Here is a 111,381-nt window from a genome sequence, read left to right as displayed (position 1 = left end):
AGGGGTCCTGAGGGTTGAGGATGACGTCGTCGGCATCGCCGTACTCGACGACCCGACCCTGGTTGAGCACCATGATCTTGTCGCTGAAGTGGCGGGCGGTCGCGAGGTCGTGGGTGATGTACAGAACGCCGAGACCCTCTTCGCGCTGCAGGTCGGCGAGCAGGTTCAGCACCCCGAGGCGGATCGACACGTCGAGCATCGACACCGGCTCGTCGGCGACGAGCAGCGAGGGGCGGGATGCGAGCGCGCGGGCGATGGCCACGCGCTGGCGCTGACCGCCGGAGAGCTCGTGCGGGCGGCGGTCGATCACGGCATCCGCGTCGAGCCGCACGCGCTCGAGCAGGCGGCGCACCTCGGCCTCGGTCTCTTTCTTCGGCACGACGTCGTCGAGGCGGATCGGGCGTTCGATGTGGTATCTGATCGAGTGGTACGGGTTGAGCGAGGCGAACGGATCCTGGAACACCATCCGCAGCTGCTGACGGTACTTGCGCAGCCCCTTGCCGCGTCGAGGGATGGGCTTGCCGTCGAGGCGCACCTCTCCGGTCGTGGGCGTCTCGAGCTGGGTGAGGATCTTGGCGATGGTCGACTTGCCGCTGCCGGACTGTCCGACCAGACCGATGGTCTGCCCTGAGGTCAGGGTGAAGCTGACGTCGTCGAGCGCCTTGAGCTGACCGGCTCCGCGGACGTTGTAGGTCTTGGTGACGTGGGAGAACTCGAGAGTGGTCATCGGGTCAGCACTCCTCGCGCACCGGTGAGGCGGGGGAACGACGACAGCAGCGTCTTCGTGTAATCGTTCTGCGGATTCGTCCAGATCTGCTCGGCGGACGCGAGTTCGACGATCTCGCCCTCGCGCATGATCGCGATGCGGTCGCTGATCTCGAGCAGCAGGGGAAGGTCGTGCGTGATGAAGATCACCGAGAAGCCGAACTCGTGTCGCAGCTGCGAGATCTGCTTGAGGATCTCGCGCTGCACCAGCACGTCGAGCGCGGTGGTCGGCTCGTCCATGACCATCAGCTGCGGACGCAGCGCCAGTGCCATGGCGATCATGACGCGCTGACGCATGCCGCCCGAGAGCTCGTGCGGGAAGGAGCGCGTGCGCTGACGGCCGACCTTGACGATCTCGAGCAGCTCCTCGGCCTCGGCCCGGCGCTGGCGGCGGGTCATCTCAGGCCGGTGGATCTCGAAGACGTCCTCGAGCTGCGAGCCGATCGTGGCGACGGGATTGAGCGCATTCATCGCTCCCTGGAACACCATCGAGACCTTGTCCCACCGGAACTTCTGCATCGCGTCGACGTCGAGGGCGTTGATGTCGACATCGACGCCGGATGCATCGTGGAACGTCACGCTGCCGCCGGCGATCACCGCGGGGGCACGCAGCAGGCGCTGCACCCCGTAGGCGAGCGTGGTCTTGCCGCATCCGCTCTCTCCCGCGAGGCCGAGGATCTCGCCTCGCTGCAGTTCGAGCGTCACGTTCTTCACCGCCTCGACGGGCGGATCGACGTCGTACACGACCGAGAAGTCACGCACGCTGAGGAGGGGTTCTGACATGAGGGGTCCTGGTCCTTCGTCGGTCGGGAGGTCGGTGGGAGGGGCGGATGCGCGCAGCATCCGCCCCTCCATGCACTGCTTACTCGGCCGGCTTCAGCTTCGTGAGGATCATCACAATGTTCTGCTGCGTCGGGTCACCCGAGGCGTAGGGGTCGTCCTCGGACGGCCATCCCACGTAGTTGCGGGTGTTGTACTCGCCGAGCAGCGGGTGCGCTCCGAGCGGGATCGCCGGGACCTGGTCGACGAAGATCTGCTCGAGAGTGGTGATCGCCGCGGTGCGCTCCTCGTCGGACGACGCGTTCGCGTAGGTGTTCAGCGCTTCGGTGGCCGCCGGGTCCTCGAAGCGTCCGAAGTTGAATCCTGCGATGCCCTCGGGCGAGATCCAGCGCGGGTCCATCGTCGAGGTGTAGAGGCCGTATGCCGTGCCGCTGTCCTCGAGCCAGTGGATGATCGCCGAGAAGGTGCCCTCGTCGCGGGGGCCGGCCCAGCCGCCCCAGTCGGGCATGTCGATCTTGACCTCGGCGCCGATCGCCTCGGTGATGTCCTCGGCGATGAGCTCCTGCGCCGTGTTCCAGTCGCTCCATCCGGAGGGGACGGAGAGGGTGAACGAGACGGGCGTGCCTTCGGGGTCGACGAGCGCGTCGCCGTCCCAGGTGTAGCCGGCCTCTTCGAGGATCCCGCGCGCCTTCTCGGCGTCGACCGAGTAGTCCTGGCCCTCGAACTCGGGCTGGATCTCGTCTTCGAGGATCGAGGAGAGACCGGTGACCGACCAGACCGGCTCGCTGGCGCCCTCACGGGCGATGTCGACGTAGGCGTCGCGGTCGATCACCCAGGCGAGCGCCTTGCGGAACGCGACGTCGTCGAACGGCTTCTGCTGCAGGTTCATGAACAGCGTCGCAGAGCCCGTTGTCGGGGCCACGAAGAACTTGTTGTGCTCGGGGTCGGCGTCGAGGAACTGCTCCTGGATCTGCGGGATGAACGCCTGCGCCCAGTCGGCCTCACCCTGCGCGAGCGCGGTGGTGAGTGCCGTGTTGTCGCCGTACGAGACGTAGTGAAGCTCGGGAACGGCGAGCTCGCCGCCCCAGTAGTCGTCGCGGGCTTCGAGCGTGACCGACTCGGTCGACCAGTTCGACAGCGCGTACGGACCGGTTCCGACCAGGTCGTCGCCCTTGACCGGGTCGGTCGCGGGCTCGTCGAACTTCTCCCAGATGTGCTTCGGCACGATCGGCACGTGCAGCACGCGGGCCTGGTTCACGTACTTCGACTCGCCGAACGTGAGCGTGACGGCGTCGCCCTCGACGGTCGCCCCCTCGAACTTGAGGCCGGCGGTGTCGAGCTCCGGCGTCGAGACGAGCTCGTAGGTGAAGACGATGTCGTCGGCGGTGAACGGCTCGCCATCGCTCCAGGTGATGTCCTTGCGGGGAACGACCGTGACCGCGGTGTAGTCGTCGTTCCACTCGATGCTCTCCGCGAGCCAGGGCGTGACCTCGCGGTCGCCGGTCTGGTTCACGAGGCCCAGCGTCTCGAAGATGACCTTGCCGTAGCCGTATTTCGAGGCCGACGAGTCGCCGACGTACGGGTTGTTCGACTCGGTGGTGATCGCACCGTCGGGCTTCGCGATCGTCAGGGCGGCACCGTCTCCGGAGCCGCTGCCGTCGTTCGATCCGCCGGCGGCGCAGCCGGCGAGGGCCGAGATGCTGAGGGCGGAGATCGCCGCGACAGCGATCAGGGACTTTCTGAGCTTCATTGCTTCTCCTTGGGCACGGGTCGTTGTGCTGTGTTGCTGTCGGTGCTCGGGCATCCGACCGGTCTTTGCTTACTGGCGAGAAAGTAAGCTGGTGCGAGGTTACTCGTTGGTAAGTAGAGTTGGCAAGTACGATCCAGTGCAGGATTCTGTGCAGAAGAGGATGGACCATGTCGAAGGATGCTGTCGCCCACACGTCCGTCCGGCCTGCCACCCGCGAGAAGCGGGAGCAGATCCTCAAGGCAGCCGTCGAGATCTTCGGCAACAAGGGATCGACCAACGGCACCCTCGCCGATGTCGCCGAGCAGGTCGGCATCACCCATGCGGGCGTGCTGCACCACTTCGGCTCGAAGCAGAAACTGCTGCTCGAGGTGCTCGCCTACCGCGACCAGGCCGACGTGGCCGAGCTCGCCGAGAAGCACATCCCCGGTGGCCCCGAGCTCTTCCTGCACCTGGTGCGCACGGCGATCGCCAACGAGCGACGCCCCGGCATCGTGCAGGCGTACACGGTCCTGTCCTCCGAATCCGTGACAGACAACCACCCCGGTCGCGAGTACTTCGAAGAGCGCTACACGACGCTGCGCCGCGAGGTGACCGACGCGTTCCATCTGCTGTGCGCCCAGGAGGGCGTGACCGAGCCCGAGACGGTCGCGACCGCAGCCGCCGGAATCCTCGCCGTGATGGACGGCCTGCAGCTGCAATGGCTGCTGCACCGCGACGTCATCGACCTGGGCGAGGCGAGCGAGTTCGCGATCCGCGCGATCGTGAACGGCGTGCTGCACCCCGGACCCACCTTGGAGTCCTACCGCCACGACTAGGCTCGGGGCCATGACGATCGACCTCGAAGCGCTCTACATCGACCTGCACCAGCATCCTGAGCTCTCGTTCCAGGAGACGCGCACCGCCGGCATCGCCGCCGGCCACCTGCGCGATCTCGGCCTCGAGGTGCACGAGGGCATCGGCGTCACCGGCGTGGTCGGCATTCTGCGCAACGGCGAAGGCCCGGTCGTCTGGGCACGCGCTGACATGGACGCACTGCCCGTCGGTGAAGAGACCGGCCTCGCCTACGCGAGCACCGCGACCGGCATCGACCCCGCAGGCAACACCGTGCCCGTGATGCATGCGTGCGGCCACGACATGCACGTCACTGCGATGATCGGCGCGGTCGAGAAGCTCGTCGCCGAGAAGGCGGATTGGTCGGGAACCGTGGTCGTGCTGATTCAGCCCGCCGAGGAGTACGGCGCCGGATCCCGCGCGATGCTCGACGCCGGCCTGCGCGATCTCGTTCCGCACCCCGATGTCGTGCTCGGCCAGCACGTCACCCCTCTTCCCGCCGGCACGATCGGCGTGCGCCCCGGCACGCAGATGGCGGCATCCGACGGCCTCACCGTCACCCTGCACGGCCGCGGCGGACACGGCTCTCGTCCGCACTCGACGATCGACCCCGTGGTCATGGCCGCGGCGACCGTCATGCGTCTGCAGACCATCACCTCCCGCGAGGTCGACCCGCGCGACGTCGCCGTCGTGACCGTGGGATCGATCCACGCGGGCCTCAAGAACAACATCATCCCAGCCGAAGCCAAGCTCGAGCTCAGCCTGCGCTACCCGAACGACGAGATGCGCGACAAGGTGCTCGCGAGCGTCGAGCGCATCGTGCGCGCCGAGGCTGCGGCATCCGGCGCCGAGCGCGAACCCGAAGTCCGCACTGACCACACCCTGCCGCCCACGATCAACGACGCCGATGCCACGGCACGCGTCACGTCGGCGCTGCAGCGCGCGCTGGGCGAGGCGTCAGTGATCGACCCCGGCATGTTCACCGGCAGTGAAGACGTCTCGTGGTTCGCCCGTGACACCGGAGCGCCGCTCGTGTTCTGGTTCTGGGGTGGAGTGGACGCGGCGACCTTCGCGGCATCAGCCGCCGCGGGGACGCTCGACAAGGACATCCCCACGAACCACTCGCCGTTCTTCGCACCCGTGCTCCACCCGACCATCGAGGTCGGCGTCACCGCGCTGTCGTCGGCCGCGCGCGAGTTCCTCGGCTGAGACGGCGTCCTCCCGAAGCGGTCGGTCAGCGTCGGTACGCCGGGAGCGTATCCGCGAGACGCGCAGACAGATCGATCATCAGGCGGGCAGCAGCGACAGCCGCGTCGACGTCATCGGCTGTGATCTCCGGGGTATCAAAATCTGGATACTCACTGTCGTTCCTCATTCGCCGCATCCAGTCGAACGGCTTGATCTTCACCCCCAGCGGCGGGTCGAACTGTGCCATGGCAGCCTCGTAAACCGCCACGTGCCCACCGCGGGACGTGGGCCTGAGCCCCTGCACGGCGAGGCACGCAGTGAGCGACTTGCGTGCAGCGTCGTATGCCGAGGTGAAAGCCTGGTCGGGATCATCGTCTCGAAGCGTCACCGCTGACGCGACATGCCTCCGGGCACGCTCGATGAGCAGTTCGGCGTGCTCGACATTCGCCGCGACCTGCTCGAGGTGCTTCTTCTCCAGAAGAGCATCGATGGCGAGTCGACCCGTCTCCCACCTCAGTAGTCGATTCACGGAGCCTCCGACTCGCTCTCGACCCGCAGCCTCACGAGCGGTCGATCCCTGACCGTGCGGAGGAAGGGCTCGTCTGCGTCCTGCCAACGCTCGGCGCTGACCACCCGCATGTTGACCTCTCGACCGAGCTGCGCCTCTGCTGCCGATGCTGCTTCTTGGATCTCGACCCGATCGGGACTGCCCACGACCAGAACGTCGATGTCTTGGGGGTCGGCGCCGGCCTCACCACTCATGCGCGCAGCCCAAGAACCATAGACGTAAGCATCCTCGACCCCACCGACATCGGCGAGGACCTCGGGAAGCACCACGCGGGGGCCATAGGCATACTCGATGATCTCTCGAACGGGGCGGTAGAGCGGATGCTCGCGGTTCGCTCGGATGTAGCGATTCCGACCCGACCTGCGCTGGGTCAGGAACTCCGCCGTAACGAGCCGCTCGATCTCGCGATGCACAGTGGGCATCGATCCCTCGACGTCGGCCGCGATCTCCGTCACGGTGCGCTCTCGATCGGGCGCGAGCAGAAGGAGCGCGAGAAGGTGTCCCTGAAGATCAGATCGCAGCAGAGGCGAGATCACCGGCACAGTTGCTTTCACATTTTGTATTAAAACAAACATTTTGTGAAAACATAAGTGCGGGTTCACCGCATCCGAACTCTGCCTCAGCCGCCGATGGCGTTCATGCCACGGGCGGGCTGCAGGAACGACGGGTCGTTGATCGCGTGCCCCGGCAGCTTGCCGTGCACGCACGAGCGCAGCATGTCTCCGATCCCCTCGGCACGGTGACCCGCATCGGAGGCCGCATCGCCGCGTAGAACGCCGATCAGGTCGTACTCGGCGTTCGAGAAGAGGCAGTTGCGCAGCTGCCCGTCGGCGGTCAGTCGCAGTCGGTCGCACGCGCCGCAGAAGGGGGCGGTGACCGAGGCGATGACGCCGACCTCGTGCGGTCCGCCGTCGATGCGCCACTTCTCGGCCGGTGCTCCGCCGCGACCGGGGATCGGCTCGAGGCTCCACCGCGCGCTGAGCTTCTCGAGGATCTCCTCGCGCGTGACCATCGAGGCGCGGTCCCACGTGTGCCCGGCGTCGAGCGGCATCTGCTCGATGAAGCGCAGCTGCGCGCCGACCTCCATCGCGAACGCGACCAGGTCGGGCAGCTCGTCGTCGTTCACGCCGCGCATGGCGACCGTGTTGAGCTTGAGCGGGCGGAGTTCGGATGCCGCCGCCGCCGCGATGCCCTCGAACACGTCGTCGATGCGATCCCGGCGGGTGAGGTCGGCGAAGCGCTGACGATCGACCGTGTCGATGCTGATGTTCAGCCGCGTGAGACCGGCATCGATCAGGTCGGGCAGGTGCTTCGCGAGCGTGATGCCGTTGGTGGTCATCGCGACCTCGACAGGGCCCTCGTCCCCCTCGATCGCGGACACCCGACGCACGACCTCGACGATGTCGGCACGCAGCAGCGGCTCGCCGCCCGTGAGGCGGAAGGTGCGGATGCCGAGCGAGGAGGCAACCTGCGCCACCTCGACGATCTCGTCGGTCGACAGGATGCTGGTGCGCGCGAGCCATTCGTTGCCCTGCTCGGGCATGCAGTACGTGCAGCGCAGCGAGCAGCGGTCCGTCAGCGAGATGCGCAGATCGCGGTGGACTCGGCCGTGGGTGTCGACGAGGCCCCGCGATGCGGGCGCGGCGGCATCGAGGACCGCGGCGCTCGGCGCCCGCATCCCGATCACGACCGGCACAGCCGTCATCGCTCGATCCCTCTCCCCGACATGTTCCGAGACTACCCGCGCCTTCGACACCCAGGCCCGTGCGGGCACGACGACCGGCATATTGCCAGGTCGCAGAGTCGGTCGGCTCGGACGGGACCCCTTGGCTGACGATCCCCCGCCTGGCTGCATCCGCGGCCGCATCCGATCTGCCATCCGAGATGCCGTCAGCCATCCGGCGCAATAAGGGATGGACTCAGCGGACGGCGACGAACCGCACCAGCGCCGGGTCCACCCGCAGCCGAATCCGATCGCCGACCGCCAACCCTCCGGCAGCATCCAGCGACAGGTCGACCGCCCCGGCATCGGTGTGCACGCGCACGCCTCCCAGCGTGGGCTCGATGCGCGTCACCACAGCCGGCCACGAATCCAGACCTGGCTCCGCGACCCGCACGTCGCCCGGGCGGAAGACCGCGGCGAGCGCAGCACCGTCCGTCGCAGCGAGCGCACGCGACGCAGGATCGGCGCTGGTCAGCAGCACCTCGCCGCTGCTCCACCCTCCCCCGCTCGCGGCCCCGACGAGGCGGTTGACCCCGCCGATCGAGGCGACGAAACCGGATGCGGGTGAGGCGAGCACTTCTCGCACCGGCCCCTCCTGCGTCACGCGACCAGCTTCGACGACGATCAGCCGGTCGGCGAGCGCGACGGCATCCGCCGCATCATGCGTGACGGCGACGGTGGTGGTCGAGACGAGCTGGTCGCGCAGCATCCGCCTGATGTCACCGGCCGTCTCGGGATCGAGGGCGACGAGCGGCTCGTCGAGCAGCACGACTCGAGGGGATGCGGCGAGCGCACGCGCGACCGCGACGCGCTGCTGCTCGCCGCCGGACAGCTCGTGCGGCATCCGCTCACCGGAGCCGGGGAGCCCGACCCGCGCGAGCCAGTCGTCGGCACCTGCTCGCGCAGCACGAGCCTCGACGCCCGCCGCACGCTGCCCGAACGCCACGTTCTCGCGCGCCGACAGATGCGGGAACAGCCGGGGCTTCTGCCCGAGCAGCACGACACCGCGGCGCATCGGCTCGGTCCGCACCCTGGGCTTCGCGACCCGGTCGACGACCCGACCCTCGACGACGATCTCGCCCCCACCCAGCGGCTCGAGTCCCGCGAGCGCCTGCAGCAGCGTCGACTTTCCCGCGCCGCTCGGCCCCATCACGGCGACCGTCTCTCCCGCTTCCACCTGCAGTGAGACGTCGACCGTGAAGTGCTCCCGAGGCACCACCACATGAGCGTGCAGGCCGCCGACGGCGTTCATCGCGCAGCCCCCGGACGCCAACCGCGCACGAGCAGCAGCACGAGGGTCGCGGTGGCGAGCAGCAACAGCGCGAGGGCGACCGCGGCACCCTGCGTCACCCCGGCACCGTTGAACGCGGTGTAGATCGCCAGGGGCATGGTCTGAGTGACGCCGGGGCGGTTGCCCGCGAAGAGCGCCGTGGCCCCGAACTCACCGATCGCCCGCGCGAAGCACAGCACAACGCCGGCCACGATTCCGGGAGCCGCCAGAGGCAGGGTGATGCGACGCAAGATCGTCCAGCGGCCGGCGCCGAGCGCCGCGGCGGTGCGCTCGTACTCGACCCCCGAGGTGCGCACGGCGCCCTCGACCGCCAGCACCAGGAACGGCAGCGCCACGAACGTCTGCGCGAGGATGACCGCCGGAGTGCTGAACGAGAGCCCCAGCCCGCCGAACCATCCCGCGCGCCCGAACAGGTAGAGCAGGGCGACGCCGCCGACCATGGGCGGCAGCACGAGCGGAACCGTGACAGCCGCGCGCAGCACCGCAGCCAGGCGCGGTCCCGAACGAGCGATCGTCAGCGCCAGCGGAACGCCGATCACGATGCAGAGCACCGTGGCGATGAGACCGGTGCCCAACGACAGCAGCAGCGCCGAGCGCGCGGCCTCCGACGTGACGTCGGCGATGAAGGTCGACCACTCGACACGGGCGACCAGCGCCGCGAGCGGGAGGATGAGAAACGCGAGACCGATCAGCGCGGGGATGACCAGCGCACGCGGCGCGTATCCGCGCGCTCCGGCGGCACTCACGGCGCTCCGAACCCGAAGTCGGCCAGGATGCGCTGCCCCTCATCCGAGAGCACGAAGGCGACGAACGCCTCGGCGGCCGCCGAGTTCGGAGCCTCCGACAGCGCCGCGATCGGATAGTGGTTGACGACCTCGTCGGCGCCGTCGGGCACGATCACCTCGACGTCGTCGCCGCCGACCACGTCGGTCGCGTACACGAGCCCGGCGTCGGCCTCGCCGGCTGCGACCTTGGTGAGCACAGCGGTCACGTTCTGCTCGAGGCTGGCCGCCTCGACCGTGACGCCCGCGTTCGAGATCAGGGTGGCGGATGCGGCACCGCACGGCACCTCGGGGGCGCACAGCACCGTGGTGACGTCGGCCAGGTCGTCGAGGGTCTCGACGCCGCCGGGGTTGCCGGTCGGCACGGCGATCACGAGCGTGTTCGACGCGAACAGGGTCGGGGCGACCGCGGCACCCTCGAGCTTGTCCATGTTGGCCTCGTCGGCGGAGGCGAACACATCGGCCGGGGCGCCTTCGAGGAGCTGCGTGACCAACGTCGACGATCCGTCGTAGACGCCGCTGACCTCCACGCCGGGGTTCACCGCGGTGAACGCCGCGCCGATCTCGTCGAACGCTCCGGACAGCGAGGCGGCCGCGTAGACCGTGAGCTCACCGCTCACGGCGCTCTCGGATGCCTCGCCCGCGGCGGTCGGCGTCGGCGACTCGGCACCCGCGGCGCACCCCGCGAGGGCGAGCGCTGCGGCGGTCAGAGCGACCGTGACGGTGCGGCGGAGAGTGCGGTTCATGTGTCAGCCCTTCGGCACTTCGACGACGACCTGCGTCGCCTTGACGGATGCGGCCGCGAGCGAGCCCACCTCGAGGTTCAGTTCGCGGGCGGCCTCGGCTGACATGAGCGAGACGACCCGGTGGGGCCCCGACTGCAGGTCGACCTGCGCCATGACTCCGTCGATCTGCACGCGGGTCACGATGCCGACGAAGCGGTTGCGGGCGCTCGAGAGCGCGTGATTCGACTCCTGCGCCTCCTCGGCGAGCTGCACAGCGCGGGCGGCGAGAGCGTCTCCGGGGATCTCGGCCGGGACGGCGTCGGTCGTCGGCAGCAAGCCCTGATCGATCCAGCGCCGCACCGTGTCGTCGCTCACCCCGAGCAGCTGTGCGGCGCGGGATATCCGAAAGGTCTGCATAGGTGAACGTTACCGCAGGAGCGGATGCTGAGGCGGGAAAATTCCGCATCTGCGGAGACATCTGCTGCCCGATCTGCGGAGAACTCGATGGCCCTGTGCGCTATTCAGCACGGACACCCGGGAACGTCCCCCGTCTCGCCGCTGTGGCGCCGGAACCCGCTCCCCTGTTCTGAATCGTGAACGCGAGCGCTGAATCGCGAACGCGAGCGCGGGATCGTGAACGCAGCCCCGCCCCCGCACGTCCGGGCATAGCCTGGGGACATGCAGCCGCTCGTCGCCCCCGCGCCCGCTCTCGACCCGGCAGAACTCGTCCGCACCGCCAGGCACGCGGTGCTCGCGGGCATCGGAGAAGAGGGGCAGCGCCGCCTCGCCGCAGCCCACGTCGCGGTCGTCGGCGCCGGCGGCATCGGCTCCCCCGTGCTTCTCGCCCTCGCTGCGGCAGGAGTCGGCAGCATCTCAGTGATCGACGACGACATCGTGGAGTTGACCAATCTGCAACGTCAGCTCGCCCACCGCGTCGAAGACATCGGCAGGCCGAAGACCACCTCGGCGGCGCGCGCGATCACCGCACTGTCGCCAGGGGCAGAGGTCGTGACGGCGGCCGAGCGACTCGACTCCGCGAACGCCGAGCGCCTGTTCGCCGGGGCCGACATCGTGGTCGACACGAGCGACTCGTTCGCGACCCGGCGCGATGTCGCCGCCGCGACCGAGGCCCTCGGCATCCCGCTCGTGTGGGGCGCCGTGCAGGAGTGGCACGCTCAGGCGACCGTGTTCTGGTCGGATCCGCCCGAGGGACACGCGCCGGTGGTGCTCGCAGACCTGTTCCCCCTCGGTACCGAGGGGGAACCGCCCAGCTGCGCGCAGGTCGGCGTGCTCGGCGCGCTGTGCGTGCAGGTGGGCGGGATGCTGGCGGGCGAGGTCGTGAAGCTCATCACCGGCGCGGGCGAGCCGCTGCTCGGACGCCTCGCCATCATCGACGCCCTCACCTCGAGGCAGCACGAGATCGCCATCCGTTCGGCGGTGTCGGCATGAGCACCGCGAACGGCAGCCGCCGCACGGTCGAGGAGCAGCTCGCTCTCGTTCTCGACGCCGTGCGCGTTCTCCCGGCCGAGAGCCGTGCGATCCGCGACGCCGCGCACCGCACCCTGGCGCAGCCTGCGACGGCGGCCCACGACATCCCCCTCTTCGACAACTCTGCGATGGACGGCTTCGCGGTGCGTGCGGCCGACGTCGCCGCGGCATCCGCCGACGACCCGGTGGTGCTGCGCGTGGTCGCCGATCTGCCCGCCGGGGTGTCCGACGACCCGCCTCTGGATGCCGGCGAGGCCGCGCGGATCATGACCGGCTCCCCGACGCCGAGCGCCGCCGATGCGATCGTGCCCTTCGAGGACACCGCCGGAGGACTCGCCGACTCGCTCGGCGAGGTGCGGGTGCTGCGGGCACCGGCGGCACCGGGAGCATTCGTCCGCCGCCGGGGCGCCGACCTGCGAGCGGGGGATGCCGTCGTGCTCGCCGGCGAGCGCCTCGGAGCGTTCCAGCTCGCGGCGGCCGTCGCCGCCGGGGTCGAGACCGTCGCGGTGACCCGCGCGCCGCGGGTGGCCGTGGTCTCGACGGGCAGCGAACTGCTGGAGCCGGGTGAGCCCGCCGCCCGTGGCCGCATCCCCGACTCGAACGGCCCCCTGCTCGAACTCCTCGTCGCGGATGCCGATGCCGAGGTCGTGCTCGTGGCGCGTGTCGCCGACGACGCCGACGCCGTGCGCACCGTCACCGCGACCGCCGTCGAACGCGGCGCCGATGTGATCGTGTTCACGGGCGGCGTCAGCGCCGGAGCGTACGAGCCGGTGCGCGGCGCCTTCGACGGACAGGGTGCCGTCGAGTTCGCGAGCGTCGCGATGCAACCGGGCAAACCGCAGGCGTTCGGCGCGCTCGACTCCGGGACGCTCGTGTTCGGGCTGCCCGGAAACCCGGTCAGCGTCGCGGTCTCGTTCGAGGTCTTCGTGCGGCCGGCGCTGCTCGCGCTGCAGGGTCGCTCCGAGATCCATCGTGCTCGCGCATCCTTCACGGCCGATGCCGCCTGGACCACCCCGCCCGGGCGGCGCCAGTACCTGCCCGCCGTCGTCGACCTCGCGAACCGCACGGTGCGCCCCGCGACCGCCGGAGGATCCGGATCGCATCTGGCCGGCGGTCTCGCCCGGGCACGTGCTTTCGCGATCGTGCCCGCCGAGGTCGAGGCCGTCGCCGTGGGCGACGTGATCGATGTCATGCTGGTCGAATGAGTTTCACGCACCTCGACTCGGCCGGCCACGCGCACATGGTCGATGTGACCGCCAAGCAGCCGACCGTCCGCACCGCGACCGCTCGGGGCTTCGTGCGCTGCAGCGCCGAGGTCATCGCGGCGCTGCGCGACGGCATCGCTCCCAAGGGTGACGTGCTCGCCGTCGCCCGCATCGCCGGCATCCAGGCCGCCAAGTCGACTCCTGCCCTGCTGCCCCTCGCCCACGTGATCGGCGTGCACCGCGCGAACGTCGAGCTCGACATCGTCGACGACGGCGTGCACGTCGAGGCGACCGTCGGCACCGCCGACCGCACCGGCGTCGAGATGGAAGCGCTGACGGCCGTCTCGGTGAGCGCTCTCGCGATCGTCGACATGATCAAGGGGCTCGACCGCTCGGTCGTCATCGAAGACGTGCGCATCGTCGCGAAGTCGGGCGGACGCTCGGGTGACTGGGTGCGCGAGGGCGAGACCCGATGACCGCGCCGCTGACCACGACCGTCCGCGTGCGCTACTTCGCGGCCGCCGCGGAGGCTGCGGGCACCGACTCCGAGGAACGCGGCGAGCGCTCGCTCGCCCAGCTCCGCGCCGGCCTGATCGCCGACCACCCGGCCCTCGCCGACATCCTGCCACGCTGCGCGGTCATGGTCGACGGCGTGCGCAGCGACGACGATCGATCACTCGAGGGTGCGCAGCTGATCGACGTGCTCCCGCCGTTCGCCGGGGGCTAGGCCGCAGGTCGGCTCAGCCGCCGATGCCCTTCCACGACGTGGATCCGTCTGACTCGACCTGACGCTTCCACACGGGCAGCGAGGTCTTGATGTCCTCGATGATCGCGCGGCACACCTCGAACGCCTCGGCGCGATGCTCGGCGGCGACCGCGATCACGACGGCCGCATCGCCCACGTCGAGCCGTCCGATGCGATGGCTCACAGCGACCGCGACGCGGGCGTCGCCTACGGCATCCGCTGCCGCCTCCTCCGCGATGCGCCGCAGCGTGGTCTCGGCGTCGGGGTGCGAGCTGTACTCGAGCCCGACGACAGGCGTCTCAGCATCCGGGTCGTTGTCGCGCACCCGGCCGATGAAGGTCGTCACACCGCCCAGCGCAGGGTCCTCGACGGCGGCGAGATGAGCGTCGAGGTCGAGGCGCTGGTCGGAGATCGCGGCGATCCGCACCTCGTTCATGCGTGGTCACCGCCCTCGACCTGGTCGACCACGTGTCTCGCGACGGTCAGCACCACGGGAACTCCGGATGCCACGGCACGCGTGGATCCCGGCAGGTTCACGACGAGCGATCCGGCCGGGTCGACGACACCGGCGAGCCCGCGGGAGAGCACCGACAGCGGCGTGTCGGAGAGGCCGCTGCGACGCAGTTCCTCGGCGATGCCCGGCACCTCGCGGGTGATGACCTGACGGGTGCCCTCGGGGGTCTCATCTCGCGGGCTGACGCCCGTGCCGCCCGTCGTCACGATCAGCCGCACGCCCCGCGCGACCGCTCGGCGCAGTGCATCGGCGACGGAGGCCGCCCCATCGGGGATGACCTCGGCGTCGGGGCAGTGCCACCCGGCATCCCGCAGCAGACCGACCGCGATCGGACCGCCCCTGTCTTCGCGTTCTCCGGCGAACGAGCGGTCCGAGACGGTGATCACGCAGGCGGGGAGCGACGTCATGGCTCCACCCTAGGTGCTGCCCCGCAGCGACGCACGGGCATCACGAGACGCGGATGAGCGAACGCTGCCAGCCCGACGATCCGTTCGGCGCGATCGGTGCGCGTTCCTCGATCTGCATGTCGCCGTTCTTGTTGATCGCTCGCACGGCCACGTAGTGCGTGCCCGGTGTGGCATCCCACTCCATGAACCACTGCACCCAGGTGTTCTCGTTGATCGGGGCCGAGAGCGTCGCCGGCATCCAGTCCCCCTCGTCGATGCGCACCTCGACGCGCTCGATTCCCACCGTCTGCGCCCACGCGACACCGGCGATCGGGATGCGACCGGCATCGACGGCCTGGCCGACCTTGGGGGTGTCGACGCGGGAGGCGAACTTGATCGGCGCCTCGGCGCTGTATCCGCGCGGGGTCCAGTAGGCCTCGTCCTTGTCGAACGTGGTGACCTTGAGCTCGGTGAGCCACTTGGTCGCCGAGACGTAGCCGTAGAGCCCCGGCACCACCATGCGCACCGGGAAGCCGTGCTCGAGCGGCAGCGGCTCGCCGTTCATGCCCACGGCGAGAATCGCGTCGAGGTTGTCATCGGTCAGTGCCGACAGCGGCGTGCTGGCGGTGTAGCCGTCGACGCTCTTCGACAGCACCATGTCGGCACCGGACTTCACTCCGGCCTTCTTCAGCACATCGCGCAGCGGGACACCCAGCCACACGGCGTTGCCGACAAGACCGCCGCCGACCTCGTTCGAGACACACGTGAGCGTGACCGCGTACTCGTCGAGGCCCATGTCGAGGATGTCCTGGAAGCTCATCTCGACGCGCTGATCGACCATGCCGTCGATCACGAGACGCCAGGTCTCGGGGTCGATCGTCGGCACGGTCAGTGCGGTGTCGACGCGGTAGAAGTCCTTGTTCGGCGTGATGAGGGTGGTGAGGCCCGGGATGTCGAGCTCGGCACCCTTCGGGACGGTCACCGTCGACTTCGGCGACGGCAGCTTGAGGGCGTCACGGATAGAGGCGACCGATGCGACCGTCATGCTCACGGTGCGCGAGGCGATGCCCACGACGACCGCAGAGACGCTGGCGATGCCGGCGAGGATGAAGAACTGTCGGCGCCCCAGCGCCTTCGCGGGCTTGCCGTCGGCGTTGTCGGCCTCTGCATCCGCGATCTCGGTGCTCTCGCCCTTGCGGTCGACCATCGCGGCGGGAACGGCGGAGGCCCTCCACGCGATGAGGCGGCGGATGAGCAGCACGAGGATGACGGAGCCGACGATGGTTCCGAGCACGGGAGGCAGGAAGGCGAGGGGCGTGACACCGGCTCTGGTCACGATCGCCGCGGTGGAGAGCGCACCCGCGACCACCAGGGCGATGACGCCGAGCGGGGGGCGCAGCAGCTGCAGGATGCCGGCGATCGCCGACGCGATGACCACCGCGAGACCGAGACCGACCAGCAGCGCGATCTTGTCGTACTCGCCGAAGGTCGCGATCGCGAACTCCTTGAACGGCTGGGGCACGATGTCGATCACGAATCCGCCGACGGCGAGGATGGGACTGGCCGAGCGCGCGAAGATCAGCGCGAACAGCTCGGCGGTCGCGAGGAAGACGAGTCCGCTGATGACGCCCGAGAGGGCCGCCCAGAAGAAGAACCTCTTACCCCTGCTCTGCCGTGTGCTCTTGCCGCGCTCTTCTGCGGTTCTGCGCTGTGCCATGGTCTGCTCCTTCGCACCGAGGACGGTGTGGTCTCGGGTTGTTCGGAGCGGACGCGCGAACGGATGTTCGCGGCATCGGATGCTGCGTGATCACCGCGCGGCGATCAGAGTCGCAGCGATCAGAGGCGGCGCGCGGTGATGGTGTCGCGGTCCTGCAGTTCGCGCAACGTGCGCAGGCACCTCGAGCAGAGGATCTCGACGCGCCGCGGGTGGTTCTCGCCGCACACGCAGTCGACCGACACACGCCACTTGGCCTTGCGGCCACAGGCGGCATACGCCTCGTCGTCGCCGTGGTCGCACTCGCACAGCTGGCGGCCTCGGTCGATCCCGGGGAGTTCGACGAGGGTGCGCTCGATGTCCGAGACCGGGGGCTGATGCGTCTTCACCACCTGCCTATGCTCCAGGGTCACGCGTTCCCGCGCAACACCGCGCCGGGTGGCGCGTCAGACCTGCACGACGTGCGGGGGCGGCGGCGGGGCGAGCTGGCGCTGGGGCACACCGTGGGCCTCGCGGTGCAGGCGCTCCATACGGCTGTCGAGCTCGGCTGCGGCCTCGGCGGCATCGGTCAGGCTCTCGACGAGGTGCGAGGGCACCTGGTTCGAGAACTTGTAGTAGATCTTGTGCTCGAGGCTGGCCCAGAAGTCCATCGCGATGGTGCGGAACTGCACCTCGACCGGCACCGACAGGGCACCGGTCGACAGGAACACCGGCACCTCGATGATGGCGTGCAGGCTCTTGTAGCCGTTGTCCTTCGGGGTCGCGATGTAGTCCTTGACGGTGACGACGGTCACGTCGTCCTGCGCGGTGAGCAGATCGAACAGACGGTAGACGTCGGCGACGAAGCTGCAGGTCACGCGCACGCCGGCGATGTCGGTGATCTCGGCGCGGATGCGCTCGAAGTCCGGCTCGGCGATGCCCTTGCGGGCGATCTTCTCGACGATGCTGTCTGGAGTCTTCAGCCGGCTCTTGACGTGCTCGATCGGGTTGTACGCGTGGTGGTGGGTGAACTCGTCACGAAGGATCGAGATCTTCGTCTCGACCTCCCGCATCCCGAACTCGTATTCGCGCAGGAAGCGCTGGAACTCATCGCGGAGTTCCCGAGTCTGCTGGATGGCGTCGTCGGTGACCTGGAGGGACGTCATGCATCCGACGTTACGCGTCCGTGATCGGAAGCGGCTGTGGATCGCCGATGAGAAATCGAGTCGAACCCCCGTTGACGATGTCGGAGCCCGGGTCTAGAACGGAGGACATGACCAGCGCAGGAGAGAAGTGGACCGAGGCATACGTCGAGGCCTGGAAGTCGAACGATCCTCAGCAGATCGCAGCACTCTTCAGTGACGATGCGAAGTACCTGACGAGCCCCGATTCCGAGCCTCGCGTCGGTCGAGCCGACATCGTGGCCGGCTGGCTGGAGGATCTCGACGACCCGGACACCTGGTCGTTCGAGTGGTGGATCGTCCGGGAGGATGCCGGTTTCGTGGCGATCGAGGGGCGGACGAAGTATCCCTCCGAACGCGACTACCTCAACCTCTGGATCGTGCGCCTGGATGACGAGGGCCGGGCGACCGAGTTCACCGAGTGGTACATGCCGCGTCCGCACGAGGGCTGACGGAGACCGGCCGAGGCCGTAAGGATTGCGTGAGGACAGCGCATACGCCCGTAGGGATTCCGTGAGGAACGCGTGAGGAAGGCGTTCGCGGGCGTAGTGTCGCCCGACGTGTCAGATGAAACCCGCGACAACACGGACGCCCCTCCTCGCGCCAAGCGCATCCTCATCGGCGACCCGCTGACGAGTGCGCAGGTCGACGACCAGCTGCTCCCGAAGAAGATGGCACTGCCGATCTTCGCGTCGGACGCACTGAGCTCTGTCGCCTACGCGCCGCAGGAGCTCGTGATGATCCTGCTGATCGGCGGTCTGACGTTCCTGTCGTTCACCCCGCTCGTGGCCGTCGCAGTCGTCGTGCTGCTGATCGTCGTGGTGCTCAGCTACCGCCAGCTCATCAAGGCCTATCCGTCGGGCGGCGGCGACTACGAGGTCGCGTCGAAGAACCTCGGCGAGATCCCCGGCGTCATCGTGGCGGCGGCCCTGCTCGTCGACTACGTACTGACGGTCGCCGTGTCGGTGGCATCCGGTGTCGACAACATCATCTCGGCGGTCCCGGGCCTCGATCCGCTGCGCGTCGAGCTGGCTGTCGGCTTCGTGATCCTCATCATCATCGTGAACCTGCGCGGCGTGCGCGAGGCCTCGCTCGTCTTCGCGATCCCCACCTACGTCTTCATCGCCTCGGTCGGCTTCATGATCGCGACCGGACTGTTCCGCACGTTCCTCGGCGATGCCCCGGTGGCGTCGAGCGCCGAATTCGCGGTGCACTCCGAAGACCTCGGCCAGGCCGCCGTGATCCTTCTGATCCTCCGCGCCTTCTCGAGCGGATGCTCCGCCCTCACCGGCGTCGAGGCCGTGTCGAACGGCGTGCCCGCCTTCCGCACGTCCAAGGTCCGCAACGCCCAGACCACCCTCGTACTGATGGGCTCGATCGCGGCCTGCCTGTTCGCCGGCCTCACCGCACTCGCCCTGATCACCGGCGTGCACTACGCCGAGAATCCGTGCGACCTGATCGGCTTCGACTGCTCCAACCCGCAGCCGAGCCTGATGGCGCAGATCGCCTCGGCGACGTTCGGCGGCGGCAGCATCCTGTTCTTCATCATCCAGGCGGCGACCGCGTGCGTGCTGCTGCTCGCGGCGAACACCGCCTTCAACGGGTTCCCCCTGCTCGGGTCGGTGCTCGCCCGCGACGGCTACGCACCGAAGTCGCTGAACACCCGCGGCGACCGTCTCGTGTTCTCTAACGGCATGATCGTGCTCGGCATCGCCGCGATCGCCGTGCTCGTGATCTTCCAGGCGAAGCTCACGACGCTGATCCAGCTGTACATCATCGGCGTGTTCGTGTCGTTCTCACTGGGACAGATCGGCATGGTGCGGCACTGGCGGCGCCTGCTCCGCGGCCCGGTCGGCACGACGCCGGGGTCGGGGGTCGACGGCGCCTCGGCATCCGATCGCCGCTCGGCCAAGACAGGCCTGATCATCAACTCGGTCGGGGCGGCGATGACAGTCACGGTGCTGCTGATCGTCACGATCACCAAGTTCACCCATGGCGCGTACCTGGTGTTCTTCGCGATCCCCGTGCTCGCCTTCCTGATGATGGGCGTCAAACGGTACTACCGCGACGTGGAGCACGAGATCGCGATCGACGACACCACGAAATTTGGCGCCACCGGCGACCTCGCGATCGTGCTCGTCAACCGCCTGCAGAAGCCGGTCATCAAGGCCATCGACTATGCGATCGCCGCGAAGCACGGCAAGACGCTCGCGGTGCACGTCGCCGTGGCATCCGACGATGCCACCCAGCTGCAGAAGGATTGGGCCGACCACCTCGTGCCGATCCCGCTCGTGATCGTCGAGTCTCCGTACCGGTCTTTCGCCCAGCCGGTGTCGCAGTTCATCAAGCAGTACCGCGAGAAGCACGGCTCATCGGTCGTCACCGTCTACCTGCCGCAGTACATCGTGGGGCACTGGTGGGAGACCTTCCTGCACAACCGTCGCTCGCGTCGCCTCGCCAACCAGCTGATGCTCGTGCACGGGGTGTCGATCACGCTCGTGCCGTGGCTGCTCGACTCGTCGGAGCTCATCTACGGTCGGCGTTCGCGCCCGCTGCCCGGACAGGAGCGCGCAGGTCGCCCGGTCGTCGTGAACGGACGCCGTGCGCACCGGCCCGAGGGGCCGCCCGAGAGCTGACCCAGCTACCGTTCACGCACGCACCTTCCGGTCGCAGTTCGTGCCACCCGGAGCCCCGTCTCCGCCTCCGGTCGCAGTTCGTGCCGCCCCCGAGCGATCTCGGCGGCATGAAGTGCGACCGGAGCGAGAAGAAGACGAATACTGGCCGAGCAGCCGCCTCCCTAGGCTGAGGGGATGACCGCTACGCCGCACACCGATGTCTGGCCGGTTCGCACCGAGCGCCTGCAGATCCGTCCGATGACCGCACCCGACATCGATGCGATGTGGGCGTGGCGGCAGCTGCCCGACGTGAACCGCTGGCTGGGGCTCGCGCCCGACACGATCGAGGCGTTCCGCGAGCGGTACCTCGACCCCGAGCGGCTCGCCTCGATGTACATCGTCGAGCTTCTGCAGGCAGATGGCACTGCAGCCGCGACCCCGATCGGCGACGTCATGATCAAGGTCGGCGACGCGTGGGCGCAGCTCGAGGTCGCCGATCAGGCGAAGGGCGTCGAGGCGGAGCTCGGCTGGGTGCTCGATCCCGGCTACACCGGACGCGGCTATGCGACCGAGGCGATCCGCGCGGTGATCGGCGTCTGCTTCGGCCCGCTGGGGCTGCGCCGGGTGCACGCCGGGTGCTTCGCCGACAATGAGCCGTCGTGGCGCCTGATGGAGCGGCTCGGGATGCGGCGCGAGGAGTTCAGCCGCAAGACCGCGCTGCACCGCTCGGGCGAGTGGCTCGACGGCATGAACTACGGCATCCTCGCGGAGGAGTGGGCTCTCACGGACTCCTGAACACGTCGTGGTCTCCGACGCGACGCCACCGGATCCGGGGTTCGTCGCCGACAGTGACGATCTCGAACGTGGCTCGTCCGTCCGGCGAGGAGAAAGACCATGTCATCTCGAAGATGCCTGGCGCAGCGCGCATGGACTTGACCCTGAGCGACGCCGGCCAGGGCGTGGAGGGATCATCCGCGAAGGCATCGCAGGCCGGAATGAACTTCTCGCGCAAGACCTTCCGGAACTCAGCGAGATGAGAAGACTTCAGTCTGCGGACATCAGTATCGAAGCTCCGGGTCGTCTCGAACTTCACTGCTCGGACTCGAGGGCTTCGAGGCTTTCGAGGAAGGCCTCTCCGCTGTCGAACGTAGACACACGCCCGGCCGCCACATGCGCATCGACCTCGCGCTCTCGCTGCTGCCACCTCTCGGTCCAGAACCACGCTTGTTCCGCGGGCACGGGCACGGCGGCTCGCAGCTCCACGACCCCATCAGCGCGCTCGGTCACCTCGAGCTGGGTTCCGGGCTCGTTCAGACGCAGGCGTTCACGCACGCTCGCAGGCAGGGCGATGAGGCCGCGACTCTGCACGCCGACGTATCCATGGAACTCTGCGGTGGACATATGTCGATTGTACTGCGATGCAGATACACGGGGAAGCTGTTTTACAGCATTACAGTATGCAAGTGGTCGACGCCACTGAAGGGATCACGCTGTCTCGACTGCACGAAGGCACGTTGCTGACGCGCCAGACGACGGGGAACCGCAACAGGTCGTCGATGCGATCGCTCGAATCCGAGACTTCAACGGCCTCGATCTCGTGGCGCACTGAGTCCGCGCCGTCCGGCCCCGCCCTCAGTCCTCATCCCAGGGCAGCTTCACCACCGGAAGGATGTAGACCCGGCCCATCACGGCGCTCGGATGCTTCGCCATGAACGTCGCCGCTTCTTCTATCGACTCTGCGGTGAGGAGGTCGTAGCCCGCGAACCACTCCTTGAACTCAGGGAAGGGGCCGTCGGTGACGAGCACCTTGCCGTCTCGTACGGCGACCGACTTCGCCTCCTCGGGGCCGGCGACGGGGGCACCGTCACCCAGTCGCCCCGCGGCGTCGCCCTCTTGCGCCCATTCCCCCAGCATGCGCTGATCCTCTCCCTGCGGCATCGTGCCGCCGGTCGGATCTGTCATGTGGATCACGAGGTACTTGTTGCTCATCTGCTCTCTCCGTTCGATGCGGCCCCGGGCGTTCCGGGTGCGGGAGGCGTCGCGAGTTCGTCGCGGCGCCGGGTCAGGTGGATGATCTCGGCGGCGTTGTCGGCCAGCGCGATCGCCCGTGCGTACGCGTCGCGGGCCTCTGCCTCGCGGCCCGTGGCTCGCAGCAGTTCCGCGCGCGTCACGTGGAACCCGTGGAAGTGGTCGAGCGCGTCGTGCAGTTGCTCGACGAGCGGCAGCGCCTGCTCGGGCGAGTCCCGCTCTGCGAGCGCGACCGCCTTGCTGAGGACGACGACCGGGCTGGGGTCGATCCGCTCGAGCTGTTCGTAGAGTTCGACGCTGCGCGCCCAATCGGTGTCGGCGGCATCGTTCGCTCGCACGTGCACCGCGTTGATCTCGGCCAGCAGCCGATGTCGACCGGGCGTCGCAGGCAGCGGTCCGTCGAGAAGCGCGAGCCCCTTCTCGATGAGCTCAGGGTTCCAGGTCGCCCGGTCCTGTTCGTCGAGCCGCACCAGCTCGCCCTCGGCGGTGACTCTGGCTGCGGCGCGCGCCTCGCTGAGCAGCATCAGTGACAGCAGACCCGCGACCTCCGCGTCGTCGGGCAGCAGCTCGCGGAGCAGCCCGGTGAGCCTGATCGCCTCGCCGGTCAGCTCCCGACGCAGCGCGGGCACACCGGCCCCGGACGCGAAATACCCCTCGTTGAAGACGAGGTAGAGCACGGCGAGCACCCCATCGATCCGGGCCGGAAGGTCGTCGGCCGCGGGCATCCGATACGGGATCCGCTCGGTCTTGATCTTCGCCTTGGCCCGGGTGATGCGCTGCCGCACTGTGGACTCCGGGATGAGGAACGCCCGCGCGATCTCTTCGACGGTGAGGCCACCGACGATTCGCAGAGTCAGGGCGACGCGCGCCTCGAGCGACAGCGCCGGGTGGCAGCAGGTGAAGAGCAGTCGCAGGCGGTCGTCGTCGATGACTCCTGTGGGCTCCGGTGGTTCGGGATCCTGCAGCATCAGGGCCTCCCGCTGCTTGGCGTCGCGGAACGACTCCCGGCGGAGCCGATCGATGGCCTTGCGATAGGCCGTGGTGGTGATCCAGCCGGCGGGGTTGGGGGGAACGCCCTCTTCCGGCCAGAGCTCAGAGGCTGCGGCGAAGGCCTCAGCGGCCATCTCCTCGGCCAGGTCGAGATCCCCGCATCTCCGGGTGAGACCACCGACGATGCGCGCCCACTCGTCGCGGTACACCTGCGTGACGCGCGACGCGACGTCGGCGTTCACCGAGGCTCCTCGATTCGATTCCGGCGCTGCATCACTCAGACTCTCTCCGTCCGCACGATCGAGCAGACTCTGCACCGAGCCTGCTCTCCCGTCGATCATCCCGGTTCCCCACTCCTGCGGGAAGAGCGCGCCCACAGGCGGCGAGCGCGGGTCCGGAGAGAGGGTCGCCGGATCAGGCTCGGATGCTCGAGCGCCGCCCGACGTCGCATGATCTGCTCCTCGGCTTCCTCCGCCTCGAGCCGGTAGACCAGGTTCGCCACCATCGGGTCGTTGTACACAGCCACCACCGCGTCTCTCGTGTCATGGGCCGACCGCATATCGGTCGCCTCCACCTTCACCACGAACGCCGATACCCGGATGCGACAACGAGGCGCGAGAAAGTTCGCACGATGCAGAGATGTGAGCATCCCGCATGCATCACGCACGCCCCCGTAGGCAAAGCGTGAGGATCGCCATATTCCGGTCTGCACGAGAGTTGTATCGAGTCTCGTGCTCGACATCATCTACATCGCGCTGACTCTCGCGCTGTTCGCCCTCGTCTCCCTGGTTGCGAAGGGGGTGGAACGACTGTGATCGTCTTCGAGATCATCGCCGCCGCCCTCGCCGTCGCTGCCGTCGTCTACCTCGTGGTGGCTCTCGTCGCCCCGGAGAAGTTCTGATGGGCGCCGGCACCGAACTCTGGTTCGGCATCCTTCAGGCCGCGGTCCTGATCGTCGCCCTCGTGTTGCTCTACCGCCCTGTCGGCGATTACATGGCCCACGTCTTCAGCACACCCCGTGACCTGAAGGCCGAGCGGGGCATCTACCGCCTGATCGGCGTCGACCCGGCATCCGAGCAGACCTGGCGGGCCTACGCCCGCAGCGTGCTCGCGTTCTCGGTCGTGGGCCTGCTGCTCGTCTACGGCCTGCAGCGTCTGCAGGGCTTCCTGCCCGAATCTCTCGGGCTCCCCGCCGTGCCCGAGGGCCTGGCCTTCAACACCGCCGCGTCGTTCGTCGCGAACACGAACTGGCAGTCGTACTCCCCCGAGCAGACCATGGGCTACACCGTGCAGCTCGCCGGTCTCACTGTGCAGAACTTCGTCTCGGCAGCCGTCGGCCTGGCCGTCGCGGTCGCTCTGATCCGCGGCCTCGCCCGTCGGGGCTCGACCACGATCGGCAACTTCTGGGTCGACCTGATCCGCGGGCTCGGACGCATCCTGCTGCCGATCGCGCTGATCGCCTCCATCGCCCTGATCGCGGGCGGCGTGGTGCAGAACTTCGCCGGCTTCACCGATGTGACGACCGTCTCGGGAGGCACGCAGACGATTCCGGGCGGCCCCGTCGCCTCGCAGGAGGCCATCAAGCTGCTCGGCACCAATGGCGGCGGATTCTTCAACGCCAACTCCGCGCACCCGTTCGAGAACCCGACCGGCTGGACCAACCTGCTGCAGATCCTGCTGATCCTCGTGATCCCGTTCGCGCTTCCCCGCACGTTCGGCCGCATGATCGGCGACAACCGCCAGGGCTACGCGATCGCGGCCGTGATGGGCACGATCTTCCTGGTCTCGACGTTCGCGCTCTCGGCCCTCGAACTCGCCGGCCGCGGTTCGGCACCCGAACTCGCGGGCGTCGCGATGGAGGGCAAGGAGGTGCGCTTCGGCATCCTCGGATCCACTCTCTTCGGCAGCGCGAGCACCCTGACGTCGACCGGTGCTGTCAACTCGATGCACGACTCGTACACGGCTCTCGGCGGCATGATGCCGATGCTCAACATGATGCTCGGCGAGGTCGCTCCCGGCGGCGTCGGCTCAGGCTTGTACGGCATGCTCGTGCTCGCGATCATCGCGGTGTTCGTGGGTGGACTGCTCGTGGGCCGCACCCCCGAGTACCTCGGCAAGCGCATCGGCCCTAAGGAGATCAAGCTCGCGAGCCTCTACATCCTCATGACGCCCACCCTCGTGCTGGTCGGCACCGCCCTGAGCTTCGCGATCCCCGGCATCCGCGCGAACGTCGAGGCGACCAGCATCCTGAACCCCGGTGTGCACGGCATGAGCGAGGTGCTCTACGCCTTCACCTCGGCGTCGAACAACAACGGCTCGGCCTTCGCCGGCCTTACGGCGAACACTCCGTGGTTCAACACCGCGCTGGGCATCGCGATGCTGCTCGGCCGGTTCCTGCCGATCGTCCTCGTGCTGGCGCTGGCAGGGTCGTTCGCCGCACAGCAGCGCGTGCCGGAGAACACCGGAACCCTGCCCACGCATCGACCGCAGTTCGTCGGCCTCCTCGCCGCTGTCACGGTCATCATCACGGCACTCACCTACTTCCCCGTGCTCGCACTGGGACCCCTCGCTGAAGGACTCGTCTGACATGACCATCATCACCACACCCTCCGAGACACCGTCGGAACAGCAGGATGCTCCGACATCCGCCACGACCGCACCGCCCCGCGCGTTCGGCTGGGCGCAGCTGACCCAGGCTCTGCCCGGCGCCCTGCGCAAGCTGAACCCGGCATCGCTCGTGCGCAACCCCGTGATGCTGCTCGTCTGGGTCGGCGCCGCGTTCACGACCGTGCTCGCGATCGCCGAGCCGTTCCTCGGCGGTCCTGCCGACTCGGGCGGAACCCCGGTGCCCGCACCGTTCACCTGGGGCATCGTGATCTGGCTGTGGCTGACCGTGCTGTTCGCCAACGTCGCCGAGTCCGTGGCCGAGGGCCGCGGCAAGGCCCAGGCCGCGAGCCTGCGCAAGACCCGCACGAGCACCATGGCGCGCAAGGTCGTCCGCTACGACGCAGGCGCGGATGCCACGGCCGAGCGCACCGAGACGGTCGACGTCTCGTCGGCCGAGCTGCAGCGCGACGACATCGTGATCGTCACGGCCGGCGAGCTGATCCCCGGCGACGGAGACATCGTCGCGGGCATCGCGACCGTCGACGAATCGGCGATCACGGGCGAGAGCGCCCCGGTCATCCGCGAATCCGGCGGCGACCGCAGTGCCGTCACGGGCGGCACGCGAGTGCTGTCGGATCGCATCGTCGTGCGCATCACCTCGAAGCCCGGCGAGACGTTCGTCGACCGCATGATCGCTCTCGTCGAGGGCGCCAGCCGCCAGCGCACGCCCAACGAGATCGCGCTGAACATCCTGCTCGCGAGCCTGTCGATCGTGTTCGTCGTCGTGGTGCTCGCACTCAATCCGATCGCCTCGTACGCGGCGTCGCCCGTCAGCATCCCGGTGCTGATCGCCCTGCTCGTGTGCCTCATCCCGACCACGATCGGCGCCCTGCTCTCGGCCATCGGCATCGCCGGCATGGACCGTCTCGTGCAGCGCAACGTGCTCGCCATGTCCGGCCGCGCCGTCGAGGCCGCGGGAGACGTCACGACCCTGCTGCTCGACAAGACCGGCACCATCACCTACGGCAACCGCCGGGCCCACGAGGTGCTGCGCCTCGGCGGCGTCGACCCCGACGAGCTGCTGCGCGTCGCCGCCCTCTCATCCCTCGCCGACCCGACCCCCGAGGGCGCCTCGATCGTCGAGCTGGCACTGAGCCGCGGCATCCGGGTGGACGAGCCGGCTGATGCCGTGGTCGTGCCGTTCACCGCACAGACCCGAATGTCGGGCCTCGATCTCGCCGACGGCACGCAGATCCGCAAGGGTGCAGGCTCGGCGATCAACGCCTGGCTCGGACTCGACACGGATGCCGAACTCACCGGCCTCGTCGACGGCGTCGCCTCCAGCGGCGGCACCCCGCTGGTGGTCGCCGTGAAGCGTCCGGCGGGCATTTCTTCTGACCAGATGGCTGGACAGATCGCGGATGGCTGGGCGGATGCCGTCGATCAGACAGCCGACCGGGGAATCCTCCGCCAAACGGCCGGTGCCGGAACCGGAACGCCGGGATCCGGGCAAGTGCTCGGCGTCGTGCACCTCAAGGACATCGTGAAGGATGGCCTGCGCGAGCGGTTCGAGGAGCTCCGCAGCATGGGCATCCGCACCGTCATGATCACGGGCGACAACCCGCTGACCGCCGCCGCGATCGCGAAGGAGGCGGGGGTCGACGACTTCCTCGCCGAGGCGACTCCCGAGCAGAAGCTCGAGCTGATCAAGCGTGAGCAGGAGGGCGGGCGACTCGTCGCCATGACGGGCGACGGCACGAACGACGCCCCCGCTCTGGCCCAGGCCGACGTCGGCGTCGCGATGAACACGGGCACGTCGGCCGCGAAGGAGGCCGGCAACATGGTCGACCTCGACTCGGATCCGACCAAGCTCATCGACATCGTGCGCATCGGCAAGCAGCTGCTCATCACGCGCGGAGCCCTCACGACGTTCTCGCTGGCGAACGACATCGCCAAGTACTTCGCCATCATCCCGGCGATGTTCATGGGCGTCTTCCCCGGGCTCGCTGCGCTGAACATCATGCAGCTGCACTCACCGGCATCCGCCGTCACCAGCGCGATCATCTTCAACGCGATCGTGATCGTGTTCCTCATCCCGCTCGCACTCCGAGGGGTGAAGTACCGGCCGGCGAGCGCCTCGCAGATCCTGCAGCGCAACCTGCTCGTCTACGGCCTCGGCGGGGTGATCGCGCCGTTCATCGGCATCAAGCTGATCGACCTCGTCATCACCCTCATCCCCGGCTTCTGACCGCGTTTCGACTCGCTCCGCTCGCTCGACGACCATCCTGAAAGTAAGGCATCTCATGTCCTCCTCCCGCACCGCTGCCCGCACCACCGGCGTCGCGATCCGCGCGATGCTCGTGCTCACCCTCGTGCTCGGCGTCGGCTACACGCTCGTCGTCACCGGCATCGGCCAGCTGCTGCTGCCGTTCCAGGCGAACGGCTCTCCGCTGGCCGACGGCAAGGGCAGCTCGCTGATCGGCCAGTCCTTCACGGACGCCGACGGCGAGGCGCTTCCCGAGTACTTCCAGTCGCGCCCCTCTGCGGCCGGCGACGGCTACGACGGCGCGGGTTCCAGCGGCAGCAACCTCGGACCCGAGAACCCCGAGCTCGTCGCCGCGATCGGCGAGCGCCAGGCGGCCATCGCCGAGCGCGAGGGTGTGAGCCTCGAGGCCGTGCCTGCCGATGCTGTGACCGCTTCGGGCTCGGGCCTCGACCCGCACATCAGCGTCGCCTACGCCCTGCTGCAGGTGCCGCGGGTGGCGTCCGAGCGGGGCCTGCCCGAGCAGCAGGTGCGCGACCTCGTGGAGTCTAGGATTCAAGGGCGGGATCTGGGATTCCTCGGCGAAGAGCGCATCAACGTCGCCGAGCTCAATCTCGCGCTCGATGAGCAGGAGGGCTGATGACGCCAGAGCGGATGCAGCGGCGCGGCCGACTCCGCGTGCTGCTCGGTGCAGCCCCCGGGGTCGGCAAGACCTTCGAGATGCTCGTCGAAGGTCGCCGGCTGCTCGATGAGGGCCGCGACGTGGTGATCGCGATCGTCGAGACCCACGAGCGTGCGGCGACCGCGGCGCAGACCATCGGCATCCCCGAGGTGCCCCGACGCATCGATCTGCACCGGGGCGTGCCGCTGAGCGAGATGGACCTGGATGCCGTGCTCGCGCGCCGTCCCGAGATCGCCCTGGTCGACGAGCTCGCCCACACGAACACTCCCGGCTCGCAGAACGCGAAGCGGTGGCAGGACGTCGATGTGCTGCTGGACGCGGGCATCGACGTGGTCACGACCGTCAACGTGCAGCACATCGAATCGTTGAACGCGGTGGTCGAGAAGATCACCGGCATCGCGCAGCAGGAGACGATCCCGGATGCCGTGGTGCGGGCGGCCGACGAGATCGAGGTCGTCGACCTCGCCCCGCAGACGCTGCGCGACCGTCTCTCGGCCGGACTCGTGTACCCGGCCGAGCGGATCGACGCGGCCCTGTCGAACTACTTCCGCCTCGGCAACCTCACAGCACTCCGCGAGCTCGCGCTGCTGTGGCTCGCCGACGAGGTCGACAGCGCGCTGCGCAGCTACCGCGCCGACCACGGCATCGAGGGCACGTGGCAGGCGCGCGAGCGCGTGGTCGTCGCCCTCACCGGAGGCCCCGAGGGCGAGACGCTGCTGCGCCGAGGCGCCCGGATCGCGGCGCGGTCGGCGGGTGGCGAGATGCTCGCGGTGCATGTCGCAGCCCAAGACGGACTGCGCGACGAGACCCCGGGTGCTCTTGCGGCGCAGCGCTCTCTGGTCGAGTCACTCGGCGGCAGCTTCCACCAGATCATCGGCGACGACATCCCCGAGACCCTCGTCGAGTTCGCACAGGGCGCGGATGCCACGCAGCTCGTGATCGGCGTCAGCCGGCGCGGGCGTCTCGCGGCGGCGCTGACCGGACCGGGCATCGGATCCGAGGTCATCCGCCGCTCCGGCGACATCGACGTGCACATCGTCACGCACGCTGCCGCGGGCGGACGCGTCGCGCTCCCCCGCATCACCGGCGGTGCCCTCGGATGGCGACGTCAGGTGCTCGGGTTCGCGGTGGCCCTCGTCTTCGGTCCGCTGCTGTCGTGGGCCATGTTCGCGTTCCGCAGCCCCGAGTCGATCACGGTCGAGGTGCTGGCCTTCCAGCTGCTCGTCGTGATCGTGGCCCTGGTCGGCGGGGTGCGCCCCGCCGTGTTCGCCGCGGTGCTGTCGGGCATCACCCTCGACTTCCTGTTCGTCGCTCCGCTGTTCACCATCACCATCGCGCATCCGCTGCATGTGCTCGCCCTCGCGCTGTACGTGACGATCGCGATCCTCGTCAGCATCATCGTCGACCAGGCGGCCCGGCGAGCCCGCACTGCTCAACGTGCCGCCGCCGAAGCAGAACTGCTCGCCGCCGTCGCCGGCAACGTGCTCCGCGGAGACAACGCCGTGCTCGCCCTCGTCAGCCGCACCCGCGAGGCGTTCGGCCTCACCGGCGTGCGACTGCTCAGCGCCGACGGCGAAGTGCTGGCGAGCGACGGGGAGCCGGTGCCCGACGGCCGCGCCACGACGATCGCCGTCGGCTCGGGCCCTGCGCCTGCGGTTCTCGAACTGCACGGTGAACCGCTCGACACTCCCGCCCGCCGTCTGCTCGATGCGATCGTCGCCCAGCTCGCCGCAGCGATCGAGCACACCGATCTGCGGGCGACGGCGCGTGAGGTGGCGGCCCTCGCCGAGACCGATCAGGTGCGCAGCGCCCTGCTCTCGGCCGTCAGCCACGATCTGCGTCGGCCGCTCGCCTCGGCCGTCGCCGCGATCGGCGGGCTCCGCGGGGCGCACTCGCTGTCGGCATCCGACCGCGAAGAGCTGCTCGCCACCGCCGATGAGAGCCTCGCGACCCTGTCGTCGCTCGTGACCGATCTGCTCGACGTCAGTCGAGTGCAGGCCGGGGTGCTGGCCGTCTCGACCATGCGTCTCGATGTCGCAGGCCCCGTGCTCGCTGCCCTCGACGAGCTGGGTCTCGGTCCGTCGGATGTCGAGCTGGCGCTGGACGCCGATCTGCCCGCCGTCTCGGCCGATCCGGTGCTGCTGCAGCGGGTGCTCGTGAACGTGATCGCCAACGCCTACCGCCACTCTCCCGCCGAGAGTCGGGTGATCGTGTCGACGAGCACGATCGGTGCGCGCGCCGAGATCCGCATCATCGACCGCGGTGCCGGGGTGCCGGTCGAGAAGCGCGATGAGATCTTCCAGCCGTTCCAGCGGCTGGGCGACACCGACAACACCACCGGCCTCGGCCTCGGCCTCGCCCTGTCGCGCGGATTCGCGGAGGGCATGGGCGGTACCCTGACACCAGAGGACACCCCCGGCGGTGGACTCACCATGGTCATCTCGCTGCCCCTGGCGGCAGAGCCCGATCTGATGCAGGAGGAGACGGAGTGAAGCTCCTCATCGCCGACGATGACCCCCAGATGGTGCGCGCACTGCGCATCACGCTCGCCGCCCACGGATACGAGGTGGTCGTCGCCCCGGATGGTGCCGCCGCGGTGGCAGCCGCCGCGCAGACGCATCCCGACCTGATCATGCTCGACCTCGGGATGCCGCGGCTCGACGGTATCGAGGTGATCCAGGCGTTGCGCGGATGGACGAACGTGCCCATCATCGTCGTGTCGGGGCGCACCGGATCCGCCGACAAGGTCGAGGCTCTGGATGCCGGCGCCGACGACTTCGTCACCAAGCCGTTCCAGGTCGACGAGCTGCTCGCGCGGCTCCGCGCACTGTCTCGTCGATCGGTGCCGGTGGGAGGAGAATCGACCGTCGGATTCGGCGACGTCGTGGTCGACCTCGCCACCAAGACCGTCACCCGGGCAGGATCGCGGGTGCATCTCACCCCGACCGAGTGGCGCATGCTCGAGCACCTCGCCCGGCACCCTGGAGCCCTGGTCACCCGGCAGGATCTGCTGAAGGAGATCTGGGGCAGTGAGCAGGTGTCGGACTCTGGCTACCTGCGGCTGTACATGTCGCAGCTGCGCAAGAAGCTCGAGGCCGAACCCAGCACGCCGGTGCATCTGCTCACGGAGTCGGGCATGGGCTACCGGCTCGTGCTCTGAGCTCTGCGCTCAGGCTGCGACGTCTGCCCGCGACCGACGCAGAACGCCGAACGCACCGGCTGCGACGAGGGCGACAGCGACGATGATCCCGGCGATGCCGACGACGGTGCTCTCAGGCTCTCCGGTGAAGCGGCCGACCGCGAGCCAGCCGAGACCCCACGCCGTCGCGAGGGCGGGGGCGATGCGCTTGGTGACGAGCGCGCAGGCGACACCGATCACGAGCACGACGGCGAGCACGGCGACCGCCCAGATCTCGGCCTGGTCGGCCCAGCTCTCGGGGGCGATCTGCGTGAGCCACGCCGTGGCGTTGGCGACGGTCGCGATCGTCACCCAGCCGAAATGCAGACCGTTGGCTCCGTCGACGACGATGCGCTCGGGCCAGGTGCGGGCGCGGCTGCGTCCGAGGATCACGATGACACGGGCGAGGGTCGCGAGCAGGACGGCGATCACGAGCACCGTGAGGGGCAGCGACAAGAACTGCGCCGTCACGAGCCACAGTCCGTTGAGGATCATGGATGCGGCGATCCATCCGCCGACTGCGCGCTGGCGCTCATCTGCCCGCTGCGCCGGCAGCGCCTGCCACACCGTATACGCGATCAGGCCGATGTAGATCAGCGACCAGATCGAGAAGGCGGGGCCGGCCGGGGCGAGGTACGACCCCTCCGCCGACAGCGCTCCGTCTTGCAGCTCACTGACCGAGGTGCCGCCGAAGGCACCGGATCCGACCGCCGCGGCTATCAGCATGAAGGTGGCCGAGGCGATGATGAACGACTGTCGGGCGATGTCCTGCGTCCGGGATTCCATGCTCGCAACCTACGCGCGAGCGGGTGGGTGCGCAGGAGCCTTGACACCGGCATCCAGAAACGCTAGCCAGGCTAGCTAAATGACACTGTCGCGGCGCGCTCAGGCGGCGACGGCCGCGTCGATCAGCACTTCGGCGGCATTGCGCGCCTGCACGGCGACCTGCGGATCCGCGGCGATGGCGGCGGTGCTCTGCGCACCCTCCGCGAGGATCGACAGCTGCGCGGCAAGAGACGCCGGCGCCCCCGCATCCACCACGAGTCCCGACATGTAGGCCTGGAACGAGGCCTTGTGGTCACGGACGATCTGCGCGACCTCGGGGTTCGTGCCACCGAGTTCACCGAACGCGTTGATGAAGGCGCAGCCACGGAAGTCGTCGGCGCAGAACCAGTCCTCGAGGTACCCGTACACGGCGAGCAGGCGGTCGCGGGGGTCGGCCCCGGCATCCGCCACAGCCCCCGTCAGCCCCGACTCCCACTCCGCGTGTTTGCGCGCGAGCACAGCGGTGACGATGCCGGTCTTCGAGGGGAAGAGCGCATAGAGCTTGCGCAGCGAGACTCCGGCCGCGGCCCGCAGCTCATCCATGCCGACAGCCGCGTAGCCCTTGCGGTAATACAGCTCGTCGGCCGCCGCAAGGATCTGTTCACGCACTGTTCCGTCCGTCATGCTCCCAGTGTACTTGACATGAGAACGACCGCTCTCTAGTGTGGAGCACATCAGGTGAGAACGATCGTTCTCGCCGAACCGAAAGGATCAGGATCATGGGTTACATCACCGTCGGAAACGAGAACAGCGCCCCGATCGAGCTCTACTACGAAGACCAGGGATCGGGCCAGCCCGTCGTCCTGATCCACGGTTACCCGCTCGACGGCCACAGCTGGGAGCGCCAGACCCGCGAACTCCTCGCTCAGGGCTACCGCGTCATCACCTACGACCGCCGCGGCTTCGGTCAGTCGTCGAAGGTCAACGCCGGCTACGACTACGACACCTTCGCCGCCGACCTCAACACCGTGCTCGAGACCCTCGATCTGCGTGACGTCGTGCTCGTCGGATTCTCGATGGGCACCGGAGAGCTCGCCCGCTACGTCGGCACCTATGGCCACGAGCGCGTCGCGAAGCTCGCCTTCCTCGCCTCTCTCGAGCCTTTCCTCGTGCAGCGCGACGACAACCCCGAGGGTGTGCCGCAGGAGGTCTTCGATGGCATCGAGGCCGCTGCCAAGGGCGACCGCTTCGCGTGGTTCACCGACTTCTACAAGAACTTCTACAACCTCGACGAGAACCTCGGATCGCGCATCAGCGAGCAGGCCGTCACCGGCAGCTGGAACGTCGCGATCGGCAGCGCACCCGTCGCCGCCTACGCGGTCGTCTCGTCGTGGATCGAGGACTTCCGTGGAGACGTCGACGCCGTGCGCGACGCCGGCAAGCCCACGCTGATCCTGCACGGCACGAAGGACAACATCCTGCCGATCGACGCGACCGCCCGCCGGTTCCACCAGGCAGTGCCCGCCGCGACCTACGTCGAGGTCGAGGGCGCCCCGCACGGCCTGCTCTGGACCCACGCCGACGAGGTCAACGCCGCGCTGAAGGACTTCCTCAGCAAGTAGTCGATCACTGCACGAGAGCCCGGCATCCGCCTCAGGATGCCGGGCTCTCGCTGTGCCTGCTCCCGTCTCAGTTCGCGTCGGCCAGCCGAGACGGACAACGCCGAGGGATAACCCAGAGGGATAACCCAGACGGGCGTGAGCTCGGGCGGCGTTTCGCACCCGAACGCGCCGCCCGCCGACCGGTTGCTCTGCGTTTTCCCTCCGGCGATCGATGCCGTCAGCGCTTGATTGTCACGGTCAGGGTCTTGCTCTCGGAAGTCCCGGCGGCGTTCACGAACTCGACGCGGTAGGTGTGCTTCCCCACCGCACGGCCTGTGACCGGCACCGACACCCGCTGCGCCGCCGGGCTGCTCGCCGAGAGCTCGCCCTCCTTCAGTAGGACGCCGTCTTCGTACAGGCGGTACGACGTCGCGTTGGTGCCCCACCACATGTCAGCGGTGAGCGTGTACGAGCCGTCGCCATCCCCGTTGTCCGCCGACAGCACCGGCGTTCCGGGGGCCGCATCCTTCACCTTCACCGTCACGGGCTTCACCGCCGTCACGCCTTGCGAGTTGACCAGCTCGCCGGTGTAGACGTAGCTGCCGTTCGCCTTGCCGGTCACGGCGAACTGCGCCGTCTGCGCGGCGGTGCCTCCGAACGTGAGCGGCATGGTCGTGATCAGCACACCGTTCTCGAACACCCGCAGCTTCGTCGCGTTCTGCCCCCACCACAGGTTCATGGTGACCGTGAAGTCGCCGTCGAGCAGACCGGTGTCGTGGCCGTTGTCGTGCGCCAGCGCTCCCCGCGCCGGCGCGGCCGTCGCCGAGTCTTTCACCACGAGGGCGTCGACCGCGGCATCCATCGCCTCCAGCGCACCCGCGACAGCAGATGCGCTCGGGCTCGTCGCCGCCAGCACGATGTCAGCCCGCGCGATCGCTCCGGGCACCGCAGCCGTCGACGACTCGACGTACGCCGCGAGGTCGAGTGCTGCAGCAGCATCCCGTCGCTCCCGCAGCGCAGTCGTGTCGGCACCGGGAACTGGTTCGCGCACGAGCTCCAGGTCGTCGAGCGTGCCCCATGCCCCCGCAGGAAGTGCCGCAGACACTCGCACGGTCGCCACTCCATCGGCTCCGACCTGCAGCGCCTCGCTCGTCGGCGTCGACCACACCCGCCAGCCGTCGAGTCCGAAGACCGCGGCGGCGCCAGCGGTCGACGGGGACGACAACGACAGCGTGACACGCCCGTCGACCCCCTCTCCGTCACCCTGCAGCGACGCCCGCGCGACGTATGACCCAGCGGGCAGCCCGGTCACCGTCTGAGACAGCTCGAACGAGTAGCCGGATGCCGCATAGAAGTGCGCCGAGTGGGTGCCGCTCCGAGGGTCGTCCCAGGCGCGCAGGGTGAGTCCGGATCCGCCCACGCTCCACATGCTCGTGTCTGCATCCTCGAACCCGGGGTTGCGCAGATAGTTGCGCGCCGACACCGTGACGGTGGCGGTGGCCGCGAGGTCCGCATCCGTCACACCCGAGATCGCATACTCGCCGACGCCCTCGATGTATTGCGCCGCGTCAGACCACGTGACCGCCTGCTGCTCCGACGAGCCGTCGTTGTAGAGCACGGTGACCTCGGCGGGCAGCTCGACCGCATCACCCTCGGTCACCGCGAGCACGACCGGCTGCACCGACTCGACGGCGCGAGGCGCCTGAGCGCCGCTGCGTACGTACGAGAAGATGTTCAGCGCGTCGGATGCCGTGCCGTCGAAGCCGAAGAGCGCCTGGTTGTCCCAGGCGGATCCGCCGAACCAGTGCCCGGCATCTTCGGGCTCGTACTCGCCGGCGAAGCTCGACGCCCACCCGGATCCGTCGCGCTCCCACAGCACCTTGTTCTGCTCGAGCTGCGCCGGAGGCCCGACCGGCAGCCAGGCCGGCTCCCAGTAGTAGACCCCGATGCCGGCCTCGCCCACGTCGGCGACGGCCTGCACGACCGCGCGCACCGCATCGGCCTGCCCCTGCACGCTCACCGGGTACTGCGTCGCCTCGGACGGCAGGTCCACGACGTTGCCGTGGCCGTCTCCGTCGTCGAGGGTGAACGCCCACGAGGTCTCGGCGACCATGACCTTCTTGCCGTAGGTCTCGGCGACGTGCGAGAGCACGGCCGTGAGGTTCTCGGGGGTCCCGTGCCAGAACGGGTAGTACGACGACGCGAACACGTCGTAGTCGACGTCTCGGCGATCGAGCTGCGCGGCGACGTCGGCGTAGAACCCGGCACGCTCGGGGTTGGTGAAGTGCAGGGCGACGAGCGTGTCCGGCGCCTCGGCGCGCACGGCGGCGGAACCGGCCGAGAACACCTTCGCCATGTCATCCCAGCCGCGCACTCCGGCGACTCCGCCGTTGGTCTCGTTGCCGACCTGCACCATGCGCAGGTCGACCCCCGCGTCGACGAGGCGTCGCACCGCATCGCGGGTGAAGACGCCCACCTCGGCGGCGACCTGATCGGCCGTCATCCCCTCCCAGGCCTTGGGCACCTGCTGCTTCGCGGGGTCGGCCCAGAAGTCGGAGTAGTGGAAGTCGACGAGCACGCCGAGTCCGGCATCCGTCGCGCGCTGCGAGATCTCGATCGCCCGCTCGACGTCGACATCGCCGCCGCCGTAGCCGTTGCCGTTCGCGTCGAACGGGTCGTTCCACACGCGCACCCGCACGTCGGTGACACCGGCGTCGGCGAGGATCTCGAACAGATCGCCCGGTGTGCCGTCAGAGTCGCGGAACACGACGCCCGACTCCTCGAGCGACAGCACCGACGACACGTCGACGCCGCCGATGAAGTCGTCGGGCAGGTTCTCGACCCGGGGGACGGTGATGGTGGCATCCACGGGGTCGTCCGCAGTGGCCGAGACTGCAGCGGCCGAGACCGGAGCAGACGAGACAAGAGCGGATGACGCGGCGGACGCCGGCAGCGCGACGCCGATCAGGGCGACGGCGGTGACCGTTGCCAGGGCGGTGGAGAGAAGGGAACGCGTGCGACGGTGCATGACGGCCTTTCGAGCAGTGCGGAAGAGGGGATCAGCCCTTGACGGATCCCTGGGTGAGCCCGCCGACGATGTACTTCTGCAGCGAGAAGAACAGCGCGAGCACGGGCACGGCGGCGACCACGACACCGGCGGCGAACAGGCCCCAGCGCGAGGTCAGCTGGTTCGAGACCCACTGGTACATGCCGACGGCGAGGGTCCAGTTGTCTTCGGACGTGAGGATGATCTTCGACAGGATGAAGTCACCGAACGCAGCGAGGAACGCGAGCAGCGCGACGACCGCGAGGATCGGCACGACCAGCGGCATGATGAGCCGCCAGAAGATCTGCGCGTGGCTGGCGCCGTCGATCTTCGCGGACTCGTCGATCTCGACGGGGATCGTGTTGAAGAACCCGTACATCAGGAAGGTGTTCGCACCGAGCGCGCCACCGAGGTACACGCAGATCAGGGCGATCTTCGAGTTGATGCCGAGCGCCGGCACGACATCGCCGATCGTCTGCAGCATCAGGAAGATCGCGATGAACGCGAGCGCCTGCGGGAACATCTGCAGCACGAGCAGCGTCGTGAGGCTCGCGCGTCGTCCGCTGAAGCGGAAGCGCGAGAACGCGTATGCACCGCAGGCCCCCATGAGAACCGAGCCGACCGCGGTCACGCCGCCGATCAGCAGCGTGTTGCCGAACCACACCCAGTAGCGCGATTCGCCGAGGGCGATGTAGTTCGCGGGATCGAACGCGCTGAACAGGGCACTGGATGCCGCGAGGCTGCCGTTCGGGTTGAGCGAGGCCGACAGCACGTAGACGAGCGGGAACGCGGCGAAGAACAGCACGCCGGCGGCGAGGATGTACTTCCAGCCGACCTCGCCCCACCAGCGACGCCGACGTGCACCCGCGCGCGCGGCCTCGGCATCCTTCGATGAACCGGTCACGATGACTCTGGTCTCACTCATCACTGGTACTCCTCGAGCTTGCGGGTCTGTCGGAAGCTCAACGCTGAGATGAGACCGACCACGATGAAGGCGATGATCGACAGCGCACTCGCGAGGCCGTAGTCGGCCGCACCACCCGAGACGCCCGAGACGTCGTAGATGGCCGAGACGAGGATGTCGGTCGAGCCCAGTGCATATGGAGCGCCGGCGATGGCCGGCCCGCCGTTGTTGAAGGTGTAGATCACGGTGAAGTTGTTGAACGCGACGGCGAACGAAGCGATCAGCAGGGGTGCGGTCGACACGAGAAGCAGCGGCAGCACGATCGCACGGAAGCGCTGCAGCTTGTTCGCGCCGTCGATCTCGGCGGCCTCGAGGGTCTCGCCGGGAAGCGACTGCAGCGCGCCCGTGCACACGAGGAACCAGTAGGGGTAGCTGAGCCACACGTTCACGAAGATCACCGCGGCCCGGGTCAGCCACGGATCGCCGAGCCAGTTGATCTGCGAACCGAAGAAGAACAGGTCGTTGATCACGCCGAACTCGGCGTTGAACATGCCGCGGAACAGCAGTGCCGCCATGAACGCCGGGAACGCGTACGGGAGGATGAACAGCGCCCGGAGGAACCGGCGGCCCTTGACGCGCGGGTCGTTGTAGACGATCGCGAGCCCGAGTCCGACGGCGAAGCTCAGCACGACCGACAGGATCGCGAAGGCGAAGGTCCACACGGTGACGCTCAGCAGGGTGCCGGCGAGGTTCGCATCCGTGAAGAGCTTGAGGAAGTTCGCGAAGCCGACGTTGACCGACCAGCCCGTCGGCAGCGCCGTGCCGTCCTCGGCCACGAACGCGCCGAGTTCTGTGGCGGTGTAGACCGTGCCCGACTGCGTGTCCGTGATGGTCTGCGCCTCGGCATCCCACACCAGCGTCGGTTCGTACACCGAGCCGGTCGAGCCCTCCCGTGTGCGGATGGAGCCGTCGTTCGGGTCGTCCGACACCGGAACCCTGAGGTCCTTGATGGTCACGCCGAGTGCCGGATCGGTCAGGACGGTCGCCCTCGGGACGACCTCCCAGCCGGGCACCTCGCTGGGGGCGCCGGTCGCGCCGATCTCGGCATCGGATGCGGTGGTCAGCGGCTCGGTCGCGGATCCGACCTGCACGTCGCCGTCGTCGTCGACGATCGCGAAGCCGAGCTCGTCGCCGCGCTGCACGATCGAGAGCGGGTAGTCAGAGGAGCCCTCGATGCGACGCTCGCCCTGGATCAGGGCGGCCTCGACCGCCTGCTCCTGAGTGCCGACGTGCCCGGTGCCGTAGTTCGTGAAGGCGATGTACGCCGTGTATCCGAAGATGAAGACCTGGAAGACGAGCAGGAAGATCAGCCCGGGCAGCAGGTACTTCAGCGGCAGCGCCCTGCGGGTGAAGTACACCCAGTCGGCGATGATCACCAGCAGCACGACGACGCCGAGCACGATCCACGACTCGGCGCTCCAGGCCGAGATGGCCGTCATGATGCCGAAGGCGTTGACCAGCGCCATGAGCGCGAGCTTGATGAGGAAGCCCCAGCCGAGGCCGCGGAAGCGGCGGGCGTGGGACTCGCGCGAGGGCTTCACCACGGGGGTGGGGGCCTCGGCCGGAGGTGCCTGGGTCGTCATGTCATCAGTCCTGTCGATGCATCGGTCGTTGAGCGAGCGAAGCGAGACGAAACGCGCCCGCGTGCGATGACGCGTTCCGTCTCGGTCGCTTCGCGTCCTCGCTCAACGACCGGGCATTCGGTCGGGTCAGCCGGCGAGAGTCGTCTCGAGGTCGGCGACCATGGTGTTCCACGTCGACACGGGGTCGGCGCCGTTGATGATCTGCGCCTGCGCGGCGTTCCAGAGGTCCCAGACCGAACCCATCTCGGGGATCGACGGCATCGGGACACCGGACTGCGCGGAGGCCACGAAGCCGGCGGTGATCGGGTCGGACGAGACCTCTTCGGCGAGAGTCGACCAGGCGGGGATGCGCGGGTCTGCCTCATAGAGCGCGCGCTGCGCGTCTTCGGTGCCGAGGTAGTTCACGAGGAACTCCTGAGCGAGCAGAGCGTTCTTGCTCTTGCTCGAGAGATAGAAGCCCTGCACGCCGACGAACGGCGCGGCGGGCTCGCCACCCGCAGACGGGATCGGGTTGACGGCGACGTTGACTCCCTCGAACGCGCTGATCGCCCACGGGCCCTGGATCGTGTACGGGGCCTTGCCCGATGCGAACAGCTCGTTGTTGATGTCGTAGTCGACGGTGGTCGAGATGTAGCCGGTGCCGTTCGAGCCGTTGGCGCCGAGCCAGCTGGCGAAGGCCTCGCCGGGCGCTCCGCCCATGCCGACCTCGCTCGTGTACGAACCGGTGTCGTCCTGCACGAAGACGGGGGCGCCGAAAGACGTCTGCAGGCCGTACATCGTGTAGCCGTCGCCGGTCTCGCCGCCGGTGTTGATGACGAACGGACGTTCGGTGCCGGCAGCGACGCCCTTCGCGATCATGTCGTCCCAGGTGGCCGGGGCCTCGGCGCCGACGAGGTCGACGTTCTGCACGAGCGCGATGGTCTCGAGCGAATACGGCATCGCGTACAGCTGGCCGTCGTAGGTCATGGCGTCGAGGGCGACCTGCTCGAACTCCGATGCCTTGTCGCCGAGGTCGATCGTGTCGACGACGCCTGCGGCGACCAGCGCGCCGAGCCAGTCGTGGGCGCCGACGGTGATGTCGGGCCCCTCGCCGGTCGGGACCTGCGCGATGAAGTCGTTGCGGAGGTCTTCGAAGTTCTTCTGCACGAGGGTGACCTTGGCTCCGGTCTCCTCCTCGAACGCCTCCGCGGCTGCGGTGATCGCGGCTTCGCGCTCTGCATCCGTCCAGATGACGAGTTCCGCGCCGTCGCCGGATGCGGCGTCGTCGCCGCCTTCGGGTGCGCCGGCGGAGCAGCCCGCGAGGACCACGGCCGCGGCCAGAGCGAGTGCGCCGACTCCGATGTGCTTGCGCATGCGTTTTCCTATCTGTCGTGGCCGACGATGCGCTGCGCGTCATCGCGACCGGGGTGGGTGTTGCTGTGTGGTTCGAGGTGGTGCAGGGTGATGCGGGTCGTGCTGTCAGTGGGAGGTGCGGATGACGGCGACGCCGCCCGCCGCGATCGTCAGGGCGCCCGAGATCTCGGCGCCGCTGAGGAGCTCGACGCCTGAGGCCTCGAGCTCGACGTCGTCATCACGGTGGTTCACGGCGATGCGGTAGACCGCGTCGGCGCCATGACGGGTGATGACCTCGAGGCCTTCGGCGACGCCCGACGGTGCGATGTCGGCATCCGCGTAGACCTCGTGCAGGAGTGCGCGCATCCCCGCCGCATCCAGCCGGGTTCCGACGTACCAGCCGGTGCCCGCCCCGTGGCGGTGACGCGTGATGGCCGGCTCGCCCTCGCCGGGGCCGCCCGAGAAGTTCGCGACGACCTCGGCTCCTTCGAGCGCGATGTCCTCCTGCCAGACGTCGGCGACGATACCCTCGTGATCGACCCAGTCGAGTCCGTGGCTCTCGCCCTCGCGCAGCGGCAGGAACTCCTCGACCGTCAGGCCGAGCGCGTCACGCAGCGGGGCGACGAAACCGCCGGCGTGCACGGCGTCGTTCTCGTCGACGATGGCCGAGAAGAACGACACCAGCAGCGTGCCGCCGCCGTTGACGTAGGCGGTGAGGTTCGCGGCATCCGCGGCGCTCAGCATGTACTGCGCCGGGGCGACGACCAGGCTGTAGCCCGAGAGGTCGTGGCCTGGCAGAGCGAAGTCGACCGTGATGCCGTCGCGCCAGAGCTGCTCGTAGAAGCGGCGCACCTGAGCGGCGTGCGTGACGTCTTCTGACGGACGCCATTCGAGGTCCTGTGCCCAGAACGACTCGAAGTCCCAGAGGATCGCGACGTCGGCCTTGACCGTGGAGCCCTGCACCTCGTCGAGGCGGGCGAGTGCTGCGCCGAGGTCGACGACCTCACGGAACACGCGCGACTCGGTTCCTGCGTGAGGCAGCATCGCCGAGTGGAACTTCTCGGCGCCGGATCGTCCCGCGCGCCACTGGAAGAACAGGATGCCGTCGGCCCCGCGACCGAGGTGCGTGAAGGAGTTGCGCTTCATCTCTCCTCGGCGCTTCGCGATGTTGCGCGGCTGCCAGTTGACGGCCGAGGTGGAGTGCTCCATGAGGATCCACGGCTTGCCCCCGCCGACCGAGCGGCTGAGGTCTGCGGCGATCGCGAGCCCGATGTGCGCGTCCTCGTCGGCGGCCCACAGGTAGTGGTCGTCAGAGACGATGTCGACCTCGCGGCCCCATGCCCACAGGTCCGTGGTCCAGCTCTGGTTCGCCATGAAGTTGGTGGTGACGGGCTGGTCGGCGTGTGCGCGGATCGCGTCGCGCTCGGCGATGAAGCACGCCCGCAGCTGGTGATCCGTGAAGCGCGCGAAGTCGAGGCGCTGGGCCGGGTTCACGACGCTGGGAGCGATGGCCGGGGCCCCGACGTGCTCCCATGCCGAGTAGTTCTGACCCCAGAAGGCGGTGCCCCACGCGCCGTTCAGCGCGTCGAGAGAGCCGTACTTCTCCTGGAGCCAGAGCCTGAAGGCGGCGACCGCGTTCGGCGAGTAGTCCTCGCCGACGGGCACGCCGTACTCGTTGTGCACGTGCCACAGCACAACGGCCGGATGCTGCGCATAGCGCGCCGCGAGAGCATCCGCGATCCGCACGATCGCCTCGCGGTAGGCGGGCGACGAGTGCGAGGCCATGCCACGCGAGCCGAAGCCCATGGTGCGGCCCTCGCGGTCGATCACGTGGGCGTCGGGGTGGTTCGCGAAGAACCAGGCCGGCGGGGATGCCGTGGGCGTGCCGAGGTCGACCTTGATGTCGTTCGCGTGCAGCAGGTCGAGCAGCTCGTCGAGCCAGGCGAAGTCGAACTCGCCCTCGGCGACCTCGATGAGCGCCCACGAGAAGATCCCGACGCTGACCAGGTTCACGCCTGCCTCGCGCATCAGGATGACGTCTTCGCGCCACGTCTCGGGCGACCACTGTTCGGGGTTGTAGTCGCCGCCATAGGCGATTCCGCTCAGAGCGGGCCAGGCGTGGGGGGAGGTCATCGGCACTCCATCGGGTCGGTGCGGTCGTTGTGCGTGTCCCGGCGTGCTGTCGCTCATTCGACTGGGACCGGTCTCAGGTTGTTCCGGAGAACATGGCTGGGACCGGTCTCAGTTCTACCTCAGGTTCGCCGTTGATCACAACCTCCGTTACCGAACTGAGACCGGTCCCAGGTTGGACTACCGCTGGACGGGATGCTGTGGGTAGAGTCACAGGCGATGAGTGATGTCAGCGCGAAGCGCAAGCCGACGATCCGCCAGATCGCGGCGCAGGCGGGGGTATCCCGCAGCACGGTCTCGCGTGTGATCAACGGCGGGCACTGGGTGTCCCCCGATGCCAGGCAGGCCGTCGAAGAGGCGATCCTCGCCACCGGCTACACCGCCAACCATCACGCGCGCAGCCTCGCGACGGGCCGCGCCGGATCTCTGGCCTTTCTGCTGACCGAGCCGCAGCAGCTGCTGTTCGACGACCCGACCTTCGCACTGCTGCTGCGCGGGGCCGCCGAAGCGCTCGCCCAGCGGGCCATGACCCTCGTGCTGCTCGTCGCCGGAACCCCCGCCGAGCGCGAGAGCGTCGCCCAGTTCCTCAGCGCGGGACACGTCGACGGCGTCATGCTGATCTCGTCGCACGAGTCCGACCCGCTGCTCGATCAGCTGATCGAGGTCGGCATCCCCACCGTCTGCTGCGGCCTGCCCCTCGGGCACGAACGCGAGCTCTCGACGATCTCCGTCGACGAGGTCGCCTCGGCCCGCACGATGGCCGCGCACCTCGTGGCACAGGGACACCGCCGCATCGGCATGATCACCGGCCCCGACGACACCCCCGGCGGACGTTACCGCCTGGTGGGCTTCCGCGAAGAGCTCGGCGAGCTGTTCGACGAGACCCTGGTCGAGGTGGGCGACTACTCGTTCGAGTCAGGGCAGGCGGCCATGACCCGGATGCTCGAGCACGACGTCGACGCCGTGTTCGCGGCATCCGACCGGATGGCTGCGGGCGCCATCGCCGCCGCCCGGCGAGCCGGACGCCGCGTGCCCGAGGACATCGCGATCGCCGGGTTCGACGACTCCGGCCTCGCCGCGACGCACGAGCCGCCGATCACGACCATGCGCCAGCCCTGGGATCAGATCAGCGCGAAGATGGTCGCCGTGCTGCTCGAGGTCATCGCGGGAGCATCCCCACGTTCGGTCATCCTCGACACCGAGCTCGTGGTGCGCGACAGCGCGTAGGAGCGAGGCGATTCCAGACTCGCCACTCGCGTCCGAACTACGGTCGCTCGGCGACGATCGATGTCACGTCCTCCATCGCACGTACCCAGCTCGCAGTGCTCCGGCTTCGCAGCTCGATCAGATCGACGGTGCGTGTCAGATCATCCAGCAGGTTTCGGGTGAAGACGGGCTCATGGTGCGCGAGGCGGTTGCGCAGGTGACGGAGGACGTCGAGGTCTTGGTAGACCCGGTTGCGCAAGCTGGCCGCTGGCATGGCCGGCGCATAGGGGAAGACCGATGCGATGCGAGGCGCCCAGAGTCGAGTGTCGTTGCGTCCAGTGAAGAGCTTCTGCCAGAACACGAACTTCAGTTCTGCGATCACCTTCCCCGTGGTGGGGTTACTGAGGCGTGTGGTTACCAGATCCCGGCGTTGGTTGTACCGCCCATTGGCGGGCAGGCTGGCCTCGAACGTGGGATTCCATGGCCAACTCGGTCCATACAAGCGCTCAAGGACCTCTGCCGCCGCATTGCGGGTGGCGACCTCGGCGAAGTGCGCCGGAAGCATAAATGCAGCGGACACGCGCGCGTTCCAGCCGTACAGCTCGACGGCTCGCAGCGAGTCGCCACCGGCGGCAGCGACATAGGTGGCGGATCGCGGAGCGCTCAGGGTGGCACGGATCTCAACGTCGTCAGGCGGGCTGGCAGCGGGCATCCCTTGAATGTACAATGGGTTACACGAGTCGCGGGACTTGCGGGCTTACGCCTCCCCCCGCGGACATACGAAATCGAAGGCCCCGCCCACGGCGGGGCCTTCTTCGTGCAACGCTGTCCAGCTAGTCGGTGTCGCCGCTGCCGTCGGAGCTACGAAGAGCTATCTCGAGGAACGTCGCTTCAGCTCATCAGAGGGAACCAATGCCGTTCGCGCAGAGGAGACTCGCCACGGATGCTGATCCAGACCCCTTGGACGACGGGGGCGGACTCCGACGCCCAGATGCCGAAGTGGGCGTGCGGCGTCGGCCAGGGGTAGTCGTCGTGGGGCGTGTCGACGACGTTTCGCACAGCGCCCGTGAACGTCAGCGGCAAACGGCATCCGATCACCTGGTCCGCGAGGTCGGCGATCGCGATCTCGCCGCACGGGTCGTCGGCGCCGACGATCCGGTGCGGCAGATCGAGGCGGCCGTCCTCATGTCTCGGCACGCACAAGACGCGATCGTCCTGCCGCAGAAGCAGCCGGACCACGCTCATCGGCCCCGGCGGGGTGCTACGGCGGATCACCTCGGCCCTACCGTGCCGGGGAAGCCACGCGGCATCCGGCGTCACGTGGATGACGGTCTCGTGGTCGATGGTCACCTCGCGAGCGTAGCCGCAGGAGACTGCGGGTTCCGTGTCCGCCCTAGGACCGGTCGAGCACCTCGCGGAGCTTGGCGGCGAAGGCCTCGGGCTGGCCGGCGTACCCGAACTCGCCACCCATGAAGCCGCCGTGGTGACTGGGGAAGACCGTCGCCTGCTGGGCGAGCTGCTCGGCCAGGGCGATCGCGGTGCGGCCGGTGTAGACCTTCAGCGACTCCTCCCCGACAGCGACCACGATCCGGGTCGGCGCCGCCTTCAGAGCCTCGATATCCGGAACGTAGAGAGGAACCGCCCAGGAGAGTTCGGACAGCAACGGGTCGTCTCGCTTGCCATCGTCATCGGTCGGCATCCCGAATGCCGCGGGGTCAGGTGCGGGCTGAGCAAGGTATTCGTCGGTGACTTCGCCCTCCCACGAGGTCATCGCGATGAACGCCGCCATTCCGGCTCCCCATCCCTTGTCCTGATACGCCCGCGTATAGGCCACCCGCGCACGATGCACAGCGTCGGCATCCGGCAGCACGCTGTCGATCGGCGGCTCGTGGGCGACCAGAGTCGCGACATCGTGCGGGTGCGCGGCGACCAGAGCGAGTGCACTCACTGCTCCGCCGCTGCTCGCGAGCATGTCGACCGGGCCGGCGCCGAGCGCCTCGATGATCGCGTGGACATCCTCGGCCTGGGTCTCCGGCTCGTTCGTGACGCCACCGTCCTTGCGCGTGCTCCGTCCCAACCCTCGCGGGTCGTAGGTCACCACGGTGCGATCGTCGAACAGCTTCACCTGCGCCTGGAAGCCGCTCGCATCCATCGGCTGGCCGATCATCATCAGCGGAGGGCGACCGTCTGCGGTCGGCAGCGGTCCGTGCACGTCATAGACGAGGTCGACCTCCGGTAGCTCGAGCGTGTGCTGCGTCATGGACGGCCTCCTCATCGTCGAACGATTCCACTGGGATGCTACGACGCGGCCCCCGGGCGCCACCGCTTCGCGAGCGAGCGAGCGAGCGCTCGCGACGAATGAGGAGCAGCGCGTCAGGCGGTCGGGAACCTCGGATCGAGAGCGTAGTCCTGACGCCTCAGCTCGAGCGCCGCTGCGACCTGAGCGGGGGCGTCGTCGCCGACGAGCACCCGAAGGCGGGGGTCACGGGCGTCCGCGACTCGGGCGAGGATCGCCGCCGCGGCATCCTCGGGTGTCGTGCCACCGCCTGACTCCCCCGCAGGCCACGGCACCTCCGCGGTGCCGAACATCTCGACTCGCTGCTCGTCGTAGTCACTCAGGGGCGAACTGAACCGCATGCTCGCGCCTGCCCACTCCGTGTCGAGCGAGCCGGGCTCGATCAGCGAGACACGGATGCCGAATCGTTCGACCTCCGCGGCCATCGCCTCACTGAAGGCTTCGAGGCCCCATTTGGTGGAGTTGTAGAGCCCGAGCATCGGCATCGTCCCGACGGCTCCCACCGTCGAGATCTGCACGATGTGTCCACCACCCTGGCGGCGCATGATCGGGATGACGGCTTGGCTCAGCCATAGGGGGCCGAGCAGATTCGTGTCGACGATCGCCCGGGCGTCCTCTTCCGACGCCTCTTCGACCGCCCCGATCACGCCGTAGCCGGCATTGTTCACGAGCACGTCGATTCTGCCGAGAAGGTCGGCGGCACGCTGCACGGTGTCGTGCACCGCCGCGCGGTCGCGCACGTCGAGGTTCATCACGGTCAGCCGCTCGTGGTCAGGCAGCGTGTGGTCGCCACCACGGCGTGCCCTGCGTCGAGTGCGGCACTGGTGAGCGCTCGCCCGAGGCCCCGACTGCTGCCGGTGATGAACCATGTCTGCGGTGAAGTCATGTCGAGATCGTATCGCGAACTGGACGCACCGTCTCGTTTGCTCCTGTATCGTTCTGAGAATGGCCCGTGAACGAACTCGCAGCAAAGTGCACGCGGCAGCGCTTTCTCTCGCGAGCGAGCGCACGCTGGGGGCGATCACGATGGAAGGGATCGCCGCGCGGGCGCAGGTCAGCAAGCAGACGCTCTACCGATCATGGTCGTCGACCGGCGAGATCCTCTTCGACGCGCTCCTTGCCCGCAGCCTCGACGAGAACGGCAGGGTCACCGTGCCGAACTCAGGCGATCTCGCTGTCGACCTCGCGGAGCTCGCGACCGGCATGATCGAGGAACTGGCCGACCCGACTCAGGAGCGACTGCTGCGAGCAGTCACCGCTGAGCTGCAGTCCGACGATGCGCTGGCGGCCCAGTTTCGCGAGCTGTTGCTCGGGCCGCAGATGAGCGGGATCTCTGACCGGCTGCGTGAGGCGAACGTGCGTGATCCCGAGGATGTCGCGGAGCTGTTCGTCGGACCGATCTTCCACCGCTGGCTGCTTCGCAGCCGACCGTTCGATGCGGACTGGGTGACCACTCACGTGGAACGCATCCTGAGAAGCGTCCGCGCGGGGTGACGTCAGTCGAGGATCGGTTGGCTCACTCGTATGTCGTGAGGGCGAGGTCGATCAGGGGCAGGCTGTCTCGGGGAACCACCGTCGTGCAGACCACGTTCTCATCGACGCGGAATCCGACCGCGTAGACGAACGGGTCGGTGTCGATCTGCACGCCCGATCGATTCTGGCCGTCGACCGTGACAACGGCATCCCTCGCCGCCGATGTCTTCGCCTCCCACCCGCCGTCGTCACCCTCGCTCGGCAGGTCGGGTAGTCCGAGCTCCTCACGGAATCTGTTGCGCAGTATGTGATTGGTGTGGTCGACGAGCTGCTGAGCGAGCGAATGCCGTTCGCGGTCGGGTGACGCCTGCCAGCTGGACCGCACGGCCTCCCAGAGCATCGGGTACTTGAGCAGCTGAGCCCGCTCGATCAGCCACGCCGGGCGTCCCCACGGCGGTTCCTCGTCGATCGAGCGGCGGAGGCCCGGGTCCAGCTCGACCTCATTGCGAGGGTCGGAATGGTCGTCGGGATGCCGCCACAGCGTGTAGTTGAACGACACCGACGACTCCGCCACTCCCGCCGACGAGCCCATTCCCGTCGGCGTGCCCATCTCCATGAAAGATGCGCCCGGTATGCGTGTGAGCGACGGCTGCGGTCGCAGCTGGAACACCGGGTAGGAGAGCCCGCGCACACGAGCTTCGAACCCGGCGCTCGGATCAGGGGCGTCCATCGGCACTACTCCGGCGTACTCCATCCGCCCAGTCTGACCTCTGTCGCGACGGACCTCCAGGACTCGGAGCGCGACGTCTGCGCGGACCGGGCGACACCTGTCATCCCACGCACGTCGCCGAGCAGCGAGCGGCTCTCCGTTGAAGCGCCGAAGAACCCCACCTCGCGCGCGTAGTGCGACAGTATGGGGCGATGCGCCATCGCTCACGACTCGCCGTTCTCGCGCTCGGGCTGACCGCCGTCACCCTGCTGTCGGGGTGCAACTTCTCGGCGACGACCCTGTCAGTCTTCGAGACCGAGCGCGAGGCTGCAGACGAGCTGCCCACGCTCGAGGATGATTCCTATGGGTCGGTCGATGTCGAGTCGAGCCACTACGTCGGAGAGTACGAGGGTGTGTCGCTCTGGGTCGCGAAGGGCACGGATTCTCCGGCCTGCATCGTGGCCATCACCGACCCGAAAGACGACTGGATGGTCGGATGCGGCGGCCTGCCGACGAGGATCAGCGGCTCCGGTCACACGTTCGAGTTCCGCGCCGACGATTGGCCCGCCCCCGAGGGCATGACCCGCGTCTCGGACAACGTCTACGCCGAGTAGCTCACCGACGCTCAGCCCGCAGACTCAGCCGCGCATGGCGACGCCGCGGCGCCAGTAGCCCATGAAGGCGACCTGCGAGCGGTCGATGCCGAGGTCCTTGACCAGATGGCGGCGCAGGGTCGTGACGACTCCGCTCTCGCCGGCGATCCAGAAGTAGCGCTCGGCCGGAGCATCCGCCGCCGCGATCTCCTCGCCGAGCCCCGAGTAGTCGGGCGTCTCCCAGAGCAGATCCTCGGACTCGATGTCCTTCACGTCGATCTGGTCGCCGGCATCCGCATCGCCCAGGTAGCCGAGCACGGCGGGAATGAGCCGCACGCCGTGGGTCTCGCCCGCATCGCGGGGCAGCCAGTGCACCTCGACCCCGGCGGGAGCGTCGATGCGCAGGATGTCGGCTGGCGACGGCACCTCGATGAACGCACAGCCCCGAAGGTCGCTCGGGGCGTCTTCGAGGATGCGGGCGATGGCGGGGGCCGCAGTCTCGTCACCGGCGAGAAGCACTGCCGTCGCGGTGCCGGGCTCGTACTCGGCCCCATGATTGTCCGCGGCCGACAGGCCCCGACGCGGTCCGACGATGAAGAGCTCCTGTCCGACGGCGGCCGCATCTGCCCAGCGCGATGCGGGTCCCGTGAGCCCGGGTGCCAGGTGCAGCACGAAGTCGACGTCGAGCTCGGTGCCGGCATCCGACACCCGCAGCTCTCGCACCGAGTAGGTGCGCATGGATCCGCGCTCGTCCTCTGGCACGGCAAGGAATGACCCCCACCAGTCATCGGTGTCGCGATCGAGATCGGGGAGGATGCCGGATGCCGGCGGGAACACGATCTTGATGCGCGAGTCGAACACGTCGCCCGGCGTGCCGAACTCGTCGAGATCGCCGCCACCGAACGTCACCCGCACGAAGTTCGGCGATACCCGGGCGACACCGCGCACCTCAGCGCGGGCGAGCACGTAGGTGGGGCGTTCGGTCGTCGTCTCAGCGGACATGATGCCTTCCGATCGGGGTGACCATCGGCTTCCCGGATACCGGGTCGATGGTGATCTGGTTCGCGAGGTCGAAGACCTCCTCGACGAGTTGGGCGGTCACGACATCCTGAGGAGCACCGGTGGCGTGCACCCTGCCCTCCTTCATCGCGACGAGCTCGTCGGAATAACGTGCGGCGAGGTTGAGGTCGTGCAGCACCATGACGATCGTGGTGCCGCGTGAGACGCTCAGGTCGGTCAGGAGGTCGAGCACCTCGACCTGGTGCGCGACGTCGAGGAACGTGGTCGGCTCGTCGAGCAGCAGGATGTCGGTCTCCTGCGCGAGCGCCATGGCGATCCACACCCGTTGGCGCTGGCCACCCGACAGCTCGTCGACGCTGCGGTCGGCGAGATCGGTCGTGCCGGTCGCGGCGAGAGCATCCGCCACCACCTCGTAGTCGTGCGTGCTCCAGCGGGCCAGCATCTTCTGATGCGGATGCCGACCGCGACCGACCAGGTCGGCGACGGCGATGCCCTCGGGTGCGACGGGCGACTGCGGCAGCAGGCCGAGGATGCGCGCGACCTCCTTGGTCGGGCGCGAGTGCACCGATTTGCCGTCGAGCACGATCTCACCGTCGGTGGGCGACAGCAGACGGGCGAGCGAGCGCAGCAGCGTCGACTTGCCGCATCCGTTCGCCCCCACGATCGTCGTGATCTTGCCGGGCGCGATCTGAAGGTCGAGTCCGTCGATGATCGTGCGGTCGCCATAGGCGAGGGTGACGGACTCGGCCGCCAGAGTGTGCGCCTCGGTCACAGGGAGCCTCCCGAGCGGTTGGTGCGGATGAGCAGATAGATCAGATACGGAGCGCCGAGCACACCGGTGATGACGCCGACCGGGTAGCGCTCGCCGAACGCGAACTGTCCGATGAGGTCGCCGCCGAGCACAAGCACCGCCCCGACGAACGCGCTGGGAAGCAACAGGTTCGCGCCGGGGCCGGTGATGCGGGCGGCGATCGGACCGGCCATGAACGCGACGAAGGCGATGGGTCCGCAGGCGGCCGTCGCGAAAGCGAGCAGTGCGACAGCGCCGAGGATGAACAGCAGGCGGGTGGTGTTGACGCGCACTCCGAGACCCGATGCCGAGTCGTCGCCGAGCTGCATCGCCCCCAGCGCCCGGCCCTGCGAGAGCAACAGCGGCAGGATGACGGCCGCGGCGATCGCGAGGGGCATGACGCGCTCCCACGAGGCGTTGTTGAGGCTGCCGGTGAGCCACTGCATCGCGGTCTGGATGTCCCAGTTGGCGGCGCGGGACAGCATGTACGAGATGATGCTCTGCAGCATCGCCGCGACGCCGATGCCGATCAGGATCAGGCGAGTGCCCGCGAAGCCGTTCTTGATCGACAGCAGGTAGATGACCCCGGCCGTGAGGATCGCACCGCCCAGTGCGAGCAGCGAGACGAGCGGGCCGTTGACCGAGAGCACGATGATGCCGAAGACCGCCGCCGCACCCGCGCCGTTCGAGATGCCGATGATGTCGGGAGACGCGAGCGGGTTGCGCAGCAACGTCTGGAACGAGACGCCGGCGATGCCGAAGGCGAAGCCGGCGAGGATCGCGAGTACCGCCCGAGGAAGCCGCAGCTCGCCCACCGTGAACGATGCGCCGGGAACCGTCTGGCCGAGCATGACGCGGATCACCTCGTCGAGCGGATAGAACGTGTTGCCGATCATCAGCGCGACGGCGAACAGCACGACGAGCATCGCGCCGAGCACGATCGTGGCGACGGCATGGCGACGGTGGCGCGAACGGCGCCCCGCGATGATCGCGGCGACGGCGTCGTGAGTACGCTCGGATGCCGCAGGAGTCTGGGCCGCGGCCCGGTCGATGGTGCTCACAGCTCACGCACCTTCTGTCGACGGACGATCCAGATGAAGAACGGGGCTCCGATGATCGCAGTGATGATGCCGACCTGGATCTCCTCCGACGAGGGAGCGATCACGCGGCCGACGATGTCGCTCGCGAGCAGCAGGGCGGCACCTGCCATGGCCGAGAACGGCAGCAGCCAGCGGTGGTCGGTGCCGATCAGCATCCGGCAGACGTGCGGGATGACGAGACCGACGAAGCCGATGGGGCCGGCGATCGCGGTCGCGGCTCCGGCGAGGATCACAGCCCCGAGCGCCGACATGAGACGCGTGCGGAAGACGTGCTCCCCCAGCCCCTTGGCCATGTCGTCGCCGAGCGCGAGGGAGTTCATGCCGCGGGCGCTCGCGAAGCAGATCAGTGCGCCGAGGGCGAGCACGGGTGCGGTGATCGCGATGCGCGGCCATTCGGCGCCGCCCACTCCACCGATCTGCCACGACTGGAACGCCTGCAGCAGGTCGACCCGGGGCAGCATGATGGCGCTGATCAGCGAGGCGAATGCGGCCGACGTGGCCGCACCTGCGAGGGCGAGTTTGAGGGGGGTCGCGCCGCCACGGCCGAGCGAGCCCACCGTGTAGACGAAGGCCGCGGCGAGGGCTGCCCCGATGATCGCAAGCGCCATCTGGCTGTAGGCGTCGGTGAGGCCGAGGAAGGCGAGGCCGAAGACGACGGCGAGCGAGGCGCCGTTCGAGACGCCGAGGATGCCGGGATCGGCGATGGGGTTGCGGGTGACCGCCTGCATCGTGGCGCCCGAGAGCGCGAGAGCGGCGCCGACGAGGAGAGCGAGCACCGTGCGCGGGAGGCGCTTGATGATCGCGGCCTGGGCCAGCGTGTCATCCTGCCCCGCGAGGGCGGCGAAGATGTCGTCGATGCTGACGGCGCGCACACCGAAGCAGATCGACAGGATGCAGAGCACGAGCAGCACTCCGAGGCCGACGAGCAGCCAGAGCGAGCGCGCCCATGCCGGGCGCCGCAGGTCTGCGGTGCCCGGCATGGGAAGGGTGACAGCGGTCACGGGAATTCAGTGCGCGAGGGTGACGCCGAAGGTCACTTCGCGGCGAGCGGTGCTGCCAGCAGAGCGAGGTAGTCGGAGAGACCCCACGGGATCGACAGCGGCGAGGGGTTCGCGGAGGCGGCGATCGGAGTGGCATCCGGGAGGATCGCGATGCGGCCCTCGGCGATGGCCGGGATCTTCGACAGCAGCGGGTCGGCCTGCAGCGTCGCGATGAGCGACTCGTCGCCGTAGGTCACGAAGACGTCGACGTCGTTGAACTTGTCGGCCTCTTCCGAGCTCACCGAGAGGTAGAACTCCTCGCTGTCGGCGTTCTCCTCGACGATCGACGGGAGCGGAAGGCCCAGGTCGTCGTGCAGGTAGCCGGGGCGCGTGTCGATCGCGGTGTAGTAACCGACCTGGCTCAGGTCGCTCGGGTCGACGTAGGCGAACAGGACCTTCTTGTCCTTGAGCGCGCTGTTCGCTTCGAGAGCGGCCTCGGCGTCGGCGTGCAGGTCCTCGATCAGCGCCTCGCCCTCGGCCTCGAGACCGAGAGCCTTCGAGTTGAGTTCGATCATCTCGTCGACCGGGGTGCCCCACGCGACCTCGGGGTACGCGACGACCGGGGCGATCTTCGAGAGGGTGTCGTACTCCTCCTGCGTGAGACCCGAGTAGGACGCGAGGATCACGTCGGGCTCGGTGTCGGCGACGGCCTCGTAGTCGATGCCGTCGGACTCGTCGAACAGCACGGGCTCTTCGCCGCCGAGCTCGTCGAGCTTCTCCTCGACCCAGGGCAGGATGCCGTTGTCGTCGTCGTCGCCCCACGTGGCCTTGCTCATGCCGACCGGAACGATGCCGAGAGCGAGCGGAACCTCGTGGTTCGCCCAGGCGATCGTCGCGACGCGCTCGGGCTTGGTCTCGATGGTGGTCTCGCCGTACGCGTGTTCGATCGTGACGGGGAAGGCACTGTCATCGGCGGGGTTTCCGCCGGCGGACTCGGAATCCGAGCCGGTCGACGGAGTCGCGCAGGCGGTGAGGCCGACGGCGAGGGCCGCGGCGACACCGGCGGCGATGAGACGAGAGGTGCGCACAGGCATTCCCTTCGGGTTGGGATGAGGGGGTGCGGCGCAGAGGGGCGCCAGGCTTTGGTAAGCCTGGCCTAATCTAACAGAAAGTTAGGCAACCCTCATCTCGAGGGCCGCGGGGGACGGCATATCGCGCCGCCGTCGCGCCGCCGACGAGCGTGGCGCTACCCTCGATCTGAGCCTGAGGGGGAACTCATGGAATACGTGGCCTCGCGAGAGATACCACCGGTGGTCTACGTGCCGATCAGCGGCGTGGAGTCCGAAGGTCGAGCACAGATCGAACTGCGGCGGCTTCAGACCGGGCAACTGGCGATCGCCGCGTTCTCCGCACTCGATCGACTGCATGGCGAGCTCGGCTCCGCTCAACCCTGGTTGCTCGTGCGCATCGCCGACCTCGAACGCCAAGCGGCGAACCGAGACGTCTCGAGAGTTCTGCTCGATCCGAGGCTTCCGCGATCGGCCACCTCGGGCGGCGCATCATGAGCCGGATCGATGTCGACCCCGAACGTCTGGACGACAACGCCGCGCAACTCGAGGAGGTCGTGGAGCTCACGAGAACCGCTCTCAGCACGTTCCCGGACTCCGTCGACGGCGGCGAGGGCTCGGAGCCGATCGCCGACGTCATCAGCCGCATCATGTCGATGCTCGAGCCCTTCGGATCGAGCTACATGATGATCGCCCGGATCCTTCGAGATGTTGCTGCGGAGACGATCACCAACGAGGAGACCACTGCAGCAGAACTGCAGAAGATCGCGGACGCGGTGGGGCCGGTATGACCGCCAGCTTCACGATCCGTGTCGGCGGTGACCCCTCTGCGATCCGTGATGCCGCGGAGTGGATGCGGCATTCCGCGGAGAAGGCGGCGTCCGAGGGCGACCTCGCCAGCGGTGATGACGCGATCAACGCCTCGACCTACTGGCAGGGCGAGTCGGCGGCGGCTTTCACGGACATCTCTTTCGACCTGGTCAAGGCCGCCAGGGAGATCACCGAGATCGCGGGACCCTTTGCCGAGGCGATGCACATGTTCGCCGGCAAGATCGAACGGGTACGAGAGCATTTCGCCGGCTACCTGCAGCACGCGCAGGACATCGGTCTTCGAGTGGTGGGCGAAGAGGTGTTCCGCTCCGTCTGGGTGGGGCCGGTGCCGCAGTCGACCGACGATCCATCGTGGGAAGACTGGCGAGAGCACCAGCGACTCGAGCGGGACTACGGGCGCATGCAGCGCGACGTGGTCGAGTGGCACGCCGACCTCGGAGTCTGGATCTCCGAGAACCTCATCTCTCTCGCCTCCGGTCCGTCCGACGCGGTCAGCGCCGAGGAGATCCACGCGAGGCTGCGTGAGGGCGCCCACACCCTCCTCGACGGAGGCGCCACGTATCTCGGCATCGACTGGACGAGCAGGGTCAACCAGCTGAACATCGACGCGAGGACGTATCGGGATCTGGCTTCGGAGATGGTGCGAAAGTCGGGGGTCACGGGCGATCCTGCGCTGCGAGAGCTGCTCAGGGAGAAGCTCGCGGCAGGACTCCCTGACACGTTCGACGCCAAGGCATCCGACTTCGAGAGCTTCTCGGATTTCCTCAACAGTGGCCGCAGAGTGCTGGAGGTCGCCGGCCCCGCCGGCGATGTCTTCTTCGGCGTCTGGAACATCGCCGAAGGAGAGGCCCCGCTCGATGTCGCGGTCGAATGGGCGGGAGGCGCGCTCGGAGGCGCGGTGGGAGGCGAGGTCGCCGCAATGCTCGCCTTCCCCGCTGTCGCCTCCGTCGGGCTCGGCGTCGGCGGCGCGGCCCTCGTGGGATGGGTCGCCTCGGAGGTCTGGGGAACCGTCGCACCTTCGTGGAAAGAGGGCATCTACGAGTTCGTCGCCGACGGGTTCATCGTGGCCGGAGACATGGGTGAATCCGTGGGCGACTGGTTCTACGACGTCTCCGAGACCCTGAGCCACAGTGGCTGACCGTCGACGGCGTCAGACCACGCTGAGCCAGTACGCAGGCGTCGGCCGCCGCCGGACGATAGACGTGGTGAAGCTGTCTTTCCTTGTCCTCCTTCTTGCCGGCGCCGCTCTGATCATCGCGACCGGCGACAACCCCTTCGGCGCACCACTCGTGATCGGGTTGATCGCGATAGCGGCGCTGGTCGTCGGCATCACGCGCCCCTCGCACCGCCCCGGCGACGTGGATGTACTCACATCGACCGGCACGATCATCGCTCGCTCCCGGCGACGCGTCATAGTCTGGTGCCTCGCCCTTATGCTCGTCGCCGCGGCGACCTGCATCGCGTACTTTCTCGCCCTCGACTTCCCTGGAGGGATTCCGGGCAATCGCTCCGCCGGATTCCTCCTCATCGCCATCGGCTGTTTCTGCTACGCCGCATGGCGTCTGATCGGCGCCGTGACCTCGACTGACCTTCGACTCGACGCCGAGGGCGTTCACATCTCCTCGCCGGTGCGCAGGACACGCCTGATCGAGTGGGACGACATCATGCTGACGACCGGCACCGAATCGCACCTCGTACTTGTGCTCTCCGACGGCACCGAGCCGTCGTTCCCGTTCCGACACCAGGCGACCGATCCTCAAGTGCTGCGCGCCCTGATCGATCGGTGCAGCGCTTTTCCCGCGGCTCGCGAGCGCATCGGCGACATGATCCTCGGGGATCTCCTCGTCGATGCGGCACCCGACGGCTCGCTTCCCAGCGGACCACCGACGGCTCGAAAGTGAGATGACCATGAGCATCCTCCGCCAGACCACGATCGAGCGACTGGCCTATCCCCTCCCTCCTTTCGCCTCGACGAGGGCTTTCCGGTTTCCGCTCTACGGTTTCGGCGCCGTCGCCCTCCTCGCCGTCAGCTTCGAGAACGTGGGTCTCATCAAGGCCTTGCTCGGAGGGTGCTTCGTGATCATGGCTCTGCTGTGGGCACAGGCGATCAACGAACCGTCGATTCCCGGCGGGGTCGAAGTGCACACGTCGCCTGGAGCGATCTCGGCACGGTCGAAAAGGACCGCCGGCATCTATGCCGCCGCGCTTCTGGCTGTCAGCGCCGTCCTTCTCGCGCTCTACGTGTGGGTCGCGGCCGCCGAGGGTCTCAGTCGACGCCTTTCGTACAACCTGTGCGCTGCGCTCGCACTCGTCGGCGTCGGATACGCGATCTGGCGCCTGATCGCTGCGCTGCGCTCGGTCGACTTACTGTTCGATACTCGCGGGCTGACCACCGCGGCACCGCTCTTCCGCAGCCGCACACTGGACTGGGACACGATCGACCATGCGGTCGGCGATCGCAAGCACCTCTCCCTCACGCTCTCATCGGGGGAGGTGCTCGTACTCGACACCCGGCTCCAGCGCACGGATCACACCGTTCTGGCCGAGCTGATCAACCGGTGCGCGCAGCATCCCGTCGCCCGAGGGCGCATCGGCGACGTGATCCTGGGCGACCTCCTGCTCGATGCGGCACCCGACGGCACTGAGCCCGTGGAACCGAGTGGAACCGCGCCCGCTGAGCGGTGAGCCCTCTCCGTCACCTCGAAGATGGCAGGTCGAGCGGGCCAGTTGCGCATCGCGCGATTGAGCGGGGCCAGTAGCGCATCGCGGACGGGCGAATCGGATGCGGAACTGAACCCGGACGTCCAGCATCCGCCCGAAGACCCCCGGGGCATGCAGAAAGCCGGCCGGATCCGTGAGGATCCGGCCGGCTTCAGGAAGTCAGCGCGCGCTCAGAGAGCGCGGATGTTCGCCGCCTGCATGCCCTTGGGGCCACGCTCAGCGTCGAATTCGACCTTCTGGTTCTCGCGGAGCTCCTTGAAACCGGAGCCGGCGATTGCCGAGTAGTGGGCGAAAAGGTCGTCCGTGCCGTCATCGGGAGCGATGAAGCCGAAGCCCTTTTCCGCGTTGAACCATTTCACAGTGCCAGTGGCCATGTGTTTTCTACTTTCTGTTTTCAAACGGCCGCTTGCGCGGCCCGCGCCGTGACGGAACGTCCGACATACGCGCGTCCTCAACGTACCACGGCAGGCTGACCGCTGGCTCCGAACTCCGACTTCTGCTGCAGGACGGCCGCCTCAGTGCGCGTGCCCACGCCGAGCTTTCGCAGGACGGCCGATACGTGGACGCTCACGGTCTTCGCACTGATGAAGAGACGCTCACCGATCTGTCGGTTGCTGAGACCCTCGACGATCAGCTCGAGAACCTGCCTCTCCCGCGCGGTGAGGTGGTCGGCTTCCGCGACGGCAGCGGCGGACCCGGATGCTGCGGCGAGGCCCGCCGCGGCGGAGAAAGCCCCGACGGTCTGCATGAGCGGAACATGCCCGAGCCGTCCGGCCTCACCGAGCGCGTGGGCGAGCACGGCGGCGGCTTCGGTGCGATCGCCCGCGTCGACGAGCAGCCGCGCGAGCTCGAGCCTCGCCGTCACCCGGAATGTCACGGGCACGTCATCGTCATCCGCGAGGTCGACAGCAGCGCGCATCGCAGGGATCGACGGCGAGAGCATCGCGTCGAGGATCATCCCCCACCGGTCGCCCTGCAGCGGGACGGGCTGTGCGAGCCATGCTCCCCGAACCTCGCCGATGGCCTCTGCAACGTCGACGCCCGTCGCCCGGAGCTCGGCGATCAGCCACGAGGCCTCGAGGAGAAGGCGGCGCTGGTGGAGGAAGACAGGGCCGGCGTCCGCCAGCATCGCTCTCACTTCGGCGAGCGCTCGCGCGTGATCGCCCCGCCCTTCGGCGACGGCGACGCGCATCATGACCTCGTCGTACCAGATCTGCCGTTCGACGCGTCCGGTCTCTTCGAACGACGGATGCCACTCGCGCAGTATCTCGGCCGCCTGCTCGTGCCGGCCCCGCCACGACAGCACGCGCACGCGCGTCATCGTGGAGTACATGTGCGAGATGCGCAGAGTCCGCTGCGAGAGCTCGCGCGCCAGCATCCCCTCGACGCGGTCGATCTCACCCATCTCGAGAAGGGGCACCGCCATGTTCTGCGTCATCAGGGCACCGGTCGTGCGCTCGACGCCGAACGCCCGCGCCGGGGCGAGGCCGTCTTCGGCGACCTGCACCGCGTCTCGGTAACGCCCGAGCAGCCCCAGAAGGTCGGAGTAGTTCACCCGATATCGCATCTCGGCGTTCGTGCCCTTCGCCAGCCGCAGGGCGAGGGCGTACTCACGATGCCCGGCCTCGAGATCGCCCAGGTGTGCACGGGCGCCGCCCCGGACGTTCGCGGCGATCGATGCTTCATCATCGGACCCCGCGCGAACCGCACGCTCTCCGGCTTCGATCGCCAGCGTGATCGCCTCATCGAGACGCCCGGCGATCATGTATCTGCTCGCCAACTGGTTGAGGATCGATGCGCGGAGCCGATCGTCGTCGACCCTGCCGTCGAGCACCTCGAGCGACTCCTGAAGCAGCGCGATCGAGCCTTCGCGCCCGAGATTCATCAGGTAGTACGCCTTGTCGCGCAGGAGCCTCGCATGCGTGCGCGGTTCGACGGCCGCCGGTTCGACCTCGTCGAGCGCGACGTTGACCACGGCCAGCGCCCTCTCACCGTCTCCGGCGTTGCGCAGCACCGACCCGAGGGTGCGCAGCAGCTCGAAGCGCTCGATGTCGACGACGCTCTCGGCGTCGGGCACCTGGATCCACAGATCGAGGGCGAGCTCGCCGAATCGGGCAGCGCTCGCGAAGGCGAATCGCGACTTGGCGTCGAGCATGGCGGTGACGGCCGCGGCGAGCGCACGACGGTCGTCTTGCGCGAGCTGCCAGTGATAGGCGAGTGCTGCGGGGTCTCCGCTGTCGGTGCCGGTGCAGTTCTCTTCGAGGGTCTCGGCGTACGCCCTGTGCAGTCGCGCGCGCTCACCCGGGAGCAGGTCGTCGTGCACGGCTTCGCGCAGCAGCGCATGCCGGAATCGGTAGTCGTCGTCGACCACGACGAGGATGCCGCTGAGCGTCGCCTCGCGGATCCCCTCGTCGAGGCGCGCCTCGGGCAGACCGGCGAGCCGGGTGACCAGCGGATGCGTGAGCGGGCGCTCAGCACCCGACACGACCTGCACGACGCGCCTCGCATCATCGCCGAGCCGGTCGAATCGGGCGAGCAGCAGGTCACGCAGGCTGCCGGGGAGGGGACCTGCCGAGCATCCGGCGATCTCCTCGACGAAGAACGGCACACCCTCTGCACGCTCCTGGATGCGCTCGAGCGCGGAGTCGCTGAGCGGGGCTCCGGTGATCTCCTCGGCGAGCCGTCGCACGGATGCCGTCTCGAGCCTCTCGACCGTGACCCGCTCGAGAAGACGCGCACGGGTGGACTCGCCGATGAACCGGCTCACGGCATCGCCGCGGCGCACGTCGTCGGTGCGGCAGGTGAGGACGAGCAGGATGCGCCCTCGCGCCAGTGTGCGCAGCAGGAACGAGAGGAGCGCGAGGGTCGACTCGTCGGCCCAGTGCAGGTCTTCGACGACGAGCACCTGCGGAGCGAGCTCTGCGGCAGCCTCGATGAGAGACGCGATCGCATCGCGCAACCGGTCGGGACTGGTCTGCGAGCGGTCGGTCGGATTGAGCTCGGGCAGCAGCATGCCCAGCGCCTCGACTCCGACGCCGAGCTGGTCACGCACGCGATCGGCGCCCATGAGCGCGACGATGGAGCGGAGGATGCCGGTCAGCGGCCCGAACGGCGTGCGCGATGCCCCGAGGTCGAGGCACCAGCCGACGTGGACGTCGGCGCGGTTCGCCACCTCGGCTCCGAACTCACGCAGCAGGCGCGACTTGCCGATGCCCGCCTCACCCTCCACCAGGGCCGCGACGGGGACTCCCTCGACCACCTGGTCGAAGAACCCGCGCACGATCGCGAGCTCGGCCTCACGGCCGACCATCGTGGCGCTGGGAGCGGACGGGGGCATGGATTCATCGTCCCACCCCCGTCCGACATTCAGGGCGCTCCACGCGTCTGCTGTCGGCAGAGCAGAGTTCACCGGGCTGCGACCGGTTCGCACCCTGCGGCGGCCCGGCGGTCGGCGGGTGCGGAGGCATCCGCCGTGGCGGCGCGTGCACCGGTGATGGCGCGCAGCATCCGCTGTCCTGCTCGTCGGATCGGGCCGGCCGCCCGCGGGACGATCTGGTCGGCATGCTCGGCGATGAAGCGACGGCGCTCGGCCGCCCGCTGGATCCGGTCCTGCTCGTATTCGGTCACCTGGTGGGCGAGGTAGGGGTGCTCGTACATGACATCTCCTCGGTTGGGATGTCCCTACACTCCGCTCTGAGGTGCCCCGCCGACATCGGGAGGATGCCCTATCTTTGCGCCTCCGACCGCCCCGGCGCACGGAACGAGGCCCGAACGACAGCGGGGACTACCGCCGTTCGGGCCTCTCACCTGGGTGTGTCAGGCGTCTACGTCGCCGCGCCACGAGCCGGTCTCGGCGCCGCGCTTCTCCATGAACTCCTTGAAGTTCTTCAGGTCCTTCTTGACCGCATGCGAGCCTGCGCCCACGAGCGAGCCGACCTTCTCGAGGAAGCCTTCGGGCTCCCAGTCGATCTGCACGGTCACGCGGGTCGTGAGGTCCTCGATCTTGTGGAACGTCACGACACCGGCGTGCTCCGTGTCACCGCCGACGCTCTTCCACGCCACACGCTCGTCGGGATGCTGCTCGGTGATCTCCGCGTCGAACTCGCGCGTCGCGCCACCGACGTTCACGGTCCAGCGGTTGTGTGTGTCGTCGACCTGGACGATCGACTCGACCTCGTCGAGGAACTGCGGAAAGCTCTCGAACTGGGTCCACTGGTTGTAGGCGACGTCGATGGGGACGTGGACGTCGATGGTCTCGATGATCTGCACCATGTGATGCTCCTCACTGTTCGTCGTTCGTGTCGTCCCATTCAGCGCGAGTCCCGGAGTGTTGGCGACGGGGTTGACATCAGCGTCTGGGCAGGGAAGCTTGCCGAGTAGCGTTGTGCACATGCGCATCCATGCCGCGATCCGCGCCTCGAAGCGCTCGCCTCTGCTGCAGGTGGTGAAGTCCGCCGCGGCGACGATCGCCGCGTGGCTGCTCGCGGGCTGGGTCGTTCCGGGACAGCTGCCCGTGTTCGCCGCGATCGCCGCACTGCTCGTCGTGCAGCCCAGCGTCAACCAGTCGCTGTCGAAGGCGCTGGAGCGCAGCATCGGCGTCATCGCTGGCGTGATCATCGCCGTCTCGCTGGGCCTGCTGCTCGGATCGCCCAGCTGGATCGTGCTGCTCGCGATCGTCGTGGCCATGCTCGTCGCGTGGGCGTTCCGCGCCACGCCGGGCACCGGCAACCAGGTCGCGATCTCGGCGATGCTCGTGCTCGCCCTCGGCTCGACGCCCGACTACGCCCTCGCCCGCATCGTCGAGACCCTGATCGGGGTCGCGATCGGCATCGTCGTCAACGCGCTGATCGTGCCGCCCGTGCTCGTCGCGCCCGCCCGGCGCGACCTCGGACTGCTCGGCGCGGAGCTCGCCGCGAGCCTCGACCGCCTCGCCGACGCCCTGCCCGAGCCGCAGACGCCGGCGAAGCTGCAGGAGATCATGCTCGAGGCGCGGTTGCTGCGTCCGATGAAGGATGCCGCAGAGGCATCGATCGAAGCCGGTGAGGAGTCGCTCACCCTCAACCCGCGCCGCTCGACACATCGTGAGGAGCTCGTCGAGATGCGCGCGCTACTCGAGCGACTGTCGCCGATCGTGACACAGACGATCGGCATGACCCGCGCCTATTTCGATCACTACGACGACTCGATCGGTCAGGAGCCCGCGGTCACGGCGATCGCCGAGCAGCTGCGCCGAGCGGGCCATGACGTGCGCCTCGCCGTGCAGATCGCCGACGTGTCGCCCGAACCCGACACGCTGACCTCGGCCATCCCGGCGCTCACAGCACCTCTCGTGATCCGGCCGCCGTCGTCGACGCATTGGATCTTGATCGGATCGCTGATGGAAGACCTGCGGCGCATCCGCGGGGAGCTCGTCGAAGAGGAGTGAGCGCGAGCGCGCGTTCACAACTCAGCACAGACTGACGCGCCGGGCCGTTCCGGCCCTGTTCCGAGCCCGTCGCGGAATTCATGCTGAGTTGTGAGCGCCAGCGCGTGGCGTCAGTCCTCGTCGGGGTCGTCGGCGAGCACGTCTCCCTGGTCGTCCGAGGCGGGATCGGACGGAACGACCGTGGGCGGCTCGCCCTTGTTGGCCTCGGCGCCGAGGTTGTCCTGCTCCTCGGGGCCGGGCGACGGCTCGGTGCTGATGTCGTTGCTGCTGATGTCATTGCTGTCGCTGCTCATAGGCTTTTCCTCTCGTCGGCGTTGAGGCTGATCGGGTGAGGCTACGGTGAGCCGTGTGACGAGACCCGGGCCTTGACAATCGCCCCGGAGGCCTACCCTGGTGACATGTCCGATATGACCGTCGCCGAAGCGCTGGCCGAGCTGGCCGCGATCGAGGATCCGAAGATGCGCGCCGCGAACGCGAAGCGCGGCGACGACCACGGCATGAACCTCAGCCGGCTCCGGGGAGTCGCCAAGCGCGTCAAGACCGATCAGCCCCTCGCGAAGGAGCTGTGGGCGACGGGCGACACCGGCGCACGTCTGCTCGCCCTTCTCATCTGCAAGCCCCGCGAGTTCACCGCCGACGAACTCGATGCGATGCTGCGACAGACGCAGGCCCCCAAGGTCAACGACTGGTTCGTGAACTACGTCGCCAAGAAGACACCGCTCGCCGAAGAGCTGAGGCTGCGCTGGTTCGACGACTCCGACCCGACGGTCGCCGCGGCGGCGTGGTCGCTCACGACCGTGCGGGTCGCGAAGGACGCCGACGGCCTAGACCTCGCGCACCTGCTCGACCTGATCGAGCGCGATCTGCAGGATGCTCCGAAGCGCCTGCAGTGGTCGATGAACGAGACGCTCGCGAACATCGGCATCTTCCACCCCGAGCTGCGGGCCAGGGCGCTGGAGATCGGCGACCGCCTGCAGGTGCTCGCCGACTACCCGACCGCGCCGGGCTGCACCTCACCCTTCGCGCCCGCGTGGATCGGCGAGATCGTGCGGCGGCGCGAGGGCTGAGCCGCGACGGGCTGAGCCCCGCATCCGGCGACTCAGCCCTGCGTCCGTCAGCGAGTACTGCCGACCGCATCCGCTCGCGGTGTCGTCAGCATCGCCGCGGCGTCGCTGAACTCCTGCTCGATCTCGTCGTTGCGCGTGTAGGTGACGAGGCTCACCACCACGGCCGCGATGAATGCGAGCACGAAGGCGGGGAGCAGCTCGTAGAGCTCGGTGTCGAGGGCCTTCCAGACGAACACCGTGACCGCGCCGACGAACATGCCCGCGAGTGCACCCCAGTTCGTGAGCTTGCGCCAGAACAGGCTGAGCAGGATGATCGGGCCGAATGCGGCGCCGAACCCCGCCCACGCGAACGACACCAGTCCGAGGATCGAATCGTTCGGCGTGATCGCGAGGAGGATCGCGATGATCGCGACGACGAGCACCGCCATCCGCCCCAGAAGCACCAGCCTTTTGTCGGACGGCGGGGTCTTGCGCACCACCTTGTAGAGGTCCTCGACCAGCGCAGACGAGCACACCACCAGCTGGCTGGACACCGTGCTCATGATGGCCGCCAGCACTGCGGCCAGCACGAGACCGGCGACGAACGGATGCAGCAGCGTCTGCGACATCAGCAGCACCACCGTCTCGGGGTTGTCGAGGGTGATCCCCTGCTGCGCCATGTACGCGATGCCGACGAGGCCCGAGATGATCGCACCGAACATCGACACCACCATCCACGAGATGCCGATGCGGCGTGCGCTCTTGGCCTCCTGCGGTGAGCGCAGCGCCATGAACCGCACGATGATGTGGGGCTGCCCGAAGTATCCGAGGCCCCAGGCCAGCGCCGAGACGATCGCGAGGAATGTGCCACCGGTGACGGCTCCGCCTCCGAGCAGCGACAGGAAGCCCTCTCCCGCGTTCTCCGTGATGAGCGTCGACGTCTCCTCGAGACCACCGATCGCGATGACGGCGGCGACCGGGACCACGATCAACGCGATCACCATCATCAGCCCCTGCACGACGTCGGTGAGGGACGCTCCGAGGAACCCGCCGAAGAGCGTGTACAGCAGGGTGATGCCGCCGACCAGCAGCATCCCGAACAGGTAGTCGCCGTTGAACGAGCTCTCGAAGAAGACGCCTGCGGCGACCATGCCCGACGAGATGTACAGCGTGAAGAACACCAGGATGATGAGACCCGAGACGATGCGCAGCGAGCGGCTGGAGTCTCGGAGCCGGTTCTCGAAGTAGCTCGGGATCGTGATCGAGTTGCGCGACACCTCGGTGTAGGCGCGCAGCCGCGGGGCCACCAGCAGCCAGTTGAGGTAGGCGCCGATCGTCAGACCGATCGCGATCCAGGCCTCGATGAGCCCGGCGGCGTAGATCGCGCCCGGAAGCCCCATCACGAGCCACCCCGACATGTCTGCTGCGCCGGCACTGATCGCTGCGACCCACGGCGGCAGGTTGCGACCGCCGAGCATATAGTCCTCGTGGTCGGAGGTGCGCTTATAGGCGAAGTATCCGATGAGCAGCATGCCGGCGAAGTACAGCCCTAGCGCTCCGTACAAGAAGATCTGGTCGGACATCGTCGTCCCTCCCGAGCGGTGCCGATCACCGCTTCGGTACCGATGATGTCAAGACGGATGCTGTGCCGGGGGCACGCCACGCAGAGGCGCCTGGTTACGCTGAATCCATGAGCACGCACATCGCCGCACAGCCCGGTCACATCGCCCCCATCGTCCTGTTCCCGGGCGACCCGCTGCGCGCGAAATGGATCGCCGAGACGTTCCTCGACGATGCCGAGCTGTATTCCGAGACCCGCGGGATGCTGGGCTACACCGGCACCTGGGAGGGCCACCGCGTCTCGGTGCAGGGCTCGGGCATGGGCCAGCCGTCTATGGCGATCTACGCGAACGAACTGTTCGAGGAGTACGACGTGCAGACGATCGTGCGCGTCGGCTCGTGCGGCGCTCTGACCGAGAAGCTGCAGGTGCGCGACATCATCATCGCCAATGGCGCCTGCACCGACTCGGGCATCAACCGGGTGCGTTTCCACGGTCTCGACTACGCGCCCGTCGCGGACTTCGGCCTGCTGCGCGCGGCGGTCGAGGCGAGCGAAGAGGAACCGCTGGACTCGGCCGTGCACGTGGGTCTGCTCTTCTCGAGCGACCAGTTCTACAGCACCCGCCCCGAGCTCACCGAGCCGTTCGTGCAGCACGGCGCACTCGGCGTCGAGATGGAGGCAGCAGGCCTCTACACCCTCGCCGCCTACTACGGCCGTCGGGCCCTCGCCATCTGCACCGTCTCGGACCACATCGTCACGGGCGAGCAGACCACGGCCCAGGAGCGCGAGCAGACCTTCGGCGACATGATCCGCATCGCCCTGCGCGCCGCGACGTCGGTCTGAGTCTCGCGCTCGTTCGAATCGCGCAACTGACCGCATCTTCACCGCATATCGGGTCATTCACGCGATTCGAAAGCAGAACGAGGTGGGATGATCGACAGACCATGCCTGCGATCCTCGACCCGACCACACTGACCGACGGATCCGATGCGGATGCCGTCTACACGGCGTTCGTCGAATGGGCGGAGTCGACCGGCATCAGCCTCTACCCCGCGCAGGACGAAGCGGTCATCGAGATCGTCTCGGGAAACAACCTGATCCTGTCGACGCCCACCGGCACCGGCAAGTCGCTCGTCGCGGTCGGCGCGCACTTCGCCGCGCTCGTCGAGGGCCGCCGCTCGTACTACACGGCCCCGATCAAGGCCCTGGTGAGCGAGAAGTTCTTCGCGCTCGTCGACGTCTTCGGAGCCTCGAACGTCGGCATGATCACGGGCGACTCGTCGGTCAACCCCGATGCGCCGATCATCTGCTGCACGGCAGAGATCCTCGCGAACCTCGCACTGCGTCAGGGCACGGATGCCGCGGTGCACCAGGTCGTGATGGACGAGTTCCACTTCTACGCCGACCCCGACCGCGGGTGGGCGTGGCAGGTTCCGCTGCTCGAGCTTCCGCAGGCGCAGTTCATCCTCATGTCGGCGACCCTCGGCGATGTGTCGCAGCTGTCGAGCGACCTGACCCGCAGGACCGGCCGTGACACGGCATCCGTCACCGGCGTCGAACGCCCGGTGCCGCTGCACTACTTCTATGAGACGACGCCGATCCACGAGACGATCGACGACCTGCTCGGCACCGGCCAATCGCCGATCTACGTCGTGCACTTCTCGCAGGCGGCGGCGATGGAACGGGCGCAGGCACTGTCGAGCACCAAGGTCGCCACGCGGGAGCAGCGCGACGAGATCGCGGCGCTGATCGGCGGATTCCGCTTCACGACCGCGTTCGGCAAGACTCTCTCACGGTTCCTGCGGGCGGGCATCGGCGTTCACCATGCCGGGATGCTGCCGAAGTACCGACGCCTCGTCGAACAGCTCGCCCAGCGCGGCCTGCTGCGCGTGATATGCGGCACCGACACCCTCGGCGTCGGCATCAACGTGCCGATCCGCACAGTGCTGCTGACGGCCCTGACGAAGTTCGACGGCACGAGGATGCGGCAGCTGAGCGCCCGTGAGTTCCATCAGATCGCGGGACGCGCAGGACGAGCAGGGTTCGACACTGCGGGCACGGTCGTCGCGCAGGCGCCGGAGCACGAGAGCGAGAACGTCGCCGCGATCAAGAAGGCCGGCGACGATCCGAAGAAGAAACGCAAGATCGTCCGCAAGAAAGCGCCCGATGGCTTCGTGTCGTGGGGCGAGCCGTCGTTCCGCAAGCTGATCGATGCCGAGCCCGAGACGCTCACCTCGCACATGCAGATCACGAGCGCCATGATGCTCAACGTGATCGGCCGCGGCGGCGATGTCTTCGGCAATATGCGGGCCCTCGTCTACGACAACCACGAGCCCCGCAAGAGGCAGCGCGAGCTCGCGCTGCGCGCCATCGGCATCTACCGGACGCTGCTCGAGTCGGGCGTCGTGGAGCAGGTCCCGGTCGCGGAGCGAGGAAGCGGAGCGACCGAGACGACACGCCAGGAGATCCGCCTCACGGTCGATCTGCAGCCGAACTTCGCCCTGAACCAGCCGCTGTCGCCGTTCGCCCTCGCGGCGTTCGACCTGCTCGACCGCGATCCTGCCGCCGGCACGGGCACCGGTTCGTACGCCCTCGACATGATCTCGATCGTCGAATCGACGCTCGACGACCCCCGCGCCATCCTCGGCCAGCAGGAGTTCCAAGCGCGCGGCGAGGCGGTCGCCGTCATGAAGCGCGAGGGCATCGAGTACGACGAGCGCATGGAGCTGCTCGAGGAGATCACCTATCCGAAGCCGCTCGACGAGCTGCTGAGCGCCGCGTTCGAGACGTTCAGTGCGGCCCAGCCGTGGATCCGCGACTTCGAGCTGCATCCGAAGTCGGTCGTCCGCGACATGTACGAGCGGGCCATGTCGTTCGGAGAATATGTCGCGTTCTACAAGATCGCGCGCTCCGAGGGTGTGGTGCTGCGCTACCTCTCGGACGCGTATCGGGCGGCCTCGCAGACGATTCCCGAAGAGGCGAAGGACGAGGATCTGCGCGACCTCATCGAATGGCTCGGCGAACTCGTGCGCCAGGTCGACTCGAGCCTGCTCGACGAGTGGGAGGAGCTCATGAACGGGGTCCTGCAGGATCCCGACGAGGAGCCGATCGTCCCGCCGGCCCCCAAGCGCCTGACGTCGAACACCCGCGCCTTCCGCACCCTGGTGCGCAACGAGCTGTTCCGCCGGGTGCAGCTCGCGGCTCGCGAGGACGTCACGGCCCTCGCCGAGCTCGATCCGTGGTTCGGCGCGGATGCGTGGTCCGACGCGCTCGACGGGTACTTCGCCGATCACGACGAGATCCTCACCGGCGCGAACGCCCGCAGCTCGCAGCTGCTGCTGCTCACCGAGGGTGCCACCGAATGGACCGTGCGTCAGATCCTCGACGACCCGGCGGGCGACCACGACTGGGGCATCTCGGCCACGGTCGACCTCGCCGCGTCCGATGAGGAGGGCGCCGCTGTCGTCACGGTGACGGGCGTCGACCGGCTCTAGGGCGGCCGGACGGCTGATCCTTCCCCGGCGGGCTGATCGTGCGGGCCTCCTCGGTCAGCCAACCGGGCGTCGGTCAGCCGCCCGGGCCTGAGCCCCGCGAGCCTCAGTCAGCCATCCGGGCCTCACTGAGCCCCGCGAGCCTCAGTCAGCCGTCCGGGCACGAGACAGCCGGTCGATCGGGCGCAGCGGATCGAACAGCACCCCGAGGCCCACCCGCACGAGCCCCGCATGCACCGCGAGGCAGATCGCGATCACGACGGCCGTGAGCACGATCGGCCAGACGACCTCGACCGCCGGGGTCGCGACCCAGCCCACGCCTCGGAGGGCACCGTCGATCAGTGCCAGCGGGATCATATGGACGACGTAGATCGGCAGCGTCCGCTGGCCGATCCAGCGCAGCGGGCGGGCGATCACCCCTGCATGACGGTCGAGCAGCGCGCACGCCGCGACGCCGAACGCGACCGCGACGATCGACAGCAGCGACCAGACGCCCGGCCACTGCCGCATGCCCAGCACCCCGACCGCGCCGACAGCCGCGACATATGCCCCGCCGAGCATGAGAGCGCGGAGGTTCCCGGATGCCGCGGCGAAGCGCTCGATGATCAATCTCAGCCGAAGGCCGGCGAGGAAGAAGAGAAGGTTCTGCACGAGCTGCCACAGGTTGCCCAGATCCGGGATGACTCCCGCAGCGGCGATCGCCGCGATCACCAACGCGGCGGGCAGCACCACGGCGGTCGGCGCGTGACGAACCGCGCGCGCGATCAGTAGATATACCGCGAGCGCCAACAGATACCAGAGGTTCGTCGGGCTGATCGTGAGCTGCGCGAGCAGCTGCCATCCGTTCTCCGCCCTGGCCGTGTCGAAGTCGGGCGTCCACGCGAGCACGAAAGTCTGGATCACGACCCAGATGACGTAGACCGCCGCGAGGCGGCCGGCCCGGCGGCGCCACGAGATTCCGGTCGGCGCATTCACGGCACTCCCGGCGAACATCCCCGAGATCAGGAAGAACAGCGGCATCCGCAGCGGCAGCAGCTGCGCGTTGAGCGTCGCCCAGGCGTCGGTGATCGGCCCCGCCCCCTCGACCTCGATCGCGTGTTTGGTGACCACATGCCACAGCACCACCAGGATGATGCAGACACCCTTCGCGACATCGGGCCAGCCGACGCGTGCGGTCACCGCCCCGGTACCTCGGCGGCGCGCACGAGGCGAGACACCAGGTCGACGTACGACACGTCGGCCGCCGCGAACATCCGCGGCACCTGAGATGCCGCGGTCAGCCCCGGCATCGTGTTGACCTCGTTCAGCACCGGCCCCTCCACCGTGAGGAAGAAGTCCATCCGGGCGACGCCGGCGCAGCCGAGCGCGTCGAACATCGTCAGGGCGGCCCGGCTGAGCGCGGTCGCGTCGGCATCCGAGAGCTGCGCCGGCACCGTGAAGCGTGCGCTGCCGTCGTACTTCATGGCGGTGTCGAAGAGACCTGACGCGTGGATCTCCAGCGGCGGAGCCGCCCACCGCACCCCGCCGGCCTCCCGGATCACCGCGACGTCGATCTCGCGTCCGTGCACGACCTCCTCGACGAGGATGCGGCGGTCGAACCGCGCCGCCTCCTGCAGCGCTGCCCCGAGCTCATCCTCGTGGCGCACCAGCGAGACGCCGTAGCTCGAGCCCGAGGACACCGGCTTGACGACGACGGGGCCGTCGAACTCGGCGTCCCCGCAGTCCGCGGCATCGATCAGGCGCCCGCGGGCTGTGCGCAGCCCCGCTGCCTGGGCGACGAGCTTCGTCGCCCACTTGTCCATGCCGATTGCCCCGGTCCGAGGCCCCGATCCGACCACTCGCACGCCCGCCAGAGCGCACAGAGCCGCGAGCACACCGTCTTCCCCGAGCGCTCCATGCACCGCGGGGAATACGACGTCTGCTTTCGCGATCAGTGGCATCGCGAGGGCGAGGGACTCGGCGGCGGTGGCACCCTCCGAGACGCCCGCCACCTCCCAGTTCCCCGCGCGCGAGATCGTCACCGTGGTCACCTTGCAGCCCCCGACGCCCAGTGCCTCGGCGACCGCCGCGGCAGAGGCGAGTGAGACCTCGTGCTCCGAGTTCTGCCCTCCTCCGATGACCAGCACCCTCACGCGATCGCCCTCTCGACGCGAGAGCCGATACCCGTGACGATCGTGTGAGGGATGCTCCCCGCCCACCGCGCCCACTCCTGCACGCTCGGCACGGCCCCGCCCTCCGGTCCGAAGACGACGGCGGTCGCGCCCCGCGGCACGCTCAGATCCCCCGTATCGACGACGATCTGATCCATCGACACCCGCCCGACGATCGGGCAGCGGATGCCGTCGATCGCCACGCTCGCCCCCGCCTGAAGCTCGCGAGGAATGCCGTCGGCATACCCGATCCCGATCACGCTCAGACGGCTGGTGCGCTCTGTCACGAACGCGCCGCCGTAGCCCACCGGAGTGCCCGAGGCCACGACACTGCTGTGCACGACGGATGCCGTCAAGCGCGCCGCCCCGCGCAACGGCACGGTCTCGGACGGGTCGATGCCCACGAGACCGGCGCCGACCCGCACGAGGTCGAAGTGCGTCGCAGGGTCGGTCAGCGTGCCCGAGGTCGCGGCGAGGTGCACGAGCAGCGGACCGTACCCGGCGCGCAGCACGGCATCCCGAGCCTGACGCATCCGCAGCACCGCAGGGGCGTTGAGAGCGGGTTCGGCGGCGTCGGCGCACGGCAGGTGCCCCATGACCCCGACGACCTCGATGCGCCCCCGGCCCGAGCGCGCCACCCGCAGGAGCTCGGCCCAGTCCTCCAGGGGCACTCCGCCCCGCGACATCCCGGTGTCCATATGCAGGTGCACTCGCACGCGGCCCGCAGCCAGCGGTGCGGCATCGGCGATGAGCTGTCGCAGCTCCTCGACCGATCCGACGGCGATGTCGACGCGATCGGCGATCGCCCGTGCGGCATCGACGCCCGAGGGGTTGAGCCACGCGAGGATCGGCACCTCGATACCCGCACGGCGCAGCTCGGCGGCATCCTCCGCATCCGTCACGCCCAGCCATTCGGCGCCCGCCGCGATCGCCGCGCGAGCGACTGTGAGGGCTCCGAGACCGTAGCCGTCGGCCTTCACGACCGCCATGATGCGGGCGTCGGTGGCGGATCGCATGTGCTCGACGTTCGCCGCGACGGCTGCGGGGATCGTGTGCAGAGTGGGCGCGTGCATGCGCGAGAGAGTGAGACGCGGGGTCGTCAGTGTCGTGCTCATCGCTGGGTCCTCGGGTCGGCGGTCGGGTCGTCATACATGAGGGGGCAGCCGTTGGCGACCGCAGCCGGGCGCAGCTCGAAGTGCCAGCGCTCGTTCGCGTAGATCTGGCAGAGGCCGAACTCGGCGCCGTTGCGCGAGAGCCAGTCCTGCGCGGCGACCGGACCGAGGTCGACCGCATCTCCCGACACGTGCTCGGAGTTCTCCGGGGTCGCGACCCAGCGAGCCGCCTCCTCCTCGGAGCCGTATTCGGCGACGGCATCCTGCCGCAGCACCTGCTGGTACTCGGCCGACCTCCATCCGCTGTTCACATGCATGCGCACGCCGTCCTGCTCAGCGGCGGTAGCAGCGGCGCGCACGGCGGCCAGCAGGTCGGCGTCGAGGTTCGTCACGGCCGGCACCTCGTCGAACACCGACACCGTGCCCTCCTCGCGGATGACGCCGTCGGACTCGGTGAGAGAGGCGGCCGACAGCTGGGGAGCGACGGATGCCGACGCCAGCGACTGCTGGCCGATCAGCACGACCGATCCGGTGATGGCAGCGGCGAGCAGTGCGACACCGATGATCGCAGTGAGGCGTCGCCGTCTGAGGGCAGTGCGTGTGTTCATGTCCTCAGTCAATTCAGGCGCCTGTTGCCACGGCGTATGCGCTTTTGCATACGCTCCCGATATGTCCGGGTGCGTAAGCTCTGAGCACATGAGAGCTGTGCCGTGCGTGTGCTGATCGTCGAGGACGAGCCGTACCTCGCCGAGGCCCTGCGCGACGGATTGCGGCTCGAGGCGATCGCCGCCGACATCGCCGGAGACGGCGACACGGCTCTCGAGCTCCTGAGCGTGAACTCCTACGATCTGGCCGTCCTCGACCGCGACATCCCCGGACCCTCCGGTGACGACGTCGCCCGCTCGATCGTGGCCTCGGGCAGCGGCATCCCGATCCTCATGCTCACTGCGGCCGACCGCCTCGACGACAAGGAGACGGGTTTCGAGATCGGCGCCGACGACTATCTGACGAAGCCCTTCGAGCTGCGAGAGCTCGTGCTGCGCCTGCGCGCCCTCGACCGCCGCCGTCAGCGCGTGCGCCCGCCCGTGCTCGAGATCGACGGGCTGCGGCTCGATCCGTTCCGCCGCGAGGTCTACCGCGACGGCAGATACGTCGCCCTCACCCGCAAGCAGTTCGCGGTGCTCGAAGTGCTCGTCGATGCGGGCGGTGGTGTCGTCAGCGCCGAGCAGCTGCTCGAGCGCGCGTGGGATGAGAACGCCGACCCGTTCACGAACGCCGTGCGCATCACCGTCTCGTCGCTGCGCAAGCGGCTCGGGGAGCCCTGGCTGATCCTCACCGTGCCGGGCGTCGGATACCGCATCGGAACGGATGCCGATGGCTGACCGGATCCGCCCGACCAGGCGCCGCGGCATGAGCGCCCGCTGGAAGCTCACGTTGAGCTATGCGGGCGTCGTCGTCGTGTCGGGCATCGGTCTGCTCGCCGCCGTAGCCTTCTATCTGCTGCGGTACGTGCCCGATGTGAACATCATCAGCGACTTCTTCGTGCCGAACCGCTCAGACCTCATCCGCGCATTCGTCCCGGTCGCGATCGTGATGATGCTGGTGCTGCTCGCGATCGGACTCGGCGGTGGATGGCTCATCGCAGGGCGGATGCTGGCGCCCCTCGACCGCATCGGGCGCGCGGCCCAGCTCGCAGCCCAGGGATCGCTCTCGCACCGTGTCGCGCTCGAGGGCCCTCGCGACGAGTTCCGCGACCTGGCCGACGTGTTCGACTCGATGCTGGAGCAGCTCGAGGCGCACATCTCCGAGCAGCAGCGGTTCGCGGCCAACGCCTCGCACGAGCTGCGCACCCCGCTCGCGATCTCGCAGACCATGCTCGAGGTCGCCCGCAACGACCCCGACCGCGACGTCGACGCGCTGATCGCCCGACTGCACGAGGTCAATGCGCGGGCCATCGAGCTGACCGAGGCGCTGCTGATGCTCAGCCGCGCCGAGCGGCGCACCTTCACCCGCGAGCCGATCGACCTCTCTCTGCTGGCCGAGGAGTCCGCCGAGACGCTCCTCCCCCTCGCCGAGCGCCGCGGCGTGACCCTCGATGTGGGCGGCGACACGGCGAACGTGCTCGGGTCCCCGGCGTTGCTGCAGCAGCTGATCACCAACCTCGTGCACAACGCGATCGTGCACAATCTGCCCGCGGATGGCACCGTGACCGTCCGCACGCATGTGCTCCCCGAAGCCGTCGCGCTCGTGGTCGAGAACACCGGCGAGGTGCTGCCCGCCCATGTCGTCGCGACGCTCGCCGAACCATTCCAGCGCGGCGCCGATCGCACGCGCAGCGAGGATCACGGCGGTGTGGGCCTCGGGCTCGCCATCGTGCAGCGCATCGCCCAGACGCACGACGGATCGCTCGTGCTCACCGCCCGCAGAGGCGGCGGGTTGAACGTGACGGTGTGGCTGCCGCATCCGTTCCCCCGCCCCCTCGCCTGAGGGCGGCGTCCGAGGCCGGTCGAGGTCGGCTCGTCCGCACACCTGCATGCTCAGATCACGGATGCAGGCCCGGGAAACCCGTTCTCGGCCTGCGTCCGTGATCCGACCCTGCGTATGGCCGGAGGCCGGTCAGGCGACCTGGTCGCCCCGGAGTGCGGCGAGCTCGCGGCCGTAGGTGCGGGCATCCGTCTCGGCGTTCTCCTTGAGCTCGCGGGCGGTGTCGGCAAAGGCATCCAGTGCCGGGTTCACTCCCACGAGGGTGAACGGACGCTCGACGATGCGCAGGTCGAGGCCCCAGACGTCTTCGAGCACGCGGCGCAGCCATCCGGTGGAGTGGTCCCAGCCCTCCTTGGGGGTGCCGGGGGCGTAGTTGCCGCCGAGCACGGTGACGAGGGTCGCCGGCTTGCCGCGGAGGGCCGTGCCCTGCGGGTCGATGCGCGGGTCGGTGTAGGCCAGATCGAACCAGGTCTTGAAGTGCTGCGAGACCCCGTAGTTGTAGAGCGGCACGGCGAAGAGCAGCGCGTCTGCGCCGATCAGCTCGTCGGCGAACGTGGTGCCGAGGGCGCGCGCGGCACGCTGGGCGTCGGTGCGCTGCGCCTCATCGACGAAGCCGCCGGTCACGGCATCCGCCCAGGCCGTCGCGGGCACGGGGTCGGCTGCGAGATCACGGCGGGTGACCGCGGAGTCGGGGTGGGATGCGGTCCACTCGGCCTCGACCAGGTCGGCGAGCGAGCGGCTGGCGGACGACGCGGGAAGGATGCTGGCATCCAGGCGGAACAGGGACATGTGGCTGCCTTTCGTTTGCGTAGTCGCTCTGTTTTTCTTAGCGACTCGCGTTAACGTAGCACAGGTATGATGGGCGCATGGCCGAGATCGACGAAGAGCGTCATGTGTGCGACGCCGCCGTCACACTGGCCTTCAGCGTGCTCGGCAAACGCTGGAACGGCATGATCGTCTCCTCGCTCGGCGGCGGCCCGTCGACGTTCGTCTCGCTGCGCCGCGCGGTCGCCGGCATCAGCGACACCGTGCTCTCCGACCGCCTCGCCGAACTCGCCGACGCCGGACTCGTCTCCCGCGCAGTCGACCCCGGGCCTCCCGTCGCGGTCTCCTACGCCCTGACCGACAGCGGCCGCGGGCTGCTGCCGATCCTCGACCAGCTCGGCACCTGGGCATCCGAGAATCTCGAGATCCGCGCCCGCTGATCACGGTTCTGTCGTCGGCTCGCACCCGCATGGCTGACCGGTTCCCGCCTGGCTGACCGGAACGACCTTTTCAGCCCGCCATCCGGGGAATCGTCAGCCGGATGCTCATCCGAGAGAACTCACCAGGGGCTGGGCTCGTAGTCCTTCAGGAAGACGCCGTGGATGTCGTCGCCCGCCTCGCCGCGCACGATCGGGTCGTACACGCGGGCTGCGCCGTCGACGAGGTCGAGCGGGGCGTGGAAGCCCTCCTCGGCGAGGCGCACCTTCGTGTAGTGCGGACGCTCGTCGGTGATCCATCCGGTGTCGACGGCGGTCATGAGGATGCCGTCGGTCTCGAGCATCTCGCCCGCACTCGTGCGCGTGAGCATGTTCAGCGCGGCCTTCGCCATGTTGGTGTGCGGGTGGCCGGGGCCCTTATACCGACGCGAGAACTGACCCTCCATGGCCGAGACGTTCACGACGTACTTGCGGTGAGCCGACGACGCGGCCATCGACGCACGGAGGCGACTGATGAGCAGGAACGGCGCGGTCGTGTTCGCGAGCTGAACCTCGAGCATCTCGAGCGGATCGACCTGATCGATCGACTGCACCCAGCTGTTCGAGGTGTTCACGTCGGGCACGAGGCCGCCGGCGTCGATCGCTGTGCCGTCGACGTGCTTCTCGAGCGACGACGACCCCGGGGCCATCGCGAGCCGGGCGAGGTCTTCGGCGGTCAGCGCCTGGCCGCCCTGCTCGGCGACGGTGCCGCCGAGGGCCGCGACAGAGAGCAGCGGGTGCGCATCGACCGACGCCTGCAGCGCCTGCGGATGCGGATCGGCGGTATGCCCGAACGTCTCCATCTCGGGTAGCGGCCCGTCGGGAAGCGGCTGGAGCTCGGCATCCGCGAGCAGTGAATACGAACCGGGCGAGCGACGCACCGTCTGCGCGGCATTGTTGATCAGGATGTCGAGCGGGCCCTGCGCTGCGACCGAGTCGGCGAGGCCGATGACCTGTGCCGGATCACGCAGGTCGATGCCGACCACGCGCAGGCGGTGCAGCCAGTCGGCCGAGTCGGGGAGAGCCGAGAACCGACGCACCGCGTCGCGCGGGAAGCGGGTCGTGATCGTCGTGTGGGCGCCGTCGCGCAGCAGCCGCAGCGCGATGTGCATGCCGATCTTGGCGCGACCGCCGGTGAGCAGCGCACGCTTGCCGGTGAGGTCGGTGCGGGCGTTGCGCTTGCCGTGGCTGAAGCGTGCGCAGTCGGGGCAGAGCTGGTGGTAGAACGCGTCGACGACCGTGTACGGCTGCTTGCAGATGTAGCAGTTGCGGGGCTTGAGCAGCTCGCCCGCGATCGGGGCGTCGACGACGCTGGTCGCCAGGTCGTGGCCGCGGGTCTCGTCATCGATGCGGTCGGGGGCGCCCGTGGCGGTGCGGGCGACGACGGCCTTGTCGGCCTCGGCGATCGCGTCGCGGATCTCCTTGCGGCGCACGCGCTTGACGGCCTTGAACATCGCCGCGGTCGCATGGCGCACAGCCACGAAGTCGGGGTGCTCGTTGTCGATCTGGTGCAGTTCCGAGAGCACCCGCAGCGTGGTCGCCAGGTCTTCGGGGTCGATGCCGGCACCCAGGTCGGAGGTGGCGTCGGGTGCGTCGGTCATTGTGCCGATTTTACGCGAGATCTCGGGGTGCGTTGCTGGGAGCCCTGGGCCGGGTGGCGAGACCCCGGGCTTCTCCCGGGTCATCGTGCGCTTCCGAGGTTCGGATGCCGCGAATCCGGCCTCCCGAGCGCAGTCCGTGCACTTGCGAAGTCCGATTGCGCGTGCGCAGTCCGGATGCCGGGGGTTCGGACTTCTATGGCGCATTTCGCCTTCTGTGACGTACATGCTCCGACGCCTCCGATCCGCGCCGCGCCTTGCTGTAACGTCGCACCCCCGGCGTAGGGTCTGAACATGAGCAGCCACACCGAAACCCCTGGAGTCGTCCCGTCCTACCTGCTCGCGCGCCTGGCCGAGTCGGGCCGCTACCCTCGCGCCGCTGCCGCCGCGAGGCAGACTCTGACGGCGGGCAGACCGCCGTTCCGGGCCCGCCTCGACCTCTCGATCGACGAGAACGGCGACCTGGTCGCCCAGCTCTCCGATGCGCCGAACCGCACGATCAGCGATGCCGGCAACACGCAGACGCTCCCCGGTGCCATCGTTCGCGGCGAAGACGATGAGCCCGTCGCCGACGCCTCCGTCAACGAGGCCTTCGACGGTCTGGGGGCCACGTTCGAGATGCTGCTCTCGGCCTTCGGCCGCAATTCGCTGAACGACGCCGGGGCTCCGCTCGACGCCACGGTGCACTACGGGGTCGACTACGACAACGCCTTCTGGGACGGCGAGCGCATGGTCTTCGGCGACGGAGACGGCGAGGTGTTCGTGGGCTTCACCTCGTCGACCACGGTGATCGGGCACGAGCTCGCCCACGGTGTCGTGCAGTACACCGCGAACCTCGAGTACCAGGGCCAGCCCGGCGCGCTGAACGAATCGATCGCCGACGTCTTCGGCGCACTCACCGAGCAGTACCTCCTCGGCCAGAGCGCGGCCGAGGCAACATGGCTCATCGGTGCCGAGATCTTCACCGATGCGGTGCAGGGCAAGGCGCTGCGGTCGATGATCGAGCCGGGCACCGCCTATGACGACGACGAGCTCGGCAAAGACCCGCAGCCGGCCCACATGAGCGGATTCGTGCGCACGACCGAAGACAACGGCGGGGTGCACATCAACTCCGGCATCCCGAACCGCGCGTTCGCTCTGTTCGCGATCGACCTCGGCGGCAACGCCTGGGAGGCCGCGGGCACGGTCTGGTACCGGGCGCTCACCGGCGGGCTGTCGAGCACCGCGAACTTCACCGAGTTCGCCGACGCGACGGTCGCCGCGGCATCCGCGATCGACGATGCCACGGGCGCCGCCGCTCGACGTGCGTGGACGACCGTGGGAGTCTATGGAGATGAGCGAGTCCCCTCCACCGACTGACGCACAGGTCGTCATCGCGGTGGTGCGCACGGGCGGCATCGCCGGCATCCGTCGTCAATGGCAGGTCGAACCGGATCCGGCCGAGTCCCACGACTGGATCGCCATGATCGAGAGCTGCCCGTGGGATGCCGACGCGGATGACGCCACGGGAGCCGACCGGTTCGTGTGGCTGATCCGCGTGCGCACCCCATCAGAGAAGCGCGAGCGGGAGCTACCGGACTCGGCGCTCGACGGCCCGTGGCGGCAGCTCGTCGACGCTGTGCGCGCGGCATCCGACTGAGAGCGCACGACGCAGGCGAGGCGCCCACGACGAACGGCCGCCATCGCGGATGATGGGACGACGACACGAGGGAGAACACCATGCCGACGAGCGAAGAGGCCACGCGCCTGCTGCAGCTGTCACGTGATGCATACGACCGAGGCGATTCGGTGCTGCACCTGCAGGCCGAGGTCAGCCGCCTCACCGGGCAGCCATCGTCATGGGGCTCGTCAGAGAACGACTTCGTGAGCGATGACCACGTCGGGTACTTCCTGAGCGAGGTCGAACGCATCGGCTGGCGCCTCGAGCAGACCGGCTACACCTTCGTCGAATCCGGCGCGACGACCTCGGCGCGCATGCTGAGCAGCGGAACCGGCGTCGTCAACCACGGCCACGTCGCGGGGTACTTCACTTTCCGTCGCATCACCCCGTCGGCCTGAACCCGAGCAATCCGGTGTGAATCCGGCGATCCCTCCGTCAGGCGGGATCAGAATGGGACTCATGGGACTTTTCCAGCAACGCTCCGACGAAGAAGAGAACCAGTGGACTCTGCCCTCGGAGCCCCTCGAACGCTCGGAGTCCGAGGTGCTCGACGAGGGTCCCTCTGTAGACCCGCTGTCGATCGGGCTGGGTCTCGGCGCCGGTGCCTCCGTGAGCTCGGTCGCCTTCCCCGTGGCACCGCCCGCACCGGAGGCGTTCTCGATCGAGAACCGCGAGCCCGAGAACGACGACTGACCCCGATCCGACCGACTGCGGCACGGGCGATGTCGCTCGTCGCGGCTACGGTTGAGGGATGACGATCACCGCCGCCGCAGACGGCTCTGCCCTGGGCAATCCCGGCCCCAACGGCTGGGCCTGGTACATCGACGACGACAACTGGGCCGCGGGCGGATCCCCGCACGGCACCAACAACCAGGGTGAGCTGCGGGCCGTGCTCGAGCTGCTGCTGGCGACGGCGGGCATCTCCGAGAAGCTCATGATCGAGTGCGACAGTCGATATGTGATCGATTCGGTGACCAAGTGGATGCCGGGGTGGAAGCGCAAGGGCTGGCGCAAGTCCGACGGCGGGCCCGTGCTCAACCGCGACCTGCTCGAGGGCATCGACGAGGCGATCCGCGGGCGCGACGTGGAGTTCTCGTGGGTCAAAGGCCACGCCGGCCACCCGCTGAACGAAGCTGCCGACGAGCGCGCGAACGCGGCAGCCAAGGCCTATCAGGCGAAGCAGGAGCCGCGACGAGGGCCCGGGTTCACGCTGGCGACGGATGCCGGCGCAGCCGCGGCAGCATCCGCTCCGATCGCCGCTGCAGCCACGCGCGCGGAGGATGCTCCCGCTGCATCGCAGACCGTCGCGACGGCGATCGCCGAGCCGTTGTGGGCCGAGCCGTCCGATCTGCTCGACAGCCTCTACGCCCCGATCGACGACCCGATCGAGGTGCGGCTGGCACTTTCGAGCGACGAGCATGCCCGCCTGCGCGACCGCGCCGAGGCGCAGGGCATCACGCTCGAAGAGGCGCTCCGCCGCCTGATCTGACGCGTCTCGACCCCGGCAACCCCGCGTACACTCGCACCATGTCGAAGAAGAATGTCGCACGCACCGTCGGTCGGATCTTCCTCGGTTCCTTCCTCGTCTTCGCGGGTGTCTCGCATCTGACGTTCGCGCGCGAGGAGTTCCAGGCGCAGGTGCCGGACTGGGTGCCGCTGGATCCTGACGTGACCGTGCTCGCATCCGGTGTCGTCGAGGTCGGCCTCGGTGCTGCCCTCCTCGTCGCACGCAAGCGTCGAGGACTGGTCGGTGTGCTCGCGGCGCTGTTCTTCGTCGCCGTCTTCCCCGGCAACATCGCGCAGTGGCTGGAGCACCGCGACGCGTTCGGCCTCGACACCGACACCAAGCGCTTCGTCCGGCTGTTCTTCCAGCCGGTGCTCATCGCCCTCGCGCTCTGGTCGACACGCGCTCCGCGTCGCACGCCCGCCGGCTCTTCGGACTCGTAGCCACGGGCGCGGTGCAGAGCCGACCCCTCACGCCTGAGCTGCCCGTGTGGCCACTTTCGCACCGGAAACCGGCGGATGCCATGCACTATTGACCCCGCAACGTTGCCGGGATGCGTTGTTGACCCCGCATCCCGGCACCGCAACGGTCGTGAACGTCAGACCGTGAGCAGCTCCCGCTCGAGACGGTCGTACGACGTCTCCATGCCGTCGGCCATGCCGGTGGCGAGGATCATGTCGCGCGTCTCCTTGTCGGGGTACTCGATGTAGAGCGTGATCAGCGTCGCGCCGTCCTCTTCATAGAGGTTCAGGTCGTTCAGCGTCTCGACCGGCATCCCGACCATCCGCTCGGTCTGCACCGACCGGCGAGGAGCATCGATCAGCAGCGCCTCCCCCTCGAAGCCGAACGCCTGCCCCTCGGTGTCGCCGACCGGCGCCCACGAGTTGCGATAGGTCTGCCCGACCTCAGCCGCGACAACGCACTCGGTCATCTCCCACCCGTCGGGTCCGAGCAGCCACTGCTTCATGAGCTCGGGCTCGTTGTGGGCACGCCAGACCAACTCGCGCGGACCCTCGACGAGGCGGGTGATGCGCACGTGGGTGTCGTCGAGCAGCTCGACCTGCGTGCCCTTGCCCTGTGCGTAGTCGCGGAGATCCTGCAGGACGGCGTCGAGCTGGCTCATCGCGAGCTTCGTGCCCTCGATCATCCCCATCGATACGACCTGCTCGAGCACGTCGGCAGACGCGAAGTAGCTCGTGGTGACCATGCGCGTGCCCTCGGCGGTCGGCTCGAACGAGAAGACCATGCGCATCGAGGGCAGGTCGGGGTCGGGCGTGCCCTCTTCGTCGGCGAACGCATCGAGCACCTCGAAGCCGTGCGGGGCCTCGATGCGCAGGAACTCCCACGTGCCCGACGCCTTCTCGCCGCGAGGGCCGTTCATCGTGTAGTTCGCCTTGCCGCCGACAGTGTGGTCCCAGGCGGTGAAGGTGGCCGGCCATCCGGGAGGGCCCCAGAAGCGCTCGAGCTGCCGCGGGTCGCTGTAGGCGGCCCAGACCCGCTCGATCGGCGCCGCGAAATCGGCGACGACGGTCATGGTGAGGTTGTCGGCATCGGTGGTGACATCCGTGACGGGCATGTCAGTCTCCTTCTTCGGTTCGTGAATCATCGGTGGTGTCGGTCGTGGTGTCGGATGCGGGTGCGGGCGTCTCGGCCAGCAGCTCGTCGAGTTGGGCGATGCGCGACCGCCACAGCTCTTCGTATCGGGCGAGGAGCGCCCTGGCGCGGGCGATCATCTCGGGGTTCGCGCGGACGAGCCGCTCGCGTCCCTCGGCGCGCTTGACGATGAGATCCGCCGCTTCGAGCACGGCCACGTGCTTCTGCACCGCGGCGAACGACATCTCGTATTCGGAGGCGAGGGTCGAGACGGACTGCTCCCGCTCGATCGTCCGGCGCAGGATGTCGCGCCGGGTCGACGTCGCCAATGCGTGGAACACACGGTCGACCTCCGCTTCGCTCAGTTCTCGTTGTGCAACCATTTGGTTGTACGTTATGCCTGGGCGGGGCGGATGTCAAGAGGTCGTCTGTGAGTTTCGTCTTTAGATCGGACTACACGCGTTACATCGGACTACCCGAGGATGAACCGGACTAAGTCCGATCTAAAGCGGAGCGATGGGAGCACCTCAGATCGGAGTGGCGATGAAGCCAGCTGGGATCATGAGGAAGGTTCGCTCGTCAGGCCGACTCATGCACGACGGCCGGAAGCGCAAACTCTAGACCCGAGTACGGGCTGTCGGGGGTTGGCAGAACATGCGCCGAACCTATACACCGCTCGTCTAGGTGCCCTACGGTTTCGGCAGGGGTTGCGGCGGGGCGACTCTCAGTGTGTCGGGCTTCCCAAGCCCCCTAGAGACATCCGCCCGCGAACGATACTTTCGGCGGCCGACCCTTCAACCGGATAGATGTCGGTGCTGCCTGCTACAAATGAAGGCACGACCAAAGGAGCAACGATGCCCAACCCACGCGCTTTCCTCAGCTTCGACTTTGATCACAATGCAGAGTCCAAGATTTTATTCGCCGGTCAAGCCGATTCGAAGTCCCCCACCCCGTTCACGGTTCAGGACTGGTCGAGCAAGACAGCGCTCCCTCAGGCCGAGTGGGAACGCCTAATCAGGGAAAAAATCGCGCGAACTAACATGCTGATCGTGCTCGTCGGCCGATCGATGGCAACCGCCTCGGGGGTGGCAAAGGAGGTTGCAATGGCTCGGTCGCTGAACGTTCCCGTATTTGGTGTCTACGTGGATAAAGCCTCCTCGGTCTCGACGCTGCCCGCCGGCCTCCCTCGAGGTCGTGTCATCGCGTGGACCTGGCCAGGCGTCGGCGCCGCTATCACCCAGATGATGGGCGAGGGTAAGAACGCGTGACGCTTGTTCGGCGCCGAGCCGTTGTCGATTCCGCAGACATGCTTGAGCTCTACAAGCTAACTGTCGAGATGGCAGACCGCATCTCTGCGCGCCGCGGGCAAGCAGACCAGTTCTACCTTGCTTGTCCTTCTGCCAAGTCAGCGCTGCACCCTGGAGAATGTTCAGGACGCTTCGTCGACGTGGATAGCAGCCGAGTAGTCCGATCGCACTGGGCTGATTTCGGCAGCTGCAGCCCGGTGACCCCCTAATCTGATGTCTATGACGGACGAGCTCACTCCGAACGACCAACTCTTCTACACGATCAAGGAGTTGAAGGGATGGTACGAGCTTCTAGAGCTGGCCACGGATTCCTTCCACGGAAACAATCCAAGCCGACACCACGTTGGTCGACTCATCTCGACTATTCTGCTCGCCGCTGGTGAAGATCTCGAACCGATCGCGATCAGCGGCGCACTCGACGAGAACGGCACCGGTGATCTCACGCTTGTGTACCCAAAGTTGATCCTCCGAGTGACTGGGAATCAGCTAAAGAAGGCCGAGGGCACATTCGGGTTGAGTCTGTGGCAGCTTGCCGACGCGACTGATCTCGCAATCGAGGCTCGCCACAACTACTTCGACGGCACACACACGCACCCCCGCTCACGGGGTATTCAAGTGCGATTCACGGTCGGGTCTGAGCAGGTTACTCTCTGCGGCACCAACTCGTACTACCGAACATCTCCCGCTCTGCAAGACGAGGCATTTTATGCAGCGTTCCTCGCGCTTCGTGAGGCACACTGAGTAAACAAGGCGCCTACTCCAACAGAATATTGAGCGGAACCAGCCTCTCCCGTTCGGCCAGACCGATGAGCGGCCGACGCCCCGCGCCAAAGTTTCATCAAGCGATCCCCTCGCACACCCCTACCCACCACCAAGATCAAGTGTCCGGGTGTCTCCCGGCGTCGCCTGCATGGCAGTGGTCACCCAAGTAACGTGGCTTCATGACTTATCTCGGGTGTGACCGAACGTGAGCCTTCCGACCGACGGGCTGGGCGTTCTGTTCTACCTCGCTCTGATCGTGCCGGGCGTGATCTTCATCTCCGTGCGGGCGCAGTTCCGCGGATTCAGAGACGTTGACCGGAGCGTTGGCGCGCGGATCCTGCTCGCCTTCGTCGTCAGCGCGGTGTTCGATGCTGTCTACGTTTCCCTGATCGGCCCCCTCGTCGCTGCACGCATGATGACTGGGAACGGTCTAACCGCGGGCGATGTTGGTGCTGCGGGGTGGCTGTTCGTGCTACTTGCCATCGTCCTTCCAGCAATAACGTCATGGGTGGTGTACGGGGGCGGTCGTCTTCTTCGTCCGCTACATGAGGCTGCCTCGAGGTTTCGGGCGAAGATTACCGATTCACGATACGAAAGCACGCCAACGGCATGGGACCTCGTCACTACGACGACAGATGCAGGGTGGGTGCGTGTTCGGCTCGCGGAGGGAGTGTGGGTAGGTGGGCGGTTCGGCGATAGCTCCTACTTCAGCACCTATCCCGAGCCACGCGATCTGTATATCCAAGAGCAGTACGTAATGTCCGAGGACGGCGAGTTCGGCGAGCCTCTCCACTTGTCCGGTGGCGTGTGGGTCGCTGTGCGAGACGACTATCTTGTTGAATGGGTCCACGACCCCGCAGACGAAACGGAAACTGATGTCTCAGAATAATAAAAGCCACGAGCCGAGTGACTCCAAGGGCGCACGGCCCAAGCGTTCCTCGGAAGGGGAACACCCGCGTTCGGTGACAGGCAGTGGATCGGGGCCCGTACGACCTGCAAGCGGAAAACCACCTGCTGGCGGGTCCGGAGTGTCGCGCCCGACTAAGAAGTAGCGGCTCACCGGTAACGCGATGCCGTGATCAGGAGAGCAACTGACGCAGTACATCGAGGTACTCGCCAGCCTGTTCTCGGTCGCTTTCCTTCTCCGCATCCGTCAGCTCGAGGTACTTGGTGTGCATCTGCCTCTCCCACCTCGAGACCTCATGTGCCGGGATAGTGAGACTCCCATCCGAATTCCGCGTGCACCGGGAGTGCAGATACCTCTGCCAGTGCGACCAACGCTCATGCTCCACGGCGGCAAGCGCCTCGAGCATTTCTGGGGAGTTGAGCCGGTCGTCCATTAGATAAGTCGCTGGTTGATCAGGTTCCAGTAGTGCTCACCGAGGACAGTGAGCTCGCAGGATCGGCTCTCCATCGCTGCGTAGTACATGTGCACCGCTCCGATCGGCTGGACCAGATTGACCTTGACGTAATTCTGCAGGGTCCTGAAAGTTGCCATGTTGATCGGATCGGGTGGGGGGATGCTCGGGTCAGCTGTCTGCTCAGCGCTTCGTGATGGCTCGAAGGACGGATCGAGGGGAAGCTGGACACCAGGGGCGGAGAAAATGGCAGTGATCTGCTGGAGCTCTGCAAGCGCGATCGGCGGGTTAGCTTTTCTGAGAGAGACGAAAGTCTTGACGTTAGTTTTGAACACGGGCCGCTGCTGCCAGGGGCCGAGGGATTGATCGATGTGCGCGTAGACGCTTCCAGGGGTGATGTCTCCAACGAGGTTGGAAGCGGCACCGTTCAGAGCATCGACAAGCAACGAAGTAAAGACGCCTGAGCCGCCGGTTTCCATGGCGTACTGCTCAGCGGTCGACGCGGACAAGATGGTGACGCCTTCTCGGATATCAGCTTGCGCGGCACCGACCGCGACTTGCGCCGCTGCGCCGCTGTGACAACTGTCCAAGATGATAATTCTGTTCGTCGCTGGCGACTGGTTTGCGAGAGTCATAACCTCGCTCAGCGAAAGGCCATCATCACCACTATCTGCATCAGTGGCGCAGAGGAAGCCGCCGGTCTCATCGATGTGGCCGTGCCCGGAGAAGTAGAAGAGGGCGATCTCTGCGTCGTCGCGAAAAAGTTCCCTGACCGCTTCCCTCAACTCTGAGCGATCTACCCCTGAGGTGGAGCTTGTGCCGGTGAGCATCAGCGGGTTGGTGAAGTTAACCGTCCCGTCAGCGTCTCGCTCGAGCGCTGCATAGACGCTATGGGCATCGTTCACGCAGCCCCGCAGCGGCTTGAGGTGTTCGTAGTGATCGATGCCGACGATCAATGCCTTTCGCACGACGTCCTACAGCGAGTCGATGAAGTCGGTGATGTTCTTGTCACTCCAGGGCACTGTGTTGACACCACTGATCTCAGAACGGTCGGAGGAGTATGCCCAGATGCCGAGAATCGGCTTCCCTTCGTCTTTCGCACACTGGATCTCCCACTTCTGCCCCGCAGAGTCAGCAGAGTTTTCACTCACGAGCACAACAACGCCATGGGAGCGCCTGATGCGGGTTCGGACCTTCTCCTCCCAGTCGTTCTCATACGCCTCTTTCACCGACATATCGATGAAAGAGTAGGGCGCACGCGGCGAGAGTGTCTGGCCCTTGAGGAAGTCTCGCTGACGCTCGTCCTCGATCGCGAACGCTACGAAGATTACCTTCTCATCTGACATGAGCCCTCCTTGGACATCGACTGCACTGACCTATGACCTTAGAGGCACACACTGACACGCCCAAGTGCTTCAGTTTGATTTGGCCCGGTTTGTTACTCCGGTTCGGGTCAACCCCGCGACGGCGGCGTGGATGGGAAGGGCCGCGTCGAGGATGGTCGGCAGGTTCGGCCGCACGTGCCTCGCCCCAAGTCCTGCGCGTTGACGCGCTGACGCGCTGACGAAGCCCCCCTACTCGGATCCCGGAAGTCAACCGGAAACATCCGCCGGAAGGTGGGACTGCTGACGGTTTGGTTGACTCCAACGCTGTGAGGATTTCGGTTCTCACGGAAGGATGGTCATCGTGCCGAAAGCATTCCCCAAGGAGTTCCGGAACGACGTCATCGCGGTCGCGCGTCGGGGTGACGCCCCGATCAGCCGGATCGCGAAGGACTTCGGTGTCTCGGAGTCGTGTCTGCAATGGTGGCTCAAGACCGCGGATGTCGAAGACGGCATCAAGCCAGGCGTGCCCCAGGCCGACGCAACCGAGCTTCGCGAAGCCCGCAAACGCATCCGATTGCTCGAGCAAGAGAACGAGATCCTCCGCCGGGCGGCTGCGTGTCCGTCGCAAGCGTCACTCCCCAAATGATGTTCCCGCTGGTCCGTGACCTTGCCGCTGACCGAATTCCGGTCGCGGTGACCTGCCGGGTGTTGGGCTTCAGCAAGCAAGCTTTCTTCCAGTGGCGCGCGAACCCCGTCTCGCAACGCGACTGGGACAACGCTCACCTCACCAACGCGGCCGTCGATCTTCACCGCGACGACCCGGCGTTCGGGTATCGGTTCATCGCCGACGAGATCGAAGCGGAGGCCGGCCTGGCAGCATCCGAGCGGCGCGTGTGGCGACTGTGCTCGGAGCAGAAGCTGTGGTCAGTGTTCTCGAAGAAGCGCGGCCTGAACCGAAAAGCGGGACCACCGGTGCATGACGATCTCGTGCTCCGCGACTTCACCGCGACAAGGCCGGACCAGCTGTGGCTGACCGACATCACCGAACATTGGACCGATGAAGGGAAGCTGTATCTCTGCGCGATCAAAGACGTCCACTCGAACCGAATCGTGGGCTACTCGCTCGATTCACGAATGACGGCTGAGCTGGCAGTCGCCGCGCTTCGCAACGCCGTCGCGCTGCGAGAGCCCACAGGAACGACCCTGCACTCGGACCGCGGACCGCGGACCGCGGATCGCAGTTCCGGTCGCGGAAGTTCGTCGAGCTGCTCCGCCAGAGCGGGATCACCGGATCGATGGGCCGCGTCGGCGCATGCGCGGACAACGCCGCAATGGAGTCGTTCTTCGCGCTGCTGCAGAAGAACGTCCTCAACAAGAAGAGGTGGCACTCGAGACAAGAACTCCGCCTCGAGATCGTGACCTGGATCGAGCGAACCTACCACCGCCGTAGGCGACAACGACGCCTCGGCAGACTCACCCCCATAGAGTTCGAGATAATCAACACACAAGCCGCTTACGCGGCCTGAAAACCCAAACAAGACGAGTCAACCAGATCGTCAGCCGTCCCACCCCTGCTTCCAGAAAGATGGAGATCTGGTCCGCACACGCGCGGTCCACCGGATCGGTGAGTCGCTCGACTTGGTTCCGCTCATAGGCGATGAGGCCACGGTCAAGGACCTCGGTCCAAGGAATCTCGACGAACTCATCCCCGTTCTTCCCGACCGCAACGCTCAGAAAACCGCGTTGCTCATCGCCGTCAAGCGAGTCCATCAGCGCCAGCAAGATTTCGCGCCTGCACGCCTCCACACTGAACCCCATGGGCGCCAAACGGGTGCGGTTGGAGCCTGCCCCCGCCTGGTATCCGAATGTCCTCGCCGGTTCGGTCGACTCAAGGCGTAGCTCGTCAGCCTCCTGCTGCGCAACATCATCCGGCCCGTACGCCGAGGCATCCAGCCTCCGCAACGCCTGCAGCCACTCTTCGTCGACGAGCATGTCGTCTTCCGTGAAAACGGTGAGAAGCGCAAGAGGCTCGTCGTTGCGATCCCACTGGATCTGCGTGTCGCCGCGATGAGGAATCACTCTTCGCCGCAGCTGACCGCGGCGATTTGTACATGGTCGAGATCGCGCAGTCCCGGCGGTTCCCGTCGTGGCAGTTCAGCCTCTCCTCGCCGGGGAAACTCCTGCCACACCTGACCGAGATCATCGACATCGTGAAAGACAAGGGATGGATGTCGGTATCCGCTCTGATGGCGACGCCACAGTCGACCATGGTGACCGACGGGCAGCACAACCCGGTGGAATGATTCAGAAGTGGCGGTGACGTGGAAGCTCTGGCCCGGATCATCGAAGGTCAGAGGTGGCGCTAGAACTCACGGCACCGCAACCGTATAGAGGTGGCTCCCGTGTGAGCGGCAACGTCAACCGTTACTTTGCTGCCAAACGTCGGTTGCGCCAGGTAACGTAGATCTCGAGATGAAGCGTGAGCCCCTCAATGTGCGGGCCGGGCATCAGAAGCGTCAGGAGGCGCATGTGGCAGTTGAACTGACGACCATGGTCCGAGTCGATGGTGCGCGACCTGTTCCGTACGATGTTCTGGTCGGAAAGCTTGACGATGCCGTTCGACGCGCGATCGCAGATCTGGGCATGGCTGGGATCACGGCGTACTTTGTAGCACCGGATCTCGATGTCGAGGGATTCCGGGTGGGGCTCCGCTTCGAGGGGATGGACCCGGAGTTCATCGAGGAGACCGCTGACGACGTGCTATCCAAGGCCTTCGCTCTTGCAAGCAGCGACGCATCCGGCAAGCCGGCCCGCGAGGTGCAGCGTGTACGCTCGCAACTCGTGAGCGCTTAGTCGGACATGCATTCGCGGAGCAAGGACGCCCCGGACAGCGATCCCGTTCCGGTCCCTGGCCAGCACCTGTCGTGGGTGACCCGCTATTACTGGCGACTCCGTAGCCTTCGGGATCCAGCGCAGGTTATTCTCTCCGCAGCGTTGACGGTCTGCGTCACGGTAGCGAGCATGCACTCATTCGCTGAACTCGCGACGTGGCCGACTTTGCTCTGGCCCGCCGGGGTCCTGTTCGTCGCGGTCATCTGGGCATTCGGGTACTTCAAATGGTTCAAACCCACCTACTCCGAACTCGAGCAGCAGAAAGAGCGGGCCCTCGCTGACCTAGTTACGGCTCGGGAAGCCGCCGTGGCGGAGGTCGATGAACATCGACGAGCGCTCCAGGGAGCTCTGGACACCCTGCTTGCGGAACTGGGCGGCTATATCTGCGGCGATTCCGTCGACACTCGAGTGTCGGTGTACTCGGTGGAAGACGACGAGTTCGTTCTCTTGGCCCGTCACTCGGAGAATCCGAACCTCGAGCGTCGCGGACGTAGCTCCTACCCGCTGACCCAAGGAGCGATCGGTGTCGCATGGGGGCGGCGATCATTCATCGACAACTCCGAAGAGGACGACCGGGAGGCGTGGAAGCGAAACCTGAGGGCTCAAGGCTTCTCTGCCGAGGATGTAGAGGGCCTGAAGATGTACACGAGGTGCATCTACGCCCAGCGCCTGGACCGCGGCAACATCAAAGCTGGTGTCGTCGTTTTCGAGTGCGAGGCCCCCAATCGTTTCGACTCAAAAACGATGAGCAAAGTCTCGAAATCGCGTTTGCATAACGCGTTGGCCGTTCTCGTGAGCGCATCTCACGGCCACTTCCCTCGAGTCAAAGAAAGGGAAAGCGAGCGCCAGGGTATCGAGGCTCCCGCGCTCGTGCCGGAACCTGTGTGGAAGAGAGCGGATCCGGTAAACCGCGCCGAAGTTCAGGTGGCATCCGAATGATCGACTCGGCTTAGCCAGCCATCGTCCCGTCCCGCTAGGCCGCCAAACTGCCGCGATTTCTGCGAAAGAGCTTCTCACCGACCCGTCCGAGCCTACCTCCCCTCGGTGCCGGTATCGGTGTCACGGGATAGCCGTCCGACACCAGACGAAGCAAGGACAAGCAATGTGAATGTCCGGCCCCGTCGGTATGATCTCAACACCGCGCATATACAGCGGCGAGACCCTTGGCTCTCGCTTTACATCGGATTTAGTCCGATTTCATCGCGATTCCGACATCGTCGTTCGTGCGAGAAACGAAGGCACTGACTGCGGAGGGAGTGCTGGCTCGATGGATGCCTGCAAACCGCCGAAGAACGCGACCATCTGGCGCGCAGACGATGAATGTCGCCAGCTGCAGGTAGCTTTCCGGTGTGAGCATCCCTCGGCCGAACCAGACGACAGGACCGATGCGTGGTCACGTCCGGAAGGGACGTGCCTACAAGGCGCCGTTCGTAGCGGACGGCACGCTCAAGCTTTCCGACTGGGTCGTAGATGCACTCCCAGACTTGCTGTGGCCCGCGCTTGTTCTCGCAGACGCGGGTAACTCAGCGGCACGAAGGTTCGTTCAGTGGCAAAGGGACGTGGTCGCGGAGCTTCGTCCAGATGTGGCGGACCTCAGCCTTGCGCGTGGCCTCGACGGCACACTCTCAGGGCTTGAGAAACTTGCGAGAGATAGCGCGAACGCGAGGAAGGCGGTTTGCTACCACGCGCATCGCAATGGATTACTTTCGGCACGCGTCCAACGGGCGCTTGCCTCATACGCGCATCGCCCGGCGGAGTGGCTGGTAGACGTGGGCGTTGCGCCTCCCACTCAGGACGTCATCGACCTCCTGGGCGAAGCCGTGTACGACAGCATGTTCGACGACCACCGAGAAGCTTTGCTGAAGTGCTTCAGCATCTGGAGCGGCGTCCAGGCCGGCACCTTCCGCACTTCGCAAGAGACAATCGACATCCTCCATGACTACCCCACTAACGTGGCCAAGCTTCCCCAGGCTGACACGGTCGTTCGTGCGATGTGGGGCGCACAACAGCAGCTGACTTCGCTCGACCAGGATCCCGATGATGCCGGTGCACGTGAAACCTGGTCCCGAGTGTTCTGGGGAACGAACTCGATGACTTCTGGCTGCATGCGAAAGCGCGACGCTCCTTCAAAGGAAACTCCAGAGAGCGCTCGGCCGGACTCGCCGCGGGGTCCGGAACCGGATGTATCGCTCGGGCCTAGTGGTCCGCCAGACGACGGGAAGCACCTGCGGCAGCTGGCGCTTGATCTCCTCGCAAGCTACATCGAAGCCGTCACCCAAGGACCACGAGACCTCCGCGATCCTGCCCGGGCTGAGGTGCACGGCGGCCTGGTATCGCGCGCAGGCCGCGATGTCATCGTTGCGCTTGGATCACCGGAGCTATGGTGTGCCGAGCACGGCTCACATGTGACCCGCGCGCTCGTCGAGGGACGCGTGCACATCGAGTGGATGTCGAAGCAAGATCGCGCGATTTATCAGATATACAAGGACTATGGTGCGGGGAAAGCCAAGCTGTACTCACGCATACTCGAAGAGATCCCGGAGGCCGCCCGGGACCAGGGGTTCAGCCAGGCAGTGAAGCAGCTACAGAAGCTGAGTTACAACGACGACATCTTCGATTCTCGCATCGTGGACACTCGAGACTCCTTCGCTGGAGTCTCGCTGCGCTCCATGGCGGAAGAGTCGGGGCTGCTCGACTATTACCGCCAGGCGTACTCTCTCGCCAGCGGTGTGGCCCATGGAGAGTGGTGGTCACTCGAGAACCATGCCATGGAGCGGTGTCAAAACGTCCTGCATCGTGGCCATCTCATCCCGAGCATGTCCCTCAGCGCCGGCGCGAACGTGCCGCTCGCCAAGGCATGGGTCGACCAGCTCTACGCATTGATTTGGCGAAGCCTCGAGATACTCCAACCGGACGAGGAGATCTGGCGGGCAGCATTCGCATGGCTCGAATCAGACGGCCCTAGCGCGGATTCTTCGGGCGGAGAAGAATCCTCAGCGTGAGCGAAACACTTGCCTCATATTGAACTGGTGACACACGGTGTCATCGCGCTGCGTTTCCGACATTTCGGCCGACCGGTTCTCTCGGAGACCATCTCGTTTCACCAGCCCCCTCGTGGCTGTGAACGCCAGAGCCGCGGCACAGACCGATGCCGCGCTGACCAGGAGCGGCCCGGTTGCGCCGGCCGCTGTCGCATAGGCAAGTCCGCCGAAGACGGGGCCGGCTGCGGCACCGACGTTGAGCGATGCCGTCGCGAACGATCCCGACATGGTCAGGGCAGTCACTGCGGCCCGGATCGACGACGCGATGAGCGTGCTCCCGACCGCGAACGAAAGCGCACCCTGAACGAACGCGAACGTGAACAGTGCGGCCGGGATCGCAGACAGTGCCGCAAGTGCTCCCCAGCCGACGAGCAGTGCTCCTCCGCCGACTGTGAGGATGCGGGTCGCGTGGCGGTCGCCGTACCGTCCAGCCACCCACACTCCAGCAAAGGATCCGACACCGAATATCGCCAGCGCGGCGGGAACTGCTGCGTCCGGCAGGCCCGCAGACCCGGTGACGACCGGAGCGAGGTAGGTGAAGGCGCAGAATGTCGCACCATTGACCAGCGCACCGAGTCCGAGAGGTACGAGCAGCGCTGGACGGCGCAACGACCCGAGCTCGTCCTTGAGCGTCGTGGAACGCTTGGTGTCAGTCGACCGCGTGGGAGTCGCGAGGAGCACTGCGACGAGGGCGGGTACCGAGATGACGGCGACTCCCCAGAGGGCTGCACGCCAATCCAGCAGAGCCCCGACAGCCGCGCCGGCGGGGACTCCCGCTATCAGCGCCAGAGTCGTTCCTCCGAGAATGACCGAGAGCGCTCGGGCGGTGCGGTCAGCCGGCACGAGGGCTGAGACCGTCGAGAGAGTGACGGCGAGGAAGCCGGCATTGGTGATCGCCGCAACCACCCGGGTGACGAGCAGCACGCCGAAGTCGTCGGTCGACGCTCCCAGAACGTGCATGGCGATGAAGACGAGGAGGAAGGTCGACAGTGCGAGCCGCGGGGACCAGCGGCGGCTAACGATCGCCATGATCGGAGCCCCCACGATCATCCCTACGGCGAAGGCTGAGTTCAGCAGCCCCGACTGCGGGATGCTGACCGCGAGGTCGCTCGCAATTGCGGGCAAGAGCCCGGCGAGCATGAATTCTGATGTTCCCTGCGCGAAGACCGCGACGGCGAGCAGGACGATGACAAAGGGCATGGTGAGTCTTTCGATGAGGTGCGTCGGTCAAGGCGGACCAGCACATCGGAACTCGCATAGACGCGATCGAGATCGCGGAGAGCGCCCGCTCAGATGGGGCGACGTCGAGGTAGTGAGCTACCGGCGTGCCGGCAGCTCGACAGTGGATGCTTCGGGTGAACTCACCCGACCACCGTAGCCGGGATCGCCAACGGGGCGAAACGCCGCCTCTTCCTGCGGGCGGATAATTGGAGGGACGGCACCGAGCGCCCACGCCTCCGCACCGCGCGGCAGACCGCTCGGGCGCCAGGAAGAAGAAGCACATGAAAGCTCTCCGCTACGTCGAGATCGGCAAGCCCCCTGTCGTCGTCGACATCCCCATCCCGAAGCCGGGACCGGGCCAGGTCCTGCTCAAGGTCACGGCGGGCGGTGTATGCCACTCCGACGACTACGTCATGGGCCTTCCCGAGAAGGACTATCTCGAGCAGAGCTATCCGCTGCCGCTGACGCTCGGCCATGAGGGTGCGGGCATCGTCCACGAGATCGGCGAGGGCGTCGACTCGACACTGAAGGTCGGCGACGCCGTGGCGGTCTACGGCCCGTGGGGCTGCGGCCGCTGCCACAACTGCTCGCAGGGCATGGAGAACTACTGCACCAACGCCGCCGCCGAGGGCATCCGCCCTCCCGGTCTCGGCAGCCAGGGCTCGATGGCCGAGTACATGATCGTCGATGATGCCCGTCACCTCGTGCCGCTCGGCGACCTCGACCCCGTGCAGAACGTCTCACTGACCGACGCCGGCCTCACCCCGTACCACGCGATCAAGCGCTCGCTCCCGAAGCTCGGCGCCGGCACCTTCGCCGTCGTCATCGGCACCGGTGGGCTCGGCCACGTCGGCATCCAGATTCTGAAGGCGATCTCGGGCGCCACGGTGATCGCCCTCGATGTCAACGACACGAAGCTCGAGCTCGCCACGGAGGTCGGCGCAGACCACGTGCTGATCAGCGATGCATCTGCCGCCGAGAAGATCCGTGAGATCACCGGCGGCCTCGGCGCGAACGCGGTGTTCGACTTCGTGGGCGCGAATCCGACGATGGCCCTGGCGCAGAGCGTCGCCGCTCTCGATTCGGACGTCACGATCGTCGGCATCGGCGGAGGGAGCATGTCCCTCGGCTTCGGCTCGATCGCCTACGACGCAGCCGTGCGAATCCCGTACTGGGGGTCACGTTCGGAACTGATCGAGGTGCTGGATCTCGCCCGCGCCGGCAAGATTCACGTGCAGACCGAGACCTACTCGCTCGATGACGGCCCGAAGGCATACGCGGATCTCGCCTCGAACAGCATCCGCGGCCGCGCGGTCATCGTCCCGTAGACGGCGATTGCGCAGAGTGCGGCCGCTCCGACCCCGCGTCGGAGCGGCCGCCGCTGTCTACGGCGACGCTCGGAACGCCACCCCGCCCGCCGAGAGAGATTGAGGGTGCCACGTCAGGACACCGAGCGCTGCTCCAGCTCATGCAGACGAGGCGGGGCCGCTCCGGTTCTAGACACCGCGACGGCCGCACTGGCGAGCGCAGCGTCGGCGGCTTCTTCGAGCGCACTCAGGACATCGCCGTCAGGAGCGAAGACGTCGGCGGTCAGCTCGGGGATCAACCCCGCGGAGACGATCCCATAGACGAGACCGGACATGAACGCGTCGCCTGCACCGATCGTGTCGACCACCGTGGCAGGCGACGCACGCCTCGTCACCGGTTCTTCCGCACCGGCGATCGCGGTGATGCACCCCTCGCCACCCCTTGTGACGACGACCACCCTGGCTCCGAGGTCGAGCACGTGCGCGAGCACCTCACCGATCGCGCGACCGGGGTAGAGCCAGTCGGCATCCTCATCGCTGAGCTTCACGACGTGGGATGCGGCCATGATCGCCTCGACGCGCGCCACGGCTGCGGCTCGCGGTCCGAGAAGCGCAGGCCGGATGTTCGGGTCGTACGTGCGCAGAGCGCGACTCGAGACCGTGCGGAGCATCGCATGGACGGCGTTCGCCCCGGGTTCGAGCGACGCACCGATCGAGCCGACGTGGATGACTTCTGCCTCCGCTGCCTCGGCGATCGCGGCCGACTCGGAGAGGGTCCATTCGATGTCGAAGTCGTAGACGGCCGCGCCGTCGACGCCGATCGCGGCGGTGGCCCGGGAGGTGCGTTCGCCGACCCTGAGGCTCGCCGCGGTCAGAGCGACCCCCTCACGGACGAGGTGCTCGTCGAGCAGGCGGCCGAACTCGTCGTCCCCGATTCGGGTGAGCAGTCTCGTATCGAGCCCGAGCCTGGCGAGGCCGACCGCGATGTTCATGGGCGATCCGCCCGCGTGGGGCACGCCATCGACGACATCGACGAGGGCCTCACCGACGACGAGGCAGCGGGGAATCAGCATCCCCTCTCCGCGATACCCGCTCGCGCCCCCTGCAGAGATCCTCCGACGGCTGACACGGTGTAGGTGCGCGGCGAGGCGACGGGAATCAGCGCAGTGAGCACCCTCTCACCGTTCTGCGCGAACAGCTCGACCGACGACACCCGCTCATTCAGATCGTCGATCCAGATGTCCCATCCGATCTCGCCCGGCCGGTCGAGCCTCATCGAGGGCGACCCATGAAAACCTGACGGCATTCCCGCGCCGGGACGTTCGAGCTCGATGCGTCCGCTCTCACGGTCCTGACGGATCACGACCCCGCCGTCATCCGATGCCGAGTCGATGTGGAGTTCGACGCTCTGTGCACCGCCGAAGGTCGCGGTGAAGCGGACCCGCGCGGCACCGGCGACCCCTTCGGCGAGCGCGACGCCACCGGTCACACTGCCGAGGTCGATGCTCTCACCGAGCTCGAGTCCGACCGCCGACTGCTGCCGCAGTCGCTCGACCCCCTCCGCATCGCGAGTGAGCGAGAGCCGGCGAGGAAGAGTCATCGCACTGCGGTGTTCATCGGAATCATCGGTCGGGATGCGACCGGCATACTTCCAATTGTCCATCCAGGCGATGAGCGTCCGCTCGTTTCGCGAGAGACCGTCGAACGTGACCCCGGCATAGCAGTCGGGTCCGAAGTCGATCCAGCCATAGCGTTCCAGCTCGTCGCGGGACTGGCTGCCGTCTCTGAGCAGCGCACGCGTCGGAGTGGGGTGGGGAACGGAGGCGCGGAACGTCGTGCCGTCGAAGTCGCCCACGACGTAGTGCGTCCCCGAACCGCCCGCGATCCCGCCGGGGTTGAGGCTGATCAGCAGCACCCAGCGCACGTCGTCGTCATCGCCGTCGACCGCTAGCGGGAACATGTCGGGGCACTCCCACACACCGCCGACCGGCCCCGCCGGACCGTAGGACGACAGGTAGGTCCAGGTCTTGAGATCGTCGGAGCGGTGGAACAGCACCTGGCGGTCCTGTGCCTCGACCGCGACCATCACCCAGTACCCGTCTCCTCCGTCGTCGTAGCGGAACACCTTCGGGTCGCGGAAGTCGCTCGTGCCGCGGTCGAGCACGGGGTTGCCCGAGTACTTCGTCCAGGCGTACCCGCCGTCGGTGCTGTACGCGAGCGCCTGCGCCTGATGCCCCGGCGCCGCGGCCGTGTAGAGCGCCACCAGCGCCGGATCTTGGTCGGTGCCGAAGCCGGACGTATTGCCGTGATCGACCACGACGGAGCCCGAATAGATCTGCGCGTCGTCATCGCAGAGGATCGCCGGGTGGTGCTCGGTCCATCGCAGCAGATCGGTGCTCGTCGCATGACCCCAGCTGAGGTTGGCGTGTTCGATGCCCTGCGGGTTGTACTGGAAGTACAGGTGGTACAGGCCGTCATGGAAGACGAGACCGTTCGGATCGTTCATCCAGTTGTTGCGCGGGGCGAAGTGCATGCGCGGGCTCGTGGTGCGGACCGGGGGAAGGTCAGTGGGGGTCACCGGGCAGTCGTCTTTCTCCTTGATGGGGGCGTGCGTCACTTGCCGACGCCCGCTGTGAGTCCTTCGCGCAGCGGCTTCTGCCCGAAGAAGAACACCAGGAGCGCGGGGATCATCGAGAGGATCACGCCGGCGAGCACCGTCGAGATGCTGCCGGTGCCGAGGTTGCCCTGCAGCGTCACGAGTCCCAGTGGCAGGGTGAAGTTCTGGTCGCTGATGGTCATGATGAGCGGTCGGAAGAACTCGTTCCAGTGGTAGTTGAAGGCGAGGATGCCGACGATCGCGAGCGCCGGCGTCGCCAGCGGCAGGTAGACGCCGAAGAACGTGCGCCAGGGCCCTGCGCCGTCGAGCTGCGCGGCTTCGCCCAGTTCGGTCGGGATCCCCATGAAGTACTGCCGCATCAGGAACGTGCCGAAGGCGGTGGGCAGGGCGGGCACGATGAGCGCCAGAAGCGTGTCGGCGAGCCCCATCCCCCTCACCAGCATGAACACGGGCACGATCGTGACCTGCAATGGAACCATCATGGTCGCGAGGATCAGCGCGAAGAGAATCTTCTTGCTGCGGAACTCGAACTTGGCGAAGACGTAACCTGCCATCGCCGCCGAGAGCATCTGCCCCGCGGCGACGAGCACCACCACGAGCGCGCTGTTCCAGGCATAGAGCCAGAGCGGGATCTTGATGAAGACGTCGGCGAACGCTCCGAAGCCGACGGTGACCTCTTGGGTGACGCTGTCGGTGGGCGAGAGTGCCGTGACGAGCGTCCAGACGACCGGCCCGAGAGTGAGGAAGGCGGCCAGCCCGAGGATGACGAATTTGCCGGTTGTGCCGAGGCTGTGGGCCCACGAGCGCTTCGTGATGATTGTCGTAGTCATGATGGCCTCACCCGTAGAAGACGAATCGGCGGCTCAGCCGGAACTGGATGGCCGTGACGAGCATGATGAGAAGCGTCAGCACGATTCCGATGGCGGAGGCGCCACCGAAGTCGAGCTCCCGGAAGGCGGACTCGTAGATCACCATCACGGCGGTTCGGGTCTCATCGCCGGGTCCGCCGCGGGTGAGCACCCACGGCTGATCGAAGATCTGCAATGCGTTGATGATGGCCATGACCGATGCGACCAGCAGGGTCGGGCTCACGAGGGGCAGGGTGATCATACGGAACTGCGTCCACCCCGCCGCGCCGTCGAGCGAGGATGCCTCATAGACCTCGCTCGGGATCGCCGCGAGCCCGCCGATGAAGAGCAGGAACGTGAAGCCGAAGTTCTGCCACAGGTAGACGAGCAGCACCACGACCTTCGCGCCGAACCCGGTCGTCAGCCACCCGACATCGGCGATGCCGATCAGGTTGAGCGTCTGGTTCACGAGCCCGAATTCCTGGTTGAACAGATACGCCATGATCAGGGAGACAGATGCTGCCGACAGGATCAGCGGGAAGAACAGCGACGACCGGAAGAAGGTGCGCAGCCACGTCGGCATCTTCGATTGGACGAGGATCGCGAGCAGCAGCGCGACCGTGAGCTGCAGGATGACCGCCACGATGACGAAGCCGATGGTGTTCAGGAACGACACGCGCACCGTCGGGTTCATCGCCAGGTCGACGAAGTTGTCGACTCCGACGAACACCGGATCGGAGATGATGTCCCAGCGGAAGAAGGCCAGGACGAATGACCCGACGATCGGCACGAGGTTGAACAGCCCGAGGCCGATCACGGTGGGTGCCAGGAACACCCAGATGATGGACCGGCCCGAGCGGGCGACGGTGCCGGTCTCGCCGCGTGCTCCCGGCGGGACCGTGAGGGTTCGAGTGCTCTCCGACATCATCGTCCTCCCAGCGCGATCTCGAGATCTCGCTGCATCGTCTCCAGGCCCCGGCGCACACCGGATGGGCCGTTGGTGATGGTCGACACCACGTTCTTGAGCAGCGCCGACTCGACGGCGGCCTGCTGCGGAGGTGCCGGCATCGGGCCGGTGTCGGGGAACTTGTCGAGGGTGTCGTAGAAGACCTCCCAGTGGGCGGGGCCCACCCCCGCTCCGTACAGCTCGGCGTTGAGCGAGCGGCGAGGCAGAGACGAGTCGGGTCGCGGATGGGCGATCTTCATGCCCTCGACCGAGACGCAGTACTTGAGCCACTCCCAGGCCTCGTCCTTGCGCGGAGAGGTCTCCATGATCGCGTAGCCGCCTGCGCCGAACTGATGCCGCTGCCCCGACATCCGTGGAAAGTAGGTGACGTCATAGGCGTCATTCGCGACGCCTGCTTCTTCGAGACCGCGAACCCAGAATCCGCCCGCGGGCGTCATCCCGACCGCGCCGGTGGAGAACAGGGAGACCAGCTCGTTCCCGCCTCCCTGCGCAGGGTTCGCCGCAAGACCCTCCGAGACCATGCGCTCGAGCACCGAGAAGCTCTCGACGGCGTGCTCATTCAGCGCATCGGCCTGCTTCCACACGTATCCTCCGCTGCGGGCTGGCTGGTCGGGATAGAAGCGATCCCAGAACCAGTCCCCTCCGCCTGCCTTCTCTTCGCGCAGGAAGCTCGTGTTGTTGACGTAGAGCCACGGCACGACGCCACCCCAGAGCCGGTTGTTCCAGAAGTAGGGGAGGAACTGCTCGGGGGCGCTCTTCTTCATCGAGCGGGCCGTGTTGAGGAACTCCTCCAGAGTCCAGTTGTCGGCGGGGCGTTCGAGCCCTGCGCGCTCCATGGCCTGGGTGCTGTAGAAGACGTTCGCCGCGTTGAAGTTGTCGGGCATCTGGAAGAGGCTGCCCTGGTACATGAACGCCTCGATGAGCGTCGGATTCACGTCGTCGAAGTACTCCTGCATCTCCGCCGCGTCTCTGCGCACGAAATCGTCGAGCGGGTGCGCGAGGCGCGAGGCGAACAACTGCGAGCCCTCGGTCGCGACCGTGACGACATCCGGCGGCGTACCTGCCGCGATCATCGTGAGGATCTTCGCGAAGTACTCGCTCCAGTCCTGTCCCTGGATGGCGACGATGCGCACTTCGATGCCGGGGTGCTGACGCTGGAATCCATCGACCAGCGCCTGGCGCGCCACCGCATCCTGCGCGGTGCCGAAGAGGGCGACCGTCAGAGTGTCCTTGCCGCGTCCCGGGATGTCGGATCCGGTCAGCCTCGGCCACGAGACGACGGTGCCGACTATGCCCAGTCCGATCGCGCCGAACAGAGCCCTGCGAGTGAGATCAACCACGATGTTCTCTCCTGAGTGAGTGACTCCGCACGCGGGAAGCAGTATCCGCACGGAGGTGCTGAATTGATTCAGCACGCCGAGATTAGCATCGCGGCTTGAGGGGTGCAAGCATTCTGCTAAATCAATTCAACCTGAGTGGTTCCGCGGCACTGCCTGCACTGCCTAAGCTGGAGATGTCACGACAGGAGGACGCCGGTGCCGAAGAACGTCGATCGCAGGCCGACGCTCGCCGATGTCGCCGCGCTCTCGGGGATGTCGAAGACCGCCGTCAGCATGATCCTGAACGACCGGCCGGGCTCACGACTGTCCGTCGACGCCGCCCGCCGGGTCCGCGCCGCCGCAGAGGAGCTCGGCTATCGCCCGAACCCGGCAGCACAGAGCCTGCGCCTCGGCAAGACCAAGACCCTCGGGTTCATCTCAGACCAGATCACGGTGACCCGCTACGCATCCGAGATGATCCGCGGCCTGCTGTCGGCGGCGAAGGAGCACGGCCACACCGTCCTCATCGCCGAGACCGAGGGCGACGACGCGAAGATCTCGGATGAGATCGAGGCGATGATCGACCGCCGGGTCGACGGCATCCTGATCGGGCTTCTCGGCGCCCGCATGATCGAGGTGCCCGAGACACCCGCCGACGTGCCTGTCGTGATCGTCAACGGCACGTCGACGACCGGGCACCCGTCGGTCCTCCCCGACGAGCGCACCGCCGGCCATGCGATGGCACGCCTGCTCACCGAGGCCGGCCACCGCCACGTCGGAGTGATCGGCAACAACCCGCACGCTGTCTCCTCTCCCCTGCACTCGGTGACCATCGGCTCGCGATTCGACGGCATCCGCGCAGCGTTCGCCGAGGCGGGGGTCGACCCGCTCATCATCGACGTCCCCGAGTGGAACCCCGACATCGGATACACACGGACGCTGCAGATGCTCGACGCGCACCCCGACCTCACAGCGATCCTGGCCGGCAACGACGGTGTGGCGTTCGGCACATACCAGGCGATCGCGGAGCGCGGGCTGCGGGTTCCCGACGACATCTCGGTCGCATCGTTCGACGATGAGGAGCTCGCCAGCTTCCAGCGACCGGGCCTGACGACTGCACGGCTCCCCTACGACGTCATGGGTCGCACGGCCGTCGAGATGCTGCTCGGCGAGCGCCCGCTCGACTCCGTATTGATCCCCATGCCGGTCATCGAGCGGGCCTCGATCCGCTCTGTGGGCTGACGCACAGCGGTAACCTCGTTCCATGCCACCAGCCACGCCGAGACCTCCCTCGTCGAGCAGCATGGGCCGAGGACTCGATGTGCTCTCCTCCGTGGCGACGCTCACCCGCGACCTCCGACCGGCCACGGTCAGCGTGATCGCGGATTCCCTCGGTCGTGAGCGCTCACAGGTGTCGCGCACGCTGGCGAGCCTGGAGCGCTCGGGCCTCGTCACCAGAGCGGCGGACCGTTCATTCACCCTCGCGTGGGGATGGTACGCCGCCGCCCAGGAGCTGAGCGCACAGCGCCTGCGCACGCACGGCCTGGTGGTGCTCGAAGACCTGTCGTCGCGCCTCGGCGAAGCCGCCTTCCTCAGCGTGCTGCAGGGAGACACGACGCTCACCATGCTCGAAAGCCTTCCCGCCGACTCGCGCATGATCGGGTCGTGGATCGGACGCGCCTACCCTGCCTATTGCAGCGACGCCGGCCGTGCCACGCTGTGGGACGCCTCCGCCGATGAGATCCGCGCGGTGTTCCGCGCCACCGACTTCTCGCCTCAGGGGCCGAACACCCCTACGTCGATCGACGACTTCCTCTCACGGCTCGACGACGATCGGCGCCGAGGGTTCGCGATCGTCGACCAGGAGGCTGAGCCAGGTCTCTACTCGGTCGCCGCTCCCGTGTGGGACCACCGCGGCGAGGTCGTCGCCGCGGTCCAGGTGATCGGGACGCGCGACGTGATGGCGGAGCGCACGGCGACGTGCGGCGAAGCATGTGCCCGGGCTGCCGCCGAGCTCTCCCGAGAACTCGGCGCCCCGTCAGCCGTTATCGCGTGAGGGCTGATCGGCGCCGGCTGCGGCGCTGAGCTCGCCGGCGAAGTGCGTGAGCAGGGCCCGCGTGTCGCGGGTGATCCCCTGGGGGCGGTGCCTGCCACGCACAGCCAGGGAGGCGATGACCTCACCCCTGCTGCGGATGGGGAGGGCGAACTCGTCGATGCCCTCGTCGTATTCCTCCGCGGCGGCGACGAGCGAATCCTCGCGGTCCCGTTCGAGCAGCGCCCACACATCGCGCGTCGAACGAGCGGCTGTCGGTCCACCGACCCCGACGAACTGCACGTCCTCGAGCAGCGCCTCGAGCTGCTCGAGCGTGTGATCCCAGAGCAACGCCCGGCCCGCACCGGTGCACCAGATCGGTGTGACGAGCCCCTCACGGATGGAGCGATCGAACCCATCGGCGGACCTCTCGCAGCGCAGCAATACACCGCGCGCGCCATCGGCGATCGTGATCAGGGCGTTGACACCGCGCTGCGAGGCGAGCGCCCGCAGCGCGGCTCGCGAGGCCCGCAACCAGGGTGCGTTGAGAACGGCAGCGGTGCGGAAGAACTCCGGCCCCGCCGAGAACAGCGCGTCGTCGTCGCGACTGAGGAGCTCCCGTGCGCGCAGCTCCTGCGTGAGCCGCGACACCCGGCTGCGCTCGATCTCGGTGGCCTCCGCCAGACGGGAGGCATTGAGTCCGGGACGAGCGCGGCGCTCCTGGGAGACCGAGGCATCGAGAAGCTTGAGACCCTGCACGAGCGAGGATGAGGCTGCCATCGTTGCTCCTTCGTGCGGGTCGAGATCACGGCAATCCTATCCGGCGGCCGCGACCGGACGACGCGGCAGGAGCCGCCCCCAGGCGACGTAGAGATCGGCAGCGATGTGACCGTGCGACCGCTCGACATCGGCCGGGGCGATCACCTCGTCGCCTTGCCGGCCGAACAGCACCACCTCGTCTCCCGGCGCTGCACGCGGGATGCTCGAGACATCGACGAGGAAGCTGTTCATGGCGATCCGATCGACGATCGGTGCACGTCTCCCCCGCACGAGCACCTCGCCGGTGCCGCTGAGGCTGCGATGGATTCCGTCGGCATATCCCAGAGGGATCACGGCCAGACGCGCATCGTGGTCGAGACGGTGCCAGCGCTCGTATCCCACAGTGCTGCCACGCGGATAGGCATTGATCGCCGCGATCCTCGACACGACCCGCATGGCAGGACGCAGCGCGCCGCCGACCGTGTCGGAGTCGCCATACAGCCCCGCGCCGATGCGCACGAGGTCGAACCGAGACTCGGGCACCGTGAGTGCCGCGAACGTGGTCGCGCAATGCCGCGCGATCCGATCACACGCATGCGTTCCGGCGAGCAGCACACGAGTCTCCTCGTCGAAGCGCGATGCGCCCTCGGCCACATCGGCAGCGTCTTCGCAGGGGAAGTGGGAGCACAGGCCGACGACCTCCAGGTGCGGGTCTGCGAGAACGGCGGTCACGGCATCCAGGCCCCCGGCTTCACCGAGGTCGATGCCGTCGCGACCGAGCCCGGTCGAGTTGAGCGAGAGATGCACGCGAATCCTGACCCCCCGCGCCGCCGCGGTCACTCCCACGATTCCCGCGTGCTCGACTCCGCCGACCCATTCCTCCAGGCCGAAGCGGATGCCGTCGTCGATCTCCTCCCGCCCGGCGGGGCGCACGCGCATCAGTCGCCCGACGAACCCCGCCGCACGAACGGCGGCGGCGTCGTCGTTCGAGGCCACCCCGACGATCGCGATCCCCTCGGCGACGAGCAGCGGTGCGACGATGTCGATCCCGTGCCCGTAGGCGTCGGCCTTCACGACCGCGCAGAACCCGACCTCCTCGCCGAGCTCTGCGCGGATCGTGCGGATGTTGTGCGTGATCGCGTTCCGGTCGATCTCCACCCACCCCGCCGCGGACGACGGAGCCGTCATGCCTCGACGGACTCGGCCTCGTGATCCTGCACGACATCACGTACGCCCTGGCGACCGTGACGCCACCAGAAGTACAGGTAGCAGGCACCGACGAAGGGGATGCCGAAGTAGAGCGCGGCCACCTGGTTCGGGTCGAACGCGATCGCGATGATCGAGATGAGCAGCAGAGAGAATGCGACGATCGGCAGCGCGGGGTAGAGCGGCGTGCGGTAGGCCAGATCCTGCACGCGTCCTCCTTCGCGCACGAAGGCGCGGCGATGGAAGAACTGCGAGGCGACGATCGACATCCACACCGCGACGACCGCGAATCCGGCGATCGACACGAGCACCAGGTAGACCGTTCCGGCCGCGATCACGCTCGTCAGCAGCGAGACGAGACCGATGAGGATGCTGACGCTGAGCGCGATGAGCGGCACACCCCGCCGGGTGAGGCGGGTGAACGCCTTCGGGGCGTGACCCTCCTCGGCGAGCGAGAACAGCATCCGCGCGCAGGAGAAGAGTCCGCTGTTGCCGGCCGAGAGAAGCGCCGTGATGATCACGAAGTTCATGATGTCGGCGGCGTAGGGGACGCCGACGTACTGGAAGACGTCGACGAACGGGCTGCTGGTGACGCTGGCCTGGTCGTACGGCAGGATCGCGGCGATGACGGCGATCGCCCCGACGAAGAGCACCACGAGGCGCAGCACCGTCGAGCGCAGGGCACGGGGGATGTTCTTGGCGGGGTCCTTCGTCTCGCCGGCGGCGACACCGATCAGCTCCGAGCCGCTGAACGCGTAGAAGACGGCGAGGGCGGTGACGATCACACCGCTGAATCCGTTCGGGAAGAGGCCGCCGGGAGTCTCGAAGTTGCTGAAGAGCAGTGCCGGCGGATGCTCTGGAGACAGCGGTGTGAATCCGAAGATCGCCGCGCCGCCGAGCACGATCAGGCCGACGATCGCGATGACCTTGACGAGCGAGAACCAGAACTCCGCCTCGCCGAACACGCGAGCCGAGATCGCGTTGAGCAGGAACAGCACCGCGGCGAAGATCAGGCACCACAGCCACACCGGAACCCCGGGGAACCAACGCTGCATGAGGATGCCGGATGCCGTGAACTCGGATCCGAGCGCCACCACCCAGCAGAGCCAGTACAGCCAGGCCGTGGTGAAGCCGGTCGCCGGGCCGATCGACCGCGACGCGTAGATGTGGAAGGCACCCGAGACCGGGTACGCGACCGCGAGTTCACCCAGGCATGCCATGACGAGGTAGACGACGAAAGCGCCGATCAGATACGCGATGATCGCGCCGAGGGGTCCGGCCTGCGAGATCGTGTAGCCGGAGCTGAGGAACAGCCCCGAGCCGATCACCCCGCCGAGCGCGATCATGATCAGGTGACGGGCATCCATGGTGCGCTGCAGCCGACGCAGCGGCACCTGGGTGGCCGTCGTACTCGGCAGGACGTTGGGGAGGGGCTTCTCGCCGGGAAGAGGCGTCATCGGAACTCTCAATCGGGTTGTATGTGCATCATATTCACATCTATGTGCCAATGACGCATTTTCTTTGGTGATCTGCGGGGACACTATCTCCTGAGATATCCGGTGCGCAAGAGCACTCCTGCGGATTGGCCCCCGCATCCGCCACCACCGACATTCCGGGCGAGAAGCTGCCATTCCGCCCACTCCCGCTGCCGTTCTGACAGGCGCGCACAGACACCACGCGCGCTGAGGATGGACACATGTCAGCGCGGCGACGCCGGCGACAGTCCACGTAGAGAAGGAGAACCCCGGTGACTCACCACGACCTCGCCCTCATCGGCTTCGGAGGCGTCAACCGCGCCCTCGCCGAGATCATCCACGACCGAGGCTCCGACCTCGCCGACGATCTCGGCTTCACCCTGAGAGTCGTGGCGATCACGGATCTGCGGTTCGGCTCCCTCATGCAGGAGGACGGCATCGACCTCGGAGCCGTGCTCGCGATGACCGGCGAGGACTCGTTCGCCGGGATGCCGGGTGGAGACGTCGATCCTCGCAACGACCACGTCATCCGCACCACGACGGCGGGCATCATCGTCGAGGCGACCTACACGAACCCGATCGACGGCGAACCTGCGATCTCGCACGTCCGCGCCGCCCTCGAGAGCGGCAAGAGCGTCACGACCACGAACAAGGGGCCCGTCGCACTCGCGAGCGCCGAACTCAACCGGCTCGCAGAGCAGAACGGCGCCCGCTTCGAGTACGAGGGTTCTGTGATGAGCGGCACTCCCGTGCTGCGGCTGGCACAGCAGACGCTCAAGGGACTCCGCATCAGCCGCATCCAGGGAATCCTCAACGGCACGAGCAACTTCGTGCTCGGCCAGATGGAGTCGGGCAAGTCGCTCGGCGATGCCGTGGCCGAGGCTCAGGCGTTGGGTTACGCCGAGGCCGACCCCACCGCCGACATCGAAGGATCCGACGTGCAGCTGAAGGTCGTGATCCTCGCCAATGAGCTGCTCGGCGCCGAGATCACCACGGCCGACGTCTCTCGCGTCGGCATCAGCGGGATCACCGCGAGCGATGTGATCGCGGCAGCGGCGGCGGGCGAGCACTGGAAGCTCCTCGGCACGATCACCCGCGACGAGTCGGGCGCCGTGACGGCATCCGTCCAGCCCCTCTCGCTGGCCGCCGACCACCCTCTCGCAGGCATCTCCGGAGCGACCAACGCGATCGCGTTCACGACCGACATGCTCGGCACCGTCACGATGTCCGGCCCCGGCGCCGGACGCCTCGAGACGGCCTACGCGCTGCTGTCCGACATCATCGCGATCGATGCGCAGCAGGCGTCACTCGTCGGAGCGGCGTGATGAGCGCGCCCGCCATGGAGGCTCCCGTGACGCAGGCGTCGCTTCTCGAGGTGCTCGACCCGTACAACGGCGAGGTGATTGCCCGCCTCTCCCAGCACTCGGTCGACGATGTCGACGAGATCATGTCGCGCGCGCGGCTCGGCGCCACTCTCTCGGGCGACCTGTCGAGATTTGCGCGGCACCGGATCCTGGATCGCGCAGCGCGGATCCTCGAGGGCCGCGCCGAAGAGGCAGCGACCCTCATCGTCCGCGAAGCGGGGAAGACGATCACTCAGGCGCGCAAAGAAGTGCAGCGAGCCGTGACCACGATCTCCCTCTCGGCCGAGACCGCTCGCGCCTTCGACGGCGAGGTCATTCCCTTCGACGCCTACGAGGGCTCCGCGAATCGGCGCGGCTGGTACACACGAGAGCCGCTCGGCGTGATCCTCGCGATCACGCCCTACAACGACGCCCTCAACCTCGTCGCCCATAAGATCGGCCCGGCGATCGCCGGTGGCAACGCCGTGATCCTCAAGCCGTCGCAGTTCACCCCGCTGACCGCGCGGTTCCTCGTCGACGTGCTGCTGGAGGCAGGACTCCCCGACGAGATCATCACGGTCGTCCACGGCGACCGGCACGTGGCGCAGGCGCTCGTCGCCGTGCGCGACATCCGCATGGTGTCGTTCACCGGAGGATTCGCCACCGGTGAGGCGATCGCCCGCACCGCGGGTCTCAAGAGGCTGGCGATGGAGTTGGGCGGCAACGCCCCCGTGCTGGTGTTCGCGGATGCCGACATCCCGGCCGCCGTCGAGGCCTGCGTGTCCGGCGCATTCTGGGCTGCGGGGCAGAACTGCGTCGGCGCGCAGCGCATCCTCATCGAGCGCTCCGTGTACGCCGAGTTCCGCGACCGATTCGCGGCTCGCACCTCGATGCTTCGCGCGGGAGACCCCGTCAACCAGGCGACCGACGTGGGTCCGATGATCTCGGTCGCTGCGGCGACGCATGCCGAGCGCGTGGTCGACGACGCCGTGCGGGCGGGGGCGCGCGTGCTCGCCGGGCACCGGCGGGAGGGCTCGGTGTACTGGCCGACCGCTCTCGAGAACGTCTCGCCCCGTTGCGAGGCCTGGAGCGAGGAGGCGTTCGCGCCCATCGTCGTCTTGGCTGCGTTCGACACCGAAGACGAGGCCGTGGCCGAGGCGAACAGCATCGACTACGCCCTGCACGCCGCGGCGTTCACCTCCGACATCACCCGCGCGCTGCGCGTCGCCGAAGCACTCGATGCCGGGGGCGTGATGATCAACGACTCCTCCGACTACCGCATCGACAGCATGCCGTTCGGCGGATCGAAGTACGGGAGCATGGGGCGCGAAGGCGTGCGCTTCGCGTACGAGGAGATGACCCAGCCGAAGGTCACCTGCATCACCACCTGAGATCTCCTCGCGGAGGGGGAGGGGTCCGCGGGGGATGCCCTGCCCCTCTGCGAGGTCACGCCCGGTCGACCACCCGGGTCAGCGACACCGCTGTGACGGTGTTCGCGACTCCCGGGAGCGCTGCGAGCATCTCCCAGATCTCGCCGATGCGATCCATCGACTCCGCTTCCAGCGTCACCAGCAGGTCGAAGTCACCCGAGAGCACATCGCACCGACGCACTTCGGGAATCTGGGCGATCTCCGAGACGACGCCGCCCCCGCGCATCCGATCGCTGCGGTAGACCAGCACGATGGCCGAGACGGGCGAGCCGCCGGCACGTCCGGGAACGACGCTGTAGCCGCCGATGACGCCCTGACGCTCCATCCGCTCGATGCGCTGCTTGACGGCGTTGCGCGACAGATGCACCTGGGCTGCAAGGGTGACCAGAGGGATGCGGGCATCCTCGGTGAGCGCCGCAAGTATCTGACGATCGATCTGATCGAGATGAAGCCGCTCCATCGAGACCTCCTGAGACAGTGCAAGCTCATGCACGATTAGCAATTGCGTGTGTCTATTATGCACCTTAGAGTGAAAGACGGCACTGGAAGACGGTGCGGAACGAAGGAGTCACGATGGGCGCTCGACCCGACCGCAAGGATCTGCACACGCTGTCCGACCTCAGCCTGGCCGTGCATGCAGGCAATCAACTCGATTCGACGTTGGCGCTGCGCACGCCTCTCGTGATGGCGAACTCGTTCCAGCTGCCCGACGACCCGAGCGAGATCAGCTGGTCGGCCACCGCACCCGGGCTGTACACCCGCAACACCGGGGTCAATCAGGCGGCACTCGAGCAGAAGCTCGCCGCCCTCGACGGCGCCGAAGAGGCGGTCGCACTCGCCTCCGGAGTCGCGGCCCTGCACGCGGTGTTCTTCACCCATGTGCGCGCCGGTGATCATGTGGTCGTGAGCGATGTTGTCTACGAGGCCACCTGGCGGCTGTGGACCGAGCTGCTGCCCCAGCGCTACGGCCTCGAGGCGACCTTCGTCGATATCAGCGACCTCGACGCGGTGCGGGCGGCCATGCGCCCCGAGACGCGCCTCGTGTGCATCGAGGCCATCGCGAACCCGACCACCAAGGTCGCCGACGTGAGCGCGGTCGCCGAGATCGCCCACGCCACAGGC

At 67.6% G+C, this 111,381-nt stretch carries 113 protein-coding genes and 2 pseudogenes (2 of these 115 only partly in view); 51 read left to right on the top strand and 64 right to left on the bottom strand.

The window, feature by feature from the left end; translation table 11 throughout:
* The 3 genes from RQG77_RS06875 to RQG77_RS06865 form a co-directional block, all read right to left on the bottom strand.
* Positions 1-727: the 5' portion of an ATP-binding cassette domain-containing protein gene (locus RQG77_RS06875; RefSeq protein ID WP_311244070.1), read on the bottom strand. It extends 80 nt beyond the left edge of the window; only the first 727 of its 807 coding nucleotides appear in the window; it begins with the start codon at positions 725-727; its stop codon lies off the left edge, out of view.
* A complete protein-coding gene (locus tag RQG77_RS06870; RefSeq protein ID WP_311244069.1) occupies positions 724-1,548 on the bottom strand; it encodes an ABC transporter ATP-binding protein in 825 nt (274 codons plus the stop codon). Before RQG77_RS06870 ends, RQG77_RS06875 begins: the two co-directional genes overlap by 4 nt.
* A 79-nt stretch (positions 1,549-1,627) precedes the next feature.
* Positions 1,628-3,295, bottom strand: coding sequence for an ABC transporter substrate-binding protein (locus tag RQG77_RS06865; RefSeq protein ID WP_311244068.1), 1,668 nt, complete (start codon positions 3,293-3,295; stop codon positions 1,628-1,630).
* Between the two features lie 167 nt (positions 3,296-3,462).
* Between RQG77_RS06865 and RQG77_RS06860 the strand changes: the two genes are divergently transcribed.
* A complete protein-coding gene (locus RQG77_RS06860) occupies positions 3,463-4,110 on the top strand; it encodes a TetR/AcrR family transcriptional regulator (RefSeq protein WP_311244067.1) in 648 nt (215 codons plus the stop codon).
* Positions 4,111-4,120: 10 nt separating this feature from the next.
* On the top strand, positions 4,121-5,335 hold the full coding sequence (locus tag RQG77_RS06855) for an amidohydrolase (protein WP_311244066.1): 1,215 nt from the start codon (positions 4,121-4,123) through the stop codon (positions 5,333-5,335).
* A 25-nt stretch (positions 5,336-5,360) separates the two neighbouring features.
* Here the strand turns inward: RQG77_RS06855 and RQG77_RS06850 are convergent, their stop codons facing one another.
* The 7 genes from RQG77_RS06850 to RQG77_RS06820 all read right to left on the bottom strand — a co-directional run bounded on the left by RQG77_RS06850 (position 5,361) and on the right by RQG77_RS06820 (position 10,820).
* On the bottom strand, positions 5,361-5,702 hold the full coding sequence (locus RQG77_RS06850; protein WP_311244174.1) for a HEPN domain-containing protein: 342 nt from the start codon (positions 5,700-5,702) through the stop codon (positions 5,361-5,363).
* Between the two features lie 137 nt (positions 5,703-5,839).
* Positions 5,840-6,418, bottom strand: a complete 579-nt coding sequence (locus tag RQG77_RS06845) for an ArsR family transcriptional regulator (RefSeq protein ID WP_311244065.1) — start codon at positions 6,416-6,418, stop codon at positions 5,840-5,842.
* Positions 6,419-6,501: 83 nt separating this feature from the next.
* Positions 6,502-7,587, bottom strand: a complete 1,086-nt coding sequence (gene moaA / locus RQG77_RS06840; protein ID WP_311244064.1) for a GTP 3',8-cyclase MoaA — start codon at positions 7,585-7,587, stop codon at positions 6,502-6,504.
* Between the two features lie 214 nt (positions 7,588-7,801).
* Positions 7,802-8,857, bottom strand: a complete 1,056-nt coding sequence (locus RQG77_RS06835; RefSeq protein ID WP_311244063.1) for an ABC transporter ATP-binding protein — start codon at positions 8,855-8,857, stop codon at positions 7,802-7,804.
* Positions 8,854-9,642, bottom strand: a complete 789-nt coding sequence (modB, locus tag RQG77_RS06830) for a molybdate ABC transporter permease subunit (RefSeq protein WP_311244062.1) — start codon at positions 9,640-9,642, stop codon at positions 8,854-8,856. Before modB ends, RQG77_RS06835 begins: the two co-directional genes overlap by 4 nt.
* On the bottom strand, positions 9,639-10,424 hold the full coding sequence (gene modA, locus RQG77_RS06825) for a molybdate ABC transporter substrate-binding protein (RefSeq protein WP_311244061.1): 786 nt from the start codon (positions 10,422-10,424) through the stop codon (positions 9,639-9,641). Before modA ends, modB begins: the two co-directional genes overlap by 4 nt.
* 3 nt (positions 10,425-10,427) lie before the next feature.
* The gene (locus RQG77_RS06820; protein WP_311244060.1) at positions 10,428-10,820 is read right to left on the bottom strand and encodes a TOBE domain-containing protein; all 393 of its coding nucleotides are present in this window, start codon (positions 10,818-10,820) and stop codon (positions 10,428-10,430) included.
* A 261-nt stretch (positions 10,821-11,081) separates the two neighbouring features.
* Between RQG77_RS06820 and RQG77_RS06815 the strand changes: the two genes are divergently transcribed.
* The 4 genes from RQG77_RS06815 to RQG77_RS06800 are packed head-to-tail and all read left to right on the top strand — an operon-like array spanning position 11,082 to position 13,823.
* Positions 11,082-11,852 carry a HesA/MoeB/ThiF family protein gene (locus tag RQG77_RS06815; protein ID WP_311244059.1) on the top strand — a complete coding sequence of 257 codons (771 nt, stop codon included), beginning with the start codon at positions 11,082-11,084 and terminating at the stop codon, positions 11,850-11,852.
* Positions 11,849-13,096, top strand: a complete 1,248-nt coding sequence (gene glp, locus RQG77_RS06810) for a gephyrin-like molybdotransferase Glp (RefSeq protein ID WP_311244058.1) — start codon at positions 11,849-11,851, stop codon at positions 13,094-13,096. The genes RQG77_RS06815 and glp overlap by 4 nt, the downstream gene beginning before the upstream one ends.
* Positions 13,093-13,572: a cyclic pyranopterin monophosphate synthase MoaC gene (gene moaC, locus RQG77_RS06805; protein ID WP_311244057.1), complete on the top strand. Its 480-nt coding sequence runs from the start codon at positions 13,093-13,095 to the stop codon at positions 13,570-13,572. The genes glp and moaC overlap by 4 nt, the downstream gene beginning before the upstream one ends.
* A complete protein-coding gene (locus RQG77_RS06800) occupies positions 13,569-13,823 on the top strand; it encodes a MoaD/ThiS family protein (RefSeq protein ID WP_311244056.1) in 255 nt (84 codons plus the stop codon). Before moaC ends, RQG77_RS06800 begins: the two co-directional genes overlap by 4 nt.
* 13 nt (positions 13,824-13,836) lie before the next feature.
* Here RQG77_RS06800 and RQG77_RS06795 read toward each other — a convergent pair whose 3' ends face one another.
* From RQG77_RS06795 to RQG77_RS06775, 5 genes are all read right to left on the bottom strand, one after another.
* Positions 13,837-14,277, bottom strand: a complete 441-nt coding sequence (locus RQG77_RS06795; protein WP_311244055.1) for a molybdenum cofactor biosynthesis protein MoaE — start codon at positions 14,275-14,277, stop codon at positions 13,837-13,839.
* Positions 14,274-14,762 carry a MogA/MoaB family molybdenum cofactor biosynthesis protein gene (locus RQG77_RS06790; RefSeq protein WP_311244054.1) on the bottom strand — a complete coding sequence of 163 codons (489 nt, stop codon included), beginning with the start codon at positions 14,760-14,762 and terminating at the stop codon, positions 14,274-14,276. The genes RQG77_RS06795 and RQG77_RS06790 overlap by 4 nt, the downstream gene beginning before the upstream one ends.
* A gap of 40 nt (positions 14,763-14,802) precedes the next feature.
* The gene (locus RQG77_RS06785) at positions 14,803-16,458 is read right to left on the bottom strand and encodes a molybdopterin-dependent oxidoreductase (protein WP_311244053.1); all 1,656 of its coding nucleotides are present in this window, start codon (positions 16,456-16,458) and stop codon (positions 14,803-14,805) included.
* 119 nt (positions 16,459-16,577) lie between these two features.
* On the bottom strand, positions 16,578-16,847 hold the full coding sequence (locus RQG77_RS06780; protein ID WP_311244052.1) for a hypothetical protein: 270 nt from the start codon (positions 16,845-16,847) through the stop codon (positions 16,578-16,580).
* Positions 16,848-16,901: 54 nt separating this feature from the next.
* Positions 16,902-17,600, bottom strand: coding sequence for a GTP pyrophosphokinase family protein (locus RQG77_RS06775; protein ID WP_056310262.1), 699 nt, complete (start codon positions 17,598-17,600; stop codon positions 16,902-16,904).
* Positions 17,601-17,707: 107 nt separating this feature from the next.
* On the opposite strand from RQG77_RS06775, the gene RQG77_RS06770 reads away from it, so the two are divergent.
* From RQG77_RS06770 to RQG77_RS06760, 3 genes are all read left to right on the top strand, one after another.
* Positions 17,708-18,067 carry a nuclear transport factor 2 family protein gene (locus RQG77_RS06770; RefSeq protein ID WP_056510555.1) on the top strand — a complete coding sequence of 120 codons (360 nt, stop codon included), beginning with the start codon at positions 17,708-17,710 and terminating at the stop codon, positions 18,065-18,067.
* 96 nt (positions 18,068-18,163) lie between these two features.
* A complete protein-coding gene (locus RQG77_RS06765) occupies positions 18,164-20,251 on the top strand; it encodes an APC family permease (protein WP_311244173.1) in 2,088 nt (695 codons plus the stop codon).
* A gap of 174 nt (positions 20,252-20,425) precedes the next feature.
* Positions 20,426-21,025 carry a GNAT family protein gene (locus RQG77_RS06760; protein WP_311244051.1) on the top strand — a complete coding sequence of 200 codons (600 nt, stop codon included), beginning with the start codon at positions 20,426-20,428 and terminating at the stop codon, positions 21,023-21,025.
* Here the strand turns inward: RQG77_RS06760 and RQG77_RS06755 are convergent.
* The 4 genes from RQG77_RS06755 to RQG77_RS06740 form a co-directional block, all read right to left on the bottom strand.
* Positions 21,012-21,323, bottom strand: coding sequence for a hypothetical protein (locus RQG77_RS06755; RefSeq protein ID WP_311244050.1), 312 nt, complete (start codon positions 21,321-21,323; stop codon positions 21,012-21,014). The genes RQG77_RS06760 and RQG77_RS06755 overlap by 14 nt on opposite strands.
* Complete coding sequence (locus tag RQG77_RS06750; protein ID WP_056310275.1) at positions 21,320-21,631, bottom strand: AbrB/MazE/SpoVT family DNA-binding domain-containing protein; 312 nt, start codon at positions 21,629-21,631, stop codon at positions 21,320-21,322. Before RQG77_RS06750 ends, RQG77_RS06755 begins: the two co-directional genes overlap by 4 nt.
* Positions 21,632-21,862: 231 nt before the next feature.
* Positions 21,863-22,219: a YciI family protein gene (locus tag RQG77_RS06745; protein ID WP_311244049.1), complete on the bottom strand. Its 357-nt coding sequence runs from the start codon at positions 22,217-22,219 to the stop codon at positions 21,863-21,865.
* Complete coding sequence (locus tag RQG77_RS06740; protein WP_311244048.1) at positions 22,216-23,490, bottom strand: sigma-70 family RNA polymerase sigma factor; 1,275 nt, start codon at positions 23,488-23,490, stop codon at positions 22,216-22,218. Before RQG77_RS06740 ends, RQG77_RS06745 begins: the two co-directional genes overlap by 4 nt.
* A gap of 569 nt (positions 23,491-24,059) precedes the next feature.
* On the opposite strand from RQG77_RS06740, the gene RQG77_RS06735 reads away from it, so the two are divergent.
* Genes RQG77_RS06735 through RQG77_RS06710 form a run of 6 tightly spaced genes read left to right on the top strand, consistent with a single transcriptional unit; the run spans position 24,060 to position 31,960 of the window.
* Positions 24,060-24,149, top strand: coding sequence for a potassium-transporting ATPase subunit F (locus tag RQG77_RS06735; RefSeq protein ID WP_056276367.1), 90 nt, complete (start codon positions 24,060-24,062; stop codon positions 24,147-24,149).
* Positions 24,149-25,834: a potassium-transporting ATPase subunit KdpA gene (gene kdpA / locus RQG77_RS06730; protein WP_311244047.1), complete on the top strand. Its 1,686-nt coding sequence runs from the start codon at positions 24,149-24,151 to the stop codon at positions 25,832-25,834. Before RQG77_RS06735 ends, kdpA begins: the two co-directional genes overlap by 1 nt.
* 1 nt (position 25,835) lies before the next feature.
* The gene (kdpB, locus tag RQG77_RS06725) at positions 25,836-28,103 is read left to right on the top strand and encodes a potassium-transporting ATPase subunit KdpB (RefSeq protein WP_311244046.1); all 2,268 of its coding nucleotides are present in this window, start codon (positions 25,836-25,838) and stop codon (positions 28,101-28,103) included.
* 55 nt (positions 28,104-28,158) lie between these two features.
* A complete protein-coding gene (gene kdpC / locus RQG77_RS06720) occupies positions 28,159-28,758 on the top strand; it encodes a potassium-transporting ATPase subunit KdpC (protein ID WP_311244045.1) in 600 nt (199 codons plus the stop codon).
* A 14-nt stretch (positions 28,759-28,772) separates the two neighbouring features.
* On the top strand, positions 28,773-31,292 hold the full coding sequence (locus tag RQG77_RS06715; RefSeq protein WP_396653397.1) for an ATP-binding protein: 2,520 nt from the start codon (positions 28,773-28,775) through the stop codon (positions 31,290-31,292).
* Positions 31,289-31,960, top strand: a complete 672-nt coding sequence (locus tag RQG77_RS06710; protein ID WP_311244043.1) for a response regulator — start codon at positions 31,289-31,291, stop codon at positions 31,958-31,960. Before RQG77_RS06715 ends, RQG77_RS06710 begins: the two co-directional genes overlap by 4 nt.
* 9 nt (positions 31,961-31,969) lie before the next feature.
* On the opposite strand, the gene RQG77_RS06705 is transcribed toward RQG77_RS06710, so the two are convergent.
* On the bottom strand, positions 31,970-32,764 hold the full coding sequence (locus RQG77_RS06705; protein WP_056310288.1) for a TspO/MBR family protein: 795 nt from the start codon (positions 32,762-32,764) through the stop codon (positions 31,970-31,972).
* A gap of 99 nt (positions 32,765-32,863) precedes the next feature.
* A complete protein-coding gene (locus RQG77_RS06700; protein WP_311244042.1) occupies positions 32,864-33,427 on the bottom strand; it encodes a TetR/AcrR family transcriptional regulator in 564 nt (187 codons plus the stop codon).
* Positions 33,428-33,522: 95 nt separating this feature from the next.
* Here RQG77_RS06700 and RQG77_RS06695 point away from each other — a divergent pair, with 95 nt between their 5' ends.
* Positions 33,523-34,365 (top strand): alpha/beta hydrolase, encoded by an 843-nt coding sequence (locus RQG77_RS06695; RefSeq protein WP_311244041.1) that lies wholly within the window; start codon positions 33,523-33,525, stop codon positions 34,363-34,365.
* 217 nt (positions 34,366-34,582) lie between these two features.
* On the opposite strand, the gene RQG77_RS06690 is transcribed toward RQG77_RS06695, so the two are convergent.
* The 5 genes from RQG77_RS06690 to RQG77_RS06670 all read right to left on the bottom strand — a co-directional run bounded on the left by RQG77_RS06690 (position 34,583) and on the right by RQG77_RS06670 (position 43,402).
* The gene (locus RQG77_RS06690; RefSeq protein WP_311244040.1) at positions 34,583-37,372 is read right to left on the bottom strand and encodes a glycosyl hydrolase 53 family protein; all 2,790 of its coding nucleotides are present in this window, start codon (positions 37,370-37,372) and stop codon (positions 34,583-34,585) included.
* Between the two features lie 31 nt (positions 37,373-37,403).
* Positions 37,404-38,315, bottom strand: a complete 912-nt coding sequence (locus RQG77_RS06685; RefSeq protein WP_053098533.1) for a sugar ABC transporter permease — start codon at positions 38,313-38,315, stop codon at positions 37,404-37,406.
* On the bottom strand, positions 38,315-39,937 hold the full coding sequence (locus RQG77_RS06680; RefSeq protein WP_311244039.1) for an ABC transporter permease subunit: 1,623 nt from the start codon (positions 39,935-39,937) through the stop codon (positions 38,315-38,317). The genes RQG77_RS06685 and RQG77_RS06680 overlap by 1 nt, the downstream gene beginning before the upstream one ends.
* A gap of 126 nt (positions 39,938-40,063) precedes the next feature.
* Positions 40,064-41,290, bottom strand: coding sequence for an extracellular solute-binding protein (locus RQG77_RS06675; protein ID WP_311244038.1), 1,227 nt, complete (start codon positions 41,288-41,290; stop codon positions 40,064-40,066).
* Positions 41,291-41,395: 105 nt separating this feature from the next.
* Positions 41,396-43,402: a beta-galactosidase gene (locus RQG77_RS06670; RefSeq protein ID WP_311244037.1), complete on the bottom strand. Its 2,007-nt coding sequence runs from the start codon at positions 43,400-43,402 to the stop codon at positions 41,396-41,398.
* A gap of 216 nt (positions 43,403-43,618) precedes the next feature.
* On the opposite strand from RQG77_RS06670, the gene RQG77_RS06665 reads away from it, so the two are divergent.
* Positions 43,619-44,626 (top strand): LacI family DNA-binding transcriptional regulator, encoded by a 1,008-nt coding sequence (locus RQG77_RS06665; RefSeq protein WP_311244036.1) that lies wholly within the window; start codon positions 43,619-43,621, stop codon positions 44,624-44,626.
* A gap of 37 nt (positions 44,627-44,663) precedes the next feature.
* Here the strand turns inward: RQG77_RS06665 and RQG77_RS06660 are convergent, their stop codons facing one another.
* The 5 genes from RQG77_RS06660 to RQG77_RS06640 form a co-directional block, all read right to left on the bottom strand.
* Positions 44,664-45,317 (bottom strand): hypothetical protein, encoded by a 654-nt coding sequence (locus RQG77_RS06660; protein ID WP_311244035.1) that lies wholly within the window; start codon positions 45,315-45,317, stop codon positions 44,664-44,666.
* A 179-nt stretch (positions 45,318-45,496) separates the two neighbouring features.
* The gene (locus RQG77_RS06655; protein ID WP_311244034.1) at positions 45,497-45,955 is read right to left on the bottom strand and encodes an NUDIX hydrolase; all 459 of its coding nucleotides are present in this window, start codon (positions 45,953-45,955) and stop codon (positions 45,497-45,499) included.
* A 43-nt stretch (positions 45,956-45,998) separates the two neighbouring features.
* Entirely contained in the window at positions 45,999-46,865 is an 867-nt protein-coding gene (locus tag RQG77_RS06650; protein WP_311244033.1) for an alpha/beta hydrolase, read from the bottom strand.
* 113 nt (positions 46,866-46,978) lie between these two features.
* Complete coding sequence (locus RQG77_RS06645) at positions 46,979-47,653, bottom strand: SDR family NAD(P)-dependent oxidoreductase (protein WP_311244172.1); 675 nt, start codon at positions 47,651-47,653, stop codon at positions 46,979-46,981.
* A gap of 5 nt (positions 47,654-47,658) precedes the next feature.
* A complete protein-coding gene (locus tag RQG77_RS06640) occupies positions 47,659-47,787 on the bottom strand; it encodes a hypothetical protein (RefSeq protein WP_311244032.1) in 129 nt (42 codons plus the stop codon).
* A gap of 59 nt (positions 47,788-47,846) precedes the next feature.
* Here RQG77_RS06640 and RQG77_RS06635 point away from each other — a divergent pair, with 59 nt between their 5' ends.
* Positions 47,847-48,395, top strand: a complete 549-nt coding sequence (locus RQG77_RS06635; RefSeq protein WP_311244031.1) for a TetR/AcrR family transcriptional regulator — start codon at positions 47,847-47,849, stop codon at positions 48,393-48,395.
* A 22-nt stretch (positions 48,396-48,417) separates the two neighbouring features.
* Here RQG77_RS06635 and RQG77_RS06630 read toward each other — a convergent pair whose 3' ends face one another.
* Positions 48,418-49,128, bottom strand: a complete 711-nt coding sequence (locus tag RQG77_RS06630; RefSeq protein ID WP_311244030.1) for a hypothetical protein — start codon at positions 49,126-49,128, stop codon at positions 48,418-48,420.
* Positions 49,129-49,295: 167 nt separating this feature from the next.
* Between RQG77_RS06630 and RQG77_RS06625 the strand changes: the two genes are divergently transcribed.
* The gene (locus RQG77_RS06625; protein WP_311244029.1) at positions 49,296-49,697 is read left to right on the top strand and encodes a hypothetical protein; all 402 of its coding nucleotides are present in this window, start codon (positions 49,296-49,298) and stop codon (positions 49,695-49,697) included.
* 24 nt (positions 49,698-49,721) lie between these two features.
* On the opposite strand, the gene RQG77_RS06620 is transcribed toward RQG77_RS06625, so the two are convergent.
* Genes RQG77_RS06620 through RQG77_RS06600 form a run of 5 tightly spaced genes read right to left on the bottom strand, consistent with a single transcriptional unit; the run spans position 49,722 to position 54,654 of the window.
* On the bottom strand, positions 49,722-50,678 hold the full coding sequence (locus tag RQG77_RS06620; protein WP_311244028.1) for a siderophore-interacting protein: 957 nt from the start codon (positions 50,676-50,678) through the stop codon (positions 49,722-49,724).
* Positions 50,668-51,468 (bottom strand): ABC transporter ATP-binding protein, encoded by an 801-nt coding sequence (locus RQG77_RS06615; RefSeq protein ID WP_311244027.1) that lies wholly within the window; start codon positions 51,466-51,468, stop codon positions 50,668-50,670. Before RQG77_RS06615 ends, RQG77_RS06620 begins: the two co-directional genes overlap by 11 nt.
* Entirely contained in the window at positions 51,465-52,538 is a 1,074-nt protein-coding gene (locus RQG77_RS06610) for an iron chelate uptake ABC transporter family permease subunit (protein WP_311244171.1), read from the bottom strand. Before RQG77_RS06610 ends, RQG77_RS06615 begins: the two co-directional genes overlap by 4 nt.
* Before the next feature lie 5 nt (positions 52,539-52,543).
* Complete coding sequence (locus tag RQG77_RS06605) at positions 52,544-53,566, bottom strand: iron ABC transporter permease (protein WP_311244170.1); 1,023 nt, start codon at positions 53,564-53,566, stop codon at positions 52,544-52,546.
* Positions 53,567-53,619: 53 nt separating this feature from the next.
* Positions 53,620-54,654 (bottom strand): iron-siderophore ABC transporter substrate-binding protein, encoded by a 1,035-nt coding sequence (locus RQG77_RS06600; protein WP_311244026.1) that lies wholly within the window; start codon positions 54,652-54,654, stop codon positions 53,620-53,622.
* Between the two features lie 189 nt (positions 54,655-54,843).
* Here RQG77_RS06600 and RQG77_RS06595 point away from each other — a divergent pair, with 189 nt between their 5' ends.
* The 5 genes from RQG77_RS06595 (at position 54,844) to RQG77_RS06575 (ending at position 58,149) form a co-directional block, all read left to right on the top strand.
* Positions 54,844-55,131 (top strand): SAV_915 family protein, encoded by a 288-nt coding sequence (locus RQG77_RS06595; protein WP_311244025.1) that lies wholly within the window; start codon positions 54,844-54,846, stop codon positions 55,129-55,131.
* Entirely contained in the window at positions 55,128-55,424 is a 297-nt protein-coding gene (locus tag RQG77_RS06590; protein ID WP_311244024.1) for a hypothetical protein, read from the top strand. The genes RQG77_RS06595 and RQG77_RS06590 overlap by 4 nt, the downstream gene beginning before the upstream one ends.
* Positions 55,421-56,602, top strand: a complete 1,182-nt coding sequence (locus tag RQG77_RS06585) for a hypothetical protein (RefSeq protein WP_311244023.1) — start codon at positions 55,421-55,423, stop codon at positions 56,600-56,602. The genes RQG77_RS06590 and RQG77_RS06585 overlap by 4 nt, the downstream gene beginning before the upstream one ends.
* Before the next feature lie 64 nt (positions 56,603-56,666).
* Entirely contained in the window at positions 56,667-57,365 is a 699-nt protein-coding gene (locus RQG77_RS06580) for a hypothetical protein (protein WP_311244022.1), read from the top strand.
* 7 nt (positions 57,366-57,372) lie between these two features.
* Positions 57,373-58,149, top strand: a complete 777-nt coding sequence (locus RQG77_RS06575; protein WP_311244021.1) for a hypothetical protein — start codon at positions 57,373-57,375, stop codon at positions 58,147-58,149.
* Between the two features lie 206 nt (positions 58,150-58,355).
* Here the strand turns inward: RQG77_RS06575 and RQG77_RS06570 are convergent, their stop codons facing one another.
* The 4 genes from RQG77_RS06570 to RQG77_RS06555 all read right to left on the bottom strand — a co-directional run bounded on the left by RQG77_RS06570 (position 58,356) and on the right by RQG77_RS06555 (position 62,457).
* The gene (locus RQG77_RS06570) at positions 58,356-58,559 is read right to left on the bottom strand and encodes a cold-shock protein (protein ID WP_056310329.1); all 204 of its coding nucleotides are present in this window, start codon (positions 58,557-58,559) and stop codon (positions 58,356-58,358) included.
* A gap of 77 nt (positions 58,560-58,636) precedes the next feature.
* Positions 58,637-61,522, bottom strand: coding sequence for an AAA family ATPase (locus RQG77_RS06565; RefSeq protein ID WP_311244020.1), 2,886 nt, complete (start codon positions 61,520-61,522; stop codon positions 58,637-58,639).
* Between the two features lie 68 nt (positions 61,523-61,590).
* Positions 61,591-61,842, bottom strand: a complete 252-nt coding sequence (locus tag RQG77_RS06560) for a hypothetical protein (RefSeq protein WP_311244019.1) — start codon at positions 61,840-61,842, stop codon at positions 61,591-61,593.
* A gap of 159 nt (positions 61,843-62,001) precedes the next feature.
* Entirely contained in the window at positions 62,002-62,457 is a 456-nt protein-coding gene (locus tag RQG77_RS06555) for an SRPBCC family protein (protein WP_311244018.1), read from the bottom strand.
* Positions 62,458-62,575: 118 nt separating this feature from the next.
* Between RQG77_RS06555 and RQG77_RS06550 the strand changes: the two genes are divergently transcribed.
* Positions 62,576-63,610, top strand: coding sequence for an FUSC family protein (locus tag RQG77_RS06550; RefSeq protein ID WP_311244017.1), 1,035 nt, complete (start codon positions 62,576-62,578; stop codon positions 63,608-63,610).
* Between the two features lie 110 nt (positions 63,611-63,720).
* On the opposite strand, the gene RQG77_RS06545 is transcribed toward RQG77_RS06550, so the two are convergent.
* Positions 63,721-63,903, bottom strand: coding sequence for a hypothetical protein (locus RQG77_RS06545; protein ID WP_311244016.1), 183 nt, complete (start codon positions 63,901-63,903; stop codon positions 63,721-63,723).
* A gap of 105 nt (positions 63,904-64,008) precedes the next feature.
* Between RQG77_RS06545 and RQG77_RS06540 the strand changes: the two genes are divergently transcribed.
* A complete protein-coding gene (locus RQG77_RS06540; RefSeq protein WP_311244015.1) occupies positions 64,009-64,677 on the top strand; it encodes a DNA alkylation repair protein in 669 nt (222 codons plus the stop codon).
* Between the two features lie 47 nt (positions 64,678-64,724).
* Here the strand turns inward: RQG77_RS06540 and putP are convergent, their stop codons facing one another.
* On the bottom strand, positions 64,725-66,239 hold the full coding sequence (gene putP, locus RQG77_RS06535) for a sodium/proline symporter PutP (protein ID WP_311244014.1): 1,515 nt from the start codon (positions 66,237-66,239) through the stop codon (positions 64,725-64,727).
* 107 nt (positions 66,240-66,346) lie between these two features.
* Here putP and deoD point away from each other — a divergent pair, with 107 nt between their 5' ends.
* Positions 66,347-67,060, top strand: coding sequence for a purine-nucleoside phosphorylase (gene deoD, locus RQG77_RS06530; protein WP_311244013.1), 714 nt, complete (start codon positions 66,347-66,349; stop codon positions 67,058-67,060).
* Positions 67,061-67,161: 101 nt separating this feature from the next.
* Positions 67,162-69,711, top strand: a complete 2,550-nt coding sequence (locus tag RQG77_RS06525; protein ID WP_311244012.1) for a DUF3516 domain-containing protein — start codon at positions 67,162-67,164, stop codon at positions 69,709-69,711.
* A 141-nt stretch (positions 69,712-69,852) separates the two neighbouring features.
* Here the strand turns inward: RQG77_RS06525 and RQG77_RS06520 are convergent, their stop codons facing one another.
* The 4 genes from RQG77_RS06520 to RQG77_RS06505 are packed head-to-tail and all read right to left on the bottom strand — an operon-like array spanning position 69,853 to position 73,578.
* Positions 69,853-70,887: an acyltransferase family protein gene (locus tag RQG77_RS06520; RefSeq protein ID WP_311244011.1), complete on the bottom strand. Its 1,035-nt coding sequence runs from the start codon at positions 70,885-70,887 to the stop codon at positions 69,853-69,855.
* Positions 70,884-71,840, bottom strand: a complete 957-nt coding sequence (locus RQG77_RS06515; RefSeq protein ID WP_311244010.1) for a D-alanine--D-alanine ligase — start codon at positions 71,838-71,840, stop codon at positions 70,884-70,886. Before RQG77_RS06515 ends, RQG77_RS06520 begins: the two co-directional genes overlap by 4 nt.
* The gene (gene alr / locus RQG77_RS06510) at positions 71,837-72,973 is read right to left on the bottom strand and encodes an alanine racemase (protein ID WP_311244009.1); all 1,137 of its coding nucleotides are present in this window, start codon (positions 72,971-72,973) and stop codon (positions 71,837-71,839) included. The genes RQG77_RS06515 and alr (RQG77_RS06510) overlap by 4 nt, the downstream gene beginning before the upstream one ends.
* Positions 72,970-73,578, bottom strand: a complete 609-nt coding sequence (locus RQG77_RS06505) for a M15 family metallopeptidase (RefSeq protein WP_311244008.1) — start codon at positions 73,576-73,578, stop codon at positions 72,970-72,972. The genes alr (RQG77_RS06510) and RQG77_RS06505 overlap by 4 nt, the downstream gene beginning before the upstream one ends.
* Positions 73,579-73,680: 102 nt before the next feature.
* On the opposite strand from RQG77_RS06505, the gene RQG77_RS06500 reads away from it, so the two are divergent.
* Positions 73,681-74,352 (top strand): response regulator transcription factor, encoded by a 672-nt coding sequence (locus RQG77_RS06500; RefSeq protein WP_311244007.1) that lies wholly within the window; start codon positions 73,681-73,683, stop codon positions 74,350-74,352.
* Between the two features lie 28 nt (positions 74,353-74,380).
* Positions 74,381-75,457, top strand: coding sequence for a HAMP domain-containing sensor histidine kinase (locus RQG77_RS06495; protein WP_311244169.1), 1,077 nt, complete (start codon positions 74,381-74,383; stop codon positions 75,455-75,457).
* 129 nt (positions 75,458-75,586) lie between these two features.
* On the opposite strand, the gene RQG77_RS06490 is transcribed toward RQG77_RS06495, so the two are convergent.
* On the bottom strand, positions 75,587-76,243 hold the full coding sequence (locus tag RQG77_RS06490; RefSeq protein ID WP_311244006.1) for an NAD(P)H-dependent oxidoreductase: 657 nt from the start codon (positions 76,241-76,243) through the stop codon (positions 75,587-75,589).
* Between the two features lie 77 nt (positions 76,244-76,320).
* Here RQG77_RS06490 and RQG77_RS06485 point away from each other — a divergent pair, with 77 nt between their 5' ends.
* Positions 76,321-76,659 carry a helix-turn-helix domain-containing protein gene (locus tag RQG77_RS06485; protein ID WP_056310357.1) on the top strand — a complete coding sequence of 113 codons (339 nt, stop codon included), beginning with the start codon at positions 76,321-76,323 and terminating at the stop codon, positions 76,657-76,659.
* 119 nt (positions 76,660-76,778) lie between these two features.
* On the opposite strand, the gene RQG77_RS06480 is transcribed toward RQG77_RS06485, so the two are convergent.
* Positions 76,779-78,296 (bottom strand): SDR family NAD(P)-dependent oxidoreductase, encoded by a 1,518-nt coding sequence (locus RQG77_RS06480; RefSeq protein WP_311244005.1) that lies wholly within the window; start codon positions 78,294-78,296, stop codon positions 76,779-76,781.
* 291 nt (positions 78,297-78,587) lie between these two features.
* Here RQG77_RS06480 and RQG77_RS06475 point away from each other — a divergent pair, with 291 nt between their 5' ends.
* From RQG77_RS06475 to RQG77_RS06450, 6 genes are all read left to right on the top strand, one after another.
* On the top strand, positions 78,588-79,652 hold the full coding sequence (locus RQG77_RS06475) for a M4 family metallopeptidase (protein WP_311244004.1): 1,065 nt from the start codon (positions 78,588-78,590) through the stop codon (positions 79,650-79,652).
* Positions 79,627-79,932: a protealysin inhibitor emfourin gene (locus RQG77_RS06470; RefSeq protein ID WP_311244003.1), complete on the top strand. Its 306-nt coding sequence runs from the start codon at positions 79,627-79,629 to the stop codon at positions 79,930-79,932. Before RQG77_RS06475 ends, RQG77_RS06470 begins: the two co-directional genes overlap by 26 nt.
* An 80-nt stretch (positions 79,933-80,012) precedes the next feature.
* Positions 80,013-80,351 (top strand): hypothetical protein, encoded by a 339-nt coding sequence (locus tag RQG77_RS06465; protein ID WP_056510703.1) that lies wholly within the window; start codon positions 80,013-80,015, stop codon positions 80,349-80,351.
* Positions 80,352-80,412: 61 nt separating this feature from the next.
* Entirely contained in the window at positions 80,413-80,646 is a 234-nt protein-coding gene (locus tag RQG77_RS06460; RefSeq protein ID WP_311244002.1) for a hypothetical protein, read from the top strand.
* Positions 80,647-80,704: 58 nt separating this feature from the next.
* Positions 80,705-81,442 (top strand): ribonuclease H, encoded by a 738-nt coding sequence (locus RQG77_RS06455; protein ID WP_311244001.1) that lies wholly within the window; start codon positions 80,705-80,707, stop codon positions 81,440-81,442.
* 38 nt (positions 81,443-81,480) lie between these two features.
* Positions 81,481-81,900, top strand: coding sequence for a DoxX family membrane protein (locus tag RQG77_RS06450; RefSeq protein WP_311244000.1), 420 nt, complete (start codon positions 81,481-81,483; stop codon positions 81,898-81,900).
* A 155-nt stretch (positions 81,901-82,055) separates the two neighbouring features.
* Here the strand turns inward: RQG77_RS06450 and RQG77_RS06445 are convergent, their stop codons facing one another.
* Both RQG77_RS06445 and RQG77_RS06440 read right to left on the bottom strand, forming a co-directional pair.
* A complete protein-coding gene (locus RQG77_RS06445) occupies positions 82,056-83,033 on the bottom strand; it encodes an SRPBCC family protein (protein ID WP_311243999.1) in 978 nt (325 codons plus the stop codon).
* A 1-nt stretch (position 83,034) separates the two neighbouring features.
* Complete coding sequence (locus tag RQG77_RS06440) at positions 83,035-83,433, bottom strand: helix-turn-helix domain-containing protein (protein ID WP_311243998.1); 399 nt, start codon at positions 83,431-83,433, stop codon at positions 83,035-83,037.
* A 471-nt stretch (positions 83,434-83,904) separates the two neighbouring features.
* Here RQG77_RS06440 and RQG77_RS06435 point away from each other — a divergent pair, with 471 nt between their 5' ends.
* The 3 genes from RQG77_RS06435 to RQG77_RS06425 all read left to right on the top strand — a co-directional run bounded on the left by RQG77_RS06435 (position 83,905) and on the right by RQG77_RS06425 (position 86,008).
* Positions 83,905-84,318: a TIR domain-containing protein gene (locus RQG77_RS06435; RefSeq protein ID WP_311243997.1), complete on the top strand. Its 414-nt coding sequence runs from the start codon at positions 83,905-83,907 to the stop codon at positions 84,316-84,318.
* A 258-nt stretch (positions 84,319-84,576) separates the two neighbouring features.
* Complete coding sequence (locus RQG77_RS06430; RefSeq protein ID WP_311243996.1) at positions 84,577-85,098, top strand: hypothetical protein; 522 nt, start codon at positions 84,577-84,579, stop codon at positions 85,096-85,098.
* A gap of 226 nt (positions 85,099-85,324) precedes the next feature.
* Positions 85,325-86,008: a DUF6338 family protein gene (locus RQG77_RS06425; RefSeq protein ID WP_311243995.1), complete on the top strand. Its 684-nt coding sequence runs from the start codon at positions 85,325-85,327 to the stop codon at positions 86,006-86,008.
* Between the two features lie 450 nt (positions 86,009-86,458).
* On the opposite strand, the gene RQG77_RS06420 is transcribed toward RQG77_RS06425, so the two are convergent.
* Together RQG77_RS06420 and RQG77_RS06415 are read right to left on the bottom strand one after the other, a co-directional pair.
* Positions 86,459-87,445, bottom strand: coding sequence for a caspase family protein (locus RQG77_RS06420; protein WP_311243994.1), 987 nt, complete (start codon positions 87,443-87,445; stop codon positions 86,459-86,461).
* A gap of 6 nt (positions 87,446-87,451) precedes the next feature.
* Positions 87,452-87,823, bottom strand: a complete 372-nt coding sequence (locus RQG77_RS06415; RefSeq protein WP_311243993.1) for a TIR domain-containing protein — start codon at positions 87,821-87,823, stop codon at positions 87,452-87,454.
* Between the two features lie 340 nt (positions 87,824-88,163).
* On the opposite strand from RQG77_RS06415, the pseudogene RQG77_RS06410 reads away from it, so the two are divergent.
* A pseudogene (locus tag RQG77_RS06410) lies at positions 88,164-89,328 on the top strand (IS3 family transposase).
* Here the strand turns inward: RQG77_RS06410 and RQG77_RS06405 are convergent.
* On the bottom strand, positions 89,300-89,881 hold the full coding sequence (locus RQG77_RS06405) for a hypothetical protein (protein ID WP_311243992.1): 582 nt from the start codon (positions 89,879-89,881) through the stop codon (positions 89,300-89,302). The pseudogene RQG77_RS06410 and the gene RQG77_RS06405 overlap by 29 nt on opposite strands.
* 32 nt (positions 89,882-89,913) lie before the next feature.
* Between RQG77_RS06405 and RQG77_RS06400 the strand changes: the two genes are divergently transcribed.
* From RQG77_RS06400 to RQG77_RS06385, 4 genes are all read left to right on the top strand, one after another.
* Positions 89,914-90,105 (top strand): hypothetical protein, encoded by a 192-nt coding sequence (locus RQG77_RS06400; protein WP_311243991.1) that lies wholly within the window; start codon positions 89,914-89,916, stop codon positions 90,103-90,105.
* 340 nt (positions 90,106-90,445) lie between these two features.
* Positions 90,446-90,655 carry a hypothetical protein gene (locus tag RQG77_RS06395; RefSeq protein WP_311243990.1) on the top strand — a complete coding sequence of 70 codons (210 nt, stop codon included), beginning with the start codon at positions 90,446-90,448 and terminating at the stop codon, positions 90,653-90,655.
* Between the two features lie 168 nt (positions 90,656-90,823).
* Complete coding sequence (locus RQG77_RS06390; protein ID WP_311243989.1) at positions 90,824-91,633, top strand: hypothetical protein; 810 nt, start codon at positions 90,824-90,826, stop codon at positions 91,631-91,633.
* A 410-nt stretch (positions 91,634-92,043) separates the two neighbouring features.
* Positions 92,044-93,696 (top strand): DUF5677 domain-containing protein, encoded by a 1,653-nt coding sequence (locus RQG77_RS06385; protein WP_311243988.1) that lies wholly within the window; start codon positions 92,044-92,046, stop codon positions 93,694-93,696.
* 126 nt (positions 93,697-93,822) lie between these two features.
* Here the strand turns inward: RQG77_RS06385 and RQG77_RS06380 are convergent.
* Positions 93,823-94,935: pseudogene (locus RQG77_RS06380) on the bottom strand (Cmx/CmrA family chloramphenicol efflux MFS transporter); the annotation flags it as partial.
* A 302-nt stretch (positions 94,936-95,237) separates the two neighbouring features.
* Here RQG77_RS06380 and RQG77_RS06375 point away from each other — a divergent pair.
* Entirely contained in the window at positions 95,238-96,284 is a 1,047-nt protein-coding gene (locus tag RQG77_RS06375; RefSeq protein ID WP_311243986.1) for an NAD(P)-dependent alcohol dehydrogenase, read from the top strand.
* A 113-nt stretch (positions 96,285-96,397) separates the two neighbouring features.
* Here the strand turns inward: RQG77_RS06375 and RQG77_RS06370 are convergent, their stop codons facing one another.
* From RQG77_RS06370 to RQG77_RS06350, 5 genes are read right to left on the bottom strand one after another with little or no spacing between them, the layout of a single operon-like run.
* On the bottom strand, positions 96,398-97,336 hold the full coding sequence (locus RQG77_RS06370; protein WP_311243985.1) for a PfkB family carbohydrate kinase: 939 nt from the start codon (positions 97,334-97,336) through the stop codon (positions 96,398-96,400).
* Entirely contained in the window at positions 97,330-98,841 is a 1,512-nt protein-coding gene (locus tag RQG77_RS06365) for a glycoside hydrolase family 32 protein (RefSeq protein WP_311243984.1), read from the bottom strand. Before RQG77_RS06365 ends, RQG77_RS06370 begins: the two co-directional genes overlap by 7 nt.
* Positions 98,842-98,876: 35 nt before the next feature.
* Positions 98,877-99,710 (bottom strand): carbohydrate ABC transporter permease, encoded by an 834-nt coding sequence (locus RQG77_RS06360; RefSeq protein ID WP_056510752.1) that lies wholly within the window; start codon positions 99,708-99,710, stop codon positions 98,877-98,879.
* Positions 99,711-99,717: 7 nt separating this feature from the next.
* Positions 99,718-100,653, bottom strand: a complete 936-nt coding sequence (locus RQG77_RS06355) for a sugar ABC transporter permease (protein ID WP_311243983.1) — start codon at positions 100,651-100,653, stop codon at positions 99,718-99,720.
* Positions 100,653-102,035: an extracellular solute-binding protein gene (locus tag RQG77_RS06350; protein ID WP_311243982.1), complete on the bottom strand. Its 1,383-nt coding sequence runs from the start codon at positions 102,033-102,035 to the stop codon at positions 100,653-100,655. The genes RQG77_RS06355 and RQG77_RS06350 overlap by 1 nt, the downstream gene beginning before the upstream one ends.
* A gap of 195 nt (positions 102,036-102,230) precedes the next feature.
* Between RQG77_RS06350 and RQG77_RS06345 the strand changes: the two genes are divergently transcribed.
* Together RQG77_RS06345 and RQG77_RS06340 are read left to right on the top strand one after the other, a co-directional pair.
* A complete protein-coding gene (locus RQG77_RS06345; RefSeq protein ID WP_311243981.1) occupies positions 102,231-103,256 on the top strand; it encodes a LacI family DNA-binding transcriptional regulator in 1,026 nt (341 codons plus the stop codon).
* 22 nt (positions 103,257-103,278) lie between these two features.
* The gene (locus tag RQG77_RS06340; RefSeq protein ID WP_311243980.1) at positions 103,279-104,070 is read left to right on the top strand and encodes an IclR family transcriptional regulator; all 792 of its coding nucleotides are present in this window, start codon (positions 103,279-103,281) and stop codon (positions 104,068-104,070) included.
* Here RQG77_RS06340 and RQG77_RS06335 read toward each other — a convergent pair.
* Genes RQG77_RS06335 through RQG77_RS06325 form a run of 3 tightly spaced genes read right to left on the bottom strand, consistent with a single transcriptional unit; the run spans position 104,053 to position 107,468 of the window.
* Positions 104,053-104,826: an IclR family transcriptional regulator C-terminal domain-containing protein gene (locus tag RQG77_RS06335; protein ID WP_311243979.1), complete on the bottom strand. Its 774-nt coding sequence runs from the start codon at positions 104,824-104,826 to the stop codon at positions 104,053-104,055. The genes RQG77_RS06340 and RQG77_RS06335 overlap by 18 nt on opposite strands.
* Positions 104,827-104,862: 36 nt before the next feature.
* Positions 104,863-105,993 carry an alanine racemase gene (gene alr, locus RQG77_RS06330; protein WP_311243978.1) on the bottom strand — a complete coding sequence of 377 codons (1,131 nt, stop codon included), beginning with the start codon at positions 105,991-105,993 and terminating at the stop codon, positions 104,863-104,865.
* Complete coding sequence (locus RQG77_RS06325) at positions 105,990-107,468, bottom strand: amino acid permease (RefSeq protein ID WP_056310400.1); 1,479 nt, start codon at positions 107,466-107,468, stop codon at positions 105,990-105,992. The genes alr (RQG77_RS06330) and RQG77_RS06325 overlap by 4 nt, the downstream gene beginning before the upstream one ends.
* Before the next feature lie 290 nt (positions 107,469-107,758).
* On the opposite strand from RQG77_RS06325, the gene RQG77_RS06320 reads away from it, so the two are divergent.
* Both RQG77_RS06320 and RQG77_RS06315 read left to right on the top strand, forming a co-directional pair.
* The gene (locus tag RQG77_RS06320) at positions 107,759-108,811 is read left to right on the top strand and encodes a homoserine dehydrogenase (RefSeq protein ID WP_311243977.1); all 1,053 of its coding nucleotides are present in this window, start codon (positions 107,759-107,761) and stop codon (positions 108,809-108,811) included.
* Positions 108,811-110,220 carry an aldehyde dehydrogenase family protein gene (locus tag RQG77_RS06315; RefSeq protein ID WP_311243976.1) on the top strand — a complete coding sequence of 470 codons (1,410 nt, stop codon included), beginning with the start codon at positions 108,811-108,813 and terminating at the stop codon, positions 110,218-110,220. The genes RQG77_RS06320 and RQG77_RS06315 overlap by 1 nt, the downstream gene beginning before the upstream one ends.
* 55 nt (positions 110,221-110,275) lie before the next feature.
* Here the strand turns inward: RQG77_RS06315 and RQG77_RS06310 are convergent, their stop codons facing one another.
* Positions 110,276-110,719, bottom strand: a complete 444-nt coding sequence (locus tag RQG77_RS06310; RefSeq protein WP_311243975.1) for an Lrp/AsnC family transcriptional regulator — start codon at positions 110,717-110,719, stop codon at positions 110,276-110,278.
* 113 nt (positions 110,720-110,832) lie between these two features.
* Between RQG77_RS06310 and RQG77_RS06305 the strand changes: the two genes are divergently transcribed.
* Positions 110,833-111,381, top strand: the 5' portion of a protein-coding gene (locus RQG77_RS06305) for an aminotransferase class V-fold PLP-dependent enzyme (protein ID WP_311243974.1). It continues 666 nt past the right edge of the window; the window shows 549 of its 1,215 coding nt (coding positions 1-549); it begins with the start codon at positions 110,833-110,835; its stop codon lies beyond the right edge, outside the window.

The sequence above is a fragment of the Microbacterium sp. WCS2018Hpa-23 genome (assembly GCF_031843845.1).
Taxonomy (GTDB): Bacteria; Actinomycetota; Actinomycetes; order Actinomycetales; family Microbacteriaceae; genus Microbacterium.
The sequence above is the reverse complement of the archived record's forward strand: the minus strand, read 5'-3'. Positions and strand labels throughout refer to the sequence as shown.

What these genes read in the sequence shown, in the direction of transcription:
- RQG77_RS06315 (WP_311243976.1), top strand. Translation starts at nt 108,811, where the DNA reads ATGAGCGCGCCCGCCATGGAGGCTCCCGTGACGCAGGCGTCGCTTCTC.
- RQG77_RS06575 (WP_311244021.1), top strand. Translation starts at nt 57,373, where the DNA reads ATGAGCATCCTCCGCCAGACCACGATCGAGCGACTGGCCTATCCCCTC.
- RQG77_RS06690 (WP_311244040.1), bottom strand. Translation starts at nt 37,372, where the DNA reads ATGCACCGTCGCACGCGTTCCCTTCTCTCCACCGCCCTGGCAACGGTC.
- RQG77_RS06435 (WP_311243997.1), top strand. Translation starts at nt 83,905, where the DNA reads ATGCCCAACCCACGCGCTTTCCTCAGCTTCGACTTTGATCACAATGCA.
- RQG77_RS06480 (WP_311244005.1), bottom strand. Translation starts at nt 78,296, where the DNA reads ATGACCGACGCACCCGACGCCACCTCCGACCTGGGTGCCGGCATCGAC.
- RQG77_RS06360 (WP_056510752.1), bottom strand. Translation starts at nt 99,710, where the DNA reads ATGACTACGACAATCATCACGAAGCGCTCGTGGGCCCACAGCCTCGGC.
- RQG77_RS06650 (WP_311244033.1), bottom strand. Translation starts at nt 46,865, where the DNA reads ATGACGCAGCACACGCTCGAGCTACCGGAGGTCGACCTCGTCTATGAC.
- RQG77_RS06760 (WP_311244051.1), top strand. Translation starts at nt 20,426, where the DNA reads ATGACCGCTACGCCGCACACCGATGTCTGGCCGGTTCGCACCGAGCGC.
- RQG77_RS06310 (WP_311243975.1), bottom strand. Translation starts at nt 110,719, where the DNA reads ATGGAGCGGCTTCATCTCGATCAGATCGATCGTCAGATACTTGCGGCG.
- RQG77_RS06455 (WP_311244001.1), top strand. Translation starts at nt 80,705, where the DNA reads ATGACGATCACCGCCGCCGCAGACGGCTCTGCCCTGGGCAATCCCGGC.
- RQG77_RS06865 (WP_311244068.1), bottom strand. Translation starts at nt 3,295, where the DNA reads ATGAAGCTCAGAAAGTCCCTGATCGCTGTCGCGGCGATCTCCGCCCTC.
- RQG77_RS06490 (WP_311244006.1), bottom strand. Translation starts at nt 76,243, where the DNA reads ATGTCCCTGTTCCGCCTGGATGCCAGCATCCTTCCCGCGTCGTCCGCC.
- RQG77_RS06745 (WP_311244049.1), bottom strand. Translation starts at nt 22,219, where the DNA reads ATGAGCAACAAGTACCTCGTGATCCACATGACAGATCCGACCGGCGGC.
- RQG77_RS06685 (WP_053098533.1), bottom strand. Translation starts at nt 38,315, where the DNA reads ATGAGTGAGACCAGAGTCATCGTGACCGGTTCATCGAAGGATGCCGAG.
- RQG77_RS06495 (WP_311244169.1), top strand. Translation starts at nt 74,381, where the DNA reads ATGAGCGCCCGCTGGAAGCTCACGTTGAGCTATGCGGGCGTCGTCGTC.
- RQG77_RS06335 (WP_311243979.1), bottom strand. Translation starts at nt 104,826, where the DNA reads ATGGCAGCCTCATCCTCGCTCGTGCAGGGTCTCAAGCTTCTCGATGCC.
- RQG77_RS06770 (WP_056510555.1), top strand. Translation starts at nt 17,708, where the DNA reads ATGACCAGCGCAGGAGAGAAGTGGACCGAGGCATACGTCGAGGCCTGG.
- RQG77_RS06820 (WP_311244060.1), bottom strand. Translation starts at nt 10,820, where the DNA reads ATGCAGACCTTTCGGATATCCCGCGCCGCACAGCTGCTCGGGGTGAGC.
- RQG77_RS06680 (WP_311244039.1), bottom strand. Translation starts at nt 39,937, where the DNA reads ATGACGACCCAGGCACCTCCGGCCGAGGCCCCCACCCCCGTGGTGAAG.
- RQG77_RS06640 (WP_311244032.1), bottom strand. Translation starts at nt 47,787, where the DNA reads ATGACTTCACCGCAGACATGGTTCATCACCGGCAGCAGTCGGGGCCTC.
- RQG77_RS06590 (WP_311244024.1), top strand. Translation starts at nt 55,128, where the DNA reads ATGAGCCGGATCGATGTCGACCCCGAACGTCTGGACGACAACGCCGCG.
- alr (WP_311243978.1), bottom strand. Translation starts at nt 105,993, where the DNA reads ATGACGGCTCCGTCGTCCGCGGCGGGGTGGGTGGAGATCGACCGGAAC.
- RQG77_RS06440 (WP_311243998.1), bottom strand. Translation starts at nt 83,433, where the DNA reads ATGGTTGCACAACGAGAACTGAGCGAAGCGGAGGTCGACCGTGTGTTC.
- RQG77_RS06695 (WP_311244041.1), top strand. Translation starts at nt 33,523, where the DNA reads ATGGGTTACATCACCGTCGGAAACGAGAACAGCGCCCCGATCGAGCTC.
- RQG77_RS06555 (WP_311244018.1), bottom strand. Translation starts at nt 62,457, where the DNA reads ATGGTGCAGATCATCGAGACCATCGACGTCCACGTCCCCATCGACGTC.
- RQG77_RS06620 (WP_311244028.1), bottom strand. Translation starts at nt 50,678, where the DNA reads ATGTCCGCTGAGACGACGACCGAACGCCCCACCTACGTGCTCGCCCGC.
- RQG77_RS06700 (WP_311244042.1), bottom strand. Translation starts at nt 33,427, where the DNA reads ATGACGGACGGAACAGTGCGTGAACAGATCCTTGCGGCGGCCGACGAG.
- RQG77_RS06790 (WP_311244054.1), bottom strand. Translation starts at nt 14,762, where the DNA reads ATGACGTCGCTCCCCGCCTGCGTGATCACCGTCTCGGACCGCTCGTTC.
- RQG77_RS06430 (WP_311243996.1), top strand. Translation starts at nt 84,577, where the DNA reads ATGACGGACGAGCTCACTCCGAACGACCAACTCTTCTACACGATCAAG.
- RQG77_RS06415 (WP_311243993.1), bottom strand. Translation starts at nt 87,823, where the DNA reads ATGTCAGATGAGAAGGTAATCTTCGTAGCGTTCGCGATCGAGGACGAG.
- RQG77_RS06635 (WP_311244031.1), top strand. Translation starts at nt 47,847, where the DNA reads ATGGCCCGTGAACGAACTCGCAGCAAAGTGCACGCGGCAGCGCTTTCT.
- RQG77_RS06550 (WP_311244017.1), top strand. Translation starts at nt 62,576, where the DNA reads ATGCGCATCCATGCCGCGATCCGCGCCTCGAAGCGCTCGCCTCTGCTG.
- RQG77_RS06370 (WP_311243985.1), bottom strand. Translation starts at nt 97,336, where the DNA reads ATGCTGATTCCCCGCTGCCTCGTCGTCGGTGAGGCCCTCGTCGATGTC.
- RQG77_RS06585 (WP_311244023.1), top strand. Translation starts at nt 55,421, where the DNA reads ATGACCGCCAGCTTCACGATCCGTGTCGGCGGTGACCCCTCTGCGATC.
- RQG77_RS06715 (WP_396653397.1), top strand. Translation starts at nt 28,773, where the DNA reads ATGCAGCGGCGCGGCCGACTCCGCGTGCTGCTCGGTGCAGCCCCCGGG.
- RQG77_RS06460 (WP_311244002.1), top strand. Translation starts at nt 80,413, where the DNA reads ATGGGACTTTTCCAGCAACGCTCCGACGAAGAAGAGAACCAGTGGACT.
- RQG77_RS06570 (WP_056310329.1), bottom strand. Translation starts at nt 58,559, where the DNA reads ATGGCCACTGGCACTGTGAAATGGTTCAACGCGGAAAAGGGCTTCGGC.
- moaA (WP_311244064.1), bottom strand. Translation starts at nt 7,587, where the DNA reads ATGACGGCTGTGCCGGTCGTGATCGGGATGCGGGCGCCGAGCGCCGCG.
- RQG77_RS06645 (WP_311244172.1), bottom strand. Translation starts at nt 47,653, where the DNA reads ATGAACCTCGACGTGCGCGACCGCGCGGCGGTGCACGACACCGTGCAG.
- putP (WP_311244014.1), bottom strand. Translation starts at nt 66,239, where the DNA reads ATGTCCGACCAGATCTTCTTGTACGGAGCGCTAGGGCTGTACTTCGCC.
- RQG77_RS06815 (WP_311244059.1), top strand. Translation starts at nt 11,082, where the DNA reads ATGCAGCCGCTCGTCGCCCCCGCGCCCGCTCTCGACCCGGCAGAACTC.
- RQG77_RS06665 (WP_311244036.1), top strand. Translation starts at nt 43,619, where the DNA reads ATGAGTGATGTCAGCGCGAAGCGCAAGCCGACGATCCGCCAGATCGCG.
- RQG77_RS06560 (WP_311244019.1), bottom strand. Translation starts at nt 61,842, where the DNA reads ATGTACGAGCACCCCTACCTCGCCCACCAGGTGACCGAATACGAGCAG.
- RQG77_RS06750 (WP_056310275.1), bottom strand. Translation starts at nt 21,631, where the DNA reads ATGTCCACCGCAGAGTTCCATGGATACGTCGGCGTGCAGAGTCGCGGC.
- kdpA (WP_311244047.1), top strand. Translation starts at nt 24,149, where the DNA reads ATGGGCGCCGGCACCGAACTCTGGTTCGGCATCCTTCAGGCCGCGGTC.
- RQG77_RS06475 (WP_311244004.1), top strand. Translation starts at nt 78,588, where the DNA reads ATGAGCAGCCACACCGAAACCCCTGGAGTCGTCCCGTCCTACCTGCTC.
- RQG77_RS06775 (WP_056310262.1), bottom strand. Translation starts at nt 17,600, where the DNA reads ATGACGTCCCTCCAGGTCACCGACGACGCCATCCAGCAGACTCGGGAA.
- RQG77_RS06860 (WP_311244067.1), top strand. Translation starts at nt 3,463, where the DNA reads ATGTCGAAGGATGCTGTCGCCCACACGTCCGTCCGGCCTGCCACCCGC.
- RQG77_RS06785 (WP_311244053.1), bottom strand. Translation starts at nt 16,458, where the DNA reads ATGGCACAGCGCAGAACCGCAGAAGAGCGCGGCAAGAGCACACGGCAG.
- kdpB (WP_311244046.1), top strand. Translation starts at nt 25,836, where the DNA reads ATGACCATCATCACCACACCCTCCGAGACACCGTCGGAACAGCAGGAT.
- RQG77_RS06800 (WP_311244056.1), top strand. Translation starts at nt 13,569, where the DNA reads ATGACCGCGCCGCTGACCACGACCGTCCGCGTGCGCTACTTCGCGGCC.
- RQG77_RS06505 (WP_311244008.1), bottom strand. Translation starts at nt 73,578, where the DNA reads ATGAACACACGCACTGCCCTCAGACGGCGACGCCTCACTGCGATCATC.
- RQG77_RS06390 (WP_311243989.1), top strand. Translation starts at nt 90,824, where the DNA reads ATGCACTCATTCGCTGAACTCGCGACGTGGCCGACTTTGCTCTGGCCC.
- kdpC (WP_311244045.1), top strand. Translation starts at nt 28,159, where the DNA reads ATGTCCTCCTCCCGCACCGCTGCCCGCACCACCGGCGTCGCGATCCGC.
- RQG77_RS06355 (WP_311243983.1), bottom strand. Translation starts at nt 100,653, where the DNA reads ATGTCGGAGAGCACTCGAACCCTCACGGTCCCGCCGGGAGCACGCGGC.
- glp (WP_311244058.1), top strand. Translation starts at nt 11,849, where the DNA reads ATGAGCACCGCGAACGGCAGCCGCCGCACGGTCGAGGAGCAGCTCGCT.
- RQG77_RS06470 (WP_311244003.1), top strand. Translation starts at nt 79,627, where the DNA reads ATGAGCGAGTCCCCTCCACCGACTGACGCACAGGTCGTCATCGCGGTG.
- RQG77_RS06870 (WP_311244069.1), bottom strand. Translation starts at nt 1,548, where the DNA reads ATGTCAGAACCCCTCCTCAGCGTGCGTGACTTCTCGGTCGTGTACGAC.
- RQG77_RS06525 (WP_311244012.1), top strand. Translation starts at nt 67,162, where the DNA reads ATGCCTGCGATCCTCGACCCGACCACACTGACCGACGGATCCGATGCG.
- deoD (WP_311244013.1), top strand. Translation starts at nt 66,347, where the DNA reads ATGAGCACGCACATCGCCGCACAGCCCGGTCACATCGCCCCCATCGTC.
- RQG77_RS06630 (WP_311244030.1), bottom strand. Translation starts at nt 49,128, where the DNA reads ATGGAGTACGCCGGAGTAGTGCCGATGGACGCCCCTGATCCGAGCGCC.
- RQG77_RS06485 (WP_056310357.1), top strand. Translation starts at nt 76,321, where the DNA reads ATGGCCGAGATCGACGAAGAGCGTCATGTGTGCGACGCCGCCGTCACA.
- RQG77_RS06670 (WP_311244037.1), bottom strand. Translation starts at nt 43,402, where the DNA reads ATGACCTCCCCCCACGCCTGGCCCGCTCTGAGCGGAATCGCCTATGGC.
- RQG77_RS06835 (WP_311244063.1), bottom strand. Translation starts at nt 8,857, where the DNA reads ATGAACGCCGTCGGCGGCCTGCACGCTCATGTGGTGGTGCCTCGGGAG.
- RQG77_RS06395 (WP_311243990.1), top strand. Translation starts at nt 90,446, where the DNA reads ATGGCTGGGATCACGGCGTACTTTGTAGCACCGGATCTCGATGTCGAG.
- RQG77_RS06660 (WP_311244035.1), bottom strand. Translation starts at nt 45,317, where the DNA reads ATGCCCGCTGCCAGCCCGCCTGACGACGTTGAGATCCGTGCCACCCTG.
- modA (WP_311244061.1), bottom strand. Translation starts at nt 10,424, where the DNA reads ATGAACCGCACTCTCCGCCGCACCGTCACGGTCGCTCTGACCGCCGCA.
- RQG77_RS06340 (WP_311243980.1), top strand. Translation starts at nt 103,279, where the DNA reads ATGCCACCAGCCACGCCGAGACCTCCCTCGTCGAGCAGCATGGGCCGA.
- RQG77_RS06545 (WP_311244016.1), bottom strand. Translation starts at nt 63,903, where the DNA reads ATGAGCAGCGACAGCAATGACATCAGCAGCAACGACATCAGCACCGAG.
- RQG77_RS06855 (WP_311244066.1), top strand. Translation starts at nt 4,121, where the DNA reads ATGACGATCGACCTCGAAGCGCTCTACATCGACCTGCACCAGCATCCT.
- RQG77_RS06625 (WP_311244029.1), top strand. Translation starts at nt 49,296, where the DNA reads ATGCGCCATCGCTCACGACTCGCCGTTCTCGCGCTCGGGCTGACCGCC.
- RQG77_RS06375 (WP_311243986.1), top strand. Translation starts at nt 95,238, where the DNA reads ATGAAAGCTCTCCGCTACGTCGAGATCGGCAAGCCCCCTGTCGTCGTC.
- RQG77_RS06675 (WP_311244038.1), bottom strand. Translation starts at nt 41,290, where the DNA reads ATGCGCAAGCACATCGGAGTCGGCGCACTCGCTCTGGCCGCGGCCGTG.
- RQG77_RS06795 (WP_311244055.1), bottom strand. Translation starts at nt 14,277, where the DNA reads ATGAACGAGGTGCGGATCGCCGCGATCTCCGACCAGCGCCTCGACCTC.
- RQG77_RS06605 (WP_311244170.1), bottom strand. Translation starts at nt 53,566, where the DNA reads ATGCCGGGCACCGCAGACCTGCGGCGCCCGGCATGGGCGCGCTCGCTC.
- RQG77_RS06445 (WP_311243999.1), bottom strand. Translation starts at nt 83,033, where the DNA reads ATGCCCGTCACGGATGTCACCACCGATGCCGACAACCTCACCATGACC.
- RQG77_RS06325 (WP_056310400.1), bottom strand. Translation starts at nt 107,468, where the DNA reads ATGACGCCTCTTCCCGGCGAGAAGCCCCTCCCCAACGTCCTGCCGAGT.
- RQG77_RS06595 (WP_311244025.1), top strand. Translation starts at nt 54,844, where the DNA reads ATGGAATACGTGGCCTCGCGAGAGATACCACCGGTGGTCTACGTGCCG.
- RQG77_RS06565 (WP_311244020.1), bottom strand. Translation starts at nt 61,522, where the DNA reads ATGCCCCCGTCCGCTCCCAGCGCCACGATGGTCGGCCGTGAGGCCGAG.
- RQG77_RS06450 (WP_311244000.1), top strand. Translation starts at nt 81,481, where the DNA reads ATGTCGAAGAAGAATGTCGCACGCACCGTCGGTCGGATCTTCCTCGGT.
- alr (WP_311244009.1), bottom strand. Translation starts at nt 72,973, where the DNA reads ATGAGCACGACACTGACGACCCCGCGTCTCACTCTCTCGCGCATGCAC.
- RQG77_RS06705 (WP_056310288.1), bottom strand. Translation starts at nt 32,764, where the DNA reads ATGGAATCCCGGACGCAGGACATCGCCCGACAGTCGTTCATCATCGCC.
- moaC (WP_311244057.1), top strand. Translation starts at nt 13,093, where the DNA reads ATGAGTTTCACGCACCTCGACTCGGCCGGCCACGCGCACATGGTCGAT.
- RQG77_RS06465 (WP_056510703.1), top strand. Translation starts at nt 80,013, where the DNA reads ATGCCGACGAGCGAAGAGGCCACGCGCCTGCTGCAGCTGTCACGTGAT.
- RQG77_RS06540 (WP_311244015.1), top strand. Translation starts at nt 64,009, where the DNA reads ATGTCCGATATGACCGTCGCCGAAGCGCTGGCCGAGCTGGCCGCGATC.
- RQG77_RS06400 (WP_311243991.1), top strand. Translation starts at nt 89,914, where the DNA reads ATGGTCGAGATCGCGCAGTCCCGGCGGTTCCCGTCGTGGCAGTTCAGC.